At 48.3% G+C, this 115,343-nt stretch carries 96 protein-coding genes (1 of these 96 running past the window's edge); 56 read left to right on the forward strand and 40 right to left on the reverse strand.

Going from position 1 to position 115,343, the window contains the following annotated elements; all coding sequences use genetic code 11:
• Positions 1-1,382, reverse strand: a 1,382-nt coding sequence (locus H608_RS22885) for a DUF6443 domain-containing protein (protein WP_038009054.1), incomplete at its 3' end; no start/stop codon positions are given.
• A 256-nt stretch (positions 1,383-1,638) separates the two neighbouring features.
• Positions 1,639-3,621, reverse strand: coding sequence for a PKD domain-containing protein (locus H608_RS0117870; RefSeq protein WP_162142897.1), 1,983 nt, complete (start codon positions 3,619-3,621; stop codon positions 1,639-1,641).
• A 294-nt stretch (positions 3,622-3,915) separates the two neighbouring features.
• Here H608_RS0117870 and H608_RS0117875 point away from each other — a divergent pair, with 294 nt between their 5' ends.
• Both H608_RS0117875 and H608_RS0117880 read left to right on the forward strand, forming a co-directional pair.
• Positions 3,916-4,473: an RNA polymerase sigma factor gene (locus H608_RS0117875; protein WP_245565777.1), complete on the forward strand. Its 558-nt coding sequence runs from the start codon at positions 3,916-3,918 to the stop codon at positions 4,471-4,473.
• 9 nt (positions 4,474-4,482) lie between these two features.
• A complete protein-coding gene (locus tag H608_RS0117880; RefSeq protein WP_028788886.1) occupies positions 4,483-5,196 on the forward strand; it encodes a tol-pal system YbgF family protein in 714 nt (237 codons plus the stop codon).
• On the opposite strand, the gene H608_RS0117885 is transcribed toward H608_RS0117880, so the two are convergent.
• The 3 genes from H608_RS0117885 to H608_RS0117895 form a co-directional block, all read right to left on the reverse strand.
• A complete protein-coding gene (locus tag H608_RS0117885) occupies positions 5,179-5,787 on the reverse strand; it encodes a Crp/Fnr family transcriptional regulator (protein ID WP_028788887.1) in 609 nt (202 codons plus the stop codon). The two genes, H608_RS0117880 and H608_RS0117885, sit on opposite strands and share 18 nt — an antisense overlap.
• 183 nt (positions 5,788-5,970) lie before the next feature.
• Positions 5,971-6,342, reverse strand: a complete 372-nt coding sequence (locus H608_RS0117890) for a DMT family protein (RefSeq protein WP_028788888.1) — start codon at positions 6,340-6,342, stop codon at positions 5,971-5,973.
• A gap of 16 nt (positions 6,343-6,358) precedes the next feature.
• Positions 6,359-7,378, reverse strand: a complete 1,020-nt coding sequence (locus H608_RS0117895) for a fumarylacetoacetate hydrolase family protein (protein ID WP_028788889.1) — start codon at positions 7,376-7,378, stop codon at positions 6,359-6,361.
• Positions 7,379-7,466: 88 nt separating this feature from the next.
• Here H608_RS0117895 and H608_RS0117900 point away from each other — a divergent pair, with 88 nt between their 5' ends.
• The 3 genes from H608_RS0117900 to H608_RS0117910 all read left to right on the forward strand — a co-directional run bounded on the left by H608_RS0117900 (position 7,467) and on the right by H608_RS0117910 (position 12,013).
• Positions 7,467-8,714, forward strand: coding sequence for a serine hydrolase (locus H608_RS0117900; protein WP_028788890.1), 1,248 nt, complete (start codon positions 7,467-7,469; stop codon positions 8,712-8,714).
• A 16-nt stretch (positions 8,715-8,730) separates the two neighbouring features.
• Positions 8,731-11,256: a bifunctional glycoside hydrolase family 9 protein/polysaccharide deacetylase gene (locus H608_RS0117905; protein ID WP_028788891.1), complete on the forward strand. Its 2,526-nt coding sequence runs from the start codon at positions 8,731-8,733 to the stop codon at positions 11,254-11,256.
• A 91-nt stretch (positions 11,257-11,347) separates the two neighbouring features.
• A complete protein-coding gene (locus H608_RS0117910; RefSeq protein ID WP_028788892.1) occupies positions 11,348-12,013 on the forward strand; it encodes a sterol desaturase family protein in 666 nt (221 codons plus the stop codon).
• Between the two features lie 2 nt (positions 12,014-12,015).
• Here H608_RS0117910 and H608_RS23840 read toward each other — a convergent pair whose 3' ends face one another.
• Entirely contained in the window at positions 12,016-12,324 is a 309-nt protein-coding gene (locus H608_RS23840; protein ID WP_051268436.1) for a hypothetical protein, read from the reverse strand.
• A gap of 106 nt (positions 12,325-12,430) precedes the next feature.
• Between H608_RS23840 and H608_RS0117920 the strand changes: the two genes are divergently transcribed.
• The gene (locus H608_RS0117920; protein WP_038009059.1) at positions 12,431-15,238 is read left to right on the forward strand and encodes an outer membrane beta-barrel protein; all 2,808 of its coding nucleotides are present in this window, start codon (positions 12,431-12,433) and stop codon (positions 15,236-15,238) included.
• Here H608_RS0117920 and H608_RS0117925 read toward each other — a convergent pair.
• The 3 genes from H608_RS0117925 to H608_RS0117935 all read right to left on the reverse strand — a co-directional run bounded on the left by H608_RS0117925 (position 15,235) and on the right by H608_RS0117935 (position 17,442).
• A complete protein-coding gene (locus H608_RS0117925; protein ID WP_028788894.1) occupies positions 15,235-15,996 on the reverse strand; it encodes a TIGR02757 family protein in 762 nt (253 codons plus the stop codon). The two genes, H608_RS0117920 and H608_RS0117925, sit on opposite strands and share 4 nt — an antisense overlap.
• A gap of 86 nt (positions 15,997-16,082) precedes the next feature.
• Positions 16,083-16,229 (reverse strand): lmo0937 family membrane protein, encoded by a 147-nt coding sequence (locus H608_RS24460; protein ID WP_155990241.1) that lies wholly within the window; start codon positions 16,227-16,229, stop codon positions 16,083-16,085.
• A gap of 70 nt (positions 16,230-16,299) precedes the next feature.
• A complete protein-coding gene (locus H608_RS0117935) occupies positions 16,300-17,442 on the reverse strand; it encodes a cystathionine gamma-synthase (RefSeq protein ID WP_038009062.1) in 1,143 nt (380 codons plus the stop codon).
• 337 nt (positions 17,443-17,779) lie between these two features.
• Between H608_RS0117935 and H608_RS23845 the strand changes: the two genes are divergently transcribed.
• Complete coding sequence (locus tag H608_RS23845) at positions 17,780-18,238, forward strand: hypothetical protein (protein ID WP_155990242.1); 459 nt, start codon at positions 17,780-17,782, stop codon at positions 18,236-18,238.
• 81 nt (positions 18,239-18,319) lie between these two features.
• Here H608_RS23845 and asnB read toward each other — a convergent pair whose 3' ends face one another.
• Complete coding sequence (gene asnB, locus H608_RS0117945) at positions 18,320-20,176, reverse strand: asparagine synthase (glutamine-hydrolyzing) (RefSeq protein WP_028788896.1); 1,857 nt, start codon at positions 20,174-20,176, stop codon at positions 18,320-18,322.
• Positions 20,177-20,367: 191 nt separating this feature from the next.
• A complete protein-coding gene (gene typA / locus H608_RS0117950; protein WP_038009065.1) occupies positions 20,368-22,179 on the reverse strand; it encodes a translational GTPase TypA in 1,812 nt (603 codons plus the stop codon).
• A gap of 409 nt (positions 22,180-22,588) precedes the next feature.
• Here typA and H608_RS0117955 point away from each other — a divergent pair, with 409 nt between their 5' ends.
• The gene (locus H608_RS0117955; protein WP_028788898.1) at positions 22,589-23,989 is read left to right on the forward strand and encodes a Gfo/Idh/MocA family protein; all 1,401 of its coding nucleotides are present in this window, start codon (positions 22,589-22,591) and stop codon (positions 23,987-23,989) included.
• A gap of 8 nt (positions 23,990-23,997) precedes the next feature.
• On the opposite strand, the gene H608_RS0117960 is transcribed toward H608_RS0117955, so the two are convergent.
• From H608_RS0117960 to trmB, 4 genes are all read right to left on the reverse strand, one after another.
• Positions 23,998-25,917, reverse strand: coding sequence for a TonB-dependent receptor plug domain-containing protein (locus tag H608_RS0117960; RefSeq protein WP_028788899.1), 1,920 nt, complete (start codon positions 25,915-25,917; stop codon positions 23,998-24,000).
• A gap of 122 nt (positions 25,918-26,039) precedes the next feature.
• Positions 26,040-26,510, reverse strand: a complete 471-nt coding sequence (locus H608_RS22900; RefSeq protein WP_071836978.1) for an MGMT family protein — start codon at positions 26,508-26,510, stop codon at positions 26,040-26,042.
• Between the two features lie 12 nt (positions 26,511-26,522).
• Positions 26,523-26,732: a C1orf53 family protein gene (locus H608_RS24165; protein WP_071836979.1), complete on the reverse strand. Its 210-nt coding sequence runs from the start codon at positions 26,730-26,732 to the stop codon at positions 26,523-26,525.
• Positions 26,719-27,426, reverse strand: a complete 708-nt coding sequence (trmB, locus tag H608_RS0117975) for a tRNA (guanosine(46)-N7)-methyltransferase TrmB (RefSeq protein WP_028788900.1) — start codon at positions 27,424-27,426, stop codon at positions 26,719-26,721. Before trmB ends, H608_RS24165 begins: the two co-directional genes overlap by 14 nt.
• Positions 27,427-27,521: 95 nt before the next feature.
• Here trmB and H608_RS23850 point away from each other — a divergent pair, with 95 nt between their 5' ends.
• On the forward strand, positions 27,522-28,124 hold the full coding sequence (locus H608_RS23850) for an energy transducer TonB (RefSeq protein ID WP_051268438.1): 603 nt from the start codon (positions 27,522-27,524) through the stop codon (positions 28,122-28,124).
• Positions 28,125-28,313: 189 nt separating this feature from the next.
• Here H608_RS23850 and H608_RS0117985 read toward each other — a convergent pair whose 3' ends face one another.
• Positions 28,314-29,243, reverse strand: a complete 930-nt coding sequence (locus H608_RS0117985; protein WP_028788901.1) for a DUF3078 domain-containing protein — start codon at positions 29,241-29,243, stop codon at positions 28,314-28,316.
• Positions 29,244-29,740: 497 nt separating this feature from the next.
• On the opposite strand from H608_RS0117985, the gene H608_RS0117990 reads away from it, so the two are divergent.
• On the forward strand, positions 29,741-30,208 hold the full coding sequence (locus tag H608_RS0117990; RefSeq protein ID WP_028788902.1) for an Lrp/AsnC ligand binding domain-containing protein: 468 nt from the start codon (positions 29,741-29,743) through the stop codon (positions 30,206-30,208).
• A 112-nt stretch (positions 30,209-30,320) separates the two neighbouring features.
• Here H608_RS0117990 and H608_RS0118000 read toward each other — a convergent pair whose 3' ends face one another.
• A complete protein-coding gene (locus H608_RS0118000; RefSeq protein WP_028788903.1) occupies positions 30,321-34,619 on the reverse strand; it encodes a caspase family protein in 4,299 nt (1,432 codons plus the stop codon).
• A gap of 292 nt (positions 34,620-34,911) precedes the next feature.
• On the opposite strand from H608_RS0118000, the gene H608_RS23855 reads away from it, so the two are divergent.
• A complete protein-coding gene (locus H608_RS23855; RefSeq protein ID WP_051268439.1) occupies positions 34,912-36,081 on the forward strand; it encodes a thioredoxin family protein in 1,170 nt (389 codons plus the stop codon).
• A 109-nt stretch (positions 36,082-36,190) separates the two neighbouring features.
• On the opposite strand, the gene H608_RS0118010 is transcribed toward H608_RS23855, so the two are convergent.
• The 3 genes from H608_RS0118010 to H608_RS0118020 form a co-directional block, all read right to left on the reverse strand.
• Positions 36,191-38,752 carry a tetratricopeptide repeat protein gene (locus H608_RS0118010; RefSeq protein WP_028788904.1) on the reverse strand — a complete coding sequence of 854 codons (2,562 nt, stop codon included), beginning with the start codon at positions 38,750-38,752 and terminating at the stop codon, positions 36,191-36,193.
• Positions 38,753-38,831: 79 nt separating this feature from the next.
• A complete protein-coding gene (locus H608_RS0118015) occupies positions 38,832-42,158 on the reverse strand; it encodes a caspase family protein (protein WP_028788905.1) in 3,327 nt (1,108 codons plus the stop codon).
• 15 nt (positions 42,159-42,173) lie between these two features.
• A complete protein-coding gene (locus H608_RS0118020) occupies positions 42,174-43,148 on the reverse strand; it encodes a hypothetical protein (protein WP_155990243.1) in 975 nt (324 codons plus the stop codon).
• A gap of 168 nt (positions 43,149-43,316) precedes the next feature.
• On the opposite strand from H608_RS0118020, the gene H608_RS0118025 reads away from it, so the two are divergent.
• The 6 genes from H608_RS0118025 to H608_RS0118050 all read left to right on the forward strand — a co-directional run bounded on the left by H608_RS0118025 (position 43,317) and on the right by H608_RS0118050 (position 50,995).
• Positions 43,317-44,831, forward strand: a complete 1,515-nt coding sequence (locus tag H608_RS0118025) for a S1C family serine protease (RefSeq protein ID WP_028788907.1) — start codon at positions 43,317-43,319, stop codon at positions 44,829-44,831.
• A 165-nt stretch (positions 44,832-44,996) separates the two neighbouring features.
• Complete coding sequence (locus H608_RS0118030) at positions 44,997-46,178, forward strand: CHASE2 domain-containing protein (RefSeq protein ID WP_028788908.1); 1,182 nt, start codon at positions 44,997-44,999, stop codon at positions 46,176-46,178.
• A gap of 8 nt (positions 46,179-46,186) precedes the next feature.
• Positions 46,187-46,996 (forward strand): hypothetical protein, encoded by an 810-nt coding sequence (locus H608_RS0118035; RefSeq protein ID WP_028788909.1) that lies wholly within the window; start codon positions 46,187-46,189, stop codon positions 46,994-46,996.
• Between the two features lie 112 nt (positions 46,997-47,108).
• On the forward strand, positions 47,109-49,142 hold the full coding sequence (locus tag H608_RS23860) for a caspase family protein (RefSeq protein WP_051268440.1): 2,034 nt from the start codon (positions 47,109-47,111) through the stop codon (positions 49,140-49,142).
• Positions 49,143-49,236: 94 nt separating this feature from the next.
• Entirely contained in the window at positions 49,237-49,641 is a 405-nt protein-coding gene (locus H608_RS0118045) for a hypothetical protein (RefSeq protein ID WP_155990244.1), read from the forward strand.
• Between the two features lie 262 nt (positions 49,642-49,903).
• Positions 49,904-50,995: an ABC transporter permease gene (locus tag H608_RS0118050; protein ID WP_028788911.1), complete on the forward strand. Its 1,092-nt coding sequence runs from the start codon at positions 49,904-49,906 to the stop codon at positions 50,993-50,995.
• 154 nt (positions 50,996-51,149) lie between these two features.
• On the opposite strand, the gene H608_RS0118055 is transcribed toward H608_RS0118050, so the two are convergent.
• Positions 51,150-52,256, reverse strand: coding sequence for a glycosyltransferase (locus H608_RS0118055; RefSeq protein ID WP_162142898.1), 1,107 nt, complete (start codon positions 52,254-52,256; stop codon positions 51,150-51,152).
• Between the two features lie 26 nt (positions 52,257-52,282).
• The gene (locus H608_RS22920) at positions 52,283-53,131 is read right to left on the reverse strand and encodes an alpha/beta fold hydrolase (protein WP_051268441.1); all 849 of its coding nucleotides are present in this window, start codon (positions 53,129-53,131) and stop codon (positions 52,283-52,285) included.
• A gap of 86 nt (positions 53,132-53,217) precedes the next feature.
• Between H608_RS22920 and H608_RS0118065 the strand changes: the two genes are divergently transcribed.
• Together H608_RS0118065 and H608_RS0118070 are read left to right on the forward strand one after the other, a co-directional pair.
• A complete protein-coding gene (locus H608_RS0118065; protein WP_028788913.1) occupies positions 53,218-53,658 on the forward strand; it encodes a MarR family winged helix-turn-helix transcriptional regulator in 441 nt (146 codons plus the stop codon).
• Positions 53,659-53,712: 54 nt separating this feature from the next.
• Positions 53,713-55,506 (forward strand): acyl-CoA dehydrogenase family protein, encoded by a 1,794-nt coding sequence (locus tag H608_RS0118070; RefSeq protein WP_028788914.1) that lies wholly within the window; start codon positions 53,713-53,715, stop codon positions 55,504-55,506.
• Here H608_RS0118070 and H608_RS0118075 read toward each other — a convergent pair.
• A complete protein-coding gene (locus H608_RS0118075; RefSeq protein WP_028788915.1) occupies positions 55,503-56,264 on the reverse strand; it encodes a hypothetical protein in 762 nt (253 codons plus the stop codon). The genes H608_RS0118070 and H608_RS0118075 overlap by 4 nt on opposite strands.
• 190 nt (positions 56,265-56,454) lie before the next feature.
• On the opposite strand from H608_RS0118075, the gene H608_RS22925 reads away from it, so the two are divergent.
• Positions 56,455-57,609 (forward strand): N-acetylmuramoyl-L-alanine amidase, encoded by a 1,155-nt coding sequence (locus H608_RS22925; RefSeq protein ID WP_081658946.1) that lies wholly within the window; start codon positions 56,455-56,457, stop codon positions 57,607-57,609.
• A gap of 3 nt (positions 57,610-57,612) precedes the next feature.
• Here the strand turns inward: H608_RS22925 and H608_RS0118085 are convergent, their stop codons facing one another.
• A complete protein-coding gene (locus H608_RS0118085) occupies positions 57,613-58,005 on the reverse strand; it encodes a c-type cytochrome (protein WP_028788916.1) in 393 nt (130 codons plus the stop codon).
• 161 nt (positions 58,006-58,166) lie between these two features.
• On the opposite strand from H608_RS0118085, the gene H608_RS0118090 reads away from it, so the two are divergent.
• The gene (locus H608_RS0118090; protein ID WP_028788917.1) at positions 58,167-59,192 is read left to right on the forward strand and encodes a 2-oxoacid:ferredoxin oxidoreductase subunit beta; all 1,026 of its coding nucleotides are present in this window, start codon (positions 58,167-58,169) and stop codon (positions 59,190-59,192) included.
• A 149-nt stretch (positions 59,193-59,341) separates the two neighbouring features.
• Here H608_RS0118090 and H608_RS0118095 read toward each other — a convergent pair whose 3' ends face one another.
• A complete protein-coding gene (locus tag H608_RS0118095) occupies positions 59,342-60,226 on the reverse strand; it encodes a cupin-like domain-containing protein (RefSeq protein WP_028788918.1) in 885 nt (294 codons plus the stop codon).
• Between the two features lie 207 nt (positions 60,227-60,433).
• On the opposite strand from H608_RS0118095, the gene H608_RS0118100 reads away from it, so the two are divergent.
• Positions 60,434-61,042, forward strand: a complete 609-nt coding sequence (locus H608_RS0118100; RefSeq protein WP_028788919.1) for an L-threonylcarbamoyladenylate synthase — start codon at positions 60,434-60,436, stop codon at positions 61,040-61,042.
• Positions 61,043-61,195: 153 nt separating this feature from the next.
• On the opposite strand, the gene H608_RS0118105 is transcribed toward H608_RS0118100, so the two are convergent.
• Positions 61,196-61,492: a hypothetical protein gene (locus tag H608_RS0118105; protein ID WP_051268443.1), complete on the reverse strand. Its 297-nt coding sequence runs from the start codon at positions 61,490-61,492 to the stop codon at positions 61,196-61,198.
• 442 nt (positions 61,493-61,934) lie between these two features.
• Entirely contained in the window at positions 61,935-62,558 is a 624-nt protein-coding gene (locus tag H608_RS0118110; RefSeq protein WP_028788921.1) for a ribonuclease HII, read from the reverse strand.
• Positions 62,559-62,638: 80 nt separating this feature from the next.
• Here H608_RS0118110 and H608_RS22930 point away from each other — a divergent pair, with 80 nt between their 5' ends.
• Together H608_RS22930 and H608_RS0118120 are read left to right on the forward strand one after the other, a co-directional pair.
• Positions 62,639-63,553 (forward strand): COX15/CtaA family protein, encoded by a 915-nt coding sequence (locus H608_RS22930; protein WP_051268444.1) that lies wholly within the window; start codon positions 62,639-62,641, stop codon positions 63,551-63,553.
• 29 nt (positions 63,554-63,582) lie between these two features.
• Positions 63,583-65,814, forward strand: coding sequence for a hypothetical protein (locus H608_RS0118120; protein WP_028788922.1), 2,232 nt, complete (start codon positions 63,583-63,585; stop codon positions 65,812-65,814).
• A gap of 146 nt (positions 65,815-65,960) precedes the next feature.
• Here the strand turns inward: H608_RS0118120 and H608_RS0118125 are convergent, their stop codons facing one another.
• From H608_RS0118125 to H608_RS0118135, 3 genes are read right to left on the reverse strand one after another with little or no spacing between them, the layout of a single operon-like run.
• Positions 65,961-66,866, reverse strand: a complete 906-nt coding sequence (locus H608_RS0118125; RefSeq protein ID WP_028788923.1) for a diacylglycerol/lipid kinase family protein — start codon at positions 66,864-66,866, stop codon at positions 65,961-65,963.
• Positions 66,867-66,868: 2 nt separating this feature from the next.
• The gene (locus H608_RS0118130) at positions 66,869-67,345 is read right to left on the reverse strand and encodes a hypothetical protein (protein WP_155990245.1); all 477 of its coding nucleotides are present in this window, start codon (positions 67,343-67,345) and stop codon (positions 66,869-66,871) included.
• A 36-nt stretch (positions 67,346-67,381) separates the two neighbouring features.
• On the reverse strand, positions 67,382-68,431 hold the full coding sequence (locus tag H608_RS0118135; protein WP_028788925.1) for a 3-oxoacyl-ACP synthase III family protein: 1,050 nt from the start codon (positions 68,429-68,431) through the stop codon (positions 67,382-67,384).
• Between the two features lie 217 nt (positions 68,432-68,648).
• On the opposite strand from H608_RS0118135, the gene H608_RS22935 reads away from it, so the two are divergent.
• The gene (locus H608_RS22935; protein WP_051268445.1) at positions 68,649-73,766 is read left to right on the forward strand and encodes a translocation/assembly module TamB domain-containing protein; all 5,118 of its coding nucleotides are present in this window, start codon (positions 68,649-68,651) and stop codon (positions 73,764-73,766) included.
• The gene (gene tamL, locus H608_RS0118145) at positions 73,763-76,069 is read left to right on the forward strand and encodes a translocation and assembly module lipoprotein TamL (protein WP_028788926.1); all 2,307 of its coding nucleotides are present in this window, start codon (positions 73,763-73,765) and stop codon (positions 76,067-76,069) included. The genes H608_RS22935 and tamL overlap by 4 nt, the downstream gene beginning before the upstream one ends.
• A gap of 174 nt (positions 76,070-76,243) precedes the next feature.
• Here tamL and H608_RS0118150 read toward each other — a convergent pair whose 3' ends face one another.
• A complete protein-coding gene (locus tag H608_RS0118150) occupies positions 76,244-76,954 on the reverse strand; it encodes a DUF4290 domain-containing protein (protein ID WP_028788927.1) in 711 nt (236 codons plus the stop codon).
• A 154-nt stretch (positions 76,955-77,108) separates the two neighbouring features.
• Entirely contained in the window at positions 77,109-78,284 is a 1,176-nt protein-coding gene (locus H608_RS0118155) for a choice-of-anchor E domain-containing protein (RefSeq protein ID WP_211227088.1), read from the reverse strand.
• A gap of 240 nt (positions 78,285-78,524) precedes the next feature.
• Here H608_RS0118155 and H608_RS23865 point away from each other — a divergent pair, with 240 nt between their 5' ends.
• From H608_RS23865 to H608_RS0118245, 20 genes are all read left to right on the forward strand, one after another.
• Complete coding sequence (locus tag H608_RS23865) at positions 78,525-79,610, forward strand: glycosyltransferase family 4 protein (RefSeq protein WP_028788929.1); 1,086 nt, start codon at positions 78,525-78,527, stop codon at positions 79,608-79,610.
• 33 nt (positions 79,611-79,643) lie between these two features.
• Complete coding sequence (gldC, locus tag H608_RS0118165) at positions 79,644-79,991, forward strand: gliding motility protein GldC (RefSeq protein WP_028788930.1); 348 nt, start codon at positions 79,644-79,646, stop codon at positions 79,989-79,991.
• A gap of 32 nt (positions 79,992-80,023) precedes the next feature.
• The gene (locus H608_RS0118170) at positions 80,024-80,479 is read left to right on the forward strand and encodes a GatB/YqeY domain-containing protein (RefSeq protein WP_028788931.1); all 456 of its coding nucleotides are present in this window, start codon (positions 80,024-80,026) and stop codon (positions 80,477-80,479) included.
• 16 nt (positions 80,480-80,495) lie between these two features.
• Positions 80,496-81,014: a CvpA family protein gene (locus H608_RS0118175; RefSeq protein ID WP_028788932.1), complete on the forward strand. Its 519-nt coding sequence runs from the start codon at positions 80,496-80,498 to the stop codon at positions 81,012-81,014.
• 191 nt (positions 81,015-81,205) lie between these two features.
• Positions 81,206-82,423 (forward strand): sterol desaturase family protein, encoded by a 1,218-nt coding sequence (locus tag H608_RS0118180; protein WP_028788933.1) that lies wholly within the window; start codon positions 81,206-81,208, stop codon positions 82,421-82,423.
• A 148-nt stretch (positions 82,424-82,571) separates the two neighbouring features.
• Complete coding sequence (locus tag H608_RS0118185) at positions 82,572-83,351, forward strand: alpha/beta fold hydrolase (protein WP_028788934.1); 780 nt, start codon at positions 82,572-82,574, stop codon at positions 83,349-83,351.
• A 35-nt stretch (positions 83,352-83,386) separates the two neighbouring features.
• Positions 83,387-84,049, forward strand: coding sequence for a CBS domain-containing protein (locus H608_RS0118190; RefSeq protein ID WP_028788935.1), 663 nt, complete (start codon positions 83,387-83,389; stop codon positions 84,047-84,049).
• 97 nt (positions 84,050-84,146) lie between these two features.
• A complete protein-coding gene (locus tag H608_RS0118195) occupies positions 84,147-85,607 on the forward strand; it encodes a POTRA domain-containing protein (RefSeq protein ID WP_162142900.1) in 1,461 nt (486 codons plus the stop codon).
• Between the two features lie 7 nt (positions 85,608-85,614).
• A complete protein-coding gene (locus H608_RS0118200) occupies positions 85,615-86,493 on the forward strand; it encodes an NAD kinase (protein WP_028788937.1) in 879 nt (292 codons plus the stop codon).
• A 67-nt stretch (positions 86,494-86,560) separates the two neighbouring features.
• Complete coding sequence (gene porG / locus H608_RS0118205) at positions 86,561-87,424, forward strand: type IX secretion system protein PorG (RefSeq protein WP_028788938.1); 864 nt, start codon at positions 86,561-86,563, stop codon at positions 87,422-87,424.
• 73 nt (positions 87,425-87,497) lie between these two features.
• Complete coding sequence (locus H608_RS0118210) at positions 87,498-88,244, forward strand: undecaprenyl pyrophosphate synthase (protein ID WP_028788939.1); 747 nt, start codon at positions 87,498-87,500, stop codon at positions 88,242-88,244.
• Between the two features lie 209 nt (positions 88,245-88,453).
• Positions 88,454-91,183, forward strand: a complete 2,730-nt coding sequence (locus H608_RS0118215) for a BamA/OMP85 family outer membrane protein (protein ID WP_028788940.1) — start codon at positions 88,454-88,456, stop codon at positions 91,181-91,183.
• A 41-nt stretch (positions 91,184-91,224) separates the two neighbouring features.
• The gene (locus tag H608_RS0118220) at positions 91,225-91,737 is read left to right on the forward strand and encodes an OmpH/Skp family outer membrane protein (protein WP_028788941.1); all 513 of its coding nucleotides are present in this window, start codon (positions 91,225-91,227) and stop codon (positions 91,735-91,737) included.
• A gap of 109 nt (positions 91,738-91,846) precedes the next feature.
• A complete protein-coding gene (locus H608_RS0118225) occupies positions 91,847-92,431 on the forward strand; it encodes an OmpH/Skp family outer membrane protein (protein WP_028788942.1) in 585 nt (194 codons plus the stop codon).
• Positions 92,432-92,553: 122 nt separating this feature from the next.
• Positions 92,554-94,371 carry a tetratricopeptide repeat protein gene (locus tag H608_RS0118230; RefSeq protein ID WP_028788943.1) on the forward strand — a complete coding sequence of 606 codons (1,818 nt, stop codon included), beginning with the start codon at positions 92,554-92,556 and terminating at the stop codon, positions 94,369-94,371.
• A gap of 27 nt (positions 94,372-94,398) precedes the next feature.
• The gene (gene murI / locus H608_RS0118235; protein WP_028788944.1) at positions 94,399-95,217 is read left to right on the forward strand and encodes a glutamate racemase; all 819 of its coding nucleotides are present in this window, start codon (positions 94,399-94,401) and stop codon (positions 95,215-95,217) included.
• A 267-nt stretch (positions 95,218-95,484) separates the two neighbouring features.
• A complete protein-coding gene (rpmH, locus tag H608_RS24170) occupies positions 95,485-95,640 on the forward strand; it encodes a 50S ribosomal protein L34 (protein ID WP_026309617.1) in 156 nt (51 codons plus the stop codon).
• An 83-nt stretch (positions 95,641-95,723) separates the two neighbouring features.
• Positions 95,724-96,131: a ribonuclease P protein component gene (gene rnpA, locus H608_RS22945; protein WP_162142901.1), complete on the forward strand. Its 408-nt coding sequence runs from the start codon at positions 95,724-95,726 to the stop codon at positions 96,129-96,131.
• Positions 96,115-96,336 carry a membrane protein insertion efficiency factor YidD gene (gene yidD, locus H608_RS24175; protein ID WP_071836980.1) on the forward strand — a complete coding sequence of 74 codons (222 nt, stop codon included), beginning with the start codon at positions 96,115-96,117 and terminating at the stop codon, positions 96,334-96,336. Before rnpA ends, yidD begins: the two co-directional genes overlap by 17 nt.
• Positions 96,337-96,399: 63 nt before the next feature.
• Positions 96,400-96,702, forward strand: coding sequence for a hypothetical protein (locus tag H608_RS0118245; RefSeq protein ID WP_028788945.1), 303 nt, complete (start codon positions 96,400-96,402; stop codon positions 96,700-96,702).
• Between the two features lie 126 nt (positions 96,703-96,828).
• Here the strand turns inward: H608_RS0118245 and H608_RS0118250 are convergent, their stop codons facing one another.
• The gene (locus H608_RS0118250) at positions 96,829-97,431 is read right to left on the reverse strand and encodes a superoxide dismutase (RefSeq protein ID WP_028788946.1); all 603 of its coding nucleotides are present in this window, start codon (positions 97,429-97,431) and stop codon (positions 96,829-96,831) included.
• Positions 97,432-97,664: 233 nt separating this feature from the next.
• Between H608_RS0118250 and H608_RS0118255 the strand changes: the two genes are divergently transcribed.
• From H608_RS0118255 to H608_RS0118265, 3 genes are all read left to right on the forward strand, one after another.
• Entirely contained in the window at positions 97,665-100,778 is a 3,114-nt protein-coding gene (locus tag H608_RS0118255) for a SusC/RagA family TonB-linked outer membrane protein (protein ID WP_028788947.1), read from the forward strand.
• 10 nt (positions 100,779-100,788) lie between these two features.
• Positions 100,789-102,276 (forward strand): SusD/RagB family nutrient-binding outer membrane lipoprotein, encoded by a 1,488-nt coding sequence (locus H608_RS0118260; protein ID WP_028788948.1) that lies wholly within the window; start codon positions 100,789-100,791, stop codon positions 102,274-102,276.
• 132 nt (positions 102,277-102,408) lie between these two features.
• The gene (locus H608_RS0118265; protein WP_028788949.1) at positions 102,409-102,882 is read left to right on the forward strand and encodes a hypothetical protein; all 474 of its coding nucleotides are present in this window, start codon (positions 102,409-102,411) and stop codon (positions 102,880-102,882) included.
• Between the two features lie 78 nt (positions 102,883-102,960).
• Here the strand turns inward: H608_RS0118265 and H608_RS0118270 are convergent, their stop codons facing one another.
• The gene (locus H608_RS0118270; RefSeq protein WP_028788950.1) at positions 102,961-103,398 is read right to left on the reverse strand and encodes a nucleoside deaminase; all 438 of its coding nucleotides are present in this window, start codon (positions 103,396-103,398) and stop codon (positions 102,961-102,963) included.
• A gap of 51 nt (positions 103,399-103,449) precedes the next feature.
• Between H608_RS0118270 and H608_RS0118275 the strand changes: the two genes are divergently transcribed.
• The 3 genes from H608_RS0118275 (at position 103,450) to H608_RS0118285 (ending at position 105,969) form a co-directional block, all read left to right on the forward strand.
• Complete coding sequence (locus H608_RS0118275) at positions 103,450-104,823, forward strand: aldehyde dehydrogenase (protein ID WP_028788951.1); 1,374 nt, start codon at positions 103,450-103,452, stop codon at positions 104,821-104,823.
• A 38-nt stretch (positions 104,824-104,861) separates the two neighbouring features.
• The gene (locus H608_RS0118280; protein WP_245565778.1) at positions 104,862-105,536 is read left to right on the forward strand and encodes a glutathione peroxidase; all 675 of its coding nucleotides are present in this window, start codon (positions 104,862-104,864) and stop codon (positions 105,534-105,536) included.
• Positions 105,537-105,642: 106 nt separating this feature from the next.
• The gene (locus tag H608_RS0118285) at positions 105,643-105,969 is read left to right on the forward strand and encodes a DMT family transporter (RefSeq protein WP_028788953.1); all 327 of its coding nucleotides are present in this window, start codon (positions 105,643-105,645) and stop codon (positions 105,967-105,969) included.
• Here H608_RS0118285 and H608_RS0118290 read toward each other — a convergent pair.
• A complete protein-coding gene (locus H608_RS0118290) occupies positions 105,963-107,771 on the reverse strand; it encodes a MutS-related protein (RefSeq protein WP_051268448.1) in 1,809 nt (602 codons plus the stop codon). The two genes, H608_RS0118285 and H608_RS0118290, sit on opposite strands and share 7 nt — an antisense overlap.
• A 30-nt stretch (positions 107,772-107,801) precedes the next feature.
• Positions 107,802-108,839 carry a tRNA dihydrouridine synthase DusB gene (gene dusB, locus H608_RS0118295; protein WP_028788955.1) on the reverse strand — a complete coding sequence of 346 codons (1,038 nt, stop codon included), beginning with the start codon at positions 108,837-108,839 and terminating at the stop codon, positions 107,802-107,804.
• 87 nt (positions 108,840-108,926) lie between these two features.
• Between dusB and H608_RS0118300 the strand changes: the two genes are divergently transcribed.
• The 4 genes from H608_RS0118300 (at position 108,927) to H608_RS22950 (ending at position 112,446) form a co-directional block, all read left to right on the forward strand.
• Entirely contained in the window at positions 108,927-109,838 is a 912-nt protein-coding gene (locus H608_RS0118300; protein ID WP_028788956.1) for a CPBP family intramembrane glutamic endopeptidase, read from the forward strand.
• A gap of 9 nt (positions 109,839-109,847) precedes the next feature.
• Entirely contained in the window at positions 109,848-110,735 is an 888-nt protein-coding gene (locus H608_RS0118305) for a phosphatidate cytidylyltransferase (RefSeq protein WP_028788957.1), read from the forward strand.
• A gap of 59 nt (positions 110,736-110,794) precedes the next feature.
• The gene (locus tag H608_RS0118310; RefSeq protein ID WP_028788958.1) at positions 110,795-111,451 is read left to right on the forward strand and encodes a phosphatidylserine decarboxylase family protein; all 657 of its coding nucleotides are present in this window, start codon (positions 110,795-110,797) and stop codon (positions 111,449-111,451) included.
• 77 nt (positions 111,452-111,528) lie between these two features.
• Positions 111,529-112,446 carry a hypothetical protein gene (locus H608_RS22950; protein ID WP_051268449.1) on the forward strand — a complete coding sequence of 306 codons (918 nt, stop codon included), beginning with the start codon at positions 111,529-111,531 and terminating at the stop codon, positions 112,444-112,446.
• A gap of 69 nt (positions 112,447-112,515) precedes the next feature.
• Here H608_RS22950 and H608_RS0118320 read toward each other — a convergent pair whose 3' ends face one another.
• The 4 genes in view from H608_RS0118320 to H608_RS0118335 are tightly spaced (at most 29 nt apart) and all read right to left on the reverse strand, a layout consistent with a single transcriptional unit that may run on beyond the window.
• Complete coding sequence (locus tag H608_RS0118320) at positions 112,516-113,439, reverse strand: transporter family protein (protein ID WP_028788959.1); 924 nt, start codon at positions 113,437-113,439, stop codon at positions 112,516-112,518.
• Positions 113,436-114,053: a DUF2911 domain-containing protein gene (locus tag H608_RS0118325; RefSeq protein ID WP_028788960.1), complete on the reverse strand. Its 618-nt coding sequence runs from the start codon at positions 114,051-114,053 to the stop codon at positions 113,436-113,438. Before H608_RS0118325 ends, H608_RS0118320 begins: the two co-directional genes overlap by 4 nt.
• A 3-nt stretch (positions 114,054-114,056) precedes the next feature.
• Positions 114,057-115,073: a cytochrome-c peroxidase gene (locus H608_RS0118330; protein ID WP_028788961.1), complete on the reverse strand. Its 1,017-nt coding sequence runs from the start codon at positions 115,071-115,073 to the stop codon at positions 114,057-114,059.
• Between the two features lie 29 nt (positions 115,074-115,102).
• A protein-coding gene (locus H608_RS0118335) for an MbnP family protein (RefSeq protein WP_028788962.1) crosses the window boundary here: on the reverse strand, positions 115,103-115,343 show its 3' end. 566 nt of this gene lie beyond the right edge of the window; the window shows 241 of its 807 coding nt (coding positions 567-807); its start codon lies off the right edge, out of view — the gene reads right to left on this strand; its stop codon occupies positions 115,103-115,105.

Below are 115,343 nucleotides of genomic sequence, written 5' to 3' on the forward strand. Positions count from 1 at the left end.
AGCGGAGTAACAGGGAACGGAAAGCTTGTAGATGCTGAAAGGAAATGACTGTTCCAGGTCGTTAAAAACGTAGCCGATAAACCGGAAGGCAGACCAGCATAGTCATCATAATGCGTTCGCGTTAGTCTGTCCCAACCGCTGCCCGGCGTGGAAGTGGCGGCAAACGGATAGTCCGTCGAAGCCGCATTGGCCTGTGTCTGCTGCCAGCTTCTGGTCTGGCTGCTGGTCCACAGGCCTGTTTGTACAGGGCGGTTCAAATAATCATACAGCGTCACCAGCCATTGGTTACTGCTTCTCAGGTTGCCGTCCTGCGTCATCACCAATCGATCCTTATTATCGTACACCATGTACACCGGTTTGGCGCCGGGTACCTGTTTGGCGATCATTCTGCCACGCTCATCATAGGCGTAGCGGAAAGTCTGTTCTTCCAAAATAATACTGGTAAACGTGAGGCTGTTGGCCACCAGGTCGATAAAACCCTGTGGCTGGATCACACCGGCCAGTCTGTTATGCTTGTCATAGATATAATAAGTACAGAGCCAACCGCTGTGCCCGCTGCCGGTTCCATTGTCAGCCGTGGCCGTCAGTTGCACTTTCTTCAACACTACTAACCCGTCTTTGTCCTTGTACTCGATCACTTGTTTACCGTGTTCGTCGGTCGTGATCGTTTTGTAAAGTTCTCCTTCGGGATAGATACCCGGAGTGGTATACGTTGCAAAGTCGCCGCTCACTGTTCCCACATTCCAGATACGTACCGCGTCGGTGGCTGTATTGTGCATGTACGAAGTTTGCACGCCTCTTGCCGCGCCCACCCAGCTATTACCCGGGGACATGCCTTTTAATGGGCGGCTGAGTGGTGACGCTTCAAATTCCGTTTTACCATAGTAATACGTCTCACCCTGGCCCGCGACCGGGTTCAGCGCAGCGTTGCTGCTGCTATAAAAAGCATTTTGTTGCTCAAACGGGTTGCGTTTAAACAAACCATCGGTTACACTGGCATTGCCACCCGTTGTACTAGCCGGAGCTGGCAAAAACTTGTATTGTTCCCTACCCAGTTCATCATAAACAATCGTGTTAACGATATCCGTCGCCGTTCCGCCTGTAATTAAGGATCCTTGTTTGATCACCGTTTGCACCGGTCTGCCTACGCCATCCATGTATTGCGTGGCCATGCGCACATCCGTTAATGGCCGTGCAATGAGGTTGTCGGGGTTGGTCTCCGGCCCTGTCGCATCCCAGGTGCGTACCCAGTTGGTCTTCGAACCCGCCGGATAGACGGCCGGGGCCTGGGCACGCGCGGTTGATCCAACTAAAATAGACAGGAAAAAGATATTTACTGCACGACACGGCAGTAAATGCAGCAACAGGCGACGCTTCGGCATACGATGGTGGTTGGTTTGGACGAGATGATCAGCGATGGCTTAAATCGATGATCATATTGTTGGCTCAGCTACAAACCTCGGGGAAAAAGTCAAAATTAAAAAGTCAAAATTCAAAAAAGGGGGAGATGGTCAATCGGTAAATTCGTCATTCCTCTGCGCGAAAAATTCACGCAAAGACGCATAAGGAGCAAAGATGCAAAGAGATTTATAGCCTTATACCTTATGCCCTAGCCCGAAGTGTCGGGCCTTACGCCTTCTACAACCTCCATGCGCCATACACCTGCACATACTGCCCCTGCTTGCCGTCAAATTGATAACGCGCGCCGATGCAGGGTCCCAATAATATTTTACCAATATTAATATCCGCAAACGGACGGAAGCGTATAGGACCCGTGCCTCCTTTATTTGTTTCGACCGTTTGTGAAAGTTTTCGCTCCTGTCCATTCACGAAGGGATAGATGGTCCTGTTTTCTTCCGCTGATAATGGCAGATCAAGTTTGCATTGCACACCCGCCCCCACAGAGACGAAATGACCAATGTTATACCTCAATTGCACCGGTACTACGTCAAGCCGCAGGATCCGCGCGGAGACTTTCCTTTCATAGAAGTCATAGTTATAATCCACACCATCGATGGTGACACTACCGGGCCGGAATACACGCCCATAGTCTGTCTGTTGTTGCACCGTGCCGCCATACAATTCCACTTGCCAGTATAATTTTTTATAAGGCGCCAATGGCGACAATCCCACGCCCAGCGACCAGGCCTGCCGGCTGCGCATACTCTTGACTTCTTTATCTACGTCTCCATCCTGTATGCTTAACTGATGCGCCGCAAACACAATTGGTGAAAGACTTTTGCGGAATCTTCCCGTTGCCGTGTTCGTTATGATCGGTTCGTTTTTGTCAAAGTAAATAGCCGTGCGCCCACGGAATGCCTGGTTCGGCAGTTTCTTCCTCGGCTTTACCACAAAACGGATAAATCCCTTCGTACTGTCTTCATTGGAGATGTCTTTGGCTTTGGTTCCGGGCAGACTGATCCAGCGGAAATTAAATACGATTGTTTTGTCTTCCTTCACTGTTTGCTCCCAGCATCCGCGCGTAATACTGTCCGAACAGGGAGGACAGTTGGGCGAAAGCTGCAACAGTCTGAATGTGGACGGATCCATGTTGGCTGGCAGATCTATTTCTAACCTGATATTGCGTGCATCGCCTTCACCATCATTCTGGAATTGCACTTTGTACAACATTTCTTTGCGTTTTGCCATCATACGATAGCTCATCCGCGATTGCTTCAGCGACATGCGGTTCGGATCATGCGAGGCTACTACGGGCACTTCCAGCTGATGCACATAGGCATCGCCACCATCTTCCGGAAAATAAATGCCCGTGATCGTAACCATGGCATTGGTATCCTTCAACATTTCCGGTGTAATGTCGTATTGAATAAAGGAGAACGCTGATTTATCTGTTTCGCTTTTCACTGTATACACCTGCTTTGTATTATACTGCGCAAACAATCCACGGAAATATTGATTGGCTTCATCCGCAGTCACTTTGCGGTCCTGGCGGTTATTGTAATGCGGACTACCGCTTTGCGTAACCGTTATCTGCGATACCGATGCCCATAGTTTAGCGGCGTCTACACTGTCGGGGTTCAATTGTTTTTCTCCATAATAGGATGATGCATCGCGTTGTTTGAATCCACCGGGTCCATAGATCTTTTCATTGGTTAATATCAATAAGTGTCCCTTTCCCTGGGGCGCCCGCAATCCGGCAATCAGCAACATGTCTTCACCCGGAAGCGCATTGGTGTTTTTTGCCAGTTGAAATACACCATTGGCGGAAAAGAAGTTTTTCTCCGCATTCGACGGTGAGGTAACAGAAGCCATAGCTTCAGAAACTTCATTCTGGCGTTTTACCGGGCGTGGCGGACGTTTGCCGTCATCATAATTGTTGACGGCGTATAATTGAACGGTATAGTTTCCGGGCAATGCATAACGGTGACGCGGCATGGAGTCTGTACTGAAATGTCCGTCACCAAAATCCCAGAGATAGGTATAGAATGGGCTTCTGCCACCCGGAATAACCTGCAGGGGCCGCAGTTTAGGTCTGAATTCAAAATCGTCTTTGCCGGCCACAATCTCAAAACCGGCAGTACTATCAGTTCCGGCAGGCAATTGCGCATAAGCGGGTGCAGCCATTGCGGAAAATAACAGGAAAAGAAGCAGGTTCCTCATATCTGACAGGTTTTTGACGGTCTGGTTGGAAGAGCTGAGCATATATACTTCAAGCTGTTACGAAAAATAAGTAATATTTTTAAAGTAATAAGTAATAAGTCAAAAGTCAAAAGTGAGGAGCGTGAATAAGTCAATCAGTGAGTAAGTCAATATATTCACCAATCGGGATCAATATTCAGTTATTTACTAATCGACTTATTGCCGGCTATTACAGATCATTTTCTATTCACAATTGACAATTGAACATTCATTCTTTTGACTTTTGAATTTTTAATTTTGACTTAACTCTTAATCTTGCACCAGGACCAACGCTATATCACTTTTTTACAGCAAAATGATGCCCGTGGTATCGCGGAGATCTATCGTTTATATGCAGATAAAATAAAACGGCTGATTGTTACCAACAGCGGTAGCGAAGAAGACGCGGCCGACATTTTCCAGGAATCCCTTGTCGATATATACCGGATGAGCACGGAAAGTGATTTTGTACTTACCTGCCCGTTTGAGGCCTTCCTCGTATTGGTCTGCAAAAGAAAATGGCTGAATGTGCTCAAAAAGAACGGCAGAAGCCCGGTAACAAAGTCGTTTGACGACGTATCTTCTTTTAAACAGGAGGAATGGGACAGCGCCGGAGAGTATGCCCGGCGCGAAGAGCGCGAAACAACGATCATGGAACTGCTGGAACAACTCGGCGATAAATGCCGGGAGATCATCAAAGCCTGCATGTCCGGCGATCACCAGGAAAAAGTAGCCGAATCGCTCGGTCTCACCTACGCCTATCTGCGAAAAAAGAAAAGTGAATGCATGGCCGGCCTCGCAGCCCTTGCGCGCCAGCACCCATTGTTTAAATAGAAGAATGTCATGGAAAATTATTTCGATCAAATACAGGACTACCTCGACGGACAACTTTCCGCAGACGGGCAGGCGGCTTTTGAACAGGAGCTTCGCGGAAATGCGGAACTGCAAAAGCAAACGGCCATCCGCCGCGAAATGCAGGACGTCATTGCAAAACGATTGAAAGCAGAACAAGCTGTGCCCGCTCTCCGCAGCACCTTGAAAGCAGTAGCGGCGGCACAAAATAAACCCACCACCCGAGTAATACCCTTCCGCAGGATCGTGATCGGGCTGGCGGCTGCGGCTGCTTTGATCTTTGCAGTGGTGATGTCGGGTGTATTCAGTAACAACGGAATGGAACTTCCGGCGATGGAAGCAACCATAAGCCGCGGCGTCAACAGCGATTCATTATTCAACGCGGCTTCTAAAGCTTACAATGATAAAGACTATGCAGCTTCGGCTTTATTACTGGAACAGGTAGTGACGGCGGATACGCAATCGGCTGCCGCGCGTTATTATCTCGGACTGAGTTATGTGGGAAATAAAGCATGGGGACCGGCGGTCACGCATTTGGCGCGCATTTCTTCCGGTACGTCTGTTTATGCAGGTGATGCGGCTTATTTTGCAGCACTTTCGTATGAAAACCTCAATGAAAAAACTGCGGCCCGAGAACAGGCGTTAAAAGTTCCGCAGGTATCTCCTTATTATAAAAAAGCACAAAAGCTACTCGGTAGCTTGTGATCCGGGTTTGAAGTTTCTTTTCGCCAGTTCCCGGCGTACACGGCTCAGCGATTCAGGCGTAATGCCCAGGTAAGAAGCGATCATCCATTGCGGTACGCGGAGGGTAAGACTTGGATAACGTTCAATGAAGTCCATATAACGCGTCTCCGCAGAAGCGCCGATCAATAAACTGATCCGGTGCTGTTGCATGCGCACCAGGTTGTGCAATGCTTTTGTATTAAACGTATTGAAGCCCGCAAAAGCCGAAACCTGTTGGAAAAATTCCGGCGTCAACACCACCAGTTTCGACTCTTCTATTGTATCAATGAAAATAAGTGACGGTTCGCCGAAAAGGAAACTGTTGCGGTCGCTGATCCAGCTATCTTCCGGCGCAAACTGAATGATGTGTTCGCGGCCATTGTCATCCACTGTGTAGGAACGCAATAAACCGTTTGCTACAAAGTATACTTCACTGCATATTTCATCCTGCCGCAAAAGCACCGTGCCTTTGGCAACAGTCCGCTCCTGTATGGCATGGCTGACCGTGTCGAATTGTTCGTCAGTGAGGGCGCCCTTTGCGAGCAGGTAGTTGCGGAAGAATTCAAAATTCAAAAGTCAAAATTCAAAAGGGTGAATGGTGAATGGTGAATGGTCAATCGTCAATGGTCAATGGGATGCTTACCTAAACCTATGGCCGAAGTTTCGGCCCGAAGTTTCGGCCCGAAGTCCTCTTCATGCACCTTTTCGAGCACCTTAGACCTTAAGCCTTACGCCTTAAACCTTACACCTTCTTCCTTACTTTTTAAAAATAAAATACACGGCTCCTACTAAAAAAGCAAATCCTATCAAATGATTCATGCGCAGGGTTTCCTGTTTGAAAACAACCAATACAAACACGGTAAATACAATCAGGGTGATCACCTCCTGCAATACTTTCAACTGCCACAGGTTAAAAGGGCCGCCGTTTTCAGAAAAACCAATGCGGTTGGCCGGCACCTGCAGGGAATATTCAAATAAGGCAATGCCCCAACTGATCAGGATGATGCTGACGAGCCCGAGATTTTGGCCCCATTTGTATTCCTTGAACTTGAGGTGTCCGTACCACGCCAATGTCATGAATGTATTGGACAGTGCCAGCAGTACAATAGTCAGGATAGCTTTTTTCATACAAAGTATTTTTTACTTACTCTGTTGCAGGTGTTTTCTTTTGTGCGAGGATGCTCCAACTGGAATCTTCGGCTACGATGGTATTGGATAAATGTCCCAGTTGATCGATGGCCATTTCCACTTTATCATTTGCCTGCAACCATTGTTCCTGGTAATTCGGATCGTTCAGTTTGCCCGTGCCGTTGAGCTCGAGGAAACATCCGGTGCCTACGGTGCCGCTCCCGATCACATCGCCGGGATACAGATCCACGCCATAGGAGGCGCGCTCGATGATCTCTGCAAAGGTCCAGTCCATATCACCGAGATTGCCTTCGCTCACCTGAACACCATTTACCCAGCATTTCATCTTCAGGTTCCAGCTTTTGCCGGTGTGATTTTCTTTCGCAGGAATTTCAAAGGCCTGCAATTCATCCAGCGTTACCAGCCAGGGGCCGATAACAGTAGAAAAGTCTTTGCCTTTGGCAGGTCCGAGGTTCAGCAACATTTCTTCCATTTGAAGACGTCTTGCGCTCATGTCGTTCATGATCATGATGCCGCCAATGTATTCGTCGGCACGTTCGGCAGGAATGTTACGGCCATGGCGGCAGATAACGATCGCCGCTTCCAGTTCGAAGTCGAGCTTTTCGAAATGATCCGGCATGGCGCGAAGTTCACCGGGACCCTGTATGCCGTGGTGATTGGTAAAATAGAAAATGGGGTATTGGTCGAATTCGGGAATCATGTCCACTTTGCGGTTGCGGCGCGCAGCGGCCACGTGCTGACGAAAGGCATAACCATCGCGGCAGCTTGCAGGAAACGGCACGGGTGCCAGCAACTGCAACTGATCCACAGGAATGCCGCGGTTGCTCGTGCGCGTTCCTTCACGCAACATCAACTCTCCCGCCTGGGCAATATGAAAACTTTCGTCCCAGTAAGTAAGGAACATGTTCATACTATTGGGAAGATCGGGGTGCAGTACTTCCATATCATATACAAGGTTGTTCACCAGCACGCCCAATTGTTCGCGTTCATCTTTCAGGTAGGAGACCAGTTTCATCGGCAAATATTTGCCGCAAGTTAATGGGAAATGAGCAGCCCGCTGCGCCCGGCACCCTTTTTTACCTGAAGAGTTGTATCTTTTGCCAATGATACGCCTGGCCGCTTTACTGTCGTTCCTCTTTTCTTTTTATACCATGCATGCCCAAACTCCCGACTCGTCCTGGCTGCGCCGACTGCTGGAAGAAAACGCATCGCCTGCCTTGAAGTCCGTACTGGCACAGCCCGACACGTTCCGCTATCAACTCATTTATACCCGCATCGACCGCGATAAAAACAATAAGCCTTCTTTTACGCATTACTACCTCAACGTAGACAAAGACCGCTATTTCAATCCGGCCTCCACGGTCAAGATGCCACTGGCTTTTCTTTCCCTGGAAAAATTAAACCGTCTCAAAAAAGCCGGCGTCGGGAAGTATACAACGATGCTCACAGACAGCGCCGCACCTCCGCAAACGACCGTACTCACCGACACTTCTGCCAAAAACGGACTGCCATCCATCGCCCAATACATCCGCAAAATATTCCTGGTAAGTGATAACGATGCCTATAACCGGTTGTATGAATTTCTGGGTCAGCAATACATCAATGAAACCTTACAAAAAAAAGGCTACAGGAACACGCGCATTACGCGCCGGTTCGTGCGGATGAACGAAGAAGAGAACCGCTTGACCAATCCCGTACGTTTTTTAGATGAAAAAGGAAAACTCCTGTATGCACAACCTGCCGCCAAAAGTGCGTTCAACTTCGACTTCAGTCAACGCAACCTGATCGGCCGCGCCTATTACGACCGCGACGAAAAGCTGATCGGTGAACCGATGGATTTTACCACGCATAACAATGCCCCGCTGGCAGATCTGCAACGATTATTACAATCGGTTTTATTCCCCTCTTCCGTTCCCGCGAAGCAACGCTTCGATCTCACGGAAGACGATTATCAGTTTCTGTATCGCTATATGTCTGAATTGCCTTCGGAGAGCCATTTCCCCAACTATGACACCACCGAATTTTTCGACAGCTACACCAAATTCTTTTTCTTCCGGGCCGGCAAGGAAAAAATTCCGTCCTATATCCGCTCGTTCAACAAAACCGGCTGGAGCTACGGCTTCCTGACAGATGTATGTTATATCGTAGACTTTAAAAATAACGTGGAGTTCATGCTCTCGGGGAATATCTATGTAAACAAAGACGGCGTGCTCAACGATAATAAATATGAATACGACGAAACAGGCTACCCGTTTTTCAAAGAAGTTGGCAACATCATTTATAACCATGAATTGAAACGTCCGCGTAAACACCAGCCCGATCTGCAGAGCTGGAAGTTTACCTATGACTGACCAAAGCTGCTTGTGTATGAAAATCTTTTCTCTTTTGTTTTGCCTGCTGTTTGCCGCCGTTGCGGAAGCACAGCAAAGCTGGATACGGATCAATCAACTGGGCTACCTGCCCGATCTGCCGAAGGGCGCTGTCTGGTGTGCCAAAAACGGCAATGTTCCTTCGGAATGGACCTTACATGACGCGAAAACCGGCGCTGAAGTGACCAAAGGAAAAACACAGTCCTTTGGTGCATACGGCCCGTTCCGCCACACGGCCAGACTCGATTTTTCTTTCTATAAAAAATCCGGCAGCTATTATTTGCAGACAGGCGATACGCGCTCTGCGGTTTTTTCCATCGATGCAAACGTGTACAAGGGCGCGGCAGACTTCTGCCTGCGGTATATGCGGCAGCAGCGATGCGGCTTCAATCCTTATCTGAACGACAGTTGCCATACGCAGGACGGCTACGTGCGCTATGGACAAAACATTCCCGACAGCAGTTACGTGGACGCGCGCGGCGGCTGGCATGATGCGAGTGACTATCTCCAATATGTAACCACTTCTGCCAATGCCACCCATCACCTGTTGCTCGCCGGCCGCGACTTTCCGGCGGTATTCACGGATAAACACCTGGCCAATGGACGCCCCGGCGGTAATGGCCAGCCCGATGTGATCGACGAGGCAAGATGGGGAATGGAATGGCTGAACCGTATGTATCCCGGAGGCGATACGATGTACAACCAGGTAGCCGACGACCGCGATCACATCAGCATGCGCATACCGAAAGAAGACAGTCAATATGGAAAAGGCTATCAACGGCCGGTCTATCGCATCACCGGCGAATCGCAGCAGCAGGGAAAAGGATGGAATAAAACAACCGGTACCAGCTCTACGGCTGCCAAGATCGCGGCGGCATTTGCATTGGCCTATCAGTCCGGCATCCATGTGGAAACGGCTGATAAAAGTTACGCAAAAGCCATCGGCGCTTTCCGTTTTGCCTTAAAGAAGCCGGGTGTAACGCAGACGGTTTCCGTCAAAGCGCCTTATATCTATGCAGAAGAAAACTGGACAGATGATATGGAAATGGCCGGAGCGGCATTGGCAGGAATGCTATGGAAGGAGAACCAAAAAGCCGTGGATGATATGCTTGACAGAGCCGTTGCCTATGCGATCAATGAACCCATCACGCCGTGGCTTGGTGCAGATACGGCCGCGCATTATCAATGGTATCCGTTTATCAATACCGGTCATTATGAATTGACGCGCCTGCTTCGTGAACGTGCGGCCAAAGCCAAAGGAGCAGAAGCGGTCTATTGGCAAAAAAGAGCAGATATGCTGATGGATTTTTATCGTACAGGTATTGAAAAGGTTTGGGACAAGGCGGAACAAAATGCTTTCTACCGCGGTGTTCCCTTTATCTGGTGCAGTAACAATCTTACCGCCGCCTTTGCCATTCAATGTTTCTGGTACAGGAGCCTGAGTGGTGATAATCGCTATGCTGCATTCGAACAGGCCAACATCGATTGGTTGTTTGGTTGCAACCCGTGGGGCACAAGCATGGTATACGGACTGCCTGTACAGGGCGACACACCGGTGGACCCGCACTCTGCGTTTACGCATTTAAAAAAATACCCGATCGATGGCGGCCTGGTCGACGGACCGGTGTATACATCAATTTACAAAAGCCTGATTGGTATAAAACTGCAGGACGAAGATGAGTACGCGTCGTTCCAGAGCGACCTGGCTGTTTATCATGATGATTATGGCGACTACAGTACCAATGAACCAACGATGGATGGAACAGCATCGCTTGTGTATTTGCTGGCATCGCGTGAGGCGGTCAAAATGCCCGCACATCTGGCGGCTAATAAAACGATGACCTATGGCGCTATTACCCGCGGCGATACGCGTACAAAGAAAATTGCATTGGTCTTTACCGCCGATGAATTTGCCGATGGCACGGCTGCCATCACAAAAGCACTGGCGGATAAAAAAATAAAAGCCTCGTTTTTCCTGACCGGGAATTTTTACCGGATACATAAAACGGCGGTGCAGCAACTGAAACGCGGTGGCCATTATCTTGGTCCGCACTCAGACAAACACCTGCTTTATTGCAGCTGGGATGATCGCGACAGCCTGCTGGTGACAGAAGAACAATTTTTCGCAGACCTGAAAAAAAATTACGAAACGATGGCCACTTACGGGATCCGCAGCGAAGATGCGGGCTTCTTTTTGCCGCCTTATGAGTGGCACAACGACAGCATTGCGGCCTGGACAAAAAAATCGGGGGTACAATTGATTAATTTCACGCCTGGTACAAGGAGTAATGCGGATTACACCTGGCCGGCGTTATCCAATTACCTTAGCAGCCAGGCGATTTATGACCAGGTAGTACGCTATGAAAAAGAATCCGCTTCCGGCCTGAATGGATTTATATTACTGCTTCATTTAGGTACGGATCCGGCGCGTAAGGATAAATTTTACCGTTTACTGCCCGCGCTGCTGGAATATCTGAAAAAAAGAGGATATGATTTTCAGCGGGTTGACGAGCTGCTGAAATGACACCAGGTTATTCGTTAAAGTTTCCATTGAAAAAAAAAATCAGGGTTTTTGCTGCGCTCCGCTGATGCAAAAATCAAAGTATCTTTGCCGCATGCAATTCGAAAAGATTCACAATAAGGGGCAGGCCAGGTTGTTCAAGAACGATTACCTCGAGATGCTGACAAAAACACATCCGCTGGTGATCTGGGGAATGTATACTCCGGTGATCATTTATATGTTGTATTACAGCAATGCAACCTTGCATTACAGTGCAGGGCGCGTATTCCTCACGTTCTTTGGAGGCATTCTCTTCTGGTCATTCTTTGAATACCTTGCGCACCGGTTCCTGTTTCACTGGGTAAGCGATAACACGCGTATGCAGAAATTCATCTATACCCTGCATGGCAATCACCATCATTATCCCCGTGATAAGCAGCGCCTGTTCATGCCACCCGTGCCCAGCCTGATCATCTCCAGCACTATCCTGGGACTGATGTATCTCGCTATTGGCAACAATTCGCTGATGTTCTTCCCCGGTTTTATGCTGGGATACCTGATGTATGGCACGATGCACTACGCTATCCATGCCTGGAATCCGCCGTTTAAATGGATGAAAGGTCTGTGGCGCAATCACCATCTGCATCATTACAAAAACGAACACAATGGATTTGGCGTGAGTTCGACTTTATGGGATCATGTATTCGGTACGATGTTCGACCTCAAAAAAGAAAAAGAAGACAAGGAGAAAGTGAAAGAATTGATGTTTGGGAAAAAATAAACTTACCATTTTTCCTCATCGGGAATAGAAGGATCCCGCCGGCTGAACGTCTGGCGGGATTTTATTTTTTGTGCCATTCTCTCCACCAGCAGCCCGGTGATCAGTACGGCGGAGTCCGCTTCGGGCTGCCCGGCCAGCAGCGCTCTTAATTTGTGCTCGCTCACGTCCTGGCGGTACAGCAGGCTGACCAGCGCATTAAAGTCTTCGTTGATCAATTGCCTGATCTGCTCCGTAAGGCGGTTTAAATCGTCGCTGGCAGGCTGTTGGGCTACCTGCTCGGCCAGATGAATAAGAGAGGCTGTTTCGGACATAGCATTAAAAATACGATTCACGCCGGCGTAAAGAAAATGTTAAAGGAAGTACGAACTATTTCTTATTACGAATATTCTCGTAATTTGCACGAGCAAAACCAACCCCATGTTTAAGAAACTGCTTCTATTTCTGTTAGTTACATCATTTTCCCTGTCCGCGTTTTCCCAGGGCTCCGTTAAGGGCAAACTCCTCGATTCCGCCAATAAACAGCCACTTGCACTGGCCACCGTTACCGTTTTCAAAGCAGCGGATACGGCTATTGTTACCTATCGCCTCAGTTCCCCGGACGGCGATTTTCGCGTGCCCGGCCTGCCACTCGGCATCCCGCTGCGCATGGTGGTCTCGTTTTCCGGTTACGGCGTTTACCGCCACGAATTCACCGCCACCTCCGATACGCCCGTAATCGATCTTGGGAATGTTTACCTCGAACCCAATGCCACTTCGCTGGACGAAGTGCTGGTGGTGTCGGAACGCCCGCCCGTGACGATCAAAAAAGATACGATCGAGTTCAATGCATCGGCATTTAAAACATTGCCCAATGCATTGGTGGAAGACCTCCTGAAAAAATTGCCCGGCGTTCAGGTAGATGCCGACGGTAATATCACCGTCAACGGCAAACCCGTTAACCGTTTGCTCGTCGATGGTAAGTCCTTCTTCGGCGACGATCCGAAGATGGCCACCCGCAATCTGCCCGCTAACGTGATCGATAAGGTACAGGTGGTAGATGATAAGGAAGAAATGCTGCGCAATGGCGATGATAATATCAATAATGTAGGAAAGGTGATCAATATCACGCTCAAAAAAGGCGTGAAGAAAGGCTGGTTCGGAAAAGCCTACGCCGGCACCGGTACCGAATCACGTTATGAAGCAGGTGCCATCGCCAATATTTACCGCGATACTTTGCAGGTAAGCATACTCGGCTATGCCAACAACCTCAACCGCCCCGGTTTCAGTTATACCGAACTTATGCAGACGGGTGGTCTCGACCGCTCACGCGGTGTTCAGGGAAGCAACAGCACCAGCATCTGGCGCAACAATTCCGGCAGCTCTATCAATGTCAACGGGGTTAACTTTGGCGGTTTGTCCAGCTACGGCGGTATCAGTACCAGCAAGGGCGCCGGTTTTAACCTGAATCACTCACCCAGTTCTAAGCAATCCATTTTTGCGCAGTACTTTTTTGGCAATGTAGTGGTAGACCGTATCAATACCATCAATATGCAGCAGTTCAGCGGCGACACTGTCATTACTAACAACAACCGTATTACCGGCGATGTGGTGACCAACGCACACAACATCGGCGTGGGGGCAAGATTGAAACCCGATTCTGTTACCAGCATCCTGATCAATGTGAATTATATGATCGGCAAAACAGATGAAGACCGTATCAGCACCATCACAAGCGACAATAACAAAGTGGGCCCGCTGAGCACAGGCGATATTTACCAGAATAATCTCAACAATACTTATTACTACAAGCACATGGCCAACATCGTGCGGTTGTCGAAAACGAAAGCAAACCGCCGCATTGTGTTCACCAATTATTTAGACATCAATAATAAGTTTACCGACTTCCTTACCGAATCCGAAACGCGTTACCTGTATCCGATTCTTTACGACAGCTTGTTATCGCAGCTCCGCCTGCAGCGCATGCCGAGCACCACTACCCAAACCATTCTCGGTTACAGCGAGCCCATTACCAAATGGCTGATCTCGCGAAACTCCGTACGCTACGAATACGAAAAAGTAGGCAACGGCGTACGTACACTGAATAAAGATGGCGATGGAAAATTCCAGGTGCCCAACGAAACGCTTACCAATGATTTCAGCCGTGAGAACAATCGTATGATTGCCTCAACAGGTCTTGAGTTTAAATACAAGAAACTGACCGTCACTCCTTCGGTGCGCCTGCAATGGCAAAACATCAACAACCGGCTCGAAGGTGTGTCTCCCGTAGTACAAAAAAGAACGGATTTGCTGCCAAGCCTGGCCGTCGTTTTCAACCAGTTCAATTTAAATTATAGCCGCGACGTTGTATTGCCCGGTTATATGTACCTGCTGCCGGTTACAGACAACACGAATCCTTTTTATATCACCCGTGGCAATACTTCCCTGCAACCGTCCGACCGGCATTCGGTTCAGCTTAGTGGTTATTTCAATGATGCAAAACGCAACCTCTATTACAGCTTCTACACATCGGCAACAATGACTAACAACGATTTTGTACAGCATATACAGGTAGATGAACAAGGTGTACAAACTACCACGCCGATGAATGCGAATGGTACGCAAAGTGCCAACATCAATTTCAACGTTTCCAAACAATACAAGTACAGCCAGAAATTCACGTTCTCCTGGTACACCGGAGGCTGGGGACAGATCGGCAAGAACAGATTTATGTTCAATGAAGACGACAGTTGGCAACGCAACCTGAACATTTCGAGCTGGTCTGGATTTACGCTTAACTTCAATGACAAGGTTGAATTCAAAACCAACTACTCCATCAACTATCAGCGCGTGCGGAATACCAATCCTGCATTCAAACAATTGAATGTTATTTCTAACTGGACCGAGAATGAGCTGATCATACGCTGGCCGAAACATATATTCATTGAAAATATGCTGACTTATACGTACAACAGTTCTATCGGCGGCGGTTTACCCAAAGAAGTGCTGCGCTGGAATGCCGCGATCAACTTTACTTTCCTCCCCGGTGATGCAGGCGTGCTGAAGGTTGGTGTGCAGGATATCCTGAACCGCAATACCAATATCTGGGTACAAACGAATCGTAACACCATTACTACCAACAGCAATAATGTATTGGGACGTTACCTGCTGGCAACGTTCACTTACAACATAAGACCTTCGATGATGAAGAAGAAACCATCGGGTAACCGTTTCTTCCTGTGGGATTAAAAATGTTCGAGAATACCAAGCGCAAACAGCGCAAAATCGTAGCGAGCCGGATCTTGCGGATCGAATCTCCGGAGACGGTCCGTGAGTTCCAGCGCGGCGAGCCAGTCGGTTTGTTTGCGCTCCAGCAACCGGAACTTTCTCGCTACCCGTCCCACATGCAGATCGATGGGGCAGATAAGTTCCGAAGGACTGATCGAACGCCAGATGCCGAGATCGACGCCGCGGTCATCATGCCGGACCATCCAGCGGAGAAACATATTGAGTCGTTTGCAGGTGGAACCACGTTCAGGTGAGGCAACATGTTTACGGGTGCGCGGCGGCGCATCTTCCAATGAAAAAAAATAGTGATAAAAACCGGTCAGCATCTCTTCCACCGTTTTACCATGCATGGTGAATGCGGCTTCCAGCGAATCATACCGGTGATAATGATAACGGAAGAAGTCGATGAAATAAAGCAGATCGGTGGGATTGAAGGTGCGGTGTTTAAAAGAAAGTAGTTTTTTGAGTTCACCGGGACCTGCATGCAGACAGAAACTGTGCGGCTGCATCTCCATGAGTGAAAGTAATTCCCTGCTTTTGTTGATAATCGTGGTGCGGTTGCCCCAGGCAAAAGTAGCCGCAAAGAAACCAGCTATTTCCTGATCTTGTTTTTTGGTAAATAAATGGGGAATGAGAACAGGGTCCGCCGCGATAAAAGAAGGACGGTTATACTCATCAACTTTCTTATCCAGGAATTCTTTCAGCTTTTGCTCGGTCATTGTACAAAAATAAACCGCCGCAGGTAACTGCAACGGTTTATAAAAAAGTTCAGGGCTTTTAGTGGTGGTGCAAAAAATCTACACGGTTACACAGGGCTGCTGCCGCGGATAAGACGCAACAGGATAGCAATGATCGCGATCACCAGCAGTATGTGGATCAGGCTACCGGCAGAGAAAACAAAAAATCCTAAAAGCCAGCCGATTATCAATATTATCGCAATAAGGTATAACATGGCATCCGATTTAATTGTGAGGAAATTTCATGTCTTATACCTTTTTTAAGGCAGATACAATGCCAGAATATTAACCGATGGCCTGCTTCAGGTCTTCGATCAGATCTTCCGCATCTTCCACCCCAACGCTCAGGCGAATCAGTGAATCACTTAATCCGTTCTTGATACGTTCTTCCCGGGGAATAGATGCGTGTGTCATGGTTGCCGGATGATTGATCAGTGATTCCACACCGCCCAGGCTTTCCGCCAGCGAAAAAAGTTTGGTAGAGCTGAGCACGCGGTTCACTTCTTCCACACCTTCTTTCTTCAATTCGAAACTGATCATGCCGCCAAATCCACGCATTTGTTTTTTAGCTATGGCATAACCCGGCTGGTCTTCAAAGCCCGGCCAGTATACTTTGCTTACACCGGGATGCGCACGAAGCCAGTGCGCAATTTTTTCACCATTGATACAATGTTGTTGCATACGGAGGTGCAACGTTTTGATCCCACGCAGCACGAGGAAGCAATCCATTGGTCCGGGAACGGCTCCGCAACTTTTTTGAATGAAATAAAGCTGGTCGCGCAATGCCTGGTCGTTGATCACGAGTGCGCCCTGTATCACATCGCTATGCCCGCCGAGGTATTTGGTGGCGGAATGCATAACGATATCGGCACCGAGATCGAGCGGATTCTGCAGGTAAGGAGATGCAAAGGTGTTGTCGACGCAGAGAATGGTGCCTGCTTCTTTTGATATGGCCGCAATGGCAGCAATATCGGTGATGTTCATCAGCGGATTGGTAGGTGTTTCCAGCCAGATGAGTTTTGTTTTGGGTGTAACGGCTGCTTTTACGGCAGCTACATCGGTGGTGTCGACATAACGAAACACAATGCCGAATTTTTCAAACACTTTGGTAAACAGGCGATAGGTGCCGCCGTACATATCGGCAGCGGCAATCACTTCATCACCGGGTACGAGCAGCTTGATCACTGCATCGGTAGCGGCAACGCCGCTGCTGAAAGCGAGGCCAAATTTTCCGTTTTCGATCACTGCCAATGCTTCTTCCAGCGCCTGGCGTGTAGGATTCTGCGAACGCGCATATTCAAAACCTTTATTCACGCCGGGCGATTCCTGTACATACGTTGATGTCTGGAAAATAGGAGTCATGATAGCACCGGTTGACGGGTCGGGATTAGCACCTGCGTGGATGTATTTAGTACCTAATTTTTTCATGATAATTCATTTACGGTAAAACAGAATAGCAAAGATCAGGGAAATAAATCAGTATTCATGGAACTGGCTCCTGTAGCGCGTTTACCACTCATCCTCGTACAAATTCCTTTAACAAATCCTTAATCGCCCTGGTCACAGAAATATAACCATGCTTCGTACTTCGGGTTTACTTTTTCAATCATTGATAAAATGGTTTCAGATCGATTTAAGATAATTTAACGAATACGCCTGTAACATTTTCCGCTTACCAATGATCTATAAACGCATTGACTTCGCCTTGCAACGAAGCTATTTTAGCTGTGTCAAAACCTCCCTGTCATACAAAAAAATATTAGTTATGAAAACGCTTAGCTTAGTTGCCGCCCTGTTGATGACCTGTTTTACTTTCGCCGCTCCATTGCCTGCCGGCAAACCTTCAGAAGTAAATGAAAAAATATTGAAAGCTTTCAAAGAAAGTTTCACCAATGCGCAGGAAGTTACCTGGCACGAATACAAAGATGTTTACCAGGCGAGCTTCCGCCAGGATGATGTGCAGATGCGCGCTCAATATGATGCGCAAGGTACGCTCCTGAAAACAATCCGCTATTACGACGGCAGCCGTTTGCTTCCCGCCATCAAAACAAAATTGAACAAAAAATATCCCGGTCGTGAGATTGCTTCCGTAACGGAAACAACCGAAGATTCAGAGATCGGCTTTGTGATCAACCTGAAAGACGAGAACAAGTGGTATATCGTGAAGTCTGATGTGTACGGAAGACTGGAACTGATCAATAAGTTTAATCGCGGAGATAAGTAAATTCAAAATTCAAAAGTAAAAAGTCAAAAATTTTCAGGAGATAGCTAACTATCAGTAAGCCAACTTTTGACTTTTGAATTTTTACTTTTGACTTATAAAAGACGCGGCGGCAAGGTATCTCCAGTCATAATTGCCGGGATCGTGGGCAGCCGTTGCTATAACCGGCTTGTGGAGAACAGATGACCGCAGGATTTTTTCTTTAACGAGTGTATTTTTTGCTTCGTGGATGAGTGCTGTCATGGAAGGCGCGCTCATCCATTTTTTTTGCGGAGGTTCAAAGCCCGTTTTGTCTTTGCGCCAGGTAATAGACTCCGGCAAAATATCTTTCATCGACTCGCGAAGCAACCATTTGCTCCACCCTTTCCTGATCTTGAAATCCGAAGGCAGCATGAACAAAAACTCTGCAAGTTCATGACTTAAAAAAGGCAATCTCACCTCAATGCCATGCGCCATGCTGTTACGGTCTGCATAGCGCAACAACTCTTCGAGGCCATTGGTAAAAGCATTAAAATGCAAAGCCCCGTTCAGCGTGAAGATCTCCGGCGTGGTGTAATAAGCTTCCTGGCTTTGCAGTTTTACAAATTCGCGCGTGAGGTCTTTTTGTTTCAATGCGTGTAATAAGTATTGTTGTTCTAACAGCACAGCAGCTATATCGGGGAATAAAGCAGCAACAATATTGCGGAAGCCGAAAGGCTCGGTGATGCCTTTTTCCCTTGCAGCATTCAATTCTCCACTCCGCCACAATTTTCTTTTGCGGAAAAGTTCCTGCCAGTACCATTTATAATAACGGGGATAACCGGCGAGCAATTCGTCGGCGCCTTGTCCATCGATCAATACTTTGGTCTCATGCTGAGCGGCCAATCCATATACGCTGAATTGCGCAAAAATGCTTGACGAGCCGAATGGTTCTTCCTGATGATAACAAAGCCGTTCCCATTCACGCTCCAGCGATTCGGCATCGGGTGTAATGGTTTGATGAGCGAGTCCGAATTGATGACAGACCTGTTGCGCATGCGCCGATTCGTCACGCTCGAACCCCGGAAATGTAGCGGTGAAAGCCGTGAGCCCGGGATAATTTTCTGCATGAATAAGCGCGGCGATAGTGGAACTATCGAGTCCGCCACTCAGCGAAGTGCCGATTCGCACATCACTTCGAAGCCGTCTGTTTACGGATTGGCGAAGCAATTGATCAAATTTCTCCAATGCATGGTGGTCGCTGATCTTTTGCTGCTCATTGCTGTCGATCTCCCAATATTTTTCAATAACCGGTTCGGCAGAACCTGGTTTATAGTACAGGCAACTGGCGGCGGGTAATTTGCGGATATTGGTATAAAATGTTTCCCCGGGATCGGCGGGATTGCCCGTATACCCGATGGTGAGGAAGTTGAAAAGCATTTTGCGGTTGTGGTCGCGCGGAACACCGGCCGCCCAGAGAGCTTTCATTTCGGAGGCGAATAAAAAATTTCCGTTATGAAAATGATAGAAGAAAGGTTTTTCTCCGAAGCGGTCGCGCGCGGCAAAAAGCTCCTGTAGTTCGCCGTCCCAGATAGCGAAGGCAAACATGCCATCGAAATGATCGACGCAGGCGGCGCCGTATTCCTGGTAAGCGGCGAGGATCACTTCGGTGTCGGATTGCGTGGTAAAGTGATGGCCTTTTTGTAAAAGTGTTTGGCGGATTTCTTTATAATTATAGATTTCGCCGTTGTAAACAATCACGAGGTCCTTTGCTTCATCCTCGCGGCGTTGCATGGGTTGCGCGGCGGCGGCGCTGAGGTCGATGATGGCCAGTCTGCGGTGGCCGAGCAGCACGCTTCGGTCGGCGTTCTGCCAATGACTTTCTCCGTCGGGACCGCGATGCGCAATGGCTTTCGTCATGCGTTGCAGTTGCTCCAGCGAATAATGGCCAGGGGAAGAAAGTATGCCGGCAATTCCACACATACATAAAAGTAAAAATTAAAACGTGAATAGTGAATAGTGAATTGTGAATGGATGAATCAGCGAACGGGGTATTCGCGGTTCGTATGTGCACGAGCCATGGTACGAAGACAAAAAAAAGCCGCATCGTTCAGATGCGGCTTTCATATTCAGAAGTAATACTTACTACTTAAAACTTACCACTTATAACTTCCTTACAGCGCTTCGGCACCCATTCTCTTTGCTTGTTTGGAACGCTCATTTTCATCGAGGATTACTTTACGCATCCGGATGAAATTGGGCGTTACTTCGATGCACTCGTCCTGCTGGATATACTCCATGCATTCTTCGAGGGTCATGAGCGTTTTGGGGGCGATGTTGGTAGCATCATCACTACCGCTTGCACGGTGGTTGGTGAGCTTTTTCGCTTCCGTAGCATTTACGATCAGGTCACCGGGTTTGATGTTCTCGGCAATGATCTGGCCTACATAAACCTCTTCACCCGGATCTACGAAGAACGTACCACGGTCTTGCAGTTTATCGATCGAGTAACCGGTTGTTTTATCTGTATTCTTGGAAACCAATACACCGTTGTTGCGTCCGGGGATAGGGCCTTTCCAGGGCTTGTATTCGCTGAAGCGGTGGGCCATTACGGCTTCGCCGGTTGTGGCGGTGAGCATTTGTGTACGCAGACCGATGAGACCGCGTGAAGGGATGTCGAACTCCAGGTGTTGCATTTCACCTTTTGTTTCCATCACCAGCATTTCGCCTTTTTTGCGGCTTACGAGGTCGATTACTTTGGAAGCAAATTCCTGTGGAACGTCTACTACCAGGTTCTCGTATGGTTCACATTTTTTACCGTCGATCTCTTTGATGATCACCTGTGGCTGACCTACAGTGAGTTCATAACCTTCGCGGCGCATGGTTTCGATCAATACGCCGAGGTGAAGGATACCGCGGCCGTATACCACCAGGCTATCGCCTTCTTCACTGTCTACCACACGCAGGGCGAGGTTTTTCTCGGTTTCCTTCATCAGGCGGTCACGCAGGTGGCGGGAAGTAACGAACTTACCGTCTCTGCCGAAGAATGGAGAGTTGTTTACGGAGAACAACATGTTCATCGTTGGCTCGTCCACACTGATTACGGGTAATGCTTCAGGATTTTCCGCATCGGCGATGGTATCACCGATGTTGAAGTCTTCAATACCTACAACGGCACAAAGATCTCCTGACAATACTTCTGATACTTTTTTCTTACCCATGCCTTCGAATACATACAGTTCTCTTACACGCGTTTTGCGGATAGAGCCGTCTGTCTGCATCAGGGAGATAGGCTGACCTTCTTTGATGGAACCGCGGCTTACTTTACCTACGGCGATACGGCCGAGGAAAGAAGAATAGTCGAGGGAAGTGATCTGCAATTGCAGGTTACCTTCCTGTACTTTGGGAGCGGGTACATATTTCAGGATGCCGTCGAGAAGCGGGTTGATATTGTCGATCTGGGTCAGCGAATCGTTGAACCAGCCGTTTTTACCGGAACCATAATAAGTAGGGAAATCCAGCTGTTCTTCCGTAGCGTCGAGGTTGAAGAACAGTTCGAAAACTGCGTCATGTACTTCGTCGGGACGGCAGTTGGGCTTGTCCACTTTATTGATAATTACAATAGGTTTCAGGTTGAGCTGCAAAGCTTTTTGCAGTACGAAGCGTGTTTGAGGCATGGGGCCTTCAAACGCATCGACGAGCAGGCAAACACCATCGGCCATTTTCAATACACGTTCTACCTCACCACCAAAGTCGGCGTGACCAGGGGTGTCGATAACGTTAATTTTTACGCCGTTGTAGGTAACCGCTGCGTTTTTACTGAAAATGGTGATGCCACGTTCCCTTTCCAGGTCGTTGTTATCCATGATCAGCTCTCCGGTGTCCTGGTTGTCGCGGAATACCTTCGTCGCGTGCAGGATTTTGTCAACCAGGGTGGTTTTGCCGTGGTCAACGTGGGCAATAATTGCTATGTTTCTGATTTCCATAATGTTGTGCTTATCTGGCCGGGGTTTACCGGGTTAGCGGCGGGGCCTGTCTGCTTTTCGAGCGGCAAAGGTACATCAATTAAGTGGGGGCGACAAGTGAAAAGATCGTTATTACTGTATGGTGGCGGCTTTCAGCGCATTGCGCCTAAGGCGCAATGGGTTATAAGTTGTAAGTATTAAGTTATAAGTCTGAAACAGCCTGTTTGATAACAACGGATCGCCATACATTATTTATCGACCAGCCTTTACGTAGACGACTGCTTAACTAGTACTTAAAACTTATAACTTATTACTTATTACCGGCTGTTTAATAACTTTATAACACAACTTTTCTTCCACAAACCTGCCAAAGGGTATAATTCTTGGACACAGTATATTCTCACATTCTCACGCAAAAAACTAATCCACTATGTCTTCGTACCGATGGTCGCGCCGAAACATACTGAAAGCATTGGGTATTACAGTCGGAGGAACTTTTTTTCCGTTTTCGCTGTGGGGGAAAAATGAAACCGGTGAACCGCTGATCCTTCCCAACGACAAACGCCACAAAACGCTGGCCCGGCCGGTTACCGCTATCACACTTGGCGCCGGCGCCCGCGGAAACGTCTATGGTGATTACGGACTCGAATTTCCCGATCAACTCGATATCGTCGGCGTTGCCGAGCCCATCCCACTCCGCAACGAACGCTATGCACGCAAACATAAAATTTCCAACGATAAGCGTTTCAAAACCTGGGAAGATGTATTCAAACAACCCAAGTTTGCCGACGCTGTCATTATTTCCACACCCGATCAGTTGCACTACGGCCCCTGCATGGCCGCGTTGAAAATGGGTTATGATATTTTATTGGAGAAACCCATTTCTCCGTCAGAACAGGAATGCCGCGATATTCTCGAACTCGCCCACAAGACCAATCGTATTGTAGCTGTTTGTCATGTGTTGCGCTATGCGCCTTATTTCGTTAAACTCCGCGATCTGATGCAAAGCGGTGCCATCGGCGATATTGTAAGCCTGCAGCATTTCGAGCCGATCGAACATACACATATGGCGCACTCCTACGTGCGTGGCAACTGGCATAACAGCAAACAAACAACGCCCATCATCCTGGCAAAATCCTGTCACGACCTCGATATCATCAAATGGATGCTGGGTACGGATTCCAAACGCATCCAGGCTTTTGGCTCGCTGAAGTGGTTTAAAAAATCGAATGCTCCCGAAGGCAGCACCGAACGCTGCACCGATGGCTGTGCCGTGGAAGGCAGTTGCCCTTATTCAGCGCTTAAAATTTATCACCGCAAACGTCACCGCACCTACGTATTCGATTTACCCGAAGACAAGTCCAAACAAGGCGACGCCATTCTCGATTATCTGCGCACAACGGACTATGGCCGTTGCGTGTACCGCATGGACAACGATCAATGCGATCATTATACCACCAATATTCTTTTTGATAAAGAAGTAACGGCCACCTTCAATATGGAAGCCTTTACGCCGTGGGGCGGACGACGCACACGCGTAATGGGTAGCCAGGGCTATATCGAAGGCGATATGGATCAGTTCACCGTTTGGGATTTCCGTACAGACAAATCCAAAAAATACGAGAGCAAAGTACTCGATGTAGAGAACTATAAAAATGAAGGCCACGGCGGTGGCGACTGGCGGCTGGTTGCTGATTGGATCCAGGCTGTATCGCAACAAAATGCCAGCCTGCTCACTTCTACCATCGATGCATCCATCGAAAGCCATATTATGTGTTTCATGGCAGAAGAAAGCCGGTTCAACAACCGCGTCATGGAAATCAAGATGTAAGCAGCCGTTTATTTTGCAAAAGCAAAACGGAGTCCTCCCAATACCCAGCGGCCCGGCATCGGCGCGCCCAGCAGATCGCTGTAAGAGCGGTCAAATAAATTATCCGCCTGCGCAAATGCCATCAGTTTATTTTGCCAAATCGCCCATGATACCTGCACATTCATTACAAAGTAATCGCGGGTGAGTTGTGCCTGGATGGCCGGTGCCTGCTGTACGGCCCGTTTTTTATACAGTCCGTTTACGCTCATACTAAAATGTCCCCATTGATACAGGGCCGAAAAGTTGGAAAGAAAACGTGCATGTGATGATACATACAAAGAAGAAGTGCCGTCGCTGCTCCGGCTATCGAGCCAGGTGATGCCTGCAGTCAATGAAAGCTGACGGCCCGGTCCGAATTTCTCCACGTATTGCAAATCCGCCTCAAAACCTGAAGTTTCTACCCGGGCAATATTGCGCGCCAAAGCATAGGTGCCGGTTGGTGACAGGTTTTCTTTGCGCGGCATATCGGCATAAGCCGTGGTTACATAATCGATCAGCTGACGGTGATAGCGTTGGAAAAAAGTGGCGGAGAGTTTTAGTTTTTTATGGAAAAACCAATCAGCACCCGCTTCATAACTCCAGGAGTGTTCAGCTTTCAGATCAGGGTTACCGATGCGGCCGCTGGCGACAAAAGGTTTTGCGTAGTTGTTGAAGCGTTCGGTGAAGTCTGCATCGCGGATCGTCTTGCCACCACTTGCGCGCCATTGCCACGCACCCTGCCGCCAGGATGCGGTCAGTTGAGGAATCCATTCTGCATCGAGTCCTTCGATAAATTCCGTACGCAGCGAGGGTTGTAGCGTAAAATGTTCGCCGATTTTCTGATTCAATGAAACAAATGGCGCGGCGAGGTACAGTGAATGTTTACCGCGGTCATTGGAGTTGATCATTTTCTGCTGGTAATTAAAACCCGCCGTCAAGGCCCCCGAAGTATTGAGCTGATATTGGTACACCAATAAAGATTGGAAAAGTTTTGATTTACTCTGATTGGGGAGTGATGATGGATTGAAGCGGTATTCGTCTTCCAGTGTTTTATAACCTGCATCGAGCGATACGCGGGTTTTGTTACGCCGATAACTCAGGCGTGCCTGGTGCCACCACGAACTGACTTTTTCATTGGCGGTGTCGGATAAAAAGGACGTATAAAAATTTTGCGCAGCAAAATCACGGCTGTCGAAGGCTCCGCGATAAGCAAGGCTCCAGTATGGATTGAAAAAATAAGCCGCGGATGCCGACACGGAGCGGTTGTGTACAAAGCCGGGTATTCCGCGTTGCGGAACGCCATCGGTATTATTGACGAGCAAGCCGCCGCCCAGTTGTAGTTTCCCACTGCGGTAAGTGCCGCCTGCGCTCACCTGGCTGAAACCATATTCACCTCCGGCCACGCGCCCCGAAAAAGAAGCACTTGAAGGTTGTTGCTGACGTGCCGCAAAACTTTTGGTGATGATATGAATAACGCCGCCCACCGCATCGGCGCCATAGATAGCAGAAGAAGCACCTTTCAATACTTCCACCCGGTCGATCTCTGCGGGTGTAATAGGGATATAGCTGTTGAAATGTCCTGTATTCGGATCGTTGAGGCGCAATCCGTCGAGAATCACCAGTACCTGTTGAAAAGTACCGCCGCGTAAAACAAAATCGCTTTGTGCGCCGAGTGGTCCGCGTGCCTGCGTTTCAACGCCGGGCAGGTACCGCAGCAGGTCGTCGATGCTGTGAACGGGGAGACCGGCCATCTGATCGCCGCGGACGATACTGATATTGCGTCCTGTTTCAGAAGCGCGTTTTTCCGTCAGGGAAGAAGTGATGGTAACGCCATCGAGTTGTTCCTGTTCCTGGGCGCAAGCAACTGTGCTGAATAATATAAATGCGAATAGGGAAAATTTATGTTTCATAGTGTGTTGTAAAAAATCGCGGCGAAGTTAAGAAAGGTTGGAAGTAATAAGTTTTAAGTTATATGTATCCTAACGACTTACTACGTGAAACCGGGTCGTGTTTTCACGCAAAGGAAATTGACTTATTTACTGATTGACCTATTGCCCACGGCTTCGGGAGCCTCAGCCACCAGTGCCTCTTTTGACTTTTTACTTTTGAATTTTGACTTAAAAAGCTCCGCCGCCGGGTCCCAGAAATGTTTTTCGAAATCAACGATGCGGTCGTCTTTCACGATAACTCCTTCTTTTTTCAATAATTTTTCCATGGCATCGGGCGGGGAAAAATGATGCTTGCCGCTGAGAATACCCAGGCGGTTCACCACGCGGTGTGCGGGCACTTTGGGTCTTACCTTGCCGGCGCCATTCATGGCCCAGCCGACCATGCGGGCCGACAAACCGCTGCCGAGTGCTTTTGCAATGGCGCCATAGGAGGTTACGCGGCCTTTGGGAATCTGGCGCGCCACTTCATATACAAGCGTAAAGAAATTATCATCCGCCTTGCCGGATGGACGCACCGCTTTGGGTTGTGCTTTTTTCTTTTTGGAGGTTGCCATAAGCGGATGTGTTTATTCTTCGGTGGCGTTTTTATCCGGATTTCCTTTTGCCCGTTGTTCGAGCAGATAGCTGCGTCGCGGTTCGGGTACGCTTTCGTATCCGTAGGGGCAATGAAGGCAACCTTTCCCGCAGCAATAGCCGCGTTCGAGATGATATCGTTCGGTGAGGACGAATAATCCTTCCTCATTGATATAATAATGGACACCTTCAATCCAATCCATCTGCCATTACGGTTTGTTTAAGCACCGCATCCTGTTCGAGACCGGCCAGTGTTTCGGGTAAAGAAAAACACAGGTAATGTATGCGGCTGCTTCCTGCTATATCCAGTCCTTCATAGTGGGTGCGGATGGAAAGTTCAGGATGATCGGGTGCCTGCTCGCGTACATGATCGAAATCGGTGTGAACGGTGCAATTGTATTGTGCGATCACGAGTTTGGTGAACTTATACAGATCGGGGCTGTCGGTTTTCAAATTGATGCGTCCGCCGGGTTTCAGGAATTGCTGATAAAGGCGCAGAAACTTCGGATGGGTGAGTCTTTTGCGCATCTTTCCGTTCCGCAACTGCGGATCGGGGAAAGTGATCCAGATTTCTTCTACTTCGCCGGGTGCAAAATATTGCGCGATCTGATCAATTTGCGTACGCAGGAAAGCAACGTTGGGCAATGGTTCCTGCAATGCTTTGCGGGCACCCACCCAGATGCGATTGCCTTTCTGGTCCACACCAATAAAATTGCGACCGGGGTAAAGTCTCCCCAAACCAACCGCATATTCGCCCTTGCCGCATGCCAGCTCGAGCACAATGGGGTGCGGATTTTTAAAGAAAGCCTGCCATTGACCGGGCATATTCTCCGGGTACTGCAACACATTGGAAAACGTCTCCAGATCTGCAAACCGGGCCAGTTTATTTTGCGCCATAAGCCGCAAAGTTAGCAGAAGCCCGGCAAAGAGGAGGACATGGAAGATAGTATGGCACTTTCTTTGAATAAGTAAGGTAAATAAAACCAAACAACATGAAAATCAATACGTTAAAATGGGCTTCCCTGCTGATGGCCGGAAGTTTCCTCTTTGTTGCCTGTAACAACGAAGACAACAAAGACAGCGCAAACAATACGCCTCCTGCAAACGAATACAATGTTGGTGACAGCACCGGCAGCATGAGTAACAATCCTGCTGATCCGTCAAAAACCAACAGCACGCCTGGTAGCAAAGTGGATCAGCCACGTAAGAGTGGTAAAGCGTCTGCACGGATGGCCGACGAAGACACCAAAGTAAAAATTGAACGTGACAAAGACGGTATTTATATGCGTGCCGACATGGCTCCCGGATATCCTGGTGGTCAGGACGGTTTGGATGCGTATATTACACGTAATATTGAATATCCCGCCGACGCGATCGATAACAATATTGAAGGCACCGTATATGTACAGTTTGCTGTTGATGAAAACGGTAAAGTAAGCCAGGTTCGTACGGCAGGTACCAAACTGGGTTATGGACTGGAAGAAGAAGCGGTGAAAGTGGTTTCTAAAATGCCGGCCTGGACCCCTGGTCAGGTGGCTGGTAAGAAAGTGAAAGTATGGCGTACATTGCCCATCGTTTACAGGCTTGAATCCTAAAGTGAGATAAAATGGTAAAAGCAATCCCCGCTGTGAGGCGGGGATTTTTTACTGGATAAACAGCCGTATTAAGTAATAAGTATTAAGTTTTAAGTAAAACAGCCGTTATAGGTATTAGGTAAAACAGCCGTTGACGACTGACTCATTCACTTATTCACCTATTGACGATTGACCATTCACCATTCACCATCAGAACTTCAGCAACAACCCCAACCCTATCAGCGATTTTAATTGCAACCCCGGAGAAGTGCCGTTTTTGCCAAATAAACGTACGTCATCATCATAAATAAGATCGAGGCTGTAGGTGGCAGATAAAATTCTGGTCAGTTTAATATTGACCACGTTGGTAAAATAGAAGTCAATATTGCCGGGTTTGTTTTTATAATTTGAAAAAAGGTCGAGCCGGCCTTTGTAGCTCACGATCTTGTTGAATTCTTTCATGTAATTAATAGAAGCAAATGCACCGAGTTCGTATGTGCTGTGCCGTCCGGAATCCACTCCGTAAAGGCCTTTGGCCGATAAGGTGTCATCCATTACAAATACCCAGCGGGAAGTGGCGGGTGAAACAAAAATGGACAATCCTTCAATTGGTTTATAATCAAGACCGGCACTCAGCAATACATAGGCAGGTGAAAGGAGGTCGGATGTCAATGATCTTGTGGTGTCTTCATAGGCATAGCCTTTGAAAAACTGCGAACGGAAGTTGAACAATCCGGCGAGGTTCAGTTTGGGATTGAGTGCATAACCATATTTGGAGAGGAGGTCGATGCGGTCATCGTTTTTCCTGCTGCCGAGACTGGTAGTATTTACATAGCCCAGGTTAAAATCCAGTGTATTGTCCCAACTGTGTTTATCTTTTTTATAAAAAGCAAAAAGGTTGAGTACGGAGTTGACAGACAGCGAAAATTCATCGCCACCGGCCGCCCAGTTGTTCAGCGAACCCTGGGATACGTTGATGGCATACTGGCCGCCATACTTCCATTTCTTTTGAGTCGTATCGTTGGGATCTTTTTTGACCGTACGTTCTGCTTCCGATTTAAGTGCTTTCACACGCTGATCCTGCGCAAAGGCGCTGGTAAAAAGTATACTTGCGAGAAAAAGCAGCAGCGTTTTTTTCATAGTTTCCATTTAAGCCGCAAAACTAAGGATTAAAAAAAAACGACCTGTCTGCCTGGGCAAAGAGATCGTTTAAAACCTGAAGGGCAAAAAAAAGCCTGTAAGTACGAACTCACAGGCAAGCTAATCGCCACACGAGAAAAGAGCTGTAGGGGGAGGAGTCGAACCTCCACGGGGCAGTTAGTTGTAGCACAAAGTTCAGTGGTCGACCCTGGTCGCTCCGTTGCCGAAGCGGCTCTATGCTATATTTATTCTGTTATCCCCACCCCCGAGACAAGAGGGCATGTCTGCCGAAAATTTCATCACCCCACAGTATGAACCACATTATACATTACCTTCAGAAAGGCGCTGTTTGCGTGGTGTCTTTTAAAGAACTTGATAGAACAAAAATACAGTGTCTGGACCTTTTGTTCCAAATTTTCGAACAAAAATTTTGAAATAATAGAAATTATTCAAATATTCGTGGTGTCAATTGAATTTATTTAAAATCACTTATAGAAATGGCCGCTAAATTGAATTTGGATAAATTGGATCTGCAGATCATTCAGCATATGATGGAGAATGCTGAGATTTCCTACGCCGATCTTGGAAAAAAATTATATGTGTCTGGTGGTACCATCCACGTCCGTATCAAAAAACTACAGGAAGCCGGTGTAGTAAAAGGCACCCGCCTCAATACCGATCTTAAAATGCTGGGCTACGATGTAATTGCTTTCATCGGTATTTATCTCAAAGAAAGTTCATTGTACGATACTGTTGCACGTGAACTGCAGAAAATGCCCGAGATCGTCCGTCTCAATTACACCACCGGCAATTACAGCATGTTCGCCGAAATCGTGTGCAAAGATATTTCCCAACTCCGTTCAGTATTGCACGACCAGTTGCAAAAGATTAAAGGCATAGAACGTACCGAAACCTTTATTTCCCTGGAAGAAAGCTTTAGCAGGAATGTGCGGGTTATTGCATAACCCAATGTGAAAATGTGGAGATGTGCCCCGGCTGCGCCGTGGGCCGTGTGAAAATGATCAATTCATTTCCACATTTACATATTCCCGAAGGTGACACATTTACACATTTTTTCTAAAACTCCCAGTTCCACCAGCCATTTTCCCTCCGGCTGGCCGGCGTTTGCAAACCATTGGTTTGTTTGTTCACCAGGTCATAAATAGCCGCGCGCAGTTGGCGAAGCGGTGTGCGCCGGTCGCCCCAGGACAGGTTGTTCAAGAAGCTATACGTGAATACACCATTGTTCCAGGATTGGCCTTCATAGGCATATTCATTACCCGCCGCCGCCGAAATAACAAACGACCCGTTGCCGCGGCTGAGATCGCCAAATAATTCCTGTATCAGCAATTGCTGATTGCGCCCGCGCCCTGAAGCCGAGCTGTCCGTATCTTCTACGATCACCCCTCTTTTTATCACACTTACGCCTTGTGGTAACTGGCCGCTGTGCGTGGCAATGTCTTCTCCACTGTGGCAGGCATCCAGCAGCAACAGCCGTTTGCGCGCAGGAATACCATCCAGCAACGACTCGATCATCCTTATCGACAAACCCTTTGCTTCCGGACGGCTGAAGTCCATGTCGTGGGGAGCAAACACAAAACCGCTGTCCCTGCTGATCATACCGTGACCCGACAAAGAGATCACAACGATGTCGTCCGTATTCGTCTGCCGGAGTTTTTGTTTTACCTGCTGTATAGCAGCGAGCGTCGCTTTTTCATTGAGCAGGGTGTCGAGGATCGTGGCATTTTTAGTTTGTTTCAGACGTTCTGCTATATCACGTACATCCTTCGCTGCATACCGGAGATTTTTCTGACGGTCGGCATATTCAGCAACACCGATGCCGATGTAAAACACTTTGGGCGTATCTGGTTTGTCGGGCTGGTAGTAGACGGTATATGTTTGTTCCAGGCTTTCCTCACCGGCTTCATTCACCCCGGTTATGCTGATCAGGTTTCTGCCAGCGTTGAGTGACAGCGGATAATCCAGTGCATATTTTTTTACACGTCCGTTTACCGGCATACCGGTGGCGGCAAATTCCGGTACGCCATTCACACGGATGAGCAAAGATTTCAATGCCTGCTGCTGGTCTTCCAATGTCAATTGCAATTGCAGTATCCGGTCTGTTGCCGTCAGTGGAAGATGATCGCGGTCCCATTTAAGTACCGGGCGATTGCCCGCGTTGTTTAGTTTATCCGGATCGAAGCCCAGCCTTTGTATGCGGCTTCTCCAGGCAAGTTCAAGCGTACGCAGAAAAGCGGTGTCGGCATACCCCAGCGCTTTAAATACTTTGTCGGGACGGTTGCCCTGCAATTCAAAACTCGATAAGGGGTAGACGGTTTCATTTTTTATAAAATGAAAATCGTTGAGCAGATCCGGATCGATACGGTAATGTCCCGAAGGCGTGAGCATCGCATAGCGCCATTCTTTTTCTTTTTCCAAAAATTTGATCGTGACCTGTATCGTTTCCAGCTGCATGTCGACAATCGTTACATCGCCATTGGCGGAAAGACTGTAAAGGCGGTTGCCGCGGACAACCAGTTTTTCAATGGCACCACCTTGCGTGTTGAGTATGTGACGTGGAGAACTGCCCGTTGTATCCCAGATCAACAATTGTCCGTTCTGGCTACCGGCCACAATGCGCGCGGCAGGTTTATAATAAGCAACGCTGGTGAGATAGTCGCGCGAATAAAAACTGCGGTGAACTTTTTTTTCTTTACCTGTTGCTGTTTGCCATTCAATGTTACGGAAGTTGATCGACAGGCCGGATTCGGGATAGTGTACATAGTCTTGCCAGAAAGTGGAGTCGGTCAGTTTTGCAGCAGGCATGTCTGCTATATAATTCAGGGTGTTCAGACCGGCCCCGCGGGTGTTGCCGGCATACAATGCCACCTGCTGTGTTCCCGGGATAAACCTTACGTCGTATACTTTTTTAATGTTCAACGTGCGCGCCTTCATTTGCCGGAGATCCCATACCAGCGCCGGACTCATTTTTTTTTCATCGTAAAAAGAAAGTCCTTCGGTATAACTAATCGCCCATTTCCCATCAGGCGATACGGCTACCTTGTTATGGAAAAATTCAAAAGCCGGGACCCCGGCTGAAGCATCGTCTGCAGCCGGAATAAATGTTTTGCTATAGATCGTATCCTGTGTACGATCATTGATACGCATCAACCCATATCCTTTTTTAGAGGAAGAGCCATAGGACTGATAAACGCGTGTATCTAACTCGATGCGTCCGCTGCCATCGGGAAGAATGGAATAACTCGTGTGGGACGGTAATGTTTTGTTGTCGAGGGTGGTGAGGTTGAGCAACAAGTTACTGAAGGCAACCAGCCTGCCATCGGCGCTTACATCAAACCCTGCTAAAAAGGCTTTCGGCGTGCGCGGTCCCCAGGGAACCTGGTAGGCGCTTTTATGAAATACGGTAATCAGTCCTTCATCGCCATCCTGGTAAAGCCATTCATTTTCCCTTAATGCATATAAGTCTGCATACAGCCTGTCAATGCTATCCGTTTTGCTGACCTGGTTATTTTGTATCGTGGAAAAAATGGTGCGCGACGATGCCGGTTGACAGACGGCATGCAGTGTATTGGTTTTAGCTAACCATTCAACACGTTTGATTTTTCCGGGGAGCTGAACAGGTGATTGTGCCTGACCGTTTTTGTATTGGGTCAGCTGGTTGCCCTCCGGGCTCCAGCGCCAGAGGCCCTCCCTGCTCATCATAAACTGTTCAGTATCGGAGCAGGTGGTGATTTGTTTTGGCTGATCTGTCAATTGCCAGATTGCCGTTATGCCATTTACGGTTGCGAGTGCCGACCATGGTTGATTGGACATTGCTTCGAGTTGCAATAGTTCTGCACCTTTCCATTCACGGATTATTTTATCAGAAAAAGTGCTTGCGGCAGTTTGCCATATTTTATCTGAACCGTCAATGGAAAGCCATTGATCGTTATGATCAGGATCGGCAATAACGCGGAACCGGGAACTCATTGCGCGCGGTCCCGTACCTTTTTCCCCCAATACTTCTGAACTTTTGATCGTGCTGTTTTTCAGGGATACGATATGACGAACATAACCGTCGTATGATGACTGTCCGCGGGCCTCGATCACCAGGATAGATTGGCCGCTGCGGTCGGGGGTAGACGTTATTTTTGCACGGAATGCATGTTGCATAAGCTTCCTTCGTTGCTTTACATCCCATACCTGTAGCACATTTCCGCGGACGAGGGTAAAAATTTCCCGCGCCGGACTGAACGTGACCACAGCGGTTTCATTGGACGTATATACATTGTTCAGCATCATGGTGTAGCCGGTGCTGTCGGCATAACTTTCGACTGTTCCCTTTTCAATAATGGAGAAAACGGTGAGATCCTGCAGGTTTATTTTTTCCAATTGATAGCTGCCGGCAAGCCCGTTGTCGTCGCGCATCCGGCCTCCGGCAATTAATTGAGTGCCGTTAAGGAATACGTCATAAAAATCGAACAATCCCGTTAAGCCGGGATGTATTTTCTGTGTGTACTGTTGCTTATCAAGCTCCCAGCAATGCCATTCGCGCTCGTCGGTAACAAAAACAAGTTTATTGTCAGGGGTAAAGGAAAGATTGGTCAATGAGCGCACAGTTTTGTCTGGCAGGGACACATCGCTAACAACCGATCCGGTTTGGGTATCGATGATACGGATACCAGTGGACAGCGCCACCGCTACCAGTTGGCCGCTGCCGGCGAAGCCGTAATCGGATGGAGGGCTGGTTAATTGTTTTTGCTCATAAATGATTTTTCCTGTTGCGAGATCGAGTAATGTATAAGAATAGTTGCCCTGCCCGTAGCCGGTTAATAAGGCTTTTTTGAAATCAGGGCTTGCCTTGATACCGCGACAGGCTTGTGCGAGCGTGATTTTGTTTGCGTTTGTTCCGTTGGTGATCTCCAGCGAGTTGTTTTCGACCACAGCGAGCTGGTTGTTAGTTGAACCTGTTGCAACATACACGGAGCCGCTGAATTTTCGGGAGGCTGCAGGATTCTCCAGGGAAAAAATGACGAGGCTGTCTTGCGGAAACTCACGGAAGGATTCGCGGGTGAGGAAGGGGCGGATGTTATTATTGAAAAGGTCCTGCACAGGTTTGCGTTGTTCGTTCAGCAGCAGCAGGCTGTTGTTGCCGGGATAAAACTGTCTGAGTACCGGGTTGACCAATTGATGCCGCGTGCGTTTTTCAATTTGCAGGCTTTTATTGTTGACCAGGAAAATGGAGTCTGGGGTAGAAAGCGCCAGGTATTGACCATCTGCCGTCTGCACGGCGGAGAGTACTTCGCCGTTGAAGCGCAGGGTTTGCGCAGAGAGGGCGGTAGAAAGGAAAAGCGATATAATCAGTAGATAATTCAAAAGTCAAAATTCAAAAGTCAAAAATGGTGAATCGTCTTTCGGGTCAATTACTTTGCATCTTTACATAGAGAGACCGCCGGTTTCACGCAAAGACGCGTAAGGAGCTAAGTCGCAAAGATTTCTTAAGTCAACCTGGCTTTCGGACAGTATCCTGCGCGTTTACCTATAACTTACTACTTAAAACTTATTACTTACTACCTATTTTTGATATGTTTAACAAGCCTCATCGTGCAGGCCGGTCTAAGTTTGCATCCTGAGTTGGAATTCCATTACTCACCAACACCTTTTTAACATGAAGAAACTCTCTGTCCTTTTCATTGGCCTGCTTGCGGTACTCACTGCTTCCGCCGGTGATATCAAATTTGTTACCGGTCTTACCTGGAAACAAATCAAAGAAAAAGCAGCCCGCGAAAAGAAAATGATCTTTTTTGATGCCTATGCCACCTGGTGCGGGCCCTGTAAATATCTCGAATCCTCTGTTTATACCGACGATGCCGTCGCCAAATTTTACAACGATAATTTTATCAATGTAAAATTTGACATGGAAGAAGGTGAAGGCGTTACTCTTTCAGAGACATTTGCCATTACTTCTTATCCCACGCTGATGTTCTTTGCTGCCGATGGCAAAATGGTGCACAAATACATTGGCGCCATGGAAGCTCCCGAATTCATCAGCCTTGGCAGACTTGCACGTGATCCCGCCACGCAATATTATACCCTGAAAGAAAAAGTTAAGTCCGGCAAAGCCACGGACGAAGACTTTTCCCATTGGATCAGCAATGCACAGGATCTGGATGACGAGGACCGGGTCGAGATTTCCCAGCAATTCCTTCAAACACGCCCCGATCTTTTCGCCAGCAAAGACCTGCTGCTGGCGGTGATGAGCTATGCCCGTCTGAACAGCCCCACTCAGCTTGAGCAATTGCTGAATGCCCGCGCCAAAATCAAGACGATGCTGGAATGGGATGACCAACACCTCGATGCAGCTCTTTACCGTAAAACATTTTTGTATGCCCTGTATCAATCCGGCGACGACCTGAATCACGAAAAGTTCATGGGCATTATCAAAAAATATTATCCTTCACGCGTAATATATGCGGAACATGAACTCAGCCTGGTGGCTGCAATAGTTGGCGAGGATGCCGATAAAATGAAAACCGTTTATCACAGCATGCTGGCCGGCAGCAAAAAATTACCCATCGAACAATCCTCTCAGCTTTACCTGGAATACCTCGAGAGCCTGGAGGACACTGTTCATGAAAGCCTGATTCCCCTGCTGGCGAGTTATAAATTTACTTCGGCAGAAAAAGGCAAGGAAGGTTGGCTTTACCTGATGCAGACCATTTCCTATTCACAGTTGAATGAGGTGGCCAAAGCCAAAGAAGCCGCCCTGAAAGCCTACAATCATCCCTGCGTTCCCCAGGAATATAAAGATATTCTTAAGAGCTCTTATGAGCTGTAACTCTTTCGGGGGACGAGAGAAGTTGTAAGTTTTAAGTAATAAGTTATAAGTGCAGTGATGGTTCGTATATACGAACCATCACTGTTTTACGGCAAATACTTAAAACTTACTACCTTTTCCTTTTCTTCGTCAGTATCTTCTCAAACTCCGGCTCTTCCCGGATATTCCTGAGCATAATATCCGCACGTACGCCGCCGATATTATAACCGATCAGCGACATGGCTTTTTCCAGCATTTCCAGCGCTTCTTTCTTACGACCGGCTTCGGCACTCAACTGCGCCAGCCTGTAATACGCATCTCCAAACTTTTTATCCAGCTTTATTGTCGAACGGAAATATTTTTCCGCAGTCTCATATTCCTTCAATTGAAAGGATGCTTCGCCATAGTTATGATAATAAGTTGCCACCTCCGGAGCAAGACGGATGGCTTCCGCATAGCGATTGCGCGCAGCTTCGTACTCTTCCATTTTGAACAGCACATTTCCCATCTGGTTATAAGCATATGTATCCAGGCTGTCAATTTCCAGCGACTTATAAAGCGCGCCAAATGCCAGCGTATCTTTCCCCAAACGGGAAGCCGCTTCCGCATAACCTTTCCAGGAACTGGTGCTCATACTGTCCAGGTATAAAGCGGTGGCGAACATACTCAGGGCCGTGCTATCCATTTCATACTCCAGCGATAAGTTGCCAATGCTCTGATAGGTGACCGGGTTTTCGGGATCGAGGCTGGTCATTTTGTTGACATAATATGACGTGCTATCGGTATTGCCCATTCGTACATGCACCTGCATCGCGCCTTCCAGCGGATAGATGACCGTACTGTCCACCTTCATGGCCTGGTAATAATATTGCAATGCTTCGGGGTATAATTTCCGGTAAAGATGAAAATGTCCGAGCAGCGTCCACAGGTAGGGATCGTTCGGATCTTTTTTCAATCCCTGTTTGATAAAATAAACGGCCGAATCCGGTTTATTGTAAGTATGATAATACAACATGCCTATTCCGGCGTAAGTGGTCTGGTAATTACTATCGATGATAATAGCCCTGCGGAAATATTTCATTGCCGAGTCCCCGCGGCTGCGATCAGCAAAGGATACGCCGAGATTGAAAATGGGATACAACCAGTTCGGTGCAAGCTTTACACCGGTGCGGTAAGCTTTCTCCGCTTCCTCGGGCTGGCCGATAAAACTATGCATCAGGCCTTTCAGGTTATACAAATAAGCCGCCTGCGGTTTTAAAGCAATGGCGCTATCGACTTTGCGCAAGCTGAGATACTGATCTGTGCGTTTGTCGGAACGCCAGTTGGCATGCCCCTCGAGAAATAATAAGTTAACCTGTACATCCAGCGGGTTGTAATAGGCCGTATCGGCCACTTCGCGGAATACGCGCAGTTTGTTGGCGGCCGTCATGAAATAGGGATAAGTATACAGGTTGTTGTTCTGCGCTGCATTCAGGTAGGTCCGGATCACTTTGGACACATCGCCCATCAGCAGGCTGCTGAGTTCGAACTTCAATTCATTAATTACCTGCGGAGAGAGTTTCGGATGCTTCAATACCTTGTTCAATAATTCATAGGCGCTGCCGGAGCCGATAAGTTCGTCGTTGTTCAGTGCGCGCATATATTGCTGGTACCATTCCGTTAAACCAGCCGCCTTCATTTCTTCTTCGAGTCCGCCTCCGCGACCAACTGCGAGTAATGCATCTTCTTTCGTCATGCCTCCCCAGTTGCCGGCCTGCAGACGCTGCGCCAGTGCCTGTTTTTGTTCTGCCGTTACCGTGCTCAGCACCATCCCGTCGCGTTCGGTGCAGCAGTAGCGCGGGGTTTGTTTGTACTCTTTGGTGGTTTTGTCGTAGGAAGCGCGGTTCACATTTTTCTTTACATAGTCATACAACTCTGCCAACGTTACTTCACCGTCTTCCGGATCGGTATCGGCCATTCCCCTTAATCCATTGATGAAGTGCCAGGAAAATAATCCTCTGCCGCCACCCCAGCGCGCGTCTTCAAACGAGACCTGGTTGGAGGAGCAGGAAATGAATTGTATTTCTCCGGCTTTCCGTTCAAATATTTGCTGGTAAGCGATCGTAAGGCCTTCTTCTTTTCCCGGCAGTTCATTGGTGCGGCAGGCATCGGTGATCAGCACTACCTGCACGCCTTTGCGGGTTAACTCTTCGATCCGGACTTTAAGTTTATGAATATCGATGAGGCCAATGCCGGTTGAGTAATTGTTGCGGTCATTACCGGGAGGTGCGTCATACGCCAGCAGGTAAGCCTCATCGGCGCGGTAGGCATCGCCGTGGCCGGAAAAATAGATATAGAATACATCGCCCTTCTGCAGTTTGTCTTTGAACCGGTTGAATTTTTTCCAGAACTCCATGAAACTGGCCTTTTCATTCATCAGCGTATCTACATTGGCCGATGGTAGCCGGCCACCGTCCTGTGCAACCAGGTAGCGATAAAATTCGCGGGCATCTTCATCGGCATAACGCAAAGAGCGATACGTATTGATATCCTCGTAACGCGAAATACCGGTGATAAGTGCGTACGCATTACCACTGAGCTTCATGGTATCGGTGCTTTCCGTAATGGTGCCTTTGGTAACGGGCTGGGCAAACGTTAAGCAGCAGATACAACAAGCCACAAGTAGCAGCGACAGTTGGAATAACGGTTTCATAATAGCGAAATGCAAAGGGCATTTGGTGGAAAACTAGGCATTGCGGCTTTTATCTCCTATACCCGTCTCAGGGTATTCTTTACAATTCCCAGTCGTATTCGCTCGTTTCCTGCCTGGATGTAGGTTGCTGAAGGCCGTTGGTTAACTGCTCCACGCGGCGGCTTACATGTTGTCTTAATGCACTGATGCGGATACTTTCCGGTTGTTGATTGAGCGCTTCGAGAATGGCATAAGTAAACACGCCGTTGCCAAGTGTACCTCTTTCCTGTGCAAACTGCGTTCCCGCCGCCGCGGAAATAATGGTTGCCCCGGTGCCTCTGCCCACATTGATGAAAAGGGATTGCATCAGCTCAAAACTATTCTGAAGTCCGATGCGTCCGCCGTCGTCGGTGGATTCTGTAATGCCTCCTTTGGTCGTAATACCTTTTGTGGCCAGTCCGCCGGATGCTTGTTTTATTTTTTCAAATTCCTCTTTATCTACTTCTCCGCTATGGCAGGCATCGATGAGCAGCAGCTTTCTGCGCTGCGGGATGCCGTCCAGCAGGTTTTCAAGTTGCTCGTAAGGCAAGCCGTTTGATGACGGATTGCTGAATGCAATATTGTAAGTGGAGAGATAATAGTCGAACTGCTGATCCAGCAGGCCGTGACCCGAATAAGCGATCACCACTTTGTCGTTGTGATTGCCGGTTTTCAGCTTTTCTTTTAAGGCAATGATATTGTCAACGGTTACGCGTTCATCAAATAAGGTATCTGCTATGATCAGGCGGTCTCCGTATTTTTTGCGGAAGGTCGCGGTGAGGTCGCGGATATCTTTTACGCTCCAGCGGAGATTGTGTGCGCTGTCGGCAAACCGGTTGATGCCAATGCCTGCAAAGTAAAGCCGGCCTTCGGTTTCGGCTGATGACGGATAATTTACAAAAAGCGGCGTCCGGGAACTCTCCAACCCGCCCGCATCAGACAAAGCCGCCTCAATCCGGTTTTCTCCCGGAGATAAGAGGATGCTGAGGGAGGTGTCGATATTTGTGGTATTGACACGGATGCCGGTTTTGGTAAACACGGGCACCTCATTGATCCAGATATGCAAATAACCGGTTGGTGTTGTAAGCAGTCCCTTTAAATGCAAGGGAAGTTGCGGTTGTTCCTGCACGTAGCTGAGCTCGCTCCGGTTGGCAATGCCGAGCTGCGGCAATAAATTTTTTTGCGAAGCAAGACTATCGATACCCGCTTTTTTCAGCCGTTTGGTAAAAGCTTTTTGATAGGCCCGGATCAATAAAGTATCAGTCGTATTTAGAGAGGAAAGAACGAGGTCTGGCCGGTTGTAACGAAGATCAAAACTGGAAAAGGAAACAACTTTTTCATCCACCAGCATGTTTAGCCGGTTGGAGCGGCCTTTTGTTTTATAAAAGCCTTCCGGTGTGTAAACCACATATTGATCCGCGCCGAAAGAAATCCAGTTTGTTGCGGTTGCCTGTGGCTGCGTGTAGGGAATTACACGGATCTTGTTTTCGTTATTTGAAATCAGCGCGAGATATTCTTCGTTCAATGCATAATAAAACGCTTTTTCTCCTGCCGTGTTTGGCAGGGAATACATGCGGTTTTTGTCCTGCTGCCAGATGCGGATACTATCGCTGTTGAAAAACGCCATGATAAACGGATGCGCAGAGACGATCACATGTTGTGGTGCTTCTGTTACCGCGAAACTCCGATACAGCGATCCGTCCTTTTTGCTGGTAAGTGAAACAGCGGGTTTTACGGGTTCAATGCCTTTTACCATGCGGAAGAAGCGCCCGAGCCGGAGCGTATCGAACTGGTATTTTTCCATGCGGGCAAAAAAATCATTCGCCGTTTCGGCGCCGCAGGCTCTCATGTAAAAAAGATCACGGTCCATCACATCCCAGGCGGAGGTTTCCTTCGTTAAACCAGCTGCGGCGATAAAAATGTCGGGCACCTGGTAGGCCGGTAGTTTGCGCGGATCGCAGGTTTTAGGTAATCCTTCGGGATTGAAAAACGACCACTCGACATCCGAAGATCCTCTCATGGTATAACGATGAACGCCTGCACCGGCGAGTCCTTCTTTTAGTGCATCGCTCTGCGCCTTTAATAAAGAGCGTTGATCTTTATCGAACCGGAAAACAATGGCACTGCTAAAAAAACCGATATCCGGTTTTTGTACGGTGTCGACGAGATAAAGATTGTCTTTGAAGGTGTACCGGTAAACGGCACCGCTGGTGTGGTGCGAGTAAATCGTGTCTCCGGCTTCGGAAAAAGTTACATCATAAGCAATATGATCCGGTAGTGCAATTGATTGTTGCAAACCTGCGGATGACAAATCCCAGAACCTCAAAACACAACCCCGCGAACCGAAATGTGTGGTGATCATTTCGCGGTTGCCACGCAAATACACACCGGTCAACTGTGGCGTCGGATCTTCCTCGAGTTCTCCGGTTTTCTTTCCCGATTCAATATTGATCACCTCTACATTACCAAAGAAATTGCCGCAAAACAAGGAACGGTCCTGTACGCAGATGCTGGTATAAGAAGCCGGAACGGCAGACTGATAAAAACGGGATTCCGCCACTTTTCCCTCAAACGGCATTTGTAAAACGCGTTGGTTATTTGTGCCGATAAAGATTTTTTTCCTGGTACTGTCTGCATATACTCCCTGTACCAGTTCTCCTTTTTCACCGCCCTTTACGGGTATGATGGTTGATCGGATTCCCGCAGCACTGAAATCCAGGCGCAACAGATTTCCCTCGCGGGCAACAAAGGCGGTATTGTTTCCTGCAAAATCGTAACCATACATACCGGTACAGTAATTGGCGGCCGCCGCAATTTTTTTCCCGGCAGTATCAATGATTAATTGTTCATGTATACCCAGGAGATAAAGCCGGTTGGCCGTTTCTCTGATGGAAAAAACGGCGTCGGAGGAAAAAGGAATCGAGCGGTAAGGCTTGCCATTCAGCAATTGCGTTTCATTGGCAAACGAATAAATCTTTTTCTCCGACACGACTCTTACTATCGCGCCATTGCTGATTGCGCTTACACGGTCGTTAAGGATATGAGCGGATTTGCTGATTTGCCGGGCAGACAATACATGTTGCAAATCGAAAATATCCATGCCCTTGTCTCCTGCCACCAGTAGATACTGCTTGTACAATCGTGCATCATTCACTTCGTTTTGGGAAGAATTGGTGCGCAGTACTATTTTCTTCTCGGCACGATTCCACACGAGTACTCCTCCATCAGCCGCTATCACGATGTATTGTTCGCGTGAGATGGGCAATATTTTTTTTATAGCAGCCGTGAATCCTGTTTGATAGGAAATGTCAATTTTCTGGCCATGGACAACAGTATTCCAGGCGCAGGCAAACAAGAGGCATAGGAGGAACAGGAAAATTTTTTTCATGCAGGGTGTATTGGACTATTGCAGCTCGTCGGGCAATAGTTTTTGATTGATCACTTTCTGGAAATTCTTTTCATTCGATTCGAGGAGGCGACCGGCATTATCGAGCAGTACCCGGCTGACAAATACGTCTTTACTGCTTTCTTTTACGTTGACACGGATATTGTAAACGCCCTGGCTCCAGCTTTTCTTCAAATCTTTTCCATCCATATAATAACCAAAGGACCGCGGCACGATAAAGGACCGGCCGATGATACGCGTGCGGGAAGGCAGGCTGTCGTAGTAAGCTTTGAAGCCGGGATCATTGTGATCGAGCGGCGCATCCCGCAGGGTGAAATAAAATTTTCCCAATGTCACATTGTCGAAAAGCTGACCGTGTTCATTAACGTAAGAGGTAGTGAAAACGATCTCGAAGTCCATGTTGAGCTTTTTCTTTTTGCGCCGCGGAACTTTTGCTTTTGCATAATACAACTGGAACTTTTCGAGCCGAAGTCTGAACATGGAGTTGTTGATGATTTCGCTGAGGCTGGTGGTATCGAGGCGGAAAGTGGCGGTAAAAGCGGTGTCCAGTCCACCTGCTTTGTTGCGGAAGGTGCGGCACAAAGAGAAGCCGCTGAACTGCATACCTACCGGATCGAAAGCGCTTTGGGAGGATAATTGGTCATAGAAATACAGGTCGCTCAGGGAAAAAGGGTAAGCTGCAGCGTATTTACTTTTTTCATTGGCGATCATCTTTTTTACCGTATTTACGCCGAGCGAAACAAGGCTGCCGGTGGCGGAGGCCAGGGAAATACCACGGTTGCCCAGACCACGGGTGGCCAGGGTCGGGATTTCCTGCTCGCGGAGTTTGGCAAACTGTACAATATCCGGTTTCTGTTTGATCTCCATGTTTTCCCGCGAAGCGCTGACAGCCGATCCTTCCCTGGCCGAACGGCATGAAACCAGTGCCAATGCTGCCATAGCGACGAAAACGCCAACCCTTCTATCCCTCATTGTATGTTATTTTGGGAACAAAATACAGAGAAACGGTAACCCGGGGAATACCCTCTTGTACCCTTTTTGGGGTACATAAAAAATTGCGGCTTCAGGGTATTTTCGCCAGTTGACAATTGCCATACATTCGAACCGTCAATACTCATTAACCACCTTCATTTTACTAAAATGAAAAAGATTGTTTTTCTTCTTGCGGCAAGTGTCATGATGATCCCGGCCGCTTTTGCCCAAAAAACCAGCGCTTCCAAAATGCTGGACAAAGCGCTCAGCAGCGTAGTAACCGTTGCCGTGTATGAGAGTGGCGTTGGCAACAAAACCCTTGGTTTCCGTGGCAATTCTTCCGAAATGGCTTATGCACGTGCACTCGATCTTACCGGCGCACAAGGCAGCGGTTCTGGTTTTGTGATCCAGGAAAACGGCAAATACTATGTGATCACCAATGCACACGTGATCGAAAGTGCCGCCGACAAAAAAGGCAGCATCTATGTATACAGTATCAACTACACCAAATACGAAGCAAAAATTGTAGGCGGCGATTCGTTTTACGACCTGGCCGTACTGGAGTTTACCGGCAAACCGGGAGCAGAGATTACTTCTATTGCATTCCGCAAAAATGATATTGACGTGGGAGAACCCGTGTATGCCATCGGCAACCCGCTCGGGGATTATCCCTACTCCGTTTCCGAAGGAATTATCAGTGCCAAGAACCGTGTACGCGGCGGCCTGACCGGCAAATTTGGTTTTCTGCAAACAACCGCTACCGTTATCTGGGGCAACAGCGGCGGTCCGCTGGTAGATGCCAATGGCGAAGTGGCGGGCATCAACTCACAAATCGCATTTGCAGATCGTGGCGACCAGAGTATCTGGCAGCCGCAGATCAACTTTGCACTCGAAGCCGGTATCTCCCGCAGGCTGATCACCGATATTCTTACTAATAAAGGGCTGGTGAAACGAGCTTATATCGGCGTGGAAATCGCTGCGGCAAAACCCAACACATCCAACCGCAATTCACTGCGCGCTTCTGCTAATGTGGAAACCCGACCCGTGATCAGTGGCGTTGTTCCCGGAAGCCCGGCTGCTGCTGCATTAGCATCGTACAAAGGATATGTGGTGGAAGCGGTGAACGGACAGAATGTACGCAGTATTGAAGAGGTGCTGGGACAATTTGAGAAAACAATGCCCGGTCAGGATATCCAATTCCGTTTGAGCCTCAACGGCAGTACGCAAACGGTAAAAGTAACCACGCGCGCATCCAATGCCACTACAATGACCTCGATCAGTGATTATGTGTCATCGGCCTGGGGCGGTCGTTTGCTCAGCGGCACTGAAAACCTGACGATCAACTTCAATAATCCGCAGAAATATGCAGCTTATCGCAACCAGGCATCAGAAGGTATCTGGTACGTAGGCAATACCAATAACAGCTTGCCCAGCAATACACTTTTCAGTAACGACTGGATCGTGATTGCTGCGGGCATTATTTCAAAAACCGGCGGTCAGGTATGGCGTGTATCGGATGCGGCCGATCTTGCGGCGGCGTTGCGTTTGGGCGGTTCTACCGGTATTATCGACCTGGTATTGTTCCGCAAAGGCGGCAATCCGGAAGATGACAGCAATTATATCCAAAAACGTTTCGTATTATCGGGCAGTGATGCGGTGTTTAAGCAGACGCTTTGGTATTAGGGACAATCGTGAATGGTGAATCGTCAATAAGTGAATCAGTGAAGCCCCTTGCGCTTTAATAGCTCTGCCGCCTTGCGTGAAAAAAAGCGCGGGGTTTCCCGTAAAGAAGTTAAGGAGCAAGAATCCCTATTACTTATAACTTAATACCTAAAACTTACTACTTAGTTGAAAAAATACCTCTTTAAACGCGACACGCTTCTGGCTACGGCCTGCGTATTCCTGATCATGGGCCTTTTCTCGCTGTTGCCTTTGAATACGCATTTGTTTGATCCGATTAAAATGGCATTATCGGACCTGAGTTTTAATGACCTGGCGTTTTCGGTGATCAAATCGCACAAAGACAATGGTATTGATAAAAGGATCGTGGTAGTGGATATTGGGCAGTCGTCACGAGCAGATATTGCGGCTACGATTGATTCGATCAATAAAGGAAATCCTTCGACGGTAGCGCTCGATATTACGTTCGCGGGTCCGAAAGAACCGGCGGCAGATTCCGCATTGCGCAGCGCATTGAGCAATACAAAACAATTGGTGCTGGCAGAAAAGATCGCGTTTCACGGTGATAGCCTGCAAAGCGCACCGAATTATTTCCGCACACCAAATGCAACGGTTGGTTATATAAATTTCATCGGGGAAGAAGATGCCGTTATCCGGCATTACTCTCCTTCGGAAACTACAGCCGACAGCACATACCAGAGCTTTACTTCGCAGATCGTGCGCCTGAGCAACCTGCAAAGTTTCGAGCAACTGAGCCATCGCCCGCAAGGCTCAACCCTGATCACTTATCGCCGCGATGCCAGTCAATACCTGACCATCGACCATGCAGCAATGCTGCGCGGAGAAGTTGATTTGTCAGTACTAAACGGAAAGATCGTATTGGTCGGATTGGCCAATACGAATGCAAACGATATCGAAGACAAATTCTTTACACCACTTAATAAAAAGTTCGCAGGCAAATCCACTCCTGACCTGAATGGCATTTACATACATGCGAATATCCTTTCGATGGTCATGGACCAGGATTATACAAAGAAAATTCCGGGCTGGCTGATGATGCTCGTTTCGGTAATCGTTGTATGGTTGCACATGGCATTTTTCCTTAAGTATTATATTGAGAAGCATATTTGGTTTCACCTGGTGGTGAAGAGTGTACAACTGGTGTCAGCCGTGCTCTTCATCTATTTTGGCATATTGCTGATCAGTAAGGCCGGTATACAGGCCAACTTCACCATGATGCTCGGCGGTGTGGTGCTGGCGGTAGACGTATTGTATTTCTATGAGGGATTGGCACAATGGCTGCGCAAAAAATTTCATATCTCAACGGTATTTCCAGGAGACCATCATTAATATTTTTTATGAAAACGTTTTTGCTACTGCTGTGTTTGGTATTTGCGGTTGGTGCCGCCGCCCAGGACAGCCTGCTTGTTTTTGAATTGAAAGGGAAGGCGTATTTAAAAACCCTGGACAATAAAATTCAACCACTGAAAGTCGGAAATAAATTTTATGCCTATCATTCAAGACTCGAAATAGATAAAGGCAGTTCAATTACGCTGGTGAGCGATACTTACAAAGCGCTCACGTTTACAAAAAGTATGGCAATGGTTGATATCCGCAAGACGTTTCACCCCGGAAAAAATACGGACGTAACCGGAAAATACTTTGCGTATGTATGGGAGCAATTCACTCACAAACATGGGTCACCCGAAGCAGACCGGCGTAAGTATATGAGCAATGCGGGAGGAGTGGCGCGCGGTTGCCCCGGTGTGGATGCAGACCATTTGCCCGATACCATTTACTATACCGGGAAGTCTTTGGTATTTAACATTACGCATAAACTTCCCGCAGGCCGGCTGCAACTGGCTTTTCAAAATGCCGATTCAGCCTGGCGTATAAATGTTGATCCTTCGGCCGTATTTTTTCCTGCAACGGAACAGCTGAAGCCCGGCACCTCCTGGAAATGGTTTTTGCTGATCGACAGGCAACAACCGTGCAAGGAAGGTGTAATCATTTATATGACACGTGCCCAATACCTGCTCAAAGAAAAGGAACTCAACAAGCAGGTGATCGTATCTGATCCGCTGGAGGCCTCGAATATGCTGGCTTTCCTCCTGGAGGCGTCGGGCTACCTGGATGCCGCGCAGGACATTTACCGCAACAATCATTAACAAATTGCAAATACCCAAAAGGGGGTATTGGGCTGCCTTATCAAAGCGGGTACTTTTAACCCTGAAAATAACAGTGACTGTTTTTTCGCTCAAACCAGTAAATCAGCCAACCATGCGTTCACTTTTCTTCACCTTTCTGATCCTGCTCGGCCTTGGGGCCATGGCGCAGAAGAAGCATGCGCTGATCATCGCCATCGGTGATTATCCCGATCCGGAAGTCAATATGTGGAAGCCCATCAGTTCCGCCAATGACGTTCCCCTCGTCCGCGGAGCCCTGGAAGCGCAGCAGTTCAATGATATTGCCGTGCTGCAGGACAAACAGGCCACCAAGCAGGGTATCGTGGATGCGCTTGACAAACTTATTGCCAACGCAGGTTTGGGAGATGTGGTAGTGATTCATATTTCCAGCCACGGCTCACAAATTGAAGACGACAATGGGGACGAAGCCGACGGCCTCGACGAAGCGATCGTTCCTTATGGCGCCACCTATACCTATGATCCGGAAGAATTTTCTAAATATGCACCCGGTTATCTGCGCGATGATGAATTTGGAGAAAAGATTACCCGGCTCCGCAACAAACTGGGCAAGGACGGTGATCTGCTGGTGGTGATCGATGCCTGTCATTCCGGCTCGGCCACGCGCGATGTGGATCCGGCCAATGCACCACTGGTCCGCGGCGGTTTTCAACCGATCGTCAGCAGCTCATTCAAAACGAACAACGCCAGCAGAGGCAATAATACAGACTTCCGCGAGTCCGGCGCTACCGCTCTTTCCGATGTAGCATCGCCTTATGTCGTGATCTCCGGAGCGCAGGCATCAGAAAAAAATTACGAATGCTGGAGCGACGACCGCAAGCCCGTCGGCTCACTATCTTATGCATTCAGCAAAGCACTCGCCTCTAAAGACGAAAAAGTAAGCTACCGTACACTGTTCTCTTCCATCGAAAATATCATGCTGAGTAAGGCACCGAAACAACGCCCGGTGCTCGAGACCGACAATTCCGACCGCGGTATTTTTTCCAACCGCTTTATCTCACAGAAATTGTATTACACGCTCGACCTGCGTGAAAGTTCCGCCAGCGAATTTTTGGTAAATGCGGGTGCCGTAGCCGGTCTTACCAAAGGTTCTGTCGTGAAACTCTACCCTGTTGGCACCACCGATCCATCGGGAAAAAAAGAACTGGCGACAGGTAAGATCACACAGGTTGACAATTTCAAAGCAACACTGAAGCTCGACAAACCCAATGAAGCGCTACTGGAAAAAGGAGCCTGGGCGTTTGTTACCGAACTCGCCTACGGAAATGATAAAGTGCGTCTGTCCGTAAAAGACGTCAACGGCAGCAAACGCAAAGTAGCGGAAGGGCTCAAAGACTTCAAACTGGTTGACTTTACCGGTCCGTACGACCTGGAGCTATCGCCATCGTCCGATGGTAAATGGCACCTGAAGTACACTACATCCGGAGATGCATTCGGCGAGGCAGTTGATTTTACAACAGCCGACGGTATAGCCAAATTGAAAGAGGCGATCAAAACATTTGACAAGGTCCGCTATCTCCGCAACATGGATATAACTGAAGCCGGTCTCAAGGCCCAGGTAGATATGTTGCTGGTAAAAGACGGCGAAGTAGATGAAGCGCTGACAAAATCGCGCTATGTAAACGGCCGGCTTGAATTGCGTGTGGGCGACCAGGTGCGTTTGCGCGTGATCAATACGGGTGACAAAGCATTTTATGTAAATGTGGTAGACATCCAGCCCGACGGCATCGTGAATCCCATTTTGCCCAATAAAAAATTAAAAGACCGCAACAAACGGCCGGCACCTGTTACCGCAGCAGATTGCCGCGTGGAAAAAGGCGACACATTGAATATCCTCAACACGATGGCCATCACGATAGGTCCGCCTTTAGGCAACGAAGTGTTCAAAGTATTCCTGTCTTCCGACATGCTCGACCTGGAAGAAATACTGGTAACGGCACGTGCAGAAGAATTGAAGGGAACACAGGGACGCGGCACATTTACAAAACTGGAGTCGCTGTTCAAAGGAGCGGAAGTGAATGATAAAGGTACCCGCGGCGGAGACGTAAATGTGGAGACGGAACAGACCGGTACAACGTTCAGCAAACCGTTCACGATTGTCGCTAAATAAATGTTAAGTACGGAAACGGAATATGTAAAACAACAACGCTTACGAATCATACCAATAAACAAACCAATTTATCAAAAATCAAAACATCAATCAAATGAAAAGAGTCACATTAGCAGCACTCATGGCAATCTTCTCTATGGCTTTCTTCGCCACCACAGCCACTGCACAGGAAAGACCTGTTGAAGAAGTAAAAGGCAAAGCTGCTCCCGCATCACGCGGCACCAATCCTAACATCAAATCAAAACGTCCGACTGTTGACAAGGAAGAAACAAAAGACCGTTCTGCGTCTTGTGATGTTTATTTCTCTAACTACACCGGTTATTATGTAGATGTTTATATCGCAGGTTACTATCGTGGTACCATGGCACCTTATGGCTACCTGACGGCTACTACCTCATTGGCCAGTCCTGCTGTTTATTGTGTAACAAGCGGTGGTAAATATGAGTGGAACTTTGTTCACAACTGTGCGACCAATCCGATGCAGAAACTGTATCTGTAAGGCTGGTCATAAGTAATAAGTATTAAGTTGTAAGTAAACAGCCATGGTTCACCATGGCTGTTTTTTTGTTGGCGGAGAGCGGTTTAGGGTTATATAGGTGCTTTACTGATCTTGTCGAGACATAAACTACCACACTGTTACCCGGAGCATCAACTGCCCTGGTTCGTGTATACACGAACCAGGGAGGTGTCATGATGATTGTTGTATTCTCTTATTCACGATTCACGATTGACGATTCACGTAAAAAGTATATCTTTCTCGCATGAGCGCAGGAGCACATTCGTTCTGGCAGGCCGCCTGGAAAAGACTAAAGAAAAATAAAGGAGCAATTTCCGGACTGATCGTTATTGGTATCTCGATCCTGGTGGCCGTGTTCTGTTATTTTATCGCGCCCGATTCTTCCCCTTATGCCAACCGTATCATCCTCGAGATCGATGGTGAAAAACCCGGTTTCCGCCAGACGCTGCTCAAAGTCCGCAAAGACCGGGAAGTGCCGTCAACAGGCTTTTTCAGGCGGTTGATGAACGGAAAGGAAGACCCTTACTATTACGTTCCCATTACATCATACGAGGAAAAAGGTGACAGTCTCATTGCGCAGAAATTCATTGATGAAGGCGTTTCGGAGCGGCAGGCCTACGCACGTGCTCAGCTACCGGCCGAACCCGTAGTGAATAAAACCTATGTACTGGGCACCGATAGTTATGGCCGCGATATTCTCAGCCGGCTGATCGTCGGCACGCGCATCAGCCTGAGTGTAGGTTTGATCACCGTGATCATATCCATCAGCATCGGTTTATTGCTGGGATCGCTGGCGGGCTATTACCGCGGACGGACAGACGAAATCATTATGTGGTTCATCAATGTGATCTGGAGCATTCCTACCTTATTGCTGGTTTTTGCTATCACCCTGGCGCTGGGCAAAGGATTCTGGCAGGTGTTCATCGCGGTGGGACTCACCATGTGGGTGAATGTGGCCCGCCTCGTAAGAGGACAGGTAATGGCCGTGCGCGAACTTGAATACATTGAAGCAACAAGGGCATTAGGGTTTTCGGATGCGCGCGCTATAGCACGGCATATCTGGCCCAACATCATCGGACCGGTGATGGTAATCGCGGCATCCAATTTCGCTTCAGCTATTGTTATTGAAGCAGGACTCAGTTTTCTGGGCGTAGGCGTACAACCACCGCAACCCAGCTGGGGCCTCATGATCAAGGAAAATTATAATTTCATCATCACCAATAATCCCATGATCGCCTTAGCGCCCGGCTTCGCGATCATGCTGCTCGTGCTCGCCTTTAATTTATTGGGAAATGGATTGCGCGATGCGCTGAATGTACGCGGGAGAGTGAGCTGAGGACAAATGTGAAAATGTGTAAATGTGGAAATGGATACGCACCTGGCTCAATCAATGTTCAATTCCTGAGGCTTCCAAAGGGGCACGAAAGGTCGCCCATTCGCGAGACTTCGGCATTGGCATTTTCACATTTACACATTTCCACATTGCGGTATTACCGCACCTTCCTTCCTTTCCACTCATAACCACCTGCCACACCCAGAAATCCTGCGATCACTGTATAACCAATATGTAAAGGCTGTAAAAATAAAAACTTCAGCAGGCTGACTGGTGTTTTGAAAAAACGCGCAACACTGTACACAAACGGATACTCTACCAATGCTTTGGCAATAATCAATACAAGTGCCGCTACCCAATACATCGAACAAAAGAATCCGGCGATCAATAGCACCGGTAAACTCAGGTTTAATAAATAGACCAATACAAGCACGGCAATAATTCTTTTGTCATCATAAAAGGAAGCCTTGCTGGCCCAGCGGATGCGTTGATTCAAAAACGCGCGCCAGCTATGAACGGGTGCTGTTTTGATGATTACATCAGGACTGCTCAGATACCCGATCCTGTCCGTATAGCGTTGCCAGATCTTGTGCATGAGCAGCATGTCGTCACCGGAAGCAATGTGATCGATGCCGCTGTAACCATTTACTTCATAAAAAATATCACGGAGATAAGCCATGTTGGCGCCGTTGCACATCGAATGAACGCCCTGCTGTACGGACGCACCTGTAATGCCTTGCAGGATCATGAAATCAAGTGCCTGAAACTGTTCTACCAGCGGCTTTCCGGCTTCGATCGATACGGGCGCCACGATGAAGGCCGCATTTGTTTGTTGTTGAAAAGCGGCGATGGTGCTCAGCCAGTATTTGCCTGCCACACAATCCGCATCGGTGGTTACGATCAGTTGACCTTTTGCCGCGGCCACGCCCTGCTCCAGCGCTTTTTTCTTATAAGAATTGATATCGTCCTCCTGTAGCCTGATCACATGCACTCCGGCATATTGTGCGGCAAGGGCAGCCGTATCGTCGGTGGAATGATCATCGATCACGATGATCTCGTATTGTTCTGCAGGATAATCCTGTTGCTGCAGTGAATCGAGGAGCCGGCCGATGTTGGCAGCTTCATTCCGGGCGGGAATGAGCACCGAAATAGAAATCGAAGCCTGCTGCCGGGGACGAAACAACGGAATGCGCTGCCACGCACTGCGGTAGTAAAATAGCAGGCAGGCATACAAGACCAGCAAAAATACAATGAGTGAATACAAGACCATGAGTTGCAAAAATGCCGTAATTATCGATTCTCTCCTTGTTTTGGCAAAGGATCTTTCCCGTCGAGTGCATCAATGATGGCCGTTGCATGTTTAGGATGCAGCACCTGGTGACCGGCCTCCAGCAAGGTAATGTTAACCAGTTCCTCCACACCACGACGGAACTTTTCACCACGCACCGGCAAAATAATGCGATCGTAGCGGCCATAGATCAGCTCTGTGGGAATGCGGTGCCGGCGTATTACCGCTTTTACTTCAGACAAAGAAGGACGGATATGGCGCAGTGTCATCCAGCGCTGATATAACTGTTGACGCACGGTAGCATCGCCAATATAATAATCTACAAACTTATAAATGCTGGTGTTGACCAGCCGCAGCTTCTTCAATACTTTCAGCAATGCGTAAAACCAACCGGGTTTGCGCATGGTATAGGCAAAAAGTTGTTTGCCTGCCCAGCTTTGTGTAGCCAGCCAATACCAGGGATTTACTTTTAATCCATCCGGTGCCAGCAACACGATCCGCTGCAAGGGAAGGAAATCCTGTTGCGTAAGATAAAGTGCGAGGCGTCCGCCGAGACTAAATCCGAGCAGGTATACCGGCACCTGTTGGCCGGGAAAATGTGCTTCGATCAAACCGGTAATCAATGCCTGGAGATCACCGGGTGAAAGGCTTTCTGCATTCCAGTGGGTGTGACCATGGAAGGGCAGATCGGGTGCGATAAAAGTGTAGCGGTCACCGGCTGTTTCTTCCAGGAAAGTAAAGCGTTCGGCGGATTCACCGTAGCCGTGGAGGCAGATCACAACCGTGCTGCCACTCCCGAAAACGAGGTAGCTGACAGTGGAATTACCGCAGGAAATCGACGCGCTGAACATGAAGAAACGGGTAAAATTATTTTTTGGAAAAATAAAGGAACTATCCGAAAATAAAGTTATTTTTGGATAGTTGCACAAACAACTATATGCCAAACAACCATTTTAAAAGAGGCGAGCTTTACAGCTTCATTACGGGAAAGGCGTCCATCGCCATTGCCCGCAGGTTGCAGAAGAAGTTCAACGGAGCCGGGCTCAATCTCACCATTGAGCAATGGAGTGTTTTGTATCACCTCTGGAAAGCGGATGGCATCAGCCAGCAGGAACTTTGCAAGGCCACCTTCCGCGATAAGCCCAGCATCACCCGCCTGGTAGACAACCTTGAAAAAGCCGGACTCGTTAAACGCGTTGCTTCTGAAAACGACCGCCGCATCAATTGCATTTATCTTACCAAACAGGCGCAGAAGCTGCAACAGCAAAGCATGGACATCGCCGAAGAAACGCTCAACGAAGCGCTGGATACGGTAGACCCGGAAAAAATCGAAATATGTAAACAGGTATTGCAGGTGGTTTATGATAACCTTAAATAACCGCTGCAGTGATTTATAAACGATTGAATTTTTTAACCGCTTAATATTTTTGCCATGAGTACCGCAACGCCCGCAAAAACAACCCTGAAGGGAGGTGAATGGCTGATCAAAGCATCGGCTCCCGGTGATACGTTTATCCCGGAAGAGTTTTCTGAAGAACAACGGATGATCCGCGACATGTGCGACCAGTTCCTGGACGCAGAAGTGTATCCGATCCTCGACAAGATCGACTCGCTCGAACCCGGTCTGATGAAATCACTGGTGACCAAAGCGGGCGAACAAGGTTTGCTGGCTACCTCTTTCCCCGAGGAATACGGCGGATTGGGTAAGGATTTTATTACGTCCACCATCATCAACGAATACCTCGGTGGGGGACATTCTTTTTCCGTCGCCATCGCCGCACACACCGGTATCGGTACACTGCCTATTCTTTATTTCGGTACTCCTGAGCAGAAAGAAAAATATATTCCCAAGCTGATCACAGGCGAGTGGGCAGGTGCTTACGGTCTTACAGAACCCAACAGCGGCAGTGATGCCCTCGGGGCCAAGACCACCGCACGCCTCAGTGACGACGGTAAATATTACCTGCTCAACGGCCAGAAATGCTGGATCACCAACGGCGGTTTCGCTCAGGTATATACGGTATTTGCAAAGGTAGACGGCGATAAGTTTACCGGTTTCATTGTTGACCGCGGCACCGAAGGGTTCACACAAGGCCCCGAGGAACAGAAAATGGGCATCAAAGGTTCTTCTACCGTCCAGCTCTATTTCCAGGACGCAAAAGTGCCCGTGGAAAATGTATTGGGTGAAATTGGTAAGGGACATAAGATCGCGTTCAACATTCTGAACATCGGTCGCCTGAAACTTTGCGCAGCAGCATTGGGTGGCGCCAAACGCGCGATCGGTACCAGCATTGAATACGCCCGCACTCGCGAGCAATTCAAACAACCGATTGCCAATTTTGGTGCTATTAAATACAAACTCGCCGAGATGGCGATCCGTGCTTTCGTGGCGGAATCGGCATTGTACCGTACCGCCGCATGGGTGGATGAGAAAGAAAAAGAATTACTGGATGCAGGTCAGCCCTTTAATGAAGCATTGCTCGGCGCCGCTGAAGAATATGCGATAGAATGTGCCATTCTCAAAGTATATGGTAGTGAAGTACTGGATTATGTGGTGGACGAAGGCGTGCAGATCCACGGCGGCAACGGTTTCAGCGCCGAGTACAATATTTCCCGCGCTTACCGCGACAGCCGCATCAACCGCATTTACGAAGGTACCAACGAGATCAACCGCCTGCTCACACTCGATATGACCTTGAAACGCGCTATGCAGGGTCGCCTCAACCTGATGGGTCCCGCCATGGACGTGCAGAAAGAACTGATGAGCATTCCCGATTTCGGTGCGCAGGACGATGCCCCTTTTGCAGCGGAACAAAAACTCGTTGCCAACCTGAAAAAAGCAATCCTCGTAGCTGCCGGCGCCGCCGTACAGAAACTGATGGCGAAAGTGGAAACCGAACAGGAGATCCTGATGAATCTTGCAGACATGGCCATCGCCACTTTCAATGCGGAAAGCGTATTGCTGCGTGTGATGAAAATGCAGGAAGAAAAAGGAGAAGCGGCTACCGCGATTTACACCGATATCATGCGCACCTATCTCTATGATGCTGCGGATGCGGTCAACAAAGCAGGAAGAGATGCCGTGAATTCTTTTGCCGAGGGAGATGAACAGCGAATGATCCTGATGGGTATTAAACGTTTTACTAAAGCAGAGCCTTTCAATATTAAAGAAGCACGCCGCCGTATTGCCGACAAGATGATCGCCGACGGACGGTATAATTTTTAAAGGAACTGGTTAAATTGTTCACGCGGAAACAGAGCTGCCTCCAATGAGGTGGCTCTTTTCATTGGCTGTTGCCCGTAGATCATGTTTAATTCCCTGCGGGTGATCTGCAGTTCGCGCAGCCGCCGTACCCTTCCGGCTTCAAAGAATAAACCGACGGCAAAGAATCCCGAGCTGAGCAGTGATGCCATGAAGTAGATAATCAATACATCGGCCGGTGAACTTCCTTTGATGAGGAAGAAGATAATATACAACATCGTATAACAGCCGAACCCGAACAACAATGATGCGGACATGAAAGCTTTGCCAGTCGAGCGCTGGCGATGAACGGCAACGCGGATATGCTGCCAGGTAAGAATGGCCGTAAATACCAGGCATAAGAAATGCGCCGGTGCAATTGTGTAAAGCGTGGTGTGACGGTTGTAACCATGTATGCTGATCATTACAGCCGTGTAGGCAAGGCATATTGCAAATGATATAGCTATAACGCGTTTGAATCTTTTCGACGAAGGCATATAAACCAGAAACAGCAGCATCAGCAGGTTATCAAACAGGTTGTTGGTGACATAGCACCACTCACGGAATGCTGTATTTAATGGAATAAAATCTATTGAACACAGGTTGAAAAGCAACGTAAGCAGGAAGTAAATGCCGAGTGCAGGAAATGTCTGGTAGGAAACGAGACGGTATACCAGGATAAACAACAGCGGCACCACTGTTACAATAGAAGAAAAGATGCCCATTATGTCGTTACCATTCATGTTATTCGTTTTTCTGATAGGATAAGGTTAGATCGCCCGCAAAAACTTGCAATCCTATGCAATGATAACGCAATACTGGCGTCCATAGTACTAAAAACGAATGTCTTATATAAAATCGGGTAAAACCTTGTGACCCCTCCGTATTTATACGCAAACAGTTTTTCAGGTGTTTTTATGTTACTTTGACGTGATGATACGATGTATGCTTCTTTGTTGTTTGCTGTCGCTCTCCAAATTGTTCGCGCAGCCCGTTTTTATTTCAGGACAAACCACCGGTGATTATCCCTATCTCGATTATGGTCTTGGTGAAGACCGTTTAGGCGGAGCCAAGATGACTTACCTCGATACCGCTGTGCGTGTCCGCGTTGTCGACAGCGTCAGATCGACTTATAAAGTTCAGTTGTCAACCAATCATTTTGCTTACCTGCCAAAGCAGCATTTCCGCAGGGATACAGCGGTTTGGAAGCCTTACCATCTCACCGGCAGTTGGCATGTATCGGGTGATGATCGTTATGATTATGTAAAGATCGGTTTGGATGAACGACTGCCTTATACAAGCAGACAGGAAATCTCGCCTTCAAGAATTGTGGTGGATATTTTTGGTGCTACCAGCAACACGAATTGGGTCACACAATTGAAGACCGTTAAAGAAATAAAGAACGTTTATCACGAGCAAATTGACGATGATGTTTTTCGCGTGATCATCGAATTGCAGCACCCGACACATTGGGGCCATTCTGTGTATTATGAAGGCCGCCGGCTGGTCGTCCGCATAAAACAGCAACCGAAAAGTCTCAAACTCAAAAACCTCAAAATAGCCATCGATGCCGGTCACGGCGGTAGTAATACCGGCGCGCGCGGCCTGCAGACAGGCATCCTCGAAAAAGATTATACTTTGCTGATGGCGAAGGCGTTGCAGGAAGAATTGACAAAGAAAGGCGCCGAAGTTTTCATGACCCGTTCCACCGATACTACTTTGTCGATGAATGAAAGGCTGGCCCTCGTGCAGGGTTCCCAACCCGATCTGCTGATCAGCATTCACCTGAATTCGTCGGGTCGCGCCACAGTAAAAGGCACCAGTACCTATTACCGCTATATCGGCTTCCGGCCCTTGTCAACGGCAGTATTGAATGAAATGTATAAACTGGATCTTGCCGACTTTGGCAATATCGGGAGTTTCAATTTTACGCTGAATGGCGCTACAGATTTTCCCAATACCCTGGTAGAAGTGGCTTTTCTTAGCAATGCGGAGGATGAAGCGAGAATCCGGGACGAAAAATTTCAGAAGAATGTGGGCCGCCAGATCCGCAAAGGGATCGAGCAATGGCTCAAAGGTATTCGTTGATCGTTACATGCCTGCGGGATAAGGATCGCCGCGATGGCAGGTATTGCAGGTCACTACATTCAGATAGGCCGGATGTTTGGTGCGGTCGTAGTAGAAATAATCCCTGTTGATAGAGATCGTCAGGCGGATCATTTTGCGTCCTTCTTCTTTCATCTGATTATCGTCTGCAGCGTAGTCGAGACTGTCTTTGATGGTTTTATGCGGTGAATGGCAGAAGGAACAGGAGACTCCGAGCGCCTTGTTGTAGGTCTGCATCAGGCTGTCCAGCGCTTTATCACTGATGTCTTTTGGCAATACCTTCAGGTTGCGGGCGGGTCGGTCGAGCCGGCCGGCGGCTACGCCGGCAATCACCAGCAGGCTGAGAATCCCTATCACTTTCCATTGAGTCAGTTTCATAATCAAATCAATTCTGGTTAATTACCGGACGACCGGTGTATCGTAAAGGTGGCGTTAAAATAACAATTGTTTGGACGTCAGCGCGGAAATTCCGCATCCCGGAAGCGCATTTTTTGCAAAACCTACCGGCCTTTCAGTACCTTTGCAGGCAATATTTTATTATGTCTGATGTAATTGCTGCGCCGTTGACGGCCAAAGATTTTGCGACGGACCAGGAAGTGCGCTGGTGCCCGGGTTGTGGTGACTATTCTATCCTGGCCCAGGTACAGAAGGTAATGCCCACGCTTGGCATTCCCCGTGAGAATGTGGTGATCATTTCGGGTATCGGCTGCAGCAGCCGTTTCCCTTATTACATGAATACCTACGGCATGCACTCGATCCATGGCCGTGCTACGGCTATTGCATCAGGATTGAAAGCCAGCCGTCCGGAACTGAGCGTATGGATCGTGACCGGCGACGGTGACAGTCTCAGCATCGGTGGTAACCACACCATCCATTTGCTGCGCCGCAATTTCGACGTGAACGTGCTGATGTTCAACAACCAGATTTATGGCTTGACCAAGGGGCAATACTCACCTACTTCTGAAGAAAACAAGGTGACGAAGTCTACGCCGATGGGAAGTATCGACCATCCCTTCAATCCGCTGGCACTGGCGATGGGCGCGGATGCGAGTTTTGTGGCCCGCACTATGGACCGCGACCCGAAGCACCTGCAGGCAATGTTGCTGCGTGCCAATCAACACAAGGGCGCATCTTTTCTCGAGATCTACCAGAACTGTAACATCTTCAACGATGGTGCATTTGAAATATTCACGGAGAAAGGCTCCAAGCCGGTAGAAACTTTATTTGTGGAAAACGGCAAACCGCTCACTTTTGGTGCAGCGGGAGAAAAAGGACTTCGCCTCGATGGCTTTACGCCGAAAGTAGTTGACCTCAGCGAAGGCTTCAGCACCGACGACCTCTGGGTGCATGATGAAACAGATATTTACAAAGCACAGATATTAACCCGCATTTTCGACGACCCGCGTTCGGAAGGGCACCTGCCTCGTCCGTTTGGTGTGTTCTATGCAAAAGAGCGCGCCTGTTATGAGGACATGATGGCCATGCAACTGGAAGAAGCCAAATCACGCAAAACAGCGGATCTGGATGCGCTGCTGCGTGGTAAAGAGGTATGGACGATAGGATAATGTGAAAATGTGCCCTTCCTCCGGAAGGGTTGATGTGGAAATGTGAAAAATGAAATACAATTGTAGTATTTCGGCGCTTATGTATTCTTCCACGACCTTATGGATATAGTACTCTCTATTTCCATTTCCACATTTTCATATTTGCACATTTACACATTCTTTCGAAGCTCCGCTTCTGCATACTGAAACACTTTCTTCTTCTTATTCTCATACCACCATTTGGGAACGGTTTTTTTCATGAGTGTGTCGATGCTGCGCATGCCGAAGAGGTTCCAGGCACCGCGGAGTTTACCTGCGAGTGAGGGCTGCAAAGCGCGAAGGCTCATGGCAAATCCACTGTCGATATACTCCATGTGATGCCAGTAGCCTGCCGGCATAAACAAAGTGTCGCCGTGTTCCAGTATCGTTTCAAATCCATTGGCGAGTTTAAGCGCAGGAAATTTCTCGTAGTCTGGAGTGCCGTTGCCTTTATAATAATGGGAAAAATCAGCAAGGCTTAATACCTCGAAAGGTTTGCGGTAAAGCTTGTGCTGTTCTTCATAAGGAAAAAGCAAAACACGTTTTCTGCCGGCAAACTGTGTATGGAGAATATGCGACATATCGATGTCGAAATGCATATGGGTGATGCTGGTGGCTCCTCCTGTGAACAACATCGGGTATTTTTTTACAAAACCCTTCATCAGGTGTTCCGGCCAGGTGAAATCTTTTGTGAGTTGCGGTGCGTGATCAAAAATGTTGAAGAGGAAAATCCGCCATCCCGCCGGTCCCTGCCTGATCATGTCGATGTACTCACCGAATGTTTTATAATCATCGGCTGTATTGATAGGTGTGTAGGCATCGCTTTTCACATTATTGTATAGCGGAACGCGCTGATCACCTACCAGCTCTTTAAAATAATCCCAGTTCCATTTTGTATAGGCAGGCCAATCGTGTGATAAATTCTTTATGATCAGAGGTTGTCCACTATTATAAAAATCCTTTTTAAAGACGGCCTGCGAAATGGAATCAACTGTTGTAACCGGCTTCAATTGCATGACAGTGATTTAAAATAATTCAAAAGTCAAAAGGCAAAATTCAAAATTAAAAGCTTGCAGTGATGATAAATGAGCTGGTGATTCCTGGATTGTTTTTGACTTTTTACTTTTGAATTTTGACTTTTCCCGTACGTACAAAGATAGGAAAGCCTTATTGATCTGTTTTTTTAAGAAAAATTTTTACAAAATCGGTTGTAATTTCAAGCTATGTTATTATCTGTTCATCCCGATAATCCGCAACCCCGCCTCATCAGCCGAATAGTGGAAACACTGGAGCAAGGCGGCATCATTATTTATCCTACTGACACGATTTACGGCCTTGGCTGTGATATCCTGCAACATAAAGCGGTGGAAAAGATCTGCCGTATCAAACAGGTAGATCCGAAAAAGGCGCAATTATCGTTTATCTGCAACGATCTCAGTCACCTGAGTGAGTATGCAAAGCAGATGCCGACTTCTACTTTCCGTTTGTTAAAGGAATATCTTCCCGGCCCGTATACGTTTATCCTGCCTGCCAGTAAGATGGTGCCGAAAATTTTACAGAGCAAAAAAGATACGATTGGCCTGCGTATTCCCGACAACCGCATTGCACTGGCCATTACGGCGGCCCTCGGCCGGCCTATTCTAAGCGCCTCACTGCCGGGTGATATGGTCGAAGATTATACCGACCCCGAGATCATGCAGGAAAATTTTGGCAACGAAGTAGACATAGTTGTCGATGGCGGCATTGGCGGAATCACCCCGTCAACGATCATTGATTGCACCGGACCATCATATGAGTTGGTGAGGCAGGGAGCCGGCGAGTGGAATGAGTAGTATTTTGCTGCTAATAGGTTTTAATACTGCGAAGCCTGCCCGAGGTTCGGGCGCACTGTTATAAATAAGCATCCCATTTTCACATTTCCACATCCAGCCGGAGGCGGGCACATTTCCACATCAGAAAGCACCGCCCCTGGGCGGTGCTTTCTTTTAACGGTGGCGGCGATTATGTTTGAACCGGTATACTTCACGGCTGTGATGTTTTTTCATCTTGCGGATTTTATGTCTTTCATACGGTGTTATGTGTCCGTCACGGCGCGCCATTCTTTCGGTGCGGTTGATGTGTTGTTGTTGGCGGACGAGATGATGCGTTTCCCCGCGGGTCAATGCTCCGCTGCGATGCCCCTGCACCACACGATCACGATTAACACGATCACGCGGACCTTGTGCAGAAACAGAAGCGGTGATCAATACCAGCGAAAGCGACAGGAATAAAATCTTTTTCATAGCTACTTTTTTAGGTGAATCAAATCGGTTTGCAGTAGTATGACAGCGGGTTTTTATCGACGTTTAGCTGATAAGGAAACTTTAACATCGTGAATCGTCAATGGTGAATCGTCAATAGAGTCCCCTGGTTCGTGTATACATGAACCAAAGTCGGAAGATTTTAAACCCTGTCAATCCGACATCACGCCACCGTTGGTCTCCAGACCAACGGGCCTGCTCATGGTTGAGTTATGCAGGAAGTTGGCCTTAACCTATCAAAGCAACCTGACGCTTGCTCGTTGGTCGGGAAACCAACAAGGGCGCTACCTTCTACCTCACGCCGCCATTACGTTTAAGAATGAAAAGCGACTCTTGGGGATAAACGTTCCGAACAGTTATGGTGTATACACGAACCAGGGAGTTGGCAGCGTGTGGTGCCGGATGTTTACTTATAACTTAATACTTACAACGGCTGTTTGACTTCCTCCTCCCTGAACAGCTCCATCTGCTTCGGAATAATATTAAAACTTTTGCGGTGATATTGGCAAATGCCATGCGTTTCAATGGCGCGGCGATGGGCGAGCGTACCATAGCCTTTATTGCTGTTCCATTGATAGTGCGGAAACTCTTCGTGCAGTTGCAACATATAGGCATCGCGGTAAGTCTTGGCAAGAATACTCGCCGCCGCAATGCTGGTATATAATCCATCGCCCTGGATGATGCAATGATGGGGAATGTCCTGGTAAGGTGTAAAACGATTGCCATCGATCAGCAGTGACTGCGGACGTATCGACAATTGATCGAGTGCGAGATGCATAGCTTTGAACGAGGCCTTCAGAATATTGATGGTGTCGATCTCTTCGCTGTCGATACGGGCAACAGCGTAACACACGGCTTTTTTTTCAATAACCACACGAAGCATTTCGCGGTCTTCAGGAGCTACCTGTTTGGAGTCGTTCAGCAAAGGATGACGAAAATCAGGTGGCAACATGACCGCCGCCGCAAACACCGGACCCGCATAACAACCCCTTCCGGCTTCGTCGCAACCCGCTTCCAGCAAGTGTTTCGTATGAAAACGCTTCAACATTCAACGGCAAGTTCCGTATTTTTTTCCGTTCAAAAGAATTTGTGGAAATATTACGGGCGGGTTTAACTTTGCACCTGCTTATGAATGGCAATCGCAGTTATACCCGCTACACCTGGTTTGTGTTGATAATGATTTTCCTGGTCATCCTGGCCGGCGGTGTGGTCCGCACCACGCAAAGCGGAATGGGTTGTCCCGACTGGCCTACCTGTTTCGGTCGCTGGATACCTCCCACCAGCGTAAAAGATCTTCCCGCGGATTATGAAAAATATCTGCGCAAACAGGACATCGATCATACGTTCAATGCGCTTCATACCTGGATCGAATCGGTGAACCGCTACCTCGGTGCGCTGCTCGGCATTTTCTGCATCATCCATCTTGTATGGAGTTTCCGCCGTTTCTTCCGCACACGCCCCGCCATTTTCTGGTGGTCGCTTTTTATGCTGCTGGCCACAGGCTTCCAGGGCTGGTTGGGTAAACGGGTAGTCGATGCCAACCTTGCCGTCGTTAAGATCACCACCCACATGTTGGTGGCGCTGGTCATTGCAGCCGTGCCCGTCATCATTCTCACCTTACTCAAAGGTCAACGCGCTATCGCTTCACCCGTTTTGAAAAAAGGTGCTGTGGCTGTATTGCTGCTGGTGATCGTGCAGATCGTACTCGGTACGGATGTACGTGAACAGATTGACGAAGTTTCCAAACCGCTCGGCTACGAACACCGCGAGCTCTGGCTCAATAATCTTGATATGATGTTTCTCGTGCATAGAAGCCTTTCATGGCTCGTTGTGCTGAGCATCGGCTGGTTGTGGTGGAAATCGCGCAGTTATGCTTTACTCGCAGGGCACAGGGCATTGATGCTGGCCGTTACCGTTATCGTACTGGGTGCAGGACTCGTGATGTATTTTTTTCATATGCCTGCTGCCATGCAGCCTGTGCATCTGCTTTCCGCATCAATTCTTTCGATCACGCTTTTTTCTTTTCGTTTGCAATTGAAATAAGTACTTTTATTGCTTACTGAAGCAATATTATGAAGGCCTGGCTGCGGGGTTTTATCTACTCATTTCCCATACAATTATTGTTTCTGCATTTCAGAAAATACCAGGTACTGCTCCTGTTCTGGTTTATTCTGTTCAGCACGATCAACGGAGGTTTCATGAAAACCTTCGGTGCGGACTCATTATACCTGGCACCGGAGTACCTCGGAAATGTGAATTCCATCAGTTTTGCGCTCGTGGGTATTGCCGTGGGCATGTTTATCATGAGCTGGAATATCAGCACCTTTATTCTTTTCAGCCGCAACTTCCGTTTTCTCGCTGCCACCACTAATCCTTTTCTTAAATATTGCATCAACAATTCTATTCTGCCGCTGGCATTCCTGATTTTCTACGGCATAAGGGCCTATCAATTTACCCACCACCTGGAACTGATCAGTAATGCAGAATTATTGGTGATGGCCGGCGGATTTCTCAGTGGATTGTTATTTATTCTCGTAGCCTCTTTCTTCTATTTTTTTCGTGCCGACCGCAATATTCTCCGGCAAATGACCCCGCTGATCAATAAGCCCGGTGAATACATCACGCACCTGCGGCCGGAGAAAGAAGTAGTGGTAGATTATAGTCTCATTCGTACCGAATGGTATTTTGAATTGCCGTGGAAGCTGCGTCCCTGTCGCAACGTGAGTCATTATACACGTGATTTTGTCGATTCGCTTTTCAAACGTCATCACTTTGCGGCCATCCTTTCCGTGTTTGCGGCGTTCCTGTTTCTGATCGGCATCGGCTTTTTTCTTGATTCCCCTTTTTTCCAGATACCAGCCGCGGCGAGCATTACGATTTTCTTTTCCATCCTGATCGGTGTGGCCGGCGCATTTTCTTATTTCCTGCAAAGCTGGAGCATTCCTTACCTGGCAGCACTTATCCTGTTGCTGAATTTTCTTTATAAAATAGATTGGATCGATCCGCGTAACAAGGCATACGGATTGAATTACCACCAGGAAAGCACAGAACGTCCTTCGTATTCTCGTGAAGGATTGCTGGCGATCTGTACGCCGGATAAAGTAGAAGCTGACCGCCGCAACATGCTGCGCATTCTTGAATCCTGGAAAAAGAAACAACAGGAAAAGAAGCCGTTGATGATCGTAATCGTCACGAGTGGTGGCGGACACCGCGCCGCGGCGTTTACGATGAGCGTACTGCAGCAACTCGACAGCCTGAGTCAGGGTCAGTTGATGCGGCAGACATTTCTGATTACCGGCGCATCGGGCGGTATGATCGGCGCCACCTATTTCCGGGAATTGTACAGACGTAAACGCGCCGGAGAAAATGTCAATCTCCAGGACCGCCGGTATGTTGAAAATATTTCAGGGGATTTGCTGAATGCTATTTTCTCTTCATTTGTTGCAAGGGATCTTATTGCGCCGGCGCAAAAGTTCCGCATAGGTCCTTATAATTATGTAAAAGACCGGGGTTATGCATTCGAGCAAAAACTGAATGCCAATACGTATGGCTTACTCGACCGGCAATTGAAAGATTATTTCCAGGATGAACGGGAAGCCAACATCCCGCTGATGTTTTACAACTCCGTTGTCACACGAGACAGCCGCAAAATGCTGATCAGCACACAGCCGGTAAGTTTCATGATGAAAGGCTGGCAGGACAGCACGCGCATGCCGCAGATGGACCCGGATGTAATCGACTTCACTGCATTTTTCAAAAACCAGGATCCCTACAACCTGCGTATGCTCACGGCGCTGCGGATGAATGCAACATTTCCCATTGTATTACCCAATGTGTGGCTGCCCTGCGAACCGGTGATCGACGTAATGGATGCCGGTCTGCGCGACAACTACGGCCAGGAAACATCTTTACGGTTTCTGGCACAATTTGATGACTGGATACGGGAGAACACGCGCGGTGTATTGCTGATGCAGATCCGCGACCGCAATCCCGGCGGTTGGGATGCCCCTTATCTTTCCGACGATATCAGCGATCATGCTACCAAACCGTTTTTGTTGCTCCAGCATAATTGGTTTAAGATGATGGAATATTCGCAAAATGATCTGTTGAGTTATTACAGCGACAATGCGCGCAGGCAATTACGTAAAGTGTTGTTTCAGTATTCCGCCAGCAAAGAGGAGAACAAAGCGGCGCTTAACTTTCACCTCAGCCAGCGCGAACGCAACGATATCATCAATTCTATTTATACGCCGCGTAACCAGGATGCTTTTGCCGAAGTGATGAAAGCGATGAGGGAGAGATAATGTGGAAATGTGCCCGGCTTCGCCGGGGCCATGTGGAAATGTGAGAAATTAATCCTTACATACAGCCAGCTCGACCCAGATATGAATACGCAAACCATTTTCACATTTACACATGGCCCCTTCGGCACGAAGGGCACATTTACACATTATGCCTTCGGTTTCAACAACCTGAAAACCTGCTTCCTCACCTTCACTTCTATGGTATCGGGTGTTTCTGCGGGATCGCCATCTATGTGAAGCGGTGCCTGTGAAAGATTTTCGATGCTGATTTTTTCTGTCTGGAAATAAATGACTCCTTTCCTGGGATTGATCTGCGACGGGTCTTTCAACGGCGTAAAGCCGCCTACCTGTTGCAGGGTTTGCCAGAGAACCGCAAGTTTGTGCGGACTCGCCATGATCACGATATCGAGCAGGCCATCAGAAAGACTGGCTTTGGGAGCAATCGTAAAATGATTGCCGAATTGATTGGCATTGGCAATGCTGATGAAATAAGCTTCAATGTCGAGTTGCTTTTTTTCCGACGTAATGCGGAAGCGATAACTTTTTGCATGGAAGAAATTGCGGAAGACCTGTTTAATATAGGTACTTAGCCCGCGTTTGGGTTGCTTCGCAAAATCATGCGCCACTTTTGCATCGAAACCCAGTCCCGACAACATGCAGGCAAATTGTCCATTCAGTACGAAGCCATCGGTAGGTTCGCTGTGACCGGCGAAGATAACATCGAGTGCTCTGTCTGCTTTTTTGGAAATACCGGCGGCGAGCGCCAGCCCGTTACCGGAACCACAGGGAATAATGCCGAAGTTGACACCTGTTTTATGCAGGCTGCCCACCACCTGGCTTACGGTGCCATCACCACCAGCAATCGCGATGTCCGTGATCTGTTCTTCTTCGATAATTTTTTTCAGGAAACCATAATCGCCACTTTCAACCGAAGGAAATATCTGGAAAGAAATACCTGCTTCGTTGCTGCGACGTTCGACAATTTTATGAAGATTGCGGCGGCCACCAGTACCCGATATCGGGTTGATGATGTAAATTATTTTGCGTTCCATTTTTAACGGAGCACAAAAGTACACAAATGTCGCGGTCTGATGCGAACTCTTGCCGCGAGCTCCGGATCGCTGGGCAAGCCGAAGGTTTGTATTTCAAGCGTGGTATTGTTTTGCCAGAGCGCGGCAAATTCTTTTGCAGAGATCGTTAGCTGTGTAACGCTTTCTTTGCGGAAAACCGTATTGCCTTCCGCGTTCGTGATCATGATGGAGCGGATGTATAAGGAAGGATCTTCGTCGTAATAAGCTATGGTAAGACTTTGCTGCAACTTGTCTTTTGTCAGCACAACCTGGTTGCTTTCTTTGTTTTCTTCGCGGGATTTAAGAATGGTTTGTTTTCCGAGGCTTATCTCCCAATACGGTTTGGCTAATGTATCCATGGTTGCGCGTTTTTCTTCCTGCGATGCAGCAGTGCTTCGGCTTTGCGCACAGGAAAGAAGTGCGGCAATCAGGATAAGGGGCAGAAAGCGGTGCTTTTTCATATTGTTTAGAAGATAGTTGTCCGCAACAGGTTGCATTTACCAGCGGAGAAGGGCGCTGCCCCAGGTAAAGCCACTGCCAAATGCGGCCAGGCATACCAGGTCTCCTTCTTTTACTTTTCCCAGTTCCCATGCCTCACACAGTGCGATAGGCACCGAAGCCGCAGTGGTATTACCATAACGCTGAATGTTGTTATGTACCTGTTCTGCCGATAATCCCAATTCCTGCTGCACAAATTGTGCAATGCGGAGATTGGCCTGGTGCGGGATCAGCAAGGAAATATCTTTTGCGCTCAATTGGTTTTTTGTCAGCGCTTCGCGGATTACTTCGGGAAATTTCACCACCGCTTTTTTAAAGACGGCCGGACCATCCATGTACGGATACAGATCATCTTTGTCCAGCAGATCCTGCGTGATGAACATACCTCCATAGGGCTGATCGGGCTGCACAGGTTTTACTTTATCCCAAAGTTTTCCTCCATGAAAACCCGGATTCGGCATGCTCAGGGATTCGGCATCATTGCCATCACTGTGTAAATGCGTACTCAGGATTCCCTGGTTGGGATGATCGGTTGGTTGCAGTACAACAGCACCTGCACCGTCTCCGAAAATAACCGATACATTCCGTCCCCTGGTGCTGAAATCGAGCGCATAGGAATGCGTTTCAGAACCGATGAGCAGGATATTTTTATACATGCCGGTCTTGATAAACTGATCGGCGATGCTTAAGCCGTATACGAATCCGCTGCACTGGTTGCGGATATCGAGCGCACCAATTTCTCCCATGCCAAGCTGGCGTTGTACCAGCACACCGCAACCGGGGAAATAGTAATCAGGGCTAAGGGTGGCGAAAATGATAAAATCGATATCGGCGGCCGTAACACCGGCCCGCTCCATGGCACGGCGGGCAGCCTCGGCGCCCATCGTGGCGGTGGTGTCTTCAAATCGTGTGGCAAAACGCCGCTCCCGGATGCCGGTCCGTTCCTGGATCCAGGCGTCCGAGGTATCCATTACCTTGGTGAGATCTTCGTTGGTTACCACATTTTCGGGTACATACATGCCGATCCCGGCTATTTTTGTACGCATCATGCAAACAAGCGTTTAGGGGGAGAAAGATAGCAAATGTGGAGGAAAAGCAACTATTTCACAGCGAACTAATTACCGGCTCGTGGATTTCCGGCCTCATTGCCTGATTATGACCGGATAGAAGCAGTGTAGCACGGTTTTTTCTATTATTTTGAGTTAACATTTTACGGACAGAATTTTCTGTCCGGTGGCGCCCTAAAACTCGAGCAGGATTTACTGAATGGAGCAACCAAAAAAGAAGAGGAATTTCTGGCAGAAACTGCTAAGGGTGGTCTGGAAGACGCTCCTTTTCCTGTTTCTTTTCATTGTGCTGCTGATCATCCTGATCCAGACTCCGCCTGTTCAGAATTTTATCCGCAAACAAGCCGTTAATTACCTCGAGAAGAAACTGGATACCAAAGTCGGCATCGGCAGGCTGTATATCAATTTCACCAAAAAAGTAGTACTGGAAAATGTGTATGTGGAAGACCGGCAACAGGACACCCTGCTGTACGGTGGAAAAATAAAAGTAGATGTAAGCATTGTAGACCTGATTTTCGGCGATCTCATGATCAACCAGGTGCAGCTCGAAGACCTTACCGCAAAAGTAAAACGCCAACTACCCGACACTACCTTCAACTTTCAGTTCATCATCGACGCATTCGTTACCCCCAGCGATAAACCCAAAGAAAAAACCGACACCAGCTCTTCGTCGCCGGTTCCCATCAAAAAAGTGGTGCTGGATAATATCCGGCTGGTGTACAAAGATGTTGTTACCGGCAACGATGTGGAAGCATGGCTTGCGCATTTCGATACGCGCATCGAGGAACTTGATCCGGGGCTGAATATTTACCGCATTCCGAAAGTAAACCTCAACGGACTCACCGCACGTGTATACCAGACCAAACCGATGGCTACACCCGATCCGCCGGCAAAAGATATGGCCGAAGCGCAGGAACCGGCACCGCCCATGCAGATACTCGTGGACGAGATAGCACTCGACAAAATCAAGGTCGATTTTAAAAATGATGTTTCAGCCTTCTATGCAAACCTCGACCTCGGTAAATTATTGCTGCGTCCCGACAAAATAGACATGGTGCGCAAAGAAGTGGTGGTAGATGAACTTACACTTGCGCAAACAACAGCGGCCATCCGTCTTGGAAAAACGCAAGCCGCAAAAGTGGTGGAGAACGAAGTAGAGCAGGAGGCAGAAAGCCAGAAAGAAGCCGGCTGGGTGATCCGCGCGAAAAAAATCCGCCTCGATGAAAACAATATCGCTTTCGACAATGACAATAATACCCGCGCCACCAGCGGAATGGACTATGCACACCTGCACGTCAACCCGCTTACGCTGCACGCGGATAATTTTGTTTTCAGTGATGACAGCATCGCCGGTAAGATTTTAAAAGCACAACTAAAAGAACAGGAAGGTTTCGAACTGCAGGAACTGAAAACAACATTCGCTTATACATCCACAGGTGCATTCCTTTCCGATCTTTATCTGCAAACGCCGGGCACGGTACTTCGCCGCGATGCGAAGATCAGTTATCCTTCGCTCGATGCATTGAAAGAAGATATCGGGCAAATGAACCTCGACCTGAACCTGGAGAACAGCAAGATCTGGGTGAAGGATGTATTGACTTTTGTCCCCGACCTGCGTAAGCAACCTGCGTTTGCCGATCCGAATGCCACCTGGCTGGTTAATAGCCGCCTCAAAGGAAAAGTTTCCGATCTGCGGATCGATGCATTACAATTGCAGGGCGCTTCCGATACAAAACTGGATGTGCGCGGTGTGGTAAAAGGATTGCCGGATATGGATAAAATGTCGGCGGATCTTGTGATCAATTCATTGAGCAGCTCCCGCCGCGATCTGAACAGGTTGTTACCCAAAGGCACATTGCCGTCATCAATCACTGTTCCCGGCAGTTTCAATCTTACCGGTAATGTTAAAGGTTCGATGCAACAGGTACAAACCAATCTCAACCTCCGTACCGATCTCGGAAATGCACACGTGAGTGGTACCGCTTCTTCCTTGACAGACAAAGCCCGCGCCCGTTATGATCTGCTGGTAAAAACAGAAAGACTCGACCTCGGTACGTTATTACAGGATAAAGAAACGCTTGGACCCGTTACGGCGGACTTCCGTATTAAAGGAACCGGCTACGATCAGCAAACGGCGAATGCAACCATCGACGGTCAGTTGCACCAGGCCGTATTCAAAAAATACAATTACAAAAATCTCAAACTGACCGGCAGCATCGCCAGGCAGCAGGTCGATATCCAGGCGGGCATACAGGATCCGAATATTCACCTCGCCTTGCAGGCCAAAGCGGATCTGTCGAAAGAATATCCCTCGGTGCAACTCGAGACCATGATCGACAGCATCAAAGCGCAGGAACTGCACCTGACCAGCGACAAACTTATTTACCGGGGAAAAATCACGGCCGATTTTCCTTCGACAAATCCCGACAGTCTCGAAGGTCAATTGCTGATGACGGAAGCGTTATTAGTACAGAAAGAAGAACGGATCCAACTCGATACACTTAGTCTCAATGCCGGCAGCAACGACAGCGGACGTTATGTGCGCCTCAATGCCGGCGCAATACAGGCACGGCTCGAAGGAAATTATAAGCTCACGCAAATGGGCGATATCATCAGCCAGGCGATCGAACCTTATTTCTCCGTTAAAGACAGCACCAAAGCCGCAACGGATTCATCACTGGTATATAATTTCAGACTGGAAGCAGACATCGTGGATGCGCCGCTGATCCGCGCATTCGTGCCGGATCTGAAAAGATTGGATTCTGTACAATTGCGCAGCCGTTTTTCCAATAACGAAGGATGGGAAGCAAAACTTACCGCACCTGTTATCGAACTGGGTACTAATTCTATAAGCGGTTTGCAGGTAACAGCGGCTGCGGGCGATACCGCCATCAATATCGACGCGAATGTATCCGGCTTCCGCAGCGGAAACACCATCCAGTTGTTTGCCACAAAAGTGAATGCGCGCCTTTCGAATAACCAGGCAGACTTTACTTTAAACTTAAAAGACAGCGAATCCAAAGACCGTTACAATCTTTCTGCACTGCTGCGCCAGCCTGAAAACGGAACCTATGAAATAACGCTTCGTCCGGATGACCTGTTGCTGAACTATGATAAATGGGCGGTGCCGGCCGATAACAGGTTGCGCTATGGCAATGACGGAATACTTGCACAACATTTCCGCCTGTCACGCAACGGACAGGAGTTGCTGATCAATAGTGCCACACAGGAGCCGGGTGCTCCGCTGGATGTGAGTTTTAAAAATTTCCATCTTTCCACGCTTACCGGTTTTGTGGAAACAGATTCATCGCTGGTTGATGGATTGCTGAATGGTACGGCACAGGTAAAAGATATCATGACCGAACCGCTGTTCACGGCGGACCTGCAGATCGCCGATCTCAAACTCAAAGGCGATACGGTTGGCAACGTAGCAGCGAAAGTTTCCAATAAATCAGCATCGGTCTATGATGCGGATATAACGATCACCGGCCGCGGAAACGATGTACAGCTTTCCGGTGAATACAATGTAAGCACCAGCTCCGCGGATATGTTGCTGGACATAAGAAAACTTCCTGTGGCTACGGCGCAGGCTTTGTCGGATGGCGCTATCCGCGAAGCAAGCGGTGATGTGAGCGGCCAGTTCCGCGTGACGGGAAATATCAGCCAACCTGCAATACGCGGTGATCTTAATTTCAATAAGGTCGGTTTCAACCTGTCGATGTTGAACAACTATTTCCGTATCGACCAGGAAAAACTGCAGGTAAACGAACAAGGCATCCGCTTCAACCGCTTCCAGGTCCGCGATTCGCTGAACAACCAACTCGTGATCGACGGGCTTGCCGCTACCAGTGACTTTACCACTTACAAACTGGATCTGAACATCAACGCCAAAAACTTCCGTGCACTCAACAGCACGAAGAAGGATAATAAACTTTTCTATGGCCAACTGTATTTCGATGCCGATCTCGATGTAAAAGGAACGGCTACTGCACCACAGGTGGATGGCCGTTTTAAAGTAAATGAAAAAACAAAAATGACCGTGGTGCTGCCACAATCTGAGCCCGGTGTGGTTGACCGCGAAGGTGTGGTGGAATTTGTAGACATGGATGCGCCGCTGACCGATTCACTCTTCCTCGCAGCGTATGACTCCATGAACACAACCAGTCTGCGTGGAATGGAAGCTTCTATTAATATAGAAATCGACAAAGCCGCCGACCTTACACTGATCGTAGATGAAGGCAATGGTGACTTCCTCAATGTGAAAGGTGAAGCATCGCTGAATACAACCATCGACCCGGGCGGTGATATTACACTGGCGGGTAGCTATGAACTGGAAGACGGTGCGTATGAGCTTTCGTTCAACGGTATAAGACGCAAGTTCAATATTCAGAAAGGCAGCAAACTGATCTGGGGCGGAGAACCTACGGATGCCACCGTTGACATCACCGCGGTATATATAGCCAACACCGCACCGTTGGACCTTGTAAAAGGTCAACTGGGTGATGACGTGGGTTCAAACGAACGGAATACCTACCTGCAGAAATTACCGTTCGATGTAAAACTGATGATGACGGGCAAACTGCTGAAGCCTACTATCAAATTTGACATTGTATTACCCGACAATAAAAGCTATGTGGTATCCAACGATATCATTTCCACCGTGCGAAATAAGCTTGATCAGTTGCGCCAGGATGAAGCGGAAATGAATAAACAGGTATTCGCCCTGCTGCTGCTGAACCGTTTCATCGCCGAAAATCCGTTTAACACCAGCAACTCGATCAATGCCGGTACACTTGCACGTCAGAGTGTAAGTAAACTGATGACGGAGCAATTGAACCGCCTGGCTTCCGACCTGGTACAAGGTGTGGACCTGAACTTTGACGTACAATCATCGGATGACTATACCACAGGTCAGCGTGCCGACCGTACGGATCTGAATGTGGGCTTGTCAAAACGATTACTCAATGACAGGCTGACGGTAAGCGTGGGCAGCAACTTTGAACTGGAAGGACCCGCCAACTCCAACCAGCAGTCGAGCAATATCGCCGGCAACATTGCCGTGGATTACAGGCTGAGCAAAGACGGCCGTTACCGCCTGCGTGCATACCGCAAAAATGAATACCAGGGAGTGATCGAAGGATATATAATAGAAACAGGTGTTGGTTTCATCATCACACTTGACTACAACCGCTTCCGCGATATATTCCGGCAGAAGAAAATTCAGAAACGCCGCGAAGAAGCCCGCAAAAAGCGGGAAGCGGAAGAGGAAAAGAAAAGCAACGAACAACCGGCCACACCAACGAAAAAAGAACCATGAACAGGCACTTAATATATATACTGCTGGTGATAGTTGCAGCAGTTGCCGTTACCGGGTGCAACATCACGAAGAGTGTGCCTGAAGGAGATGCTTTGTATACCGGGGCCACCGTGAAAATAGAGGACAGCGTGCTGAGCTCAAAGAAAAAGAAGAGCATGCGAAGCGACCTCGCGTCGCTGATCCGTCCCAAGCCCAATAAAAAAATATTAGGCATCCGGTTCAAACTGGCGATGTATAACCTGGCCGGTAATCCGAAAAAAGAAGGTGGTTTTCGCGGCTGGCTGAAAAATAAAGTAGGTGAACCACCCGTATTGCTGAGCGATGTCAATCACCTGCGCACGGCGGAAGTATTGCAAAGCAACCTGGAGAATACCGGCTACTTCCATGCAAAAGTTACGGGAGATACCACGGTTAAAGGGAAAAAAGCAACAGCCACTTATGTAGCCAAACCCGGCCCGCAATACAAGATCCGCGAAGTGGTATTTAATAAAGACAGCAGCATCCTTACCAAAACGATTGATTCGGCTGCAAAAAATTCATTACTCAAACCCGGCGATCCGTTTGACCTCGGCGTAATCAAATCAGAACGAGACCGCATCGATGCATACCTGAAAGAGCGCGGGTTTTATTATTTCGACGGAGACTATCTCATCATCCGTACAGACAGTACCATCGGCAATCATGAAGTGAATCTTTATGTACATGTAAAACCACAAACACCGAAAGAAGCGAGACTGGTATACCGGATCAACGATATTTATATTTTTCCTAGCTTCCGGCTGAACTCGACAAGCAACGACACTTTAAAAGCAAATGCTTCTTATTACCAAGGATATTATGTAGCCGACCGCAGGAAGTTGTACAAGCCGCGGATGTTTGAACAATCGATGCAGTTCAAAACCGGCGATGTATACAACCGGACGGATCACAATCTTTCACTCAACAGGCTGGTAAACCTGAACGTATTCAAATTTGTAAAGAACCGTTTTGAAGTGGTGCCCGGCGGAGCAGACACTCCCCGGCTTAACACCTATTACTACCTGACGCCGATGCCGAAAAAATCATTGCGGTCGGAAATCAACGCCAGCACCAAATCGAATAACCTTACCGGTTCTTCGCTGACCGTTGGCTGGCGCAACCGCAATACTTTCCGTGGCGGTGAACTATTTGCCGTAGATGCAACGGGAGGTTTTGAAGTACAGTTTAGCGGCAACTTCAAAGGCTACAACACTTACCGCGGTGGGCTCGAGACTTCGCTCACCTTTCCGCGGTTCCTCGTGCCCTTTATTCAGATAAATACGCGGGGCGGCTTTGTGCCCACAACCAAACTATTACTCGGATACGATCTGTTGAACAAACAGAAACTGTATACGATGAATTCATTCCGCGCGGGCTTCAGTTATATATGGAAGGAAAACATCTACAAGGAACATCAGCTAAGCCCGATCTCGATCAATTATGTGCAGCCGTTGAAAATAACGCAGGAATATCTTGATAGTGCCGCAAAAAACCTCACGCTGCAAAAGGCGATCGAAAAACAATTCATCCTGGGTTCCAGTTACAACTTTAACTACAACGAACTGGCGGGAGGAGGCAACGGAACAGGATTATATTTCAATGGTAACCTGGATCTGTCGGGAAACATTGCCGGTCTTGTAACAGGTGCCAATGCGAAAGACAGCAATATTAAATATATCGCGGGTGCGCAGTTTTCGCAATATGTGAAGCTGGAAGGCGATGTGCGTCACTATACGAAAGTGAGCAGCGGCATCATCTGGGCCAATAGATTGATTGTTGGTTTAGGATATCCGTACGGCAACTCTACGGCGCTGCCTTTCATCAAGCAATTCTTTGTGGGCGGCACCAACAGTATCAGGGCGTTCCGCAGCCGCGCTTTGGGTCCGGGTACTTACAAAGACACGACGAGTCTGACCTTCCTTCCCGATCAGTCGGGTGATATCAAACTCGAATTGAATACGGAGTTGCGGGCAAAACTGTTCAGCATCGTGCATGGCGCCATTTTCGTGGATGCGGGTAATATCTGGTTGTACAATGCCGATTCATTGCGGCCGGGTGCGGAGTTCAGGGCCAGCCGGTTCATGAAGGAAATTGCGGTAGGTGCCGGTGTGGGTTTGCGGTTTGATATTTCTTTCCTCGTGTTGCGTCTCGATCTGGCCATGCCGTTGCGCAAGCCGTTTCTGCCGGATGGGGAGCGGTGGGTGATCGATAAAATCAATTTTGGTGATCCGGCATGGCGCAAGGAAAACCTGATCTTCAACCTCGGTATCGGCTATCCGTTCTAGGAACTTAAGTAATAAGTTTTAAGTAATAGGTTATAAGTAACAAGCGTTCCCTGACGTTCCCGAAAGGCGCTCCATGAGGCACTCGAAGGGTGGCCCGAAACTTCGGGCCCTGAGGCCGAAACTTCGGCCACTCGAAGGCGGCCCGAAACTTCGGGCCCTGAGGCACTCGAAGGGTTAGAATCGTTTCTTCTTGAAGTTGCCTCCACCGCCACCGCGGTTATCACGGTTGTCGTTCCGGCGGTTGTTGTTATTGTTTCCTCCGCCTCCGTTGTTGCGCTGCTGGAATTTATTGCGTGGTTTGCCGTATCCGCCACCGCCCGAACGGTTGTCGCGTGCTTCCTGCTGACGGTACGCTTTTACATAAGGCGTGTTGGTGAAAGTCAGTTGACCATTGGTGATATTGGTCAGTTCGCTCTGGATAGCGTCGTCGTGCACGATTTCCTTGTGCCAGTTGTTGTACGCCAGCTTCATATAATAGGCAATGGCATTGGCAAAGCCCTGACGTTTTTCCTGTTCTTCTTCGCTCAGTGCCTTGTCGATTACGGTCTCCAGGTTTTTGCCCAGGTGCGAGAAACGCGGATGACGTTTAGGATAAGGCAGCGGGTTAGGCCTGGCCTTAAGCGTTTCGCGGGTGGGTATGGGGTAAGGAGATTTTACTTCGAGTGTAAAGTCACTGATCAGGAACAGGTGATCCCACAGTTTATGGCGGAAATCTTCAACATTTTTCAGGTGCGGGTTGAGGAAGCCCATCAGTTCGATCACGGCATAAGCGTTACGCTGGCGTCTCTCGGGGTCTTCGATCTTCATGATATGCTCGATCATACGTTGAACATGGCGGCCATATTCGCGCATGATGAGATGATTTCTCGTTGTGTTGTATTCCATTCTGAATTGTTGCGTAACGGCAAATGTATGAAAGTTTTTCTGCCAAATGAATACCGGGAAGGGGTTCCGGCCCTGGGCAGACTTGAGGGCATAAAAGAAGGGGCCCCGAACCAAGGCCCCTTTTACAAGCCACCATCCTCTTCCACCTAAGAGGTCATTTAATTAAAAGTTGTTGAACACCGGACTGCAGGCTGTTTACATCTGTCACTTTAATCCAATACACACCTTTCGCCTGTAAAGAACCGAGCTGCACTCTATCCAAATTCTCTGCCAAAATCTCCTTTGCAACCAGTGTTTGCCCGAGGGCATTAAGGATCGTTATTTTATAACGTCCGCTGACAAAGTTAGCAAATTTAATACCAACAATACCATCTGAAGGGTTCGGAAATAAACTAAATTTTGGAAATCCCGAACTTTCCAGATTTATGTACCGCATTTCGCTGAACCGCACATAACCATTGGCGTACACCTGGCGGATCCGGAAATAATGCGTACCGGTACGGCTGGCAGTATAGCTTAATTTATAATTACCTGATCCTGCATTGTTTTTCTGAACCGAACCGATTGAAACAAAGCTCCGTCCGTCCAAACTCACCTCTCCCTGGTAATAATAATCAGAATTAGCCTCGTCAAAGCCGTTCCAGTTAAGATCTACTTTTGAGCCTGTAATTTTCGTCAAAAAGAAATTACGCAGGTTCATCGGCAGTACCGAAGCCGGGCAGGTACAATACTCAAACCGCAGACGAACAAACCCGGAAGTAGAAATACCAATAGACGCATTCGCACTGCTCGTAATATTCACACCACCCGTGATCATATAATTATAAGATACGCTGTCATTGGGCGGACCATAAAACTCAGTCAGCGAGGACTGCGTTGTTACCGTATGACAAACCGTCGTCCCCAGGATCGTATCATTGATTACTTTTCCAAAGTCCGGACCCGAACCCTGGATGCCGTCCGAAGCCGAAAGCGAAAAATTGTAAGGCTTGCTGATCGTGCTGATCATGGCACCGCTCAAACCGGGCCCCGTAATAAAATCCGTACGCCCATAAGTGGCGGCAAAATCATGCGGATTGCTGATGTCGGTATTTTCAAACGACAGGCTATCCACCACGCCACCCACCGTAATACAAAGCCGCATACAGGTGACCATCCCATTCTCCGGATTGAATTTCGGAAACTTCACCGTCATCGAGGTTACACCCGATGGAAATGAAATGGTCTGGTCAAACGCGGTTTGCCCGCTTGGATTACCATTCGGACATTGCGCCTGTGCAGACACACACAACACCATCATCGCCAGCGCGACAAAGGCTGTCTTTTTCAAGGGGTAGGAAAGATATTTCATAGGTACACATTGGATTTGGGAACAAGGCTAAAGGTAATATGATGTACCCTTCCCGGCAATTGTAGTATTGCTGTTTTTCTGTAGTAGTAATAAGTGTAGCAGCATCGGAAAAGCACCTGTTAACTAACGACCTGCCTGTACGGATTTTAACGCGCTGGTATATTGTAACAATTCAGGACATCTACGGCGGATACTATTCGCCTAACTTTGCAAAAGTTTATGGTAATTGTAATCGACAACCGTTTTCCTTCAGCAAAACCCGGAGGTTTTAAACTGTACACAGAAATGTTGTTGCGCGAACTTGCGGAACAGCATCCGGCATACCACTTTGTGGTATTAACGGCAGATGAAAATGCGGCAGGAAACACCGTGGAAAATATTGCACGAATTGTTACCGGCGTGTTTCCATCCGGACTGAAGCGTTGGTGGTGGCAGCGGGTTGGTTTGCCCAAATTGCTCCGTCAGCAAAAAGCTGCCATATATATATCATGTAACGGATTGTTATCACACAAAAATCAATTGCCGCAGTTGTTTTTTTCTGCCGGTCCCGGTTGGATCGAAGATGATAACAGACCGGGCAATCATCGCATGATGATCCCGGCCGGCCGCTGGATGACGGTGACGGAATTTGGCCGTACGCAGTGGCTGGAACAATCACGCTTTTTGAAAGGAGGAAAAATTGCCGGCATCGCCGTGAGGCCATTTTTTAAACCATTGGAATGGGAGGAAAAAAACCTGGTGAAAGAACAATATACGCAAGGCACAGAGTATTTTCTTTGTACCGGTGCCTTTCTGCCACGGAAAAATCTGATTACCCTGCTGAAAGCTTTTTCGCTTTTTAAAAAAAGACAACAGAGCAACCTGAAACTGGTGATCGCCGGCGAGGTGGAAGAAAAGTATACGGCTTTTGAAAAAGCACTCAGTACTTATAAATACCGCTCGGATGTAGTGTTGACGGGCTATCTCAACGGTCCGGAGCTGGCACGCGTAACCGCAGCAGCCTATGCGGTGGTATATCCGTCGCTGTATGAAGAAGTGGCTACACCCGTTGCAGAAGCGTTGCAGGCTGGCGTGCCGGTAGTGGCGGCAACGGGCACGGCAGCAACGGAAATTGCGGGAGAGGCGGCGCTTTATGCTGATCCCGAAACGCCCGCCTCCATTGCCGATCAGTTAATGCGCCTCTATAAAGATGAGCGCCTGCGCACGCAAATGATCAGGGCCGGACTGGAGAAAGCCGCGGGCTTCAGCATTGGCGAAGCGGCCCGGCGGCTGGCGGCGATGATTGAGGCGTTACCCCGAAATTAGCCTAACTTTGCCGGTCAATATAATAAAGCAGAAATGAAGCAGTCTTCTATCTCCATCGAAGTACATACCGACGAAAACCGCGTACCCGACGCGATCTATTGGAATGCGACCGATACCACTCAACCCGACACCCAACAGGCCAAAGCCATGATGCTGGCATTCTGGGATGGTGCCGAAAAAGCGGCGCTGCGCATCGATCTGTGGACAAAAGCCATGATGGTGGACGAAATGGCCGACTTTTTTTACCAGACCATGATGACAATGGCCGATACTTATGGTCGCGCTACCAATCACCAGGACATGGTACAGGACATGAAAAATTTTGCCCGCGACTTTTACCAGAAATTCCGCGACAAACAAATGAAGGAAAGCAAAGCCTGATAACTCTCTCTTCTCCCTAAAAAAATAAGACTATGAGCCTGGAACAGCAAATCATGGTGGAACTCAAAGCTGCCATGCTGGCGAAAAACGAAGTGGCGTTGCGCAGCCTCCGTGCTATCAAAGCCGCGATCCTGCTGGCCAAAACGGCCGAAGGCGCCAAAGGTGAATTGACAGCCGACGATGAAATCAAACTGTTGCAAAAACAGGTAAAACAACGCCGCGACTCACTGGAGATCTTCCAGCAGCAGAACCGCCCCGACCTCGCGGAAATCGAGCAACAGGAAATTGCCGTGATCGAAAAATTTCTGCCGGCACAATTGTCTGCGGAAGAATTGCGCGCCCGTATTGCTGCGATCATTGCGGAAACCGGAGCGGCCTCACCTGCCGATCTTGGCAAAGTGATGGGCGCTGCTACCAAACAGCTCTCCGGCCAGGCCGACGGTAAGGCAATATCTGCTATCGCAAAAGAGTTATTGACCCGTCCATAAGCCGGATCAACCACGCATGCTGATAGACATTATCCTGCTCATATTGCTGACAGGCGCCGTTATCCGCGGTCTCCGCCAGGGATTGCTGGTCGGCGTATTTTCTTTTATTGCCCTGATCGTAGGTCTGGCAGCGGCAGTGAAACTTTCGGCAGTGGTGGCGCGTCATGCCGGTGAGGTTGTGACGGTGTCGGAGCGATGGTTGCCCGTACTATCCTTTTTAGTGGTGTTTATTGTGGTGGTACTGGCCGTACGTTGGGGCGCCCGTTTGCTGCAAACGGCAGTGGAAGGAGTGGCGCTCGGCTGGGTCAACAAGCTGGGCGGGGTGTTATTCTTTGCCGCTATTTATGTTCTTGTCTTCAGTATTCTTTTGTTCTACGCGGAGCGGCTGCATATACTGCAGCCCGCTGCAATGGAAAAGTCCGTGAGTTATCCTTTTCTCCGGGCATTCGGCCCCGGCGCTATCGAGATAGTCGGCGCGCTTATACCCTTCTTCCGGGATATGTTTATTCAGTTGCAGGCATTCTTCGAGAGATAATTTGATGATTTGAAAATTTGATAATTAGGCGATGGGCTTGCTACAGCATTTTCAAACTTTCAAATTTTCAAATCGTCAAATTAATTTTCGTACTTTCGCATAGTCTACTATTAAGATAGACTAAACTGTTCATGCCATGTCAGTGCCTGTTGAAAAACAGGTTCAGTATTCTTTTACCCAATTGTATTGCAATGAAACTGAATTATCTGGCATTAGCGGTTCCGTTTTTCCTGTTCTTTATCGGCTGGGAATACCTCTACGCAAAACGGAAAGGGAAAAACTTTTATCAGTATGCAGAATCTGTGGCCAATCTCAATACGGGAATTGCCGAACGGCTGCTGGATACATTTACCACGGGATTGTTTTTCTTTTTGTTCCAGTATATCTATGAGCATTGGGCCATCTTTCACATCAGGCCCACCTTACTTACCTGGTTCCTGCTGTTCCTGGCTACCGATCTTGTGTGGTACTGGTATCACCGGTTTGCGCATGAGATCAACAGTTTCTGGGCGGTACATGTGGTGCATCACCAGAGTGAGGATTTTAACTATACGGTATCGGCGAGGATCACCGTGTTTCAGGCGGTTGTACGAAGTATGTTCTGGTCGGTATTGCCACTAATTGGTTTCTCACCGGTAATGGTTACTTCGTTGCTGCTGGTGCATGGACTGTATCCATTTTTCATTCATACGCGTGCGCTGGGCAGGTGGGGCATTTTTGAAAAAGTATTGGTGACGCCTGCGCATCATTCCCTGCATCACGCATCCAACCCGGAATATTTAGATAAAAATTATGGTGATGTGCTGATCATCTGGGATAAATTATTCGGCACGTTTGTAAAAGAAAAGCCGGGCGTGGAAATCTCCTACGGCCTCACTTCGCCGCTGAAGAGTCATAGTTTTTTGTGGCAGCATTTTCATTTTGTGCTGGAAATGTACATGAATTTCCGCAGGGCAAAAGGGTTTAAAGCGCGCTGGAAGGTATTGTTCGGAAAACCGGATGATCTCGATCCGCGTTTTCGTGAGGTGCTGGAGCGGCGTTTATTGCACAACAGGCAGGCACCGGAGCCGCCTACGCCCGCCATCCGGCAATATGTGACGGCGCAAACAGCGGTTTCTCTCGTATTATTATTTATTTTATTGTTATTTGAACATTATCTTACCGTCTGGCAGCTCTTTTTGTTTTCAGCATTTTTGATTGTAAGCCTGATTAACAGCGGAGCGATACTGGATCAGCGTCGCTGGATTTTTTACCTGGAATTTACCAGGGCAATCCTGATACTGCTGGGTCTTGCAGCATTTTACCCCAATGGATATACGTATACGGCTATCCTGCTGGCAGGTGGAATATTGCTTTGGTATTTCCGGCCGATACAGCGATATTATCTGGGCTTATTATATTATCGCTAAAAAACACATGGATTCTGAAGAAAATCCGGCATTCAAATTGGATTTCAATCTTTTAAATTTGCCGGAAACGATAGATTGTTTAAATTGAAACTGGGGTTTCCCCTAAAACATTTACTTTAGCAAAAATTAATGTGGCTTAGAGATACTAATGAAGTACGAAATTAAACAGCAGGATAAGTTCAGGTACATCGAAGAAGGCGAAGGAGAGCCGCTGGTGCTGCTTCATGGCCTGTTTGGAGCATTGAGTAATTTCGAACCACTTATTGAATATTTCAAACAATACAATAAGGTGGTGGTGCCGATGCTGCCGTTGCTGGAGATGGATATCCTGCATACGAGCGTGGGCGGACTGGCCAAATTTGTCAATAAATTCATCGAAACCCGCGGTTATACCGGTGTGCATCTGTTGGGCAACTCGCTCGGCGGCCATGTAGGCTTGGTGTATGTAATAAAGAACAATCCTTCGCAGATCAAATCCATCATTCTTACCGGAAGCTCTGGTTTGTTCGAGAACGGCATGGGTGATTCTTATCCCAAGCGCGGTGATTATGAATATATCCGTAAAAAAACGGAATATACCTTCTATGATCCTGCCATGGCTACCAAAGAACTGGTAGACGAAGTGTTTGAGATCACCAACAACCGCCTGAAGGTGATTAAAATTATTGCCCTGGCGAAAAGCGCCATCCGCAATAACCTCGGTGAAGAACTGAGCCAGATCAAGCAACCGACGCTGCTGATCTGGGGAAATAACGATAATATAACGCCTCCTTTCGTAGCGAAGGAGTTCAATAAGCTCATCCCTAACAGTGAACTGCATTTCATCGATAAATGCGGCCATGCCCCAATGATGGAAGTACCTGCTGAATTCAATGCAATACTTCATAAATTTTTGAAAAAACTGAACGAGCCTGCAACAGTTGCCTGAACGTTGCGGTCTTAGGTTCAAATAAAGCCGCTACCATGTTAACAGGTGATCTCCCATTTCAGGCCCTGCCGTCCCTTCATCTGACCGATAAGGTATACCAGGCCCTTCAACTCATGAATGATAACCAGGTGACACATCTCCCGGTAATAGAGGGAGAACGTTATGCCGGTATCATTAGTGAAGATGACCTGTTGCGCGCCGAAGATGAAAATGAACCGCTTGAAACACTTCGCCAATTCTTTGGAAATATCTCTGTAAAAAATGATGAATTTTTTCTACGCGCGATCAGCGTAGCGGGCGACAATAACCTCAGCGTGGTGCCCGTAACAGACGCCGAAGAAAATCTTCTCGGAGTGGTTACTGCCGGCGATCTGCTTAAATATGCCTCCCAATTTCTCAGCCTTCATGAACCCGGCGGCCTGATTGTAGTGGAAATGGAAAGCAATCAATACGCCTTCAGTGAGATCAGCAAACTGGTGGAAACCAACGATGCACAGATCACACAACTCAATACCACCAATAATCCGGAGACGGGCATGATGTTGGTAACTCTCCGTATCAACAAAGCAGAGGTTTCTGATATTATAGCCACCTTTCAGCGATATGAGTATAACGTTAAGTACTATTTTGGCGAAGAATTATACGCCAACGAGCTGCGAAGTAACTACGACAACCTGATGAATTATCTGAGGATATGACTGGTTTTTTCCTGCTGCCTTGGTTGACAGGGATATTTTTCCCTTAATTTAGAAGCCCGCGTTCCGGAGTGATGTGATGCTACAGGAAAAGAAATACATGGTTTGGTTACTGGCAGCCGTGCTTACCACCGTAATTACGGTGCTGCCTGCCCGCGCGCAGACCATACCCGAACCTGCCATCGATTCTGTCAGGCTGACTGACATCGCCGCACCGCCCACGCCAATGTCTTCCCCCGACGACAGCCTTTTTCATATCAAACGCATATTTGTTACCGGCAACAGGAAAACAAAAGAACCCGTCATCCTGCGGGAACTCCCGTTCCGTGTCGGCGACAACTACCGCCTGCAGGATCTGGTGCAGAATTTTGAGAAAGCCCGCAAACAACTCATGAACACCACACTCTTTCACGAAGTAGTGGTAGCCCTCAAGAGTTTCAACGGATACGATGTGGAGGTGCTGGTGCAGGTAAAAGAACGCTGGTACATTTTTCCGCTGCCTTATTTCAAACCTGTTGACCGCAACCTCAACCAATGGCTGGTGGAACAAAAAGCCAGCCTCTCCCGTGTCAATTATGGCGTGAAGTTGCTGTACAACAACGTTACAGGTTTCAACGATAAACTGCGTCTCTACGCCATTACCGGTTACACACAACAGTTCTCGCTCGGCTACGACCGCATGTACATCGACCGCGCTATGAAATGGGGCATGAACGTCAACGTGGCCCTTGGAAAAAACAGGGAGATTAATTACAAAACGATCGACGATAAACAGGCCTTCCTCAAAGATGAGAATGATTATCTCCGCAACTTCTTCAATTCATCGCTCGAACTTACTTACCGCCGCGCCATCAAAACAAGGCACCGCTTCGGTATTGCCTATGTATCCGAGCGTGTGAGCGATTCAGTGGCCATCAGCAATCCTTCTTATTTCAAATTCGGACGTACACAGGTGCGCTACCCGGAAATATATTACGGTATGAACTACTTTGATGTGGATTACATTCCGTATCCCACCAAAGGTTATGTGGCCGATTTTACCGTAGGTAAGCGGGGGCTGAACAATACCATGAACATGTGGTATATCAATGCCAAAGGCATGGGTAGCTGGCATACCGGTAAAAATTCATTCTTCAGTCTTGCGCTGGCCGGCAGTCTGAAAGCGCCTTTCCGCCGCCAGCCTTATTTCAATAAAAGGATATTGGGATACGGAGATGTATTCATGCAGGGCTATGAATATTATGTAGTGGACGGTGTGGCCGGAGGTTATGCCAAAGCCACTTTCGCCAAAAAAATCGTCAGCTTCAAGATCCGCATACCAGGCACCAGGAAGCTGGCGCCGCAACAGATACCGATCAATATCTATGGCAAAACATTCGGTAATCTCGGGTATGTGTATGATCCCGAACCGGGCAATAACATACTCAGCAACCGCGTATTGGTGTCCGGAGGTTTCGGCATCGATGTCTTTACCATCTATGACTGGACGGTCAAGTTCGAGTGGTCATTCAACCAGTTAGGGCAAAACGGTCTATATTTACACCGTAAGACCATTTTTTAACACGCACATGAAGGCAGCCATCTATAGCCGCGGCATTGAAGAAGAATTAAGGAGCGACTTAAAGACTTTCTTTGAAGAGTTAGCCAGGTATCAGATCGAGCCTGTTATCTACCGTCCTTTTTTTGAACAAATCTCCGGCTTTTTATCTCTTGAACCGGGTACGCACACGTTCAATACAGCAGAAGAGCTCGACAGCGAAGTCGAATTCATGATCAGCCTCGGCGGCGACGGCACCCTGCTGGATACCATCACCCTTGTGCGCGACAAGCCCATTTCTATCATGGGGATCAATTTTGGCCGGCTTGGTTTTCTGGCAGGCATTGGCCGGGAGAACATGGCGGCAGCAGTAAAATCGCTGGCGCGCCGCACATTTGTGGTAGACAAACGTACCCTGATTCATCTCGACGCCGATATGCCGTTGTTTGGTAATGTGCCTTATGGTCTCAATGAGTTTGCCATTCACAAGCGGGATACCGCCGCGATGATCAAGATCCATACCTACCTCAACGGTGAATTTCTCAATACCTACTGGGCGGATGGATTGATTGTGGCCACACCTACCGGATCCACCGGGTATTCGCTGAGCTGTGGCGGCCCGATCGTTTTCCCGGATTCCGGCAGTTTTGTGATCACGCCGGTGGCACCGCATCACCTGAACGTCCGGCCGCTGGTAGTGCCCGACGATACGGTTATTTCTTTTGAAATAGAAAGCCGCGCGGATCAACTGATCTGTGCCATGGATTCCCGCCGCGAAATCGTGGGAAAAAATGTGTCGCTGGCCGTGAGGAAGGAATCTTTCCGGGTTAAATTACTACGGCTTGGAGAGAACAATTTCCTGCAAACATTACACAACAAACTCACCTGGGGCTTCGACAAAAGAAATTGATGGCTTCCAACGAAAGAAACTCCGTGTTTTTACGTTTTAAGTACCGTCTAAATACTATTTTGCACACATGAAGCGATCCTTTTTTCCATCACTACTGCTCATAACCCTGCTTTCTATCATTTCAGGTTCAACGCTTTATGCCCAGAACTCCATTGTCCAGGAAGGAGAAGTTGGTATAAGTTTCGGAGGAGCTCATTATTTCGGAGATCTGAATACCCGTGCGCGCGTGAACCGGCTCAAACCGGCTGCATCCGTTTTTTTCCGTAAGAATTTCAGCAACTATGTAGCTGCCCGCGCCTCACTGACCTATGCGCAGGTTGGCTATTCGGACCGCTATAACTCCCACAATGAATACATGTTTCGCCGCAACCTGAGCTTCAACAGCAATATCTGGGAAGTGGCCATACAGGGCGACTTCAACTTTTTCCGCTTCCTTCCCGGCGAACCCGGTCTTCATTTCACTCCCTATATTACCCTGGGTGTAGGCGCCTTCAGCTACGATCCTTATGCGTACCTGAATGGTGAAAAATTCTTCCTTCGTCCCCTCGGCACCGAAGGACAGGGCAGCACCCTGTATCCTGAGCGCAAGCCTTACGGCAGCTGGGCGATCAGCATACCATTCGGCGTAGGCTTCAAATATGCGCTGAGCGAGCGTTTTAACGTGGGCGTGGAAATCCTTCACCGCTTTACCACCACCGATTACCTGGACGATGTGAGCACCACTTATGTGGACCCCGCCGCCTTCCCGGCCAACGGCGACGGTACTCCTTCCGTAGCGTTCCTGATGAGCGACCGTTCCTACGAACTCGGTGAGCCCATCGGCATCAAAGACCGCCAGCGTGGCAACAGCCGCCAGAAGGATCAGTTCCTCACCGCACAGATATTTTTCACCATCAACCTGCAATCTTACAAGTGCCCCACGGCCTACTAATTTCCCGCAAACATTTCCGGGCCTACTTTCCCGCTGTTGTTTACCTTTGTGCGCTTTCTGAATACGGCAACAGATGTCACAGCTACTGGAAAAAATAGACAAAGGTCATTTGCCCCGGCATATCGCCATTATCATGGACGGTAACGGACGCTGGGCTAAAGAGCATGGTCAGGACCGGCTCTACGGGCATTTTCATGGAGTGGAAAGTGTGCGCAACATTGTAGAAGGCTGCGCAGAACTCGGCATTGGCTACCTGACTTTGTATGCATTTTCCACCGAAAACTGGGACCGTCCGCAATACGAAGTGGTGGGCCTGATGGAACTGCTTGTCAATACCATCCGCAAGGAAGCTGAGGTCTTGCACCGTAATAATATAAGGCTGCACGTTATCGGCGATCTGAACATGCTCCCCGATTATGCGCGCCAGGAACTGAAAGAAGCACTGGATATGACGGCGGCTAATACCGGCCTAAACCTGATCATGGCACTCAGCTACAGCGGACGCTGGGAGCTGCTGAATGCCGTTAAGAACATTGCTTACGAAGTAAAAAGTGGTAAACTGGCCGTAGAAGCTATCGACCAGCATACACTGCAACGCTTCCTCTGTACCAGCGATTTTCCCGACCCGGAACTGATGATCCGCACGAGCGGTGAATTCCGGATCAGCAATTTCCTGTTGTATCAACTGGCGTATGCAGAACTGTACTTTACCAACGTACGCTGGCCGGACTTCCGCAAGGAAAACCTTTACGAAGCGATACTGGACTATCAAAGCCGGGAAAGGCGTTTCGGAAAAACGAGTGAACAAATTGTCACATAGTAGATAAGAGGCTGATTATAATTGGTTTGGGCTAAAAAGTAAAGGAGAAGGACCGGGCTGAAAAGCTGACTGGTAGCGGAGTTGTTTTAACAAACACTTTCGATATTTACCGTTAATTTGCCGCCGCAAGAAGTCTGAGGTAGCTTATAATAACAAACTAATTGCTGAAAGGTTTGCCTTTTAAAGAATAACTGACTGAACACACACACATGCAATTTTTTTTAAAAAGGATTAGTGCTTTATTGATCGTGCTGGCTGCATTTTCCGTACAGAAGGCAACCGCCCAGGAAGACACCATTCCCACCACATCTGTTGACCCACGCGTGCTCGAGTGGGAAGATCCGCGTCAACCGCGTGAATATACCATCGCAGCCGTAGACGTAGTTGGTCTGCAACACCTCGATTCCTCCATCGTACTTTCGATCAGCGGCATCCAGGTTGGCGATAAATTCACACACCCCGGCGGCGACCTTTTTGCCAAAGCCATCAACAACCTCTGGCGCCAGAAACTTTTTTCCGATATCGAGATTTATGTTACCAGGATAGAAGGCGATAAAGTAACAATCGAGATACACGTTTCCGAACGTCCGAAAGTTGGTACCATCAAATGGTACGGTGTGAAAAAATCCGACCAGGATGAACTGCAGGGAAAGATTGCAATCGCCAAACAGATCATCATCACCGAGAACATGCGCCGCAACATCTCGGAAGTCACTACTAAATTCTACCGGGACAAAGGATACCAGAATGTAAAAGTGCGCATCGAGGAAAAACCTGACCCCTCCTATGTCAATTCCAACTCCATTACTATTTATGTCGACAAAGGCAGAAAAGTAAAAATTGACGGTATCAGCTTTGCCGGCAACGAAACGGTTGATGAGATGAAGCTGAAAAAACAAATGAAAGGAACAAAAGAAGGTACACGTATCTCCTTATTCCCTTCACGTCATACAAATCCCTATGGTGAAAGCGAGCGCGTCACTTTCCGTGACTATGTAAAAGATTATGGCTTCCTTTCTTTTACCAAAACACGCCGTCTCCTCGATCCTTATTTCCGCGTGAAACTGAGCAACGCAAAATTCAATCCTGCCAAATACGACGAAGACAAAGAGAAGGTCCTGAGATATTACAACTCACAGGGTTTCCGCGACGCGCAGATTCTTGCCGATACAGTAATAGCTGAAGACGGCAATCTTTATGTCGATGTCAAAGTAGATGAAGGACGTAAATATTATTTCGGCAACATCACCTGGAAAGGCAACGCCAAGTATACAGACTCTGTGCTGAACCTGGTGCTCAATATTCGCAAGGGGGATACCTATAACCTGGAGGTACTGAACAAGCGTCTTGGTAAGGAAATGTCTGCCGACGGAAGCGCCGATGTGCAGGGCCTTTATATGGACGACGGTTACCTGTTCTTCCAGGCCGATGCGGTGGAAACAGCCGTTTACAACGACACCATCGATCACGAAATCCGTTTGCGTGAAGGACCGCAGGCCCGGATCAAAAACGTGACCGTTGCCGGTAACGACCGCACCAAAGATCACGTAATCATCCGCGAACTCCGCACGCTGCCCGGCGAACTTTTCAGCCGCTCCGACATGATCCGTTCCGTGCGTGAACTGGCGAACCTCAACTATTTCAACCAGGAAAAAATTGAACCACGTCCGGTACCCAATGCCGACGATGGTACAGTAGATATCAACTGGACCGTAGAAGAAAAATCATCTGACCAGCTCGAGCTGTCTGCCGGTTGGGGTGGTGGTATCGGTCTAACCGGTACGCTCGGTGTAACCTTCAACAACTTCTCTATTAAAAATATCTGGAAGAAATCTTCCTGGGATCCGCTGCCAACTGGCGATGGACAAAAGCTGAGCGTGCGTGTGCAGTCCAACGGACGTGCCTTCCGCTCTTATAACTTCTCTTTCACCGAGCCATGGCTGGGTGGCAAGAAACGCAACTCACTGACCTTTGCTTACAACAACAGTAAGTATACAAACGGCTTCGACCCTGTGACCGGTCTGTTTGACCGTAAGCGTTCCGATACTGCTTACCTGAAAGTAAACGGTGTGTCACTGTCATTGGGCAAGCAACTGAAATGGCCGGATGACTATTTCAGCCTCGTATATACTGTTGCATTCCAGCAGTACAAAATGCGCAACTATCCGATCTTCCAGGGCATCAAGGACGGTGTGTCCAATAACCTGAGCTTTAAGATCGCGCTGGCGCGCTCATCTGTGTTCGATCCTATCTTCCCGAGAAGCGGTTCCAACATCATGGCAAGCGTACAGTTTACGCCACCATATTCTTTGTTCAATCCGGACCTGGTCAATTCTGCCAACCCGTATAAAAATCCTGAATACCATAAATGGCGTTTCAATGCTGAATGGTATGTGCCGATCGGCCGTGCGATGGGAGCGGAGAAAAACCGTCAGTTTGTGTTGAAGATGGCGGCGAAATATGGTTTCATGGGCCGTTACAACAGCAAACTGGAATACTCTCCGTTTGAAAGATTCCAGGTGGGTGATGCGGGTCTGACCAACAACTTCGGTTTGCTGGGTTACGATATCGTGGCACATCGCGGATATCCGGTGTATGAATCATCTGATCCGACGGTTAACCCCGATCGCCAGAATGCGAGCCAGTTCTTTACTATCTTTAATAAGTATCAGTTGGAACTCCGTTACCCGCTGGTGACCAACCCTGGTAGCACCATATATGGTCTTACATTCTTCGAAGCGGCTAACGGCTGGTATGATTACAAGAGCTACAACCCGTTCCGCCTGCGTCGCAGTGTGGGTGTGGGTATGCGCTTCTTCCTGCCGATGTTTGGTCTGCTCGGATTTGACTATGGTATAGGACTTGACAGGATACAGCCTGGCCAGGGGCTGAAAAATGCTTCACGCTTTACCTTTATGCTTGGATTTGAGCCTGAATAAGCAGATGGCCGGAAATGTTTAATAACCTAAAAGCATTTACTATGAAAAAGATCTTATTTGTTGCCTTTGCACTGTTTTTTGCTGCCGCCGGCGCTGTAGCCCAGCGGTATGCAATCATCGATACGCGTTATATCCTGGATAAAATGCCTGAATATGCTGCGGCCCAGAAACAATTGGATGGCGTAGCGGCCGGCTGGCAGAAAGAGATCGATACCAGGCAGTCTGCATTGGACAAAATGTACAAAGACTATGAAGCGGAACAGGTGATGCTGAGCGAGGATCTGCGCAAAAAACGCGAAGACCAGTTGTTCATGAAAGAAAAAGAACTCCGCGATCTTCAGCGCCAACGCTTTGGTTTTGAAGGTGATCTGTTCAAGAAAAGACAAGAACTGGTAAAGCCCGTGCAGGACAAGGTTTACAACGCCGTACAAAAGCTTGCAACGCAGCGTGGGTACGACTTTGTGCTCGACAAAAGTGAAGGAATTACCATTATATTTGCCGACCCCAAGCTGGACAAGAGCGATGATGTGCTGAAGGAGCTGGGTGTAAAATAAATTTTGTTAAAACGACGTGACTGATCAACGGTTTCCTATCCGGATTCATCTTTGACAGTAGATTTTAAACCATAAAAGAGGGGGAAGCCCTCAACGTAAAACTTAACTGATGAAACATTTGAAAGTTGCCGCGCTGGCACTTGTTTTCCTGATGGTCGCCGGAAGCCGTGTGAATGCGCAGACCAAGATCGGCTATATTGACGCCGAAACCTTGCTGTACCTGATGCCAGAAGTAGCCAAGGTAGATTCTCAACTCCGCCAGTATCAGCTCGATACGCTGGGTCGCGAGTACCAACGCCTGCTGACTGATTATCAGTGGAAAGACAGTATGCTGAAAGCGGAGAAGCCTGAAAAGCCTTTGCCTCCCAGCATCAAAGAACAATATCAGAAAGATCTGCAGGAGCTGACACAGACGCTCACCAACTGGCAGTCAATTGCCGGTGAACTCAACCAGCAAAAACAGCAGATCCTCATCGCGCCTGCCATGCGTAAACTCTCCGACGCTATCAACGCCGTAGCGAAAGAAAAAGGATACACACATGTACTGTCACGCGAAGTATTCATCGTTGCTCCGGATGCCGACAACCTGATCGTAGCCGTAGCCGCGAAGCTGAAAGTAACCCTGCCTCCCGAGCTGATCCCTGGTGGTAAGCCCGCAGCAGCTCCCGCAGGTGCTAAGCCCGCCGGTCGCTAAGAATGTAATGGTTCTACTATAACAAGGCCCCCGCAGTAAATTGCGGGGGCTTTTATTTTTACCCTGCTCAGGGTATTTCAACAGGCGATTCTTACTGGTATTTTTCCCGAAAATTTTAAAGGATGAAAACCTTAGCCTGCTTCCTGAGCCTGCTCCTCTCCCTCACAGCGCTCGCCGACCCCATCGTTGAGGGCAACAAATGCTGGGATGAAAAGAAATACCAGTGCGTAGTGGACAACTACCGCCAGGCCTTATCCACCCGCCAATACAAAGAACAGGATTACTCCACCATTCAATACCGTATCGGGCACAGTCTCGGCAAACTCGGGCGTTACAACGAAGGTCTCTCTACGCTCAGAGAAGCAATGAGAGCGAGACCCGGCTATCCTTCCGCTATATGGGAAATGGCATGGATATTTTACAACATGGGCAAATATGACAGCGCCACCATCTATTATACCAAAGCAATTCCTCTGTACAATGATCCAAAGGATCTATTCCGCTTACATTATTGGAAAGGCCAGAGCCTGACCGGAGAAAAGAAATACAAAGATGCCATACCCTGCTACAAAGCAGCTTTGAAAATAGATTCAACAGACGTATATGCCACTGCCGGTATCGGCGATGCGGCAATCAACAGTTACGATTACACACTCGCCAATCAATATTATACACGTGCAATGGCCATTGCACCAAAGGACGATGTCAAACTGCTCACCTCACTCACCTATTGGAGAGGTAAATCAAACTATTACCTGCGAAAATATACCGACGCTCTTGCGGATTTTCACAAAGCCCTCTCTTATAATCCGCAGTATCGTGTTGCCGTATGGGACATCGGAGCCGTATATTATGATCAGAAAAAATGGGCAGATGCAGAAACCTGGTATGGAAAAGCGATCCCCCTCTACGGTGATGATAAAACAAGCAGAAGAAACCTTCACTTCTACCGTGGCTTCGCCCGCGAACAGCAAAACAACCTTGCCGGTGCCATGGCTGATTATGATATGACCCTGCAATTAGACCCGGCCTATGTGTCTGCTATATGGCAAAAGGCGGAAGTATTGCAAAAGCAGCGCAAAACCAAAGACATCATCGCACTGTATACCACGGCCATTGGCAATGATTCATTGAAATTCAGCCGGGCCTTGCTTTATTATAAACGTGGTGACATTTACCTGAAACAAAAAGATACGGCATCTGCTTATAAAGATTTCGGGCTGTCAACCAAAGAAGACATGTACCTCGGTGAACCAAACCTGGCACTCGGCCATATAGAATTCGCGAGAGGGAAATATGCCAAAGCAAAGGATTATTATGATGCGGCCCTCGACGACTTTACTTTCTTTCCTGATTCAACAGAGATGGGCCTGCTGTACTACCGCAGAGGTGTTGGTAACTGGATGCAGGGATTGGATGCAGAAGCAGAAAAGGATTTTCTGTCGGCAGCAGATTATACGCCGGGTTATGGCGGCAACAGACGTTATCTCGGAGAGATATATTACAGCCGTAAAGAATACACAAAGGCATCGGCGGAATTTACCAAAGCCATCGGTCTTTATAAAAACACGCCCGACAGCCTGCACAAAATGTATTACTACCGCGGGCTTACCAATATCGAGTTGAGTAAAAACAGCCAGGCGATGGCAGACTTCAATGAAGCGCTCAAACTGAAACCAAACGAAACGCCCTATATCTTCCGCGTTGGTCAATTACAATTTGAACTGAAAGATTATACGAAAGCGAAAGATAGTTTCACTAAACTCACGGGTTTACTTAAACAGGACAATAAGAACGACCTGGCATTGGTCTATTATTGCCGTGGCCGCTGCTGGATGGAACTGAATGATAAGGAAAAAGCCAGGGCCGATTTCTCCAAAGCGCTCGGCTACGTACCCGACTATGACGAATGCAAGCAGTGGCTGGCGAAGGCACAATAAGCAAGCTGATTCGGCTACCTTTGTGGCATGAGCGGACCAATCGGCGTATTTGATTCAGGCTATGGCGGACTGACCGTTTTAAGAGAACTGGTCAACCGGCTGCCCGGCTATGACTATCTCTACCTTGGCGACAATGCACGTTCGCCTTATGGCAACCGTTCTTTCGAAACCGTATATGAATATACTTTGCAATGTGTGCGCTGGTTTTTTGACCAGGGCTGCCCGCTGGTGATACTGGCCTGCAATACGGCATCGGCGAAAGCGCTACGCTCTATTCAGCAGAAAGACCTGCCGCAACTGGCACCGGACCGCAGGGTGCTGGGCGTGATCAGACCCACAACAGAACTGATCGGAACATTTTCACGCACCGGCAGTGTGGGCATACTGGCCACGAATGGTACGGTGGCGTCCGGTTCCTATCCCGTTGAGATCAATCGTTTTTTTCCAGACCTGAAAGTATACCAGGAAGCCTGTCCCATGTGGGTGCCCCTGGTGGAGAATGGCGAATACAACAGCGCCGGGGCCGATTTTTTTATTCGTAAAAACCTCGACAATCTTTTGAGTAAAGGCAGCGATATCGATACGGTGTTGCTGGCCTGCACGCATTATCCGTTGCTGCGAGACAAAATACAGGCGGCTTTGCCGGAGGGAATTCAACTGCTTTCACAGGGGCAAATTGTGGCGGAGAGCCTGGCTGATTACCTGCAGCGGCATCCCGAAATCGAAGAGCGCTGCCGCCGCGGCAATGACCGCAGATTTTATACCACCGACAGTCCGGAGGATTTCGACAACCATGCTACGGCGTTTTTTGGGGAAGCAGTGAGGTCGGAGCGGTGTCAATTGTGAATGGTGGGCGTCAATCGTCAATCGGGAATCGTCAATAAACAGCCTGCTTACTTAAAACTTACTACTTAATACTTATAACTACCTGTTTATCAGTTAAAAAATATATTCCTGCTAATTTTCTCTCAAAAAAAGCCTTCTTTTGTCCGGTCATTTGCCTACCTTTGCCGTCCTTTCACAAGCAGCGGGTGTGGTGACCTGTTGTGAGAAAATTGAAACCGGCATGTTCTCCCGTGCTATATTCAAGAACGTGAAAAAAGCTTAAATAAAATGAAACGTACATTCCAGCCCCATCGTCGTCGTCGTAAAACCGTTCACGGTTTCCGTAAGCGTATGCAAACTGCAAATGGTCGCAAAGTTCTGGCCAGCCGTCGTGCTAAAGGCCGTAAGAAACTGACTGTTTCCGACGAGCGTAAACTGAAGTAATATCAGCGCTGACCAACATATTTTATAGCTCCTCCAGAAGGAGCTATTTTTGTTTTGTTTAATTCAATGTAATAAAGGTGTCTGTGCGGCATACGCTTAATAAAACACAGCGGCTCAAAAGCCGCAAGTTGATCGGGCGGCTTTTTGACAAAGGCCGTTCTTTCTCATTTCCGCCTTTTCGTGCCTACTACCTGCTGGATGAGGACCAGGCTCATGGTGGTGAAAACCTGCTGTTCGGCACAGGAGCTTCTTCCCGCCACTTCAAACGTGCCGTGGACCGCAACCGTATCAAACGGCTGATCAGGGAAGCCTACCGCCTGCAATGCGGCGAACTCCGGTTGCAAATGAAAACAGTACCTTTAAAACTGACCGTCTTCGTTCTTTATACCGGTCGTGATCTGCCCGTGTATGCAGAGATCGCGGCAAGAATGGATTTACTTTTAAAAAAGCTGAGTGGTGTCGTGGAGCAACAAAGTGGGTCAGCTTCTTAGCCTGCCCTTCATCTTATTGATAAGATTTTACCAAAAGGTAATATCGCCCTGGTTCGGCCCCAAATGCCGGTATACACCCACCTGCTCGCATTATGCCGTTGAAGCATTGAAGAAACACGGCCCTTTGAAAGGGATGTGGCTGGCCATTAAAAGGATTGCGCGTTGTCACCCCTGGGGTGGCAGCGGTTACGACCCTGTGCCCTGATGTAATTTCATATAAAAGAACTATTTTGGCACCTCAATTTAAAATTTCAAAACCAAGACTAAAATGAAAAAAGCAACATTTGCCTTTGCTGCGGGTCTCGTTCTGCTCTCTTTTGCTTCCTGTTCTTCTTCTTCTTCTTTCGAAAGTGATGTGAAAAAAATGGCCGGCTTCATGTGCCGCGCGCAGAAAGTTTCTGCAAAAGCTGCTACTGATGAAGCCGCTCAGAAAGAACTGGAGTCTATCGAAAAAGAAGCCCAGGCTTTCAGCGAGAAAATGAAAGAGAAATACAAAGGAATGGAGAACGATAAAGCAAAGAATGAGCAAGCAGAGAAAATCATCAATGAAGAAATGGCTAAATGCAAATAAGTAGTAAGTTTTTAAGTTATAAGTAATAAGTTTTCATCCCCGATGAAGCCTGACTTATTACTTACAACTTATAACTTAATACCTTTGATAAAAGACAAACCCCGCAATCGCGGGGTTTGTCTTTTATTAAAGGGCTGCTTCATAATGTTCTGCAACCTTGCTCCAGTTGATCACGTTCCAGATCGCCTTGAGGTAATCAGGACGCTTGTTCTGGTACTTCAGGTAATAAGCGTGTTCCCACACGTCGATGCCAAGGATAGGCGTGCCTTTTACTTCAGCCACATCCATCAGCGGATTGTCCTGGTTAGGCGTGGAAGATACTTCCAGCTTGCCGTCTTTTACAATAACCCAGGCCCAACCGCTGCCGAAACGTGTAGCACCCGCCGTGCTTACTTTTTCCTGCAAGGCTTCCAGTGAACCAAATGCACTGTTGATCGCTTCGGCTAATTTGCCGGAAGGCTGACCACCATTGGCAGATAACAGTTCCCAGAAAAAACTGTGGTTCCAATGACCACCACCATTGTTACGTACTGCAGGAGAAATAGAACCGGCATTCTTTACCAGTTCCTCGAGCGATTTGTTTTCATGCTCAGTGCCGGCAATTGCTTTATTCAAGTTATCAACATATGCCTGATGATGTTTGCCATGGTGAATTTCCATGGTCTGCTTGTCAATGTGCGGTTCCAGAGCTTCGGGTGCATAAGGAAGCGCGGGTAATGTGAATGCCATAAGTAATGGTATTTTAAGGATGATAATTAGATAGTAATGTATAAGGACAAACAAATTTATTGCCTGATTGTTGATTCGGCTGCATTTTCCCGCAGATTATTTCCTGGTAACCGTTGCGGTATTGTGCGGTCAACATAATGCCTTTAATTGTTGACAGACGTGTATTCATGCGCAACAATAAAATCTTTTGCGGCTTAATTTTTGTAAATTCATAGCAAACCAAACAAACTGCTATGAAAAGAAACCTTGCACCATGGGGGATGGTCATGCTCTTCTTCCTCCTGCCTTTTTATGCCTTCTCTCAGTCCCGTCAACTAACAGGCTCCGTCAAAAACAACAAAGGTGAACCTGTTCCCGCCGCCACCATTCAGCAAAAAAATACCACGCATTCAACAGTTGCCGGAGCTGATGGCCGCTTCGCGCTGGAGGTGACGGGTGGCGATGTAGTGCTCGTGGTCAGTTCCGCAGGCTATACTCCTTCGGAAGTAACAGTCGGCACGGCCAACAGTTACGATATCATTCTTACCGAATCCGGTACCATGAGCGAAGTAGTGGTTACCGCAGCATTTGGTGTGAAACAACGAAAGAAAACATTGGGCTATACCGTGCAGGAAGTGTCCAGCTCCGAACTATCCAAAGGACGGGAGAATAGTTTTATCAATGCATTGCAAGGCAAAGTAAGCGGCGTCAACATTACCAACACGGGTGGTGCTCCCGGCGCTGGTTCCGACATTTTGATCCGCGGTATTTCTTCGCTCAGCCCCAACGCCAACAACCAACCGCTGATCGTGATCGACGGGATGCCTGTCAACAATACCACCGTTGTCGGCAGCGTATTGCCCAGCAGTGGCACCAACTTATTGCAGGCCGGCAGTAACGACCAGTTTGCTTTTGCCAACCGCGGCCTTGATATCAACCCCGACGACATCGAATCCGTGTCGGTTCTCAAAGGTGCGGGTGCTACTGCGCTCTACGGTTTGCAGGCCGCTAACGGCGTGCTCATCATTACCACAAAAAGAGGTAATGCAGGCCGCATGAGCATTAACGCAAGCAGCTCCGTAAGCTTCGACTTCCTGACCAAGTATCCCGAGATACAAACGAAATACCGCGAAGGCTCCAACGGCCGTGTAAACGTTGCTTTCGACGGCACACCCGGAAGCAAGTTCCAGACCTTCGGTCCGCCACGTACAGCCGATGATCCGGCGTATAATAATTTCCAACGCGCTTTCACCACCGGTAACCGTTTTAATAATTCGGTTTCCTTGCAAGGGGGAAATGCAAAAGCTACTTATTACAGTTCTTTTTCCGCGCTGAACCAAAGCGGTATCCTGGATTACACCGACTTCAACCGCTATACGTTTAAACTCGCAGGCACCTACCAGGTGTCGGAAAAATTCAGTGTGAATGGTTCTGCTACCGTCACGTCTTCCGACAATACCGCACCGGCTGCCGGTGACAAAGGGGTAATGACTTCTCTGGCCTATCATACGCCTACTTACGATGTGAGAGATTATATGAACCCCGATGGAAGCCAGAAAGTATACGCACCCGGCACTATCGACAACCCGCTGTATGTAGCACGCTTCAGCCAGATGAAGAGCAACCTGTTCCGCACAGTCGGCAACATGGGGTTTACCTATAACATCATTCCGCGCCTCAAATTGGATTACAAGATCGGCGGCGATTTCTATGGAGACAGCCGCACGCGTATTGTTCCCGGTCCCCGTTTCGCCGGTGATCCTACCACACTCGACCTTGCCATCGCTAATGGTGGTTTTATGGTAGAGGAAAGAGTTACCTACCGCGATGTGAACAGCAATGCTTTTCTTACCTGGCAGGATAAATTCAACAACAGCGATTTTGATTATACGCTGATGGCCGGCAACAACATCCAGGTGACCTATACCGATATCATGAACACACGTGGTGAGCGATTCGCTTTGCCCGGCTTTTATGACCTGAGCAATACGGCCAACCTGTATACCAACCGCGCTACCACACGCAGAAGATATGCCGGTGTGTTTGGAAGTGCTAAACTTGGTTTCCGCAATGCGCTGTTCCTTGAACTGACCGGCCGCAACGATTGGAGTTCTACTTTGCCAAGCGTAAATAATTCTTTCTTCTATCCTTCCGCGAGTTTGAGTTATGTGTTCACCGATCTGCATCATATCTCCAACAACATTCTCAATTTTGGTAAGCTGCGTCTTTCTTATGCGCAGGTTGGTAAGGATGCACCGCCTTACAGCAACGGTCCTTATTATGTAGTGGCACCGGGCTTTCCGTTCGTGAGCGGTACTACATCGGTACCCGGCTTTTTACGCAGCTCTGTGTTTGCAGACCCTGCACTCAAACCCGAGATGCAGAAGTCCTTTGAGATCGGAACCGAATTACATTTCCTCCGCGACCGGTTGAATGTTGATTTGTCCTGGTACCAAAGCACCAACGAAGATCAGATTATTCCCGTGCCTATTTCCTACACCGGTGGTTACACTACTTATATCACCAATGCGGGAAGTATCCGCAACCGCGGTATAGAAGTGGAACTCAATGTAACGCCTGTACGTCAGCGCGATTTCCAATGGAATTTTGTGGTAAACTGGTTCCAGAACAGAAGCAAAGTGCTTTCGATCAAAGAAGGCATTTCCGAAATTGCTTTTTACGACGAAGGCCGTATTCTCAACAAACTTACCGTGGGTGGTTCGGCCGGTGATCTTTACGGAACCGCTTACCGCCGCAATGATCAGGGACAATTGCTGATCAACGCGCAGGGCTTTCCCGACTTTACACCGCAGTTTGTAAAGGCCGGTAACTCCATGCCCGACTGGATCGGCAGTATCAATAATACAATTACATGGAAAGGCATTTCGCTTTCCGCTTTATTTGAATACCGCAAAGGTGGTGATGTATTTGACGTAACAATGCGGAATGCCATCCGTAATGGTGTACTGAAAATAACCGAGAACCGTTATCAGCAGGTGATCTTTGACGGCGTGAAAATCTCCGATGGCCGTCCGAATGATATACCGGTTATTCTCGATCACAACTTCTACCGCAACACAAATGCCTTCAATAACATCACCGATGTGATCTTGCAGGACGCGAGCTGGTTCCGGCTCCGCAATGTGAACCTGAGCTACGAAGTACCGAAAAAATGGATGGAACGCACTAAAGTAGTGAAAGGTGCTTCTGTTGGCGTAACGGCCAGCAACTTCATTCTATGGACTCCGTACTCCGGTTACGATCCGGGAAGTACCGCATTCAATGCAGGCTACAACGTATATGGCTTTACCGGAAGTAATATTCCGAACTACAGCTCCGTGATCTTTAACCTCAACCTCACCTTTTAATTAAACTGTCATGAAAAAAAATACAATACTGCTATTGGCCGTTGCAATGACAGGGATACTACCGGGTTGTAAAAAATTCGTGGAAAAGGGAGATGTGAATACCAATCCTAACCGACCTCCTTTTGTAACCCTCAATACCCTGCTGCCTGCTGTAGAAACAGCCACGGCTGCCAATCATACCAATGTGGCGTATATCACGTCGATGTTCAGCCAGCAGATGGCGGCCTATACCAGCGGCCCCATCAACGATGACCAGCACCGCGATGTAAGGATATCTGCTGCTTACGCAGGTATCTATCAGAATGGTTTGACCAATGCCAAAATATTGCTGGACCTCGCGCGCGAACAAGGCTCGCCACATTACCGCGCCATTGCGCGTATTCTGTTTGTTACCAACCTTGCGCTGGCAACAGATACCTGGGGCGAAATACCATTAACCGAAGCATTCAATGCACCGGCGCAACTGTATCCTGCCTACGAAAACCAGCAGTCGATCTATGATTTCATGCACAAATACCTCGACTCTGCGATTACCGAGATAGGGCAAACCAATCCTGCTACGGTAAGACCCGGCGTGGATGACCTCATCTATGGTGGCACGATGGCCAGTTGGACGCAAACCGCCTGGTTCCTGAAAGCAAGGTTGTACATGCACACGACCAAAAAAGGAGTGGCCGCCGCTACCAGTAATGCGCTTACGGCGTTGGGCAATGCGTTCACTTCGTCATCCAAACCTTACCAGGTCGTTTACAGCGACCGCAACAACAATCCGTGGTTCATTCAGGTATCAGGACGTATATCGGGCAGCCAGGTGTTTACCATCGGGCCATCCAAGCGATTTGTGGATGCACTCACCGGCATTACCTATCCCGGGTTATTTGATCCGCGTATCGATACATTGATATTTAAAAGCGGGACAGGCGTGTATACCGGCATTCCCAATGGTGCAGGCAATGTAAGCAACAACGTAAACCTGACCGACGTAACGTTCTACGGCCGTCGTATTGCTCCGCTGTTGATGGGTTCTTATTTCGAACAAAAGCTGATGGAAGCGGAAGCGCTTTTTCTTGCCAATGGCGGCACGCAAACATCAACAGGATCTACGCCGGCAGCCTATGCGGCTTATATGGAAGGCATTGTTGCCAATCTCCGTTATCTCGGGTACGATACACTGCTCACCACACCCAATGGCATTAAGGGGAAAACGTATGTTAATCTTCCGCAGGTGCGTTCGAGCGCGGCCGCACTGCGCCTGGAGCTGATCATGCGTGAAAAACATGTGGCACTTTTCCTGAATCCGGAAGCATGGACCGATATGCGCCGCTACGACTACAGCACCACTTTGTATCCGGGTGTGGCACTTCCACTCAACCAGGATGCGGCTATGGGGGGTCAGTTTATCCGCCGTGCGCTTTATCCATTAGATGAAGTCAATAGAAATCCGAATGCACAGGCGGCGTTGAAAACGCTGACGACGAAAGTGTGGTGGGATGAGTAACTAATTCAAAATTTAAAAGTCAAAATTCAAAAAAGTATTAAGTTATAAGTTTAAAGTAATAAGTAGTTGAGCTGCGTGATGTAGGATTGCTTTTTGACTTTTGATTTTTTACTTTTTAATTAAATATTTTTTATGAAAAAATATTTCCCTTTTCTTATCGCGATACTGGCACTTGCTGCCTGCGACAAGCGTCATGATTTTATCAGAGATAACGCTTCACCGACCGGCCTGGGCTATGCGCCGGTTAGTACCAATACTTTGCAAAATGTAGTGCCTACTCCTCCGGTGAACCTGGGCACAAGTGCAGCCACGGCTAACGCTTTTGCGGCAGGTGCCACTATCCGTACAGAACTGCAATACTTTTCACAAAGCCCGGTAAAAGAGATCCAGTTTTATAATACGATCGGAGCGGGTACGCGCACGCAGGTGGCGGTTTATCCGTATGCATCGGCATTTTCACAATCCAAGCGACTGGATACTTTGCTGATACCGTATACCATTCCCACCGCTGCCAGCGGCACGGTTATTAAACTCGAGATCGATATTTTAAATGAAAATGGGCTGCGATTGCCAGCACCGAAAGTGGCTTATGTGAAGGTGCAATAGTGAATGGTCAATGGTCAATAGTGAATGAGTTGTTTACGAAAGCAGTTTTTATTCACTATTGACCATTCACTATTCACCCTATCTCTTATTCCGGAAAAACGCCTTCATCAACGCCGCACACTCATGGCTGAGAATGCCATTGGTCAATGCTGTTTTGGGATGGAAAGGTGACACGGGGGCGTGTAATCGCTGGAAGCCATTTTTTTCATCATCGGCTCCCCAGACCACACGACCGATCTTGCTCCAATAGAGCGCACCGGCACACATCACACAGGGCTCCACGGTAACGTACAACGTAGCATCAGGGACATACTTGCCGCCGAGATGACTGAAGGCAGAGGTAAGTGCAATGATCTCGGCATGCGCAGTTGGATCATTGAGCTTTTCGGTCATGTTATAACCGCGCGCGATCACTTTGTTTTGTAATACAACGATGGCACCCACGGGTATCTCATCTTCCTCAAAAGCCCGCTCCGCTTCCCGGAGTGCAAGATTCATATAGTATTCGTCAGTCATGCCGTGATGGTTTGCCTTATAAACGGTAATTTGGGATAAAATTACCTGAAAATGGCCAGTATCGCTTCGCTTCAGCAACTGCGTGATTATTTCAATGCAGGCCACACGCGCCCTTATGCTTTTCGCCGCCGGCAATTGCAGGCGCTGAAGAAAGCCGTGCAAACACATGAGGATGCGCTGCAGGCAGCATTGTACCAGGACCTGCACAAAAGTCCGGAAGAGGCATGGGTAACAGAGACCGGTTTTTTACTCAATGAGATTAAGTATGCCATCAGCCATCTCCGCGAATGGATGGAACCGCAGAAGGTCGGCACCAACCTCCTCAATCTTCCCTCGGGCAGCAGCATTCAGGCGGAACCATTAGGCGTTGTATTGATTGTGGCTCCATGGAATTATCCGTTGCAGTTATTGCTCACGCCTTTGGTGGGCGCCATCGCTGCGGGCAATTGTGTAGTACTGAAAGCAAGCGAGTTTGCGCCTGCCACTGCTGCGGTCATGAAAAAAATGATCACGGATTTTTTTGATCCTTCTTATATTCTTTATACCGAAGGTGATGGTGCGGACGTAGTGCCGGCCATGATGAATAATTTCCGTTTCGATCATGTATTCTACACCGGCAGCACGGCCGTTGGCAAACAAGTGTATAAAATGGCGGCTGAAAAACTGGTGCCGGTTACTTTGGAACTCGGCGGCAAAAGCCCCTGTGTGATCGAAGCGGATGCCGATTTAAAAGTGGCAGCGCGCCGCATCGCCATGACCAAGTTTTCCAACGCCGGGCAGATGTGCATCGCCGTGGATTATGTATTGATCCACGAATCGGTAAAAGATAAATGGGTGGGGGAAATGAAGAAGGCATTGAAAACATTTTTCTCCGATAACCCCGAACAAAGTCACGAGTACGGACGCATCATCAATCATCGCCAGTACGATCGCATCAGTGGTTATCTGCAACAGGGAAAACTGTTGCATGGCGGTAAACAAAACCGCGATACACTTTATATCGAACCAACACTGCTGACGGATATTTCAACAGGTGCTTCCGTAATGGAAGAAGAAATATTTGGCCCTGTGTTACCGGTTATCGGATTTAACGATAAGAAAGAAGCACGCGACATCATTGCGAAGCATCCCGATCCGCTTGCATTCTATGTTTATACATCGGACAAAAACAAAGCAGCGCAATGGTTGCAGGATGTGCCTTCGGGCAATGCGTGTATCAATAACAGCAGCCTGCACGCCACCAATCATCATCTGCCTTTTGGTGGAAGAGGCAACAGCGGCATCGGCGCTTATCATGGCCATCATAGCTTTGATATATTCAGTCACCGGAAAGGTGTGTTGCGCACCCCCACCTGGTTTGATCCGCCAATGAAATATCCCCCGTTCAAAGGGAAATTGAAATTGTTGAAATGGTTAGTGGGCTAATCGTATTCTAATTTTATTTTAATGTAAAATAACCGTGCATGCGTAAACTAAAAAGGATTTTCGTTGTAGTATTGATGCTGACGCTTGTTTTCGCTGCATATGTTATGATCGTAAACAGACATTCAACAGGTATGACAACAAGACAAAAGATCATGAAGGCCATCTATCCGGCGCTGATGTTCTTTACCAAAAACAAAAAGAAAATGCACACGTCAGAACATGCCCAACAGGCAGCAGTATCATTTTACTCATTGAAGTTTACCGGCAACGATCAGCAGGAGTTTGATTTCAGCACGCTGAAAGGGAAAAAAGTATTGCTGGTCAACACGGCATCGGATTGTGGTTACACGCCGCAATATGCCGATCTGCAGAAACTGTATGAAGAACAAAAAGACAAGCTGGTGATCATCGGGTTTCCGGCCAATGATTTTAAAGAACAGGAGAAGGGATCGGATGAAGATATCGCACAGTTCTGCCAGCGCAATTTTGGCGTTACGTTTCCGCTGATGAAGAAGAGCGTGGTTGTTCCCGGCCAATCGCAGAATCCGGTATTTCAGTGGCTCACGGATCCGAAGCAAAACGGATGGAACGACACGGCACCCGAGTGGAATTTTTCCAAGTACCTGGTAGACGAAAAAGGAGAACTGTTGTATTATTTCCCTCCCGGCATTTCACCAACGGGGCCGGAGATACACAAGGCATTGGCAGAGTAGTCCGGGCCTGATTATTGTGTTACTATATTGCCGGTAAGGCGAAAGGAAAGATGAAAATCGGTTTCTTCCGTCTTCCGGCTATTTTTTTATCATTAAAACATAGCGTATGAGTTGGATTTTACTGATTATCGCGGGAATATTTGAAGTGGGATTTGCCACCTGCCTCGGTAAGGCACGTGAAGCAGATACCAATACAACTTTATGGATGACCGGCTTTTTCATTTGCCTGGGCCTGAGTATGTATTTACTTTATAAAGCTTCCCTGGAGATTCCGTTAGGTACAGCTTATGCAGTATGGACAGGCATCGGCGCCGTAGGCACCGTATTGATCGGCATTTTTGTATTCAAGGAGCCGTATAGTTTTCTGCGGATTCTTTTTCTCTGCACACTCGTCGGATCGATTGTCGGTCTGAAGATGGTGTCTTCTCACTGATCCCCTTCTATTACACCCATTTTTTTCATAAGGAACGACGCACTGAGTTTCGTACACACGCCTTGCTTGAGGCGATAGTCGAATAACAGTTCGTCGTTTTTTATTTCCGCTTCGAAACAATTATTCGCTATATATTCCGGGTACTCGCGGATCAGCTCTGCCACAATTACGTCGTGTGTGGCAATGATGCCGAATGCACGCATACCCGCCAGTTTGCGGATAAGACCGATCGTGCCATTCCGCTTGTCATTGCTGTTGGTGCCGCGCAATATCTCATCCAGCAAAATAAAAGTCGGTTGCCCCTGCTCAAGATGCTGAATGATCGTTTGCAGCCTTTTCAATTCTGCGTAGAAAAAGGATTCGCTGTCCTGCAATGAATCCGTGATGCGCATGCTCACATATACATCAAACGGATAAAAAACAAAATTGCGCGCACACACCATACTGCCTGTACGCGCCAGCACCAGGTTGATGCCGACTGTGCGCAGGAAAGTGCTTTTCCCCGACATATTGGAGCCCGTGAGGATCACGAACTGCTGGCCATCAAAGGAAATGCTGTTGTTGACGCGTTTCTCTTCGCGGATCAGCGGATGTCCGAGATCATTGGCAATCAGCTTTGGCGTTTTACTCAGTTCGGGTTTACAGAAAGAAGGATTGTTATAAGCGAGATTTGCAAGACTGTTCAGCGCTTCCATTTCTCCCAATAAATTCAACCAGTCTTCTACCTGCGCACCTTGTTTGCGCTTCCATTTTTCCAGGTTATACAATACATGCACATGAAACTGAAACAATCCATTGAGCAGGATGCTTACCAGGAGGTTCACCACCGTTTCCAGGTAATTGAACAAGGAGGCCAGCCGCGCGATAGACTGCGAAGCCGTGCGCCCTTCGGTGGTGATGCGCTGCTGCATCTGTTGCAGCAGCGGCGCGTTGAATTGCTGTGTTTCGATCTGCTGCAACTGGCCGGCGTATTGCTGCAATAATTTATTGACCGAAGTAGAAACGGAAAGATGTGCAGCAATGCGTCTGCCAAATCCGAAAGAGATCAGCAGGTTCACAATAAAGAGCACATATAGCACATCAAATGCTTTGTCGCTGCCGGTGACAATACCATAAACCATGCTGCTCAGTAGCGCCAGCGGAAAGACCATCAGCAGGTAGTAGGCAATTTTATTGCGGAAGCCATCCGGTGATTTCAACCAGGCTTTGAGTTCGCGTAATTCTTTTTCTTTTGTTTCGTGAATGCTTCCATAGGCCTGCAGGTGCTGACGGAATTCAAGCTTTTGTGCTAACTCCTGAATGGCTTCCTGCCGCCCGGGAATGTTGGCCGTATCGGGGTGTAATAATAATTGCGCCAGCGCATCGCGGCCGAAGGCCGTACTGCAACGGTTGAGGTAGGCATATAATCCGCGTTCGCCAAACAGATCTAGGTCGTAGGAATATGAATGCTGCGGATCGGTGTAAGACGCGCCGCTTTCGTAAACGGAGGGTGCGCCTTCCAGGAATTCTTTTTCATTTTTATTCAACCGCACCAATGCTTTATAAAAAGATGTGCGCATGTCGAGCCTGTCGTATATTCTTACAAGAATAAGAAAGGCCAGGATCGATGCAACGGTACCGATGATGAAGGCGGTATCGCCGGTGCGCATGGATTTATAGCCAAGAAAAATAAAAAGACAAAAGAGAAAAAAACGCAGGAAGCTCAGCAGGCGCAGACGTGCATTCAGTTTGTTACCAATGGCTTCGTATTGTTGCAGCAGTGCAGCATACACAGCTGTACCGGGCAGCGTGGATTGATTCATGGTAAAAATTAAAGCGCAGGGTGCCCGGGTTTATACCGGACATTTTTCATGATAATTGATTAGTTCGATCGGTGTTTTCTCGATCTCATACCCTTCATATTTCACGGCTATTTCATCCAGTACCGCATTGATCTCTTCTTCCGTTTTCAGGGTCACGAGGCGGTTGCGGTATTCTTTTATATTGGGCAGGCCTTTGAGATAGTTGGCGTAGTGACGGCGCATTTCGTTGATGCCCACCACAGGATTTTTCCATTCAACGCTTTTCTTCAGGTGTTTGCGTACCACGCTGATGCGTTCGGTGATGGTAGGTGGTGTGTGGTGCTGTCCGGTTTTTATGAAATGATGGATCTCGCGGAAGATCCACGGATAACCGATTGCGGCGCGGCCGATCATGATGCCGTCGACGCCATAACGGTTTTTATATTCAACGGCTTTTTCAGGGCTGTCGATATCACCGTTACCGAAAATGGGAATATGAATGCGTGGGTTGTTCTTTACTTTACCGATAAGTGACCAGTCGGCTTCGCCTTTGTACATCTGCGTGCGGGTGCGGCCGTGAATGGCGAGGGCTTTGATGCCCACATCCTGCAGGCGCTCTGCCACTTCTTCAATGTTGCGGGTATTATCGTCCCAGCCGAGGCGGGTCTTTACGGTTACGGGCAGGTTGGTAGACTTTACCACGGCATCGGTAAGGCGTACCATGAGGTCGATGTCTTTGAGCACACCGGCGCCGGCTCCGCGGAGGGCTACTTTTTTTACGGGGCAGCCGAAGTTGATATCGAGCAGGTCCGGGTTGGTCACTTCCACGATCTTGGCGGCCAGCGACAGGCTTTCCTCGTCGCCGCCGAAAATCTGAATGCCCACGGGGCGCTCATAATCAAAGATATCGAGCTTGCGACGGCTCTTGATGGCGTCGCGGATGAGTCCTTCACTGCTGATGAATTCCGTGTACATGAGGTCTGCTCCGTTGTCTTTGCAGACGGCGCGGAAAGGCGGGTCGCTCACATCTTCCATGGGCGCCAGCAGCAGGGGAAACTCGTTGAATGTAATGTTACCGATCTTTACCATAATCCTACGCGGGCGCTTTACTTTGGACATCTGCCCGCACTCCTCTATTTTCGTGCCTGCAAATTTACACACTTATCACCGAAGTTTATGGATCAGGATGCAAAAGGTATTTCGTGGCTCGCCGGCTTCTTAATGTTGATCTGCTTTGCGATCGCCGGAGCGGCTTTTGCCGCCACACTCGGCAATCTGGCGTGGCAAGCCCTTGTGCCTGAAGTGGATATCATTAAAGGCATGAAAGATCCGGCGCACAGCACCGCCTCCAAAATGGTGCAGGCACTTTACGCCGTGATGGGTTTTTTGCTGCCCGCCATTGCCACCGCCTGGTTTTTACACCGCAAACCGCTGAAATTGCTGGGCTTCCGCGGCCCGATCATGCCGCAGCAGGCCGCGCTTGTTGTCCTGATTATGCTGGCCGGCCTCGCCGCTTCGTCCGGATTAGGCTTTGTAGGGCATGAACTGCCTTACCCGGCTTCCTGGCGGGAATATTTCGTGAAACTGGAAAACAGCTACAACGACCAGGTAGCTGCGATCATGGGATTGAACAGTCCCGGCGACTTTATTTTCTCCCTGGTGGTCATGGGCTTCCTGCCGGCCTTGTGCGAAGAAGCGCTGTTCCGCGCTGGTCTGCAACAGTTCCTGACACGTTCCACCGGCAAGCCCTGGGTGGCCATCATCGTGGTGAGCATTTTATTCAGCCTCGTGCATTTGTCGGGTTTCGGATTTTTCTCCCGCCTCTTCCTCGGTATCGTGCTGGGCCTGATCTTTCAATACACCGGACGGCTCTGGCTTTGTGTGCTGGCGCATTTCGTCAACAATGCCATCGCCATCAGCGTGGTCTATTATATGAAAACGCAAGGCAAACCGATGGACGTGATCATGCAGGACAACGGTGGCAGCTATTGGGGACTGCTGGCTATTCCGGTAGTAGTGATATTGCTGATGCGTTTACGGAATAAAACACCTCAACCGGCATCAACGGCCGGAGAGCTGCCCGCTTAAAACAACTACATGGCATTCAACTGGCAAACATTTACAACCCGCGCCATTTCAGGACTCAGCTTCGCCGGCATCATGATCGCTGGTCTGCTTTGGAATGCATGGAGTTTTTTATTCTTATTTACCATCATACATTTTGGTTGCTGGCATGAATACCTGCGCCTGGTTGAGCGGATACGACAGGTAGAATTTCATCCCTACACCAAACTCGGCTTCATGCTGCTGGGTTTTGGCGGCATGTTAATGTTTGCAGCAGAACAATACGATATAGCGGGATACAGCATCCGCGACAATGCATCGTTACCGCTGACGATTGCGGGATTTGTATTGCTGGTCATTGGCATCTTCAGAGAAAGAAGATTGCAGGTAAAAGCCTTTGGTATGGCGGCACTCGGCTGGTTGTATATTTCATTAAGCTGGGGGTTGATGTTGGATCTGTATGATACCTGGCTGATGGTAAAACCCGGACTGATGATCAGTATCGCGGCCTTTTTCATTCCGGTCGTACTCATTCTTTCCATCTGGGTGAATGATACCATGGCTTATCTCGTGGGGTCATTCATAGGCCGCACACCGCTGACGTCCATTTCTCCGAAAAAAACCTGGGAAGGAACGATTGGCGGCATGGTGCTGGCAGTACTGGCCATCAGCTTTTTGTTCCCGCTCCTTTTTTACCGCGACTATTTAAATGCGCTTTACCCCGGTCTGCTTGTATTATCGGCAGTGGCCGCAATCTCCGGAACGTTCGGCGATTTGCTGGAATCTTTGTTGAAACGGAAAGCCGGCGTGAAAGACAGCGGCAACATGATGCCCGGGCACGGTGGTTTTCTTGACCGGTTCGATTCATTGCTGATCGCAACACCCTGCTGCTGGCTGGCCTATTGGCTATTTATTCGTTAACCCGGCAGCCTAACGCTGAAAAACACATTCCACTATCTTTGCACCTCAATTTAAAAACAATGACGATTCACAAAGAAGGTTCAGCCACAATCGCCATCACTGCCATCGTGTTTGCTGTTATCAACCTGCTTTCCTTTTACCTGCTCAGTTTCCAGGCGCCCGTGATCAGCACGCTGATCTTTATCGCCACACTGGGCTTGCTCATTTTCATTATTTCGTTTTTCCGCATTCCCAAACGCACCTATACCGTTGGTGAAAACTATATCGTGGCACCCTGCGATGGTAAGGTGGTGGTGATCGAGGAAGTGCAGGCAGATGAATATTTCAATGACCGCCGCATACAGGTTTCTATTTTCATGAGCCCATTGAATGTACACGTTAACCGCAATCCCGTGACCGGTGAAGTAGTGTACAGTGAATACCACAAAGGCAAGTACCTCGTAGCCTGGCACCCCAAATCATCGACGGAAAATGAACGCCACACGGTCGTTTACCGCAAAGGAAATAAAGAAGTGCTGACCAAGCAGATTGCCGGTGCACTCGCCAAACGTATTGTCAATTACGTGCAGCCTGGCCAGCAGGTGCGCCAGAATGATGAAATGGGATTCATCAAATTCGGTTCGCGCGTAGATATCCTGCTTCCGCTGAATGCGAAAATCGTAACCAAGCTGGGCGATAAACCCAAAGGCGGCGTAACTGTAATTGCAGAATGGTAATTGCTTCCCCAAAGCTTTTTTAAATGTCCGGCTAAACCCGGACATTTTTTTTGAGTCTTATAGGAAATAAGCCTGTTATGAAAGCGAAATATTTAATGGCGCTGTGCTTTTCCCTGGCGGCAATGCCGGTTATGGCACAGACCGATTCAACCGGGTTACCCGGAGACAACTTCAGTCTTGAGGCGGCGCTCGATCTCTTCAAAAACTCCGCTTCACCCGAAGCATTTGAAAAAGCCCTCAATACCGAAGGCAATAACGTTAACAACCTCGACCTCAACGGCGACGGCGATATCGATTACATCCGCGTGATCGATCACCGCGACGGAGATGTGCATACGATTGTACTACAGGCTACGATCTCGGCCTCGGAAAGCCAGGACGTGGCCGTGATAGAACTGGAAAAGACGGGCGAGAATACCGCCGTCATCCAGATCGTTGGCGACGAGGATCTTTATGGGGAAGAAAAGATCGTGGAACCCGAAGACGATGGCAACTCAACTTCCTTCCTCTCCGGCGGTACGCGCTATGCGCACGGACCTGCGGTGATGGAAGAAGGTACAGGCATTATCGTAAATGTTTGGTTCTGGCCTTCAGTAAGATTTGTGTATGCACCTGCCTATGTAATCTGGACATCACCCTGGACATGGCGTGCGCGTCCGATGTGGTGGCGTCCCTGGAGACCGGTGCGTCATTCGGTATTCTATGTTCGTTATGCACCCTATCGCCCGCGATATGTGGTAGTGCGCACACACCGTATTGTACGTGCGCCACGCATTTACAGACCAGTGCGCGTAACATCGGTAACCGTATATAATCGTCATCAGGCTTCCGTTACCCGTTATCGCAGCACACGCCGTACAACTACTATTAACAACGGCCGCACGCATAACACACAGGGACGCGTGACGCAAAGAACCACCACCACAAGACAGGGTGTTGGTCCGCGCAAAGTAAAAACAACAAAGACAACAACCGTGCGTAAACCACGGCGATAGCTACAGAGGCGATGATCCGTTCACTACGATTCCCTCCCCTTGAGTTTGGGGAGGGATTTTTATTTTATATTAAAAAGAGTAACTCACATATACCATGCAACGGTCGCGCGCGCGCACTTTCCCCTCACCTAATTGCTGACTGAGCGGATGCTGATAATTAGCACCTATGCCTATGTTGCCGGCTGCAAATTCTGTTCCCACCGTTCCCATCAATGAATGACCGCCGGTTGCGAATACTTCCAGTTCCCGCGTGTTGTGGTCCTTCTGCGATGTTTCATACAACAGACCCGCATTGGGTGATACGACCAGCTTCGATGTTTTCACCGCCTGATAATAAAGCAGACTGTTCAGGGTGAACTTGTTTCCATACCGGTAATCAGCCTGGTTGTAGTTGTTGATCTTATAAGACGAGTTAACATTTAATCCGGCTTTACCGAATTTGATATCATACATCAGGTGAGCGGAAAAATCCATGCTGCCCGTGCCAAGTTGAAATGTATTCTGTCCGGCCTGTTCGATATTCTTTTCTTCTTTATTGTATTGTCCGGTCGGTAATTTGAAGCCCGCACCGATCCAGAGATTTTGCTCCAGCAATTTATCGCCAACAGCTTGCTGGTGATTAAGCAACCGGTAATAACCCACCATGCTCACATCTCCGATGCCGTTGCGGGAAGTGGTGCCTTCCTGGTTTTTTCTTTCAATAAAATTATACGGAACAAAAGCCGCCACGCGGAATCGTTGTCCAAAGTTTACGGCACCCCATACCTCCGCCACGCGATAGGTTTCTTTGGTAGTTAAATAAGTGATACTGCCACCTGGACCAAGATGATCGCGCAGGCCATTTTGCTGAAAGCGCAAGCCGATGAATCTTTTTTTGAACGAAGGCCACAGGCCCATGTATGATCCGCCACCGCCACTGCCGCAGATATCGCAGGCATAAGACGACAGGGAAATAAACAACAGCAAAAATGCTGTTCCCGCAGATTTTATCATTTTGTAGCAATTGAAGTGAAAGGAATATGAATATGTTTTTTCTCCCAGAGAAAAGTAATAGCGCCGGACTGATCATCCACACGGTCTACGGCGTAGGTGAGCCGCGGCGTTTCTTCGTGGTCTTCGGGCGTTACATTGAAGCGTAACACATCTTCTTTGGGATTGTATTCATCCGTTAAATGTTGTTCATGCCGGCTGTTGAATATAGCAATCCATTGATCGCGGCCGGGTATGATGAAGAAAGCATAAGTACCTGCGGGTAATGCTTGTTCATTTATTTTCACCGGGCCATTCAGTTGAATGGTTGTAGCCTGATGAGCGCCGGCCACCCAAACCTGGTCATAGGGAACCAGTCCGCCCCAGATCACGCGGCCACGCACGCCGGGAGAATGATAAACGATGTGTACGTGCACGCCGCCGACAGTTGCCATGGCGGTGCGTTGCGGACTTCCTTTGAGCGTATCGTCTTTGATCAGTCCGTTGTTGATGCTATCGCAATACCCGGACGAAGCGCTCTGCGGCATGTTATGTTTTGAGTGGTCTGTTTTGGCGGGTTCATTGCCGCAGGCGTATAACAAGCACAACAGTATGGCGGGTAATAATATATTTTTCATAATCTATTGCTCCGACAGGAGCCGGTTGGTGATAAAATCTTTATCGTCTAATGTTTTGAGAAATGCGATCAGCTTTGTTTTCTCGTCATCGCTGATGGCAATGCCTTGCCCGGGTTGCAATGAGGGATCGAGGTTGGGTGTGTTCTGCACCCGGCTGCGGTAATGATCGATCACGGCATCCAGCGTATAAAACCTGCCGTCGTGCATGTAAGGAGCCGTGTACGACAAGTTACGGAGGCTTGGTACTTTAAACTTGTATTTATCGGCAGGATTCAGCGTCACGAGATAACGTCCTTCGTCATTGTTGGTGCCGATGGCAATGCCGTTGTTGCGGAAGGAGAAATCCGTGAGCAACGGTTCAGCGTGACAATTGCTGCATTTTTGCTGAAAAACCGTGTAGCCGGCTTGTTCATCTGCCGTAAAGATTTCTTTTCCCTGCTTTACGCGATCATACTTTGCATTGGCGCTTACACAAAGGATCATGAATTGCGAAAGAGCTTTCATCATTCTTGCCGTTGTGATTTCTTCGGAACCAAATGCCTTTTTGAAAAGCTTCGGATAATCGGGGTGTGCTTTCAGTTTCTGAAGAACATTGGCTACGCTTTCATCCATTTCTTCATGGGCCGTGATGGGCGCAATGGGTTGCAGGTCGAGATCGAATACGCCACCATCCCACATAAACGAAGGGCTCCACGCAAGGTTCATAATAGGTGGTGAATTGCGTTTTCCCAACCGGTCGTCGATACCATGACTTACATCGTGGCCATGTTGTGTAAAGGCAGATGACTGGATATGACAGCTACCGCAGGAAATGGTATTGTTTCTTGAAAGGCGGGGCTCATAGAACAGTTTTCTGCCGAGTTCAAAGCCTTCTTTGGTAATGGGATTGTTGTTCAGCGCGTAAGAAGGTTCAGGAAAATGCGAGGGTTTCCGGAAGCCTTCAAACTGGTCAACGATATCCTTGCTGCATGAAACAAGAATAATAAAACCAACGCTGAAAAGCCAGAATCGCTTGCTCATAATTAGCTTATTTGATTGAAAAATGGCGATCAGTTTTCAGTATGGTCATGATAGAACATGGCCGTATAATTATTGGCGATATTGGTGCTGAAATCACTAAACATTACCGTTGGATTGGTGGCAATACTAAGGTTATTGGAATTGTTGAAGATTTTCAGCAGGTCTACCATCAGGTGAATATTGGCATTACGTCCTTTGCGCGGCCGGGCAATGCCGGAGGCAGAAAGGTCGATCGTAATTTTTTTGATGTTGTTGATCGTTGGAGCAGAG

This window comes from Terrimonas ferruginea DSM 30193 (assembly GCF_000425585.1).
In the GTDB taxonomy this organism is placed as follows: Bacteria; Bacteroidota; Bacteroidia; order Chitinophagales; family Chitinophagaceae; genus Terrimonas; species Terrimonas ferruginea.

Coding starts and splice junctions, on each gene's coding strand:
- H608_RS0117870 (WP_162142897.1), bottom strand. CDS start 3,621: ATGAGGAACCTGCTTCTTTTCCTGTTATTTTCCGCAATGGCTGCACCC.
- H608_RS0117880 (WP_028788886.1), top strand. CDS start 4,483: ATGGAAAATTATTTCGATCAAATACAGGACTACCTCGACGGACAACTT.
- H608_RS0117890 (WP_028788888.1), bottom strand. CDS start 6,342: ATGAAAAAAGCTATCCTGACTATTGTACTGCTGGCACTGTCCAATACA.
- H608_RS0117895 (WP_028788889.1), bottom strand. CDS start 7,378: ATGAAACTGGTCTCCTACCTGAAAGATGAACGCGAACAATTGGGCGTG.
- H608_RS0117900 (WP_028788890.1), top strand. CDS start 7,467: ATGATACGCCTGGCCGCTTTACTGTCGTTCCTCTTTTCTTTTTATACC.
- H608_RS0117905 (WP_028788891.1), top strand. CDS start 8,731: ATGAAAATCTTTTCTCTTTTGTTTTGCCTGCTGTTTGCCGCCGTTGCG.
- H608_RS0117910 (WP_028788892.1), top strand. CDS start 11,348: ATGCAATTCGAAAAGATTCACAATAAGGGGCAGGCCAGGTTGTTCAAG.
- H608_RS23840 (WP_051268436.1), bottom strand. CDS start 12,324: ATGTCCGAAACAGCCTCTCTTATTCATCTGGCCGAGCAGGTAGCCCAA.
- H608_RS0117920 (WP_038009059.1), top strand. CDS start 12,431: ATGTTTAAGAAACTGCTTCTATTTCTGTTAGTTACATCATTTTCCCTG.
- H608_RS0117925 (WP_028788894.1), bottom strand. CDS start 15,996: ATGACCGAGCAAAAGCTGAAAGAATTCCTGGATAAGAAAGTTGATGAG.
- H608_RS24460 (WP_155990241.1), bottom strand. CDS start 16,229: ATGTTATACCTTATTGCGATAATATTGATAATCGGCTGGCTTTTAGGA.
- H608_RS0117935 (WP_038009062.1), bottom strand. CDS start 17,442: ATGAAAAAATTAGGTACTAAATACATCCACGCAGGTGCTAATCCCGAC.
- H608_RS23845 (WP_155990242.1), top strand. CDS start 17,780: ATGAAAACGCTTAGCTTAGTTGCCGCCCTGTTGATGACCTGTTTTACT.
- asnB (WP_028788896.1), bottom strand. CDS start 20,176: ATGTGTGGAATTGCCGGCATACTTTCTTCCCCTGGCCATTATTCGCTG.
- typA (WP_038009065.1), bottom strand. CDS start 22,179: ATGGAAATCAGAAACATAGCAATTATTGCCCACGTTGACCACGGCAAA.
- H608_RS0117955 (WP_028788898.1), top strand. CDS start 22,589: ATGTCTTCGTACCGATGGTCGCGCCGAAACATACTGAAAGCATTGGGT.
- H608_RS0117960 (WP_028788899.1), bottom strand. CDS start 25,917: ATGAAACATAAATTTTCCCTATTCGCATTTATATTATTCAGCACAGTT.
- H608_RS22900 (WP_071836978.1), bottom strand. CDS start 26,510: ATGGCAACCTCCAAAAAGAAAAAAGCACAACCCAAAGCGGTGCGTCCA.
- H608_RS24165 (WP_071836979.1), bottom strand. CDS start 26,732: ATGGATTGGATTGAAGGTGTCCATTATTATATCAATGAGGAAGGATTA.
- trmB (WP_028788900.1), bottom strand. CDS start 27,426: ATGGCGCAAAATAAACTGGCCCGGTTTGCAGATCTGGAGACGTTTTCC.
- H608_RS23850 (WP_051268438.1), top strand. CDS start 27,522: ATGAAAATCAATACGTTAAAATGGGCTTCCCTGCTGATGGCCGGAAGT.
- H608_RS0117985 (WP_028788901.1), bottom strand. CDS start 29,243: ATGAAAAAAACGCTGCTGCTTTTTCTCGCAAGTATACTTTTTACCAGC.
- H608_RS0117990 (WP_028788902.1), top strand. CDS start 29,741: ATGGCCGCTAAATTGAATTTGGATAAATTGGATCTGCAGATCATTCAG.
- H608_RS23855 (WP_051268439.1), top strand. CDS start 34,912: ATGAAGAAACTCTCTGTCCTTTTCATTGGCCTGCTTGCGGTACTCACT.
- H608_RS0118010 (WP_028788904.1), bottom strand. CDS start 38,752: ATGAAACCGTTATTCCAACTGTCGCTGCTACTTGTGGCTTGTTGTATC.
- H608_RS0118015 (WP_028788905.1), bottom strand. CDS start 42,158: ATGAAAAAAATTTTCCTGTTCCTCCTATGCCTCTTGTTTGCCTGCGCC.
- H608_RS0118020 (WP_155990243.1), bottom strand. CDS start 43,148: ATGAGGGATAGAAGGGTTGGCGTTTTCGTCGCTATGGCAGCATTGGCA.
- H608_RS0118025 (WP_028788907.1), top strand. CDS start 43,317: ATGAAAAAGATTGTTTTTCTTCTTGCGGCAAGTGTCATGATGATCCCG.
- H608_RS0118035 (WP_028788909.1), top strand. CDS start 46,187: ATGAAAACGTTTTTGCTACTGCTGTGTTTGGTATTTGCGGTTGGTGCC.
- H608_RS23860 (WP_051268440.1), top strand. CDS start 47,109: ATGCGTTCACTTTTCTTCACCTTTCTGATCCTGCTCGGCCTTGGGGCC.
- H608_RS0118045 (WP_155990244.1), top strand. CDS start 49,237: ATGAAAAGAGTCACATTAGCAGCACTCATGGCAATCTTCTCTATGGCT.
- H608_RS0118050 (WP_028788911.1), top strand. CDS start 49,904: ATGAGCGCAGGAGCACATTCGTTCTGGCAGGCCGCCTGGAAAAGACTA.
- H608_RS22920 (WP_051268441.1), bottom strand. CDS start 53,131: ATGTTCAGCGCGTCGATTTCCTGCGGTAATTCCACTGTCAGCTACCTC.
- H608_RS0118065 (WP_028788913.1), top strand. CDS start 53,218: ATGCCAAACAACCATTTTAAAAGAGGCGAGCTTTACAGCTTCATTACG.
- H608_RS0118070 (WP_028788914.1), top strand. CDS start 53,713: ATGAGTACCGCAACGCCCGCAAAAACAACCCTGAAGGGAGGTGAATGG.
- H608_RS0118075 (WP_028788915.1), bottom strand. CDS start 56,264: ATGAATGGTAACGACATAATGGGCATCTTTTCTTCTATTGTAACAGTG.
- H608_RS22925 (WP_081658946.1), top strand. CDS start 56,455: ATGATACGATGTATGCTTCTTTGTTGTTTGCTGTCGCTCTCCAAATTG.
- H608_RS0118085 (WP_028788916.1), bottom strand. CDS start 58,005: ATGAAACTGACTCAATGGAAAGTGATAGGGATTCTCAGCCTGCTGGTG.
- H608_RS0118090 (WP_028788917.1), top strand. CDS start 58,167: ATGTCTGATGTAATTGCTGCGCCGTTGACGGCCAAAGATTTTGCGACG.
- H608_RS0118095 (WP_028788918.1), bottom strand. CDS start 60,226: ATGCAATTGAAGCCGGTTACAACAGTTGATTCCATTTCGCAGGCCGTC.
- H608_RS0118100 (WP_028788919.1), top strand. CDS start 60,434: ATGTTATTATCTGTTCATCCCGATAATCCGCAACCCCGCCTCATCAGC.
- H608_RS0118105 (WP_051268443.1), bottom strand. CDS start 61,492: ATGAAAAAGATTTTATTCCTGTCGCTTTCGCTGGTATTGATCACCGCT.
- H608_RS0118110 (WP_028788921.1), bottom strand. CDS start 62,558: ATGTTGAAGCGTTTTCATACGAAACACTTGCTGGAAGCGGGTTGCGAC.
- H608_RS22930 (WP_051268444.1), top strand. CDS start 62,639: ATGAATGGCAATCGCAGTTATACCCGCTACACCTGGTTTGTGTTGATA.
- H608_RS0118120 (WP_028788922.1), top strand. CDS start 63,583: ATGAAGGCCTGGCTGCGGGGTTTTATCTACTCATTTCCCATACAATTA.
- H608_RS0118125 (WP_028788923.1), bottom strand. CDS start 66,866: ATGGAACGCAAAATAATTTACATCATCAACCCGATATCGGGTACTGGT.
- H608_RS0118130 (WP_155990245.1), bottom strand. CDS start 67,345: ATGAAAAAGCACCGCTTTCTGCCCCTTATCCTGATTGCCGCACTTCTT.
- H608_RS0118135 (WP_028788925.1), bottom strand. CDS start 68,431: ATGATGCGTACAAAAATAGCCGGGATCGGCATGTATGTACCCGAAAAT.
- H608_RS22935 (WP_051268445.1), top strand. CDS start 68,649: ATGGAGCAACCAAAAAAGAAGAGGAATTTCTGGCAGAAACTGCTAAGG.
- tamL (WP_028788926.1), top strand. CDS start 73,763: ATGAACAGGCACTTAATATATATACTGCTGGTGATAGTTGCAGCAGTT.
- H608_RS0118150 (WP_028788927.1), bottom strand. CDS start 76,954: ATGGAATACAACACAACGAGAAATCATCTCATCATGCGCGAATATGGC.
- H608_RS23865 (WP_028788929.1), top strand. CDS start 78,525: ATGGTAATTGTAATCGACAACCGTTTTCCTTCAGCAAAACCCGGAGGT.
- gldC (WP_028788930.1), top strand. CDS start 79,644: ATGAAGCAGTCTTCTATCTCCATCGAAGTACATACCGACGAAAACCGC.
- H608_RS0118170 (WP_028788931.1), top strand. CDS start 80,024: ATGAGCCTGGAACAGCAAATCATGGTGGAACTCAAAGCTGCCATGCTG.
- H608_RS0118175 (WP_028788932.1), top strand. CDS start 80,496: ATGCTGATAGACATTATCCTGCTCATATTGCTGACAGGCGCCGTTATC.
- H608_RS0118180 (WP_028788933.1), top strand. CDS start 81,206: ATGAAACTGAATTATCTGGCATTAGCGGTTCCGTTTTTCCTGTTCTTT.
- H608_RS0118185 (WP_028788934.1), top strand. CDS start 82,572: ATGAAGTACGAAATTAAACAGCAGGATAAGTTCAGGTACATCGAAGAA.
- H608_RS0118190 (WP_028788935.1), top strand. CDS start 83,387: ATGTTAACAGGTGATCTCCCATTTCAGGCCCTGCCGTCCCTTCATCTG.
- H608_RS0118195 (WP_162142900.1), top strand. CDS start 84,147: ATGGTTTGGTTACTGGCAGCCGTGCTTACCACCGTAATTACGGTGCTG.
- H608_RS0118200 (WP_028788937.1), top strand. CDS start 85,615: ATGAAGGCAGCCATCTATAGCCGCGGCATTGAAGAAGAATTAAGGAGC.
- porG (WP_028788938.1), top strand. CDS start 86,561: ATGAAGCGATCCTTTTTTCCATCACTACTGCTCATAACCCTGCTTTCT.
- H608_RS0118210 (WP_028788939.1), top strand. CDS start 87,498: ATGTCACAGCTACTGGAAAAAATAGACAAAGGTCATTTGCCCCGGCAT.
- H608_RS0118215 (WP_028788940.1), top strand. CDS start 88,454: ATGCAATTTTTTTTAAAAAGGATTAGTGCTTTATTGATCGTGCTGGCT.
- H608_RS0118220 (WP_028788941.1), top strand. CDS start 91,225: ATGAAAAAGATCTTATTTGTTGCCTTTGCACTGTTTTTTGCTGCCGCC.
- H608_RS0118225 (WP_028788942.1), top strand. CDS start 91,847: ATGAAACATTTGAAAGTTGCCGCGCTGGCACTTGTTTTCCTGATGGTC.
- H608_RS0118230 (WP_028788943.1), top strand. CDS start 92,554: ATGAAAACCTTAGCCTGCTTCCTGAGCCTGCTCCTCTCCCTCACAGCG.
- murI (WP_028788944.1), top strand. CDS start 94,399: ATGAGCGGACCAATCGGCGTATTTGATTCAGGCTATGGCGGACTGACC.
- rpmH (WP_026309617.1), top strand. CDS start 95,485: ATGAAACGTACATTCCAGCCCCATCGTCGTCGTCGTAAAACCGTTCAC.
- H608_RS0118245 (WP_028788945.1), top strand. CDS start 96,400: ATGAAAAAAGCAACATTTGCCTTTGCTGCGGGTCTCGTTCTGCTCTCT.
- H608_RS0118250 (WP_028788946.1), bottom strand. CDS start 97,431: ATGGCATTCACATTACCCGCGCTTCCTTATGCACCCGAAGCTCTGGAA.
- H608_RS0118255 (WP_028788947.1), top strand. CDS start 97,665: ATGAAAAGAAACCTTGCACCATGGGGGATGGTCATGCTCTTCTTCCTC.
- H608_RS0118260 (WP_028788948.1), top strand. CDS start 100,789: ATGAAAAAAAATACAATACTGCTATTGGCCGTTGCAATGACAGGGATA.
- H608_RS0118265 (WP_028788949.1), top strand. CDS start 102,409: ATGAAAAAATATTTCCCTTTTCTTATCGCGATACTGGCACTTGCTGCC.
- H608_RS0118270 (WP_028788950.1), bottom strand. CDS start 103,398: ATGACTGACGAATACTATATGAATCTTGCACTCCGGGAAGCGGAGCGG.
- H608_RS0118275 (WP_028788951.1), top strand. CDS start 103,450: ATGGCCAGTATCGCTTCGCTTCAGCAACTGCGTGATTATTTCAATGCA.
- H608_RS0118280 (WP_245565778.1), top strand. CDS start 104,862: ATGCGTAAACTAAAAAGGATTTTCGTTGTAGTATTGATGCTGACGCTT.
- H608_RS0118285 (WP_028788953.1), top strand. CDS start 105,643: ATGAGTTGGATTTTACTGATTATCGCGGGAATATTTGAAGTGGGATTT.
- H608_RS0118290 (WP_051268448.1), bottom strand. CDS start 107,771: ATGAATCAATCCACGCTGCCCGGTACAGCTGTGTATGCTGCACTGCTG.
- dusB (WP_028788955.1), bottom strand. CDS start 108,839: ATGGTAAAGATCGGTAACATTACATTCAACGAGTTTCCCCTGCTGCTG.
- H608_RS0118300 (WP_028788956.1), top strand. CDS start 108,927: ATGGATCAGGATGCAAAAGGTATTTCGTGGCTCGCCGGCTTCTTAATG.
- H608_RS0118305 (WP_028788957.1), top strand. CDS start 109,848: ATGGCATTCAACTGGCAAACATTTACAACCCGCGCCATTTCAGGACTC.
- H608_RS0118310 (WP_028788958.1), top strand. CDS start 110,795: ATGACGATTCACAAAGAAGGTTCAGCCACAATCGCCATCACTGCCATC.
- H608_RS22950 (WP_051268449.1), top strand. CDS start 111,529: ATGAAAGCGAAATATTTAATGGCGCTGTGCTTTTCCCTGGCGGCAATG.
- H608_RS0118320 (WP_028788959.1), bottom strand. CDS start 113,439: ATGATAAAATCTGCGGGAACAGCATTTTTGCTGTTGTTTATTTCCCTG.
- H608_RS0118325 (WP_028788960.1), bottom strand. CDS start 114,053: ATGAAAAATATATTATTACCCGCCATACTGTTGTGCTTGTTATACGCC.
- H608_RS0118330 (WP_028788961.1), bottom strand. CDS start 115,073: ATGAGCAAGCGATTCTGGCTTTTCAGCGTTGGTTTTATTATTCTTGTT.